The organism is Stutzerimonas kunmingensis (assembly GCF_032106285.1).
GTDB lineage: Bacteria > Pseudomonadota > Gammaproteobacteria > Pseudomonadales > Pseudomonadaceae > Stutzerimonas > Stutzerimonas kunmingensis_B.
Genome location: NZ_DAMCPO010000012.1, coordinates 57,672 through 140,338, shown reverse-complemented (window position 1 = coordinate 140,338; position 82,667 = coordinate 57,672). Strand labels below are relative to the sequence as shown.

Here is an 82,667-nt window from a genome sequence, read left to right as displayed (position 1 = left end):
TCGACTTCAAATGCCCCATCGAGGTGATGGGAGAGGTCATGCAAAATGCCATGGCGATGCGGCATGATGCTCCGGCTTCAATTCAATAACCGTGTTGCGCTCAGCTCCTGCAACCGCCGAGATATGATTTTTATCAATGCTTTCCACCCTGCTGCAGTTGTAGATGCATGCCACATCTACAATCAGGTGCTGAGCAGTTACCACAACTACAAAATTAATTATGCCTGCGAAGAAATAGCGCCTACCGAGCCCGCCCGTGCATGACATTCCCAGCGCCCTTTTGCCAACATGCGGCAGCCCAACAACCAACGCTTCGCTTGAAAAGCTCAACCCACTAGCTCACACAACCCACCCGGCACCCTCATCACCCACTCCCTTACCGCCCGAACCGTCGGATCATCCCGTCTCCCCTCCGGATACACGAGATGAAACGGCTTGCCCTCCATCTCCGGCCCGAACGGCTGCACCAGCCGTCCTTCCCTCAGTTCGTCCTCGATCAACTGCCGACTCATCAGGGCCACGCCCTGCGCACCGATGGCGGCGGAAATGGCGTGGGTTTCGTCGGAGAAGACCAGCCCGGCGCTCACATCCAGCCCCGGCACGTTGGCGAGCTTTTGCCACGACGCCCAATGAATCGGAGCGGACAAGGCAGCTTGCGCACGGAAGTGGATCAACGGGTGTTTGGGCAGCTCGGTTACATCCCGCAAGCCGAGGTGCGGGCTGCAAACAGGGACGAAGGTGTTGTCGAACAGCTTCTCCGCCACCAGCCCGGGCCAGCGGCCGTCGCCGTAGCGGATGGCGATATCCGCCGTGACGCCATCGAGCGCGACTGGCTCATGGGAGGTATGGAAGCGCAGATCGATATCCGGATGTGAATCGCGTAGCAGACAGACCCAGGGCACCAGCCAGCGCACCGCGATGGCCGGTGTGGTGCTGAGGGTGATCGCCTGGCGGCAGGGCTTCGCGCTCAGGCGTTCGACCGTAGCGCTGATGCTGTCGAAGGCCGTTTCCAACGTCTGTTGCAGCTCCCGTCCCGGATCGGTCAGTTCCAGCTTCCGCGGTTTGCGCAGGAACAGCGCCACGCCGAGGGATTCCTCCAGCGAACGAATCTGGTGGCTGATCGCCGTGGCCGTGACGGACAGCTCCTCGGCGGCCTGCTTGGCGCTCTCGTGGCGGGCCGCGGCTTCGAAGGCCCGCAGCGCAGAAAGCGAAGGTAACCGGCGATGCGCCATGGCTGAGTTTCTCTCATCTGTAGTTGGAAGAAATGGTCGTTTGTCGCTCGTACAGCCTAGCCCTAGGCTGGATTTACCGCGAACGACAGATGAGTTCAATCACAGAGGAGAATCGCCATGACGCACCTTCTGCACCTTGATGCCAGCGCCCGCCCAGGGCTTGCCGGCAAGGACGAGCACGGTTCCCACAGCCGTAACCTCACCCACCGCTTCGTCAGCCAGTGGGCGGCCCGCCGCGCGCAGGACGGCATCGTCTACCGCGATATAGGCCAGAACCCGCCTTCGTTTATCAGCCATGACTGGATCGCCTCCAGCTTTACGCCGGAAGAGCGCCGCGAGCCGTGGATGCGGGATACGCTGGCGGAAAGCGACCAGCTGGTCGATGAGCTGATCGCCGCCGATGTATTGGTCATCGGTACGCCGCTCTACAACTTCGGCATGCCCGCGGCACTGAAGGCCTGGATCGACCAGATCGTGCGCCCGGGCCGGACGGTCGAGGTCGACGAAAGCAAACTACCTGACCCGTACGTGCCGTTGCTGGCGGACCGGCCACGGCATGCGGTCATCCTCAGCGCCCGCGGCGGCATCGGCTTTGGTCCCGGCGGGGAGATGGCGCACATGAATCACCTGGAGCCGAACCTGGTGACGGCACTCAATTTCATCGGGATTACCCGCATCCATCAGATCGCGATTGAAGGTCAGGAAACCGGTGGCGAGGTATTGGCCGCCTCGGTGGCCGAGGCGCTGCGCGAGGTGGATGCCTTGGTCATGGAGCTGCAGTCGGCACTCGATGCGCCCCCACTCCATGCGCGGGAAAGGCAGGTGGAGCTCAATCAGGTGTAAGGCGGGCAACGCGTGGAAACGGCCTCGCTTTCCACGCTACGCTCCATGGGCATGGCACCCAGTCGAGACAGCGGAGCAGGCATGGCGAGCGACAAAGATTTCGTGCTGTACGTGGCGGAGCAGATCGGCCTGGGGAGCAGGCTGACGTACAGGAAGATGTTCGGCGAGTACGCCCTTTATCTGGACGATAAGGTCGTCGCGTTCGTCTGCGACAACAGCCTGTTCATCAAGCCTTCGGCGGCCGCCGAGACGCTCGCCCCGGACTTGCCGCAAGCGCCGCCCTACCCCGGCGCGAAGAACTATCCGGTGGCGGACGAGCTGCTGGACGATGCCGACGAACTCCGCCGCCTGGTGATCGAAACGGCTCGCCTTATGCCAGCACCTGCGCCACGCAAACCGAGGAAGAGAAGGCCAGACGCAGCCGCGACATAGCGGCAGGCAGGATCCCGTATCCCTGATCGCCATGCCGCTTCACCTGGCCAGTCGCACGCCGCCCGGTACAATGCCGCCATTTTCCGTACCGCCCCGGAGCGCTGCCATGTTCACCCTCACCCACCTCGACACCCCGCCGCCGGAATCGCTGAAAAGCCAGGTGCTGCAGATGGTGGTGGATTATCTCGGCGACATCAGCCCGGTTTCGCTGCAGCCCAGCAACCTGCTGTATCAGCTGTATCAGTACGTGGTGGGCTTCGAGGTGCATCGCTATCTGGACAGCATGGACGGCGCGCAGGCGGGCAAGCCGGAGCTGATCATGGCGCTGGATGCTGATGATCCGACGGTCCTGCTCGGCTTCGCGCTGTATTTGCCCTTTGTGGACGATCCCGAAGCCTGCGCGCTGGTCTATCTGGCGGTCGACGCCGGCCATCGTCGCCTGGGCATTGGCCGGGCGATGGTCGAAGCGATGGTGACGCGCTATCCCCATGCCGAGGTCACGTGCGTTGCAGGCAAGGTGCCGTATTTCAGCGCGCTGGGCTTTCAGCCGCTGGTAGCGCGTGGCCCGCAGGTGGTGATGAATACCCGTAACGGGGCTTCGAACGGTGCGGTGGCGGTGCAGGATCTGGAGCCGATCTTCCAGTCCAAGGAAGTTCGGCAGATCTACAGCTACCTGGTGCAGCAGAACGGCCGCAAGGCGATGAGCGAGGCGGAGAAACAGCGCGACCGCCTGCTCGATCAGCTGGCACAGCAGGCCAGTCATCTGATCGATGCCCACACCTCGGCCAAGCGCCTGCATTGAGCCCTTGGCAAGCTCGCCGCGGGCGCGATCTGCTGATCAGCGCTTCACGCAGACGAATATCGCGTTCCCGGATGCCTGGTTCCAGGGCACGATCTTCTCGTAGTCGTGCTCGAGCACATGCACCTCGAAGTACTGCTCCAGCAGCTCGCTCAGCTCGGCAAAACTCACGGCCACCATCGCGTGTTCGTCGTGCCAGACCTGGCTTTGATCCGCGACGGTTTTTTCGATGCGCAGCCTCAGCAGTTGCTGCTCCCCTTCACCCGGGTAGTGCCAACCGGAGCTGAAGGTGAACAGGCCGTCCGCATGCCTGGCCGTGTGCGAGACGGATGAGGCGTTGTCGATCCAACGCTTGTCCACGGCGTTGAAGCAGAACAGCCCGCCCGGGGCCAACGCGGCATGCACGCTGGCGATACAGGCCTGCAATCGCTGAAGCTCGGCGCTGTAATGAATGGAGTAAAGAAAGCAGGTGATCAGATCGGCCGGCTGCTCGACCGCAAAGCCACACATGTCCTGCAGGGAAAACTGAGCTCCCGGGCAGCGCGCGGCTGCTCTGTCCAGCATCGGCTGGTTGATGTCGAGCCCGCCGCTGGTATAGCCGGCATCGATGAAATGTCGGACGTGCGGGCCAGTGCCGCAGGCGAGGTCCAGATGCCTCGTCCCGCCGTTGCCGAACAGCTGCTGCAACCTGTGGACACAGTGGCTTTGCGCCCTGTAGTCGATGTCCGCACACATAAGATCGTAATAACCCGACAAGTCGGTATAGAGAGCATCGCCGGGCATGATGACCTGATGTGTGAAGGGGGCTTCAGCGGGCGGCGCATCATATCTCAACCACACCTCTGTGTAGTGGCCAGGCGCAATGCTGGAGATTCACCGGACGGTGGCGGACCGCTTGGCCCCTCAGGGTGCCCAGACGCTCCACCACCATAGGGCCGGATGGCGCTCGGTCACTCGTCCGGAATCTCCACTTCGACCAGCTTCGCCAGAAGCGTCAGCGACTCCTGCCAGCCGAGGTAGCAGGCTTCGGCCGGGATCGCGTCCGGTATACCTGCCTGGGTGATGTTCAGTTCAGTGCCGCAGGAAACCTGGGTGAGCGTCACCGTCACCTCTATCGTGCCCGGCAAGCCCGGATCATCGAATGTGTCTTCGTAACGGATTCGCTGATTTTCCAGCAGCTCCAGGAATTGTCCGGCGAAGCTGTGGCTGGTACCCGTGGAGAAATTCGTGAAGGACATTCTGTAGCGGCCGCCTACCCGCGCGTCGATCTCGTGCACCTTGCCGGTGAAGCCGTTCGGCGGCAGCCATTTGGCCTTGGCGTCTGGGTCCAGAAAGGCGCGATAGATGCGCTCGGGTGTCGCTCGCAGGACGCGGTGAAGGCGGATGGTGCTGGGCATGGCTGTTCTCCTCTGGTGGCGAATCTACCTTGATGGCCTTGTTAGTCGAACGAAGAACAACGAATTCGACGCAACGCTTGAGTTTTCCGCCTACCCAGCATCGCAAGCGTCCGCCCTGAACAAGCGCGGTCAAGCCTGCTCGTTCGAGTCCTTGAGCGTATGCAGGCAGAGGTACTCCATGCTGGCGGCCCAGGCCTGCATGCGTTCCGCTTCAAGCTGCACCAGCATGGCGTAGCGGCGACCGCCCCATACCGAAAGATGCAGCGCTTCCAAGGTTGCTGGCGAGGGACGCACCGGAAGGTCAGTCGCCGCATCGACGACTCGATGCCAGGCGCTCAACAGATCCTCGTAGGCCCGACGCTGATGCTTGGGCTCGGCTACCAGCGTTTCCAGTTCGAGCATGTCCGGATGGAACCAGGGCAGCTGAGGTTCGACTCCGGCAAGGGCGCGTACCAGTCGGCGGATGCGCTCGGGCCAGGCAAGCGCGGTTGGCGCTACCGCTTGCGCGTCAATCGCCTCCAGCAGCTGCTCGACGCAATAGCGCACGTAGCCCGAGTGCAGGGCGTGCTTGTTGGGGAAGTAGTCGTACAGGGTGCCGATGGCCACGCCGGCTTCCAGGGCAACCGCGCGGGTCGTCAATCGAGCCCAGCCGTCGCGCTGCCATATCCGAACATAGGTGTCGAAAATCGCCTGAACGGTGGCCTTGGCGCGCTGCTGAGTCGGCCGTTTGAGCGGCTTGGCGCTCGGCAATCGTGTGCTCATGAAATCCGAACCCGGCGGTGAAACGAAAGGGATAGAGTCGAAGCCGTCCATTTACGAACCCAAGGTGCCATCGATGAGCGTCATCCGCCAGTTGCAGAACAACAAGAAAGACATGCAGCAGACCCGCATTCAGACCCGACCGATGCCGGAGCTGAAAGCCGGCGAAGCCCTGCTGCGTATCAGCCGGCTGGCACTGACCACGAACAATGTCACCTACGCCGCGTTCGGCGAGACACCTCACCTGCGCTATTGGGACTTCTACCCCACCGGCGATAGCGAATGGTTCCACATGCCGGCGTGGGGCTTCGCCGAAGTCGTGGAGAGCACCGTCGATGACCTGGCGAAGGGCGAACGCTTCTATGGCTTCTGGCCGATCGCCAGCCATGTCGTCATGCAGCCGGTACGGGTTTCCGAGCGCGGCTTCTACGACGGCGCCGAACACCGACTCGAACTCACATCGGCCTACAACCAGTACCAGCGCATCAGCAGCGACGCCGCCTATCGCGCAGAGAGCGAAAACTACCAGATGCTGTTGCGCCCGCTGTTCATCACCTCGTTCATGCTGGCCGATTTCCTCGACGACAACGCCTTCTTCGGCGCGCGCCAGATCCTGATGTCGAGCGCCTCGAGCAAGACCGCGTACGGCACGGCGTTCTGCCTGCAGGACAACCCGGCCGTGCAAACGATCGGGCTGACCTCCCCAGGCAATACGGACTTCGTACAAGGCCTGGGTTGCTACCACCAGGCGTTGGGCTACGACCAGCTAGCCTCGCTGGACCCGAGCGTACCCACGCTCTACGTCGACTTCTCCGGCAGCGCGGATCTACGCCGGCAGATCCACAGCCATTTCAAGGATGCCCTGGTGTACAACTGCTTCGCCGGGTCAGCCCAGAACCACGAATACAGAAAGACGGACGCAACGCTGGCCGGTCCGCAGCCACAGCCCTACTTCGCGCCTTATCAGATCAAGAAACGCAACGCCGACTGGGGCCCCGCCGAGGTGACCCGCCGCTTCAACGAGGCGCAGCTGGCCTTTATCGCTCGGGTGAGCGATGCGCAGCAGCCCTGGATGCAGGTGAACGAGCACGCAGGCATGGAGGCCGCACAGGCGCTGGCCGAATCCCTGATCAAAGGCGACATCAATCCGCTGGCGGGCCACGCCGTGCTGCTCGACTGACCAGGTAATCGGTGCCGAGCAGATAACCTCAGCCAGTGCGACCGGTCGATGCGGCTGGCGTATATCGAGCCAGTCGCTCAAGCGCCCGCACTCTTCGCCGATATCGGAAGCACAACTAGATCGATTGGATGCCCTGCATGTTTAACAACCGCTTGAAAAAGGATTTGGAAGCCAAGGATGCCGAGCTGGCAATCCTGCGCCAGCTCATGGGCAAGATGAACGGTGACATGCTCTCGCTCACGCTGGATACCGACTTCAAGATCTGCGCGTTCAATGATCGATTCGCCCGTACCTTGGGTTACTCACACGGGCATCTCCAGGGCCGCCCCCTGGCCGAGATCGTTCCGCCCTATGTGAAGAACCTGCCCTGCTTTCACAACTTTCGCGCCGCGGTGGCCAAGCTCGAGCCGGTCAGCGACGACTATCGGTACCTGCGCGCCGACGGCAGCCTCGCCTGGTTGAAGATCCATTGGTATCCGATCGCAAAGGCCGACGGGAAGCTTTCGCATATTCAGGGTTTCGGCAGCGACATAAGCGAGGCCGTGTACCGGGCGAAGGAGAACGAGGCATTTATCACCGCCCTGCTGCGCTCGACCGCGGTGATCCAGTTCAATCTGGACGGAACGGTGGTCACGGCCAATGAGCAGTTTCTCCAGACCATGGGCTATTCGCTCGCGGAGCTCAAAGGCAAACATCACAGTCTGTTCTGCGCGCCGGAAGATGCCGCTTCGGCGGATTACAAGGCGTTCTGGCAGAAACTGAACCGCGGCGAGTACGTCGCCGACCGCTTCAAGCGTGTCGACCGCCACGGCCACGAGGTCTGGCTGGAGGCGACCTACAACCCGGTGCACGATACCGAAGGCAACCTCTACAAGGTGGTCAAGTTCGCCAACGTGGTGACCGATCAGGTCATGCGTGAGGCAGAAGTGCGGCAAGCCGCGGGCGTCGCCTACGACATCTCGCTGCAGACCGACGTCAGTGCCGAGCGCGGCGCCAGCGTGGTGAAGGACACCCTGGTGACGATGCAGAAGATCACCGACCAGGTGCAGTCCGCGACCGATGGCATCGAGGCGCTCGGCAAGCAGTCGCTGCTGATCAGCTCCATCGTCCAGACCATTGGTGGCATCGCCGCACAGACCAACCTGCTGGCGTTGAACGCGGCCATCGAGGCCGCCAGGGCTGGCGACCAGGGTCGCGGTTTCGCGGTGGTGGCCGACGAGGTTCGGCAACTGGCCGCGCGCACGAGCACCGCTACCGACGAGATCGTCAATGTGGTGCAACAGAACCAGGCGCTGGCCGACGAGGCGGTACGCAACATGTTCGCCAGCCGCGAACAGGCGGTGCAGGGCCTGGGGCTGGCCAACCAGGCCGGTGCGGTGATCGTCGAGATTCAGGACGCCGCCAAGCAGGTGGTCAGTGCGGTCGAACGGTTCGCCAAGGAACTCTGACGACGTAACGACAGAACACGCCCCTGCCCCTGGAGCTGTTACGGCTGTTCGACATGCGCGGCAAAGCCGACCTGCGCTGGCGCCACGTCGGCCCTGAGCGTTAGCGCCGGAATGTCGTAGTCGCCGCCGTTCTGTTTGCGATAGGCGATGGGTTCAGTGCGCCAGAGGTGGTCCAGGCGCTTGCCCAGTTCGTCGCGGAGTGTGTCGAATCGGGCCCGGTCGATGCGGCTGGTGCGGTGCACCAGAAACGGTGGCAGCACATCGAAGCCCGGGTAATGCAGGATGCCGTGATGGATGGGGAACAGCAGGTCCTCGATGGGCCCGTTGATTCCCCGCGGGCTGTAGTGTGATTCCCAGCCACCGGTAGTCACGATCAGCATCGCCCGTTTGCCCGCCATCGAACCCTCGCCGTAGCGATCGCCCCAGCGCGCATCCGAGTGCTCTCCGACGCCATAAGCGAAACCGTAGGCATATACCCGGTCGACCCAGCCCTTGAGGATCGCCGGCATCGAAAACCACCAGAGCGGGAACTGCAGGATCAGCGCATCCGCCCAGCGCAGCTTGTCCTGCTCCGCCGCGATGTCAGAACTCTGCCGGCCACTGGCGAACGCGCGTCGGGAATGCTCGGAAGCATCGAAACGCGCTTCGGGGTCACGATCCAGGCTGTCGCCAGCGTCGATCGCGGCCTTCCAACCCATGGCATACAAGTCGGAAACCTGGACCTGATGGCCAGCCGCCTGCAGGCGTTGTACGGCGAACTCCTTCAATGCGCCATTCAACGAGCGCGGTTCGGGATGGGCATAAACAAGCAGAACATTCATGGGAAACCTCCGTAGCGGGAAGGCTGCAGAATGTGGCTTGCCCAGGTATGTTTGAAATGAATAAGCCATATTCCAGGTATTGCCATGAATAATCTCAGACGCCTCGATCTGAATCTGCTGGTGACCCTGGACGTGTTGCTGGCCGAGCACAATGTCACCCGCGCCGCAGAGCGCCTGAATTTTTCCCAGCCCTCGGTGAGCGTGCACCTGGCCAAGCTGCGCGACATTTTCGACGATCCTCTGCTGATACCTGGGCCGCGAGGCATGCGCCCGACTGCACGCGCAGAAGAATTGCGCGAGCCCTTGCGCCTGGCGCTGGAGGCGCTGGAGCAAGCCGTCGCGCCAGCCAGCCCGTTCGACCCTGGCGCCGCGCAGAACGTCTGGCGCATCGCAGCCAGCGACTATGGCGAGTCCGCGATTGTGCTACCCGCTCTGGCCGGTCTGCGCAGCGCCGCACCGAGCACCCGCATCGCCGTGGTCGAGATGCAGCCTTCGCGCATCGCCCGCCAGGCAGAACAGGGTGATATCGACCTCGCCTTGCACACCGTCGATGGTTCGCCGTCCAACCTGCGCCGCCGCGTTCTGTTCACAGAGCGCTACGTACTGGCCGGCCGTGCCGGGCATCCGCGCCTGCGGCGACGGCCGACGCTAGAGCAGTTCTGCGCGCTGGATCAGGTGATCGTCTCGCCGGATGGCGGCGGCTTTCACGGTGCCACCGACGATGCCCTGGCCACGCACGGCCTGCAACGGCGCGTGGTGCTGTCGGTGCCGCATTTCCTGTTCCTGCGCTCGGTACTGGAAAGCACCGACCTGGTGGCCATGCTGCCCGAACGGCTGGTTCAGGGTGTTGCACTGCAGGTCGTCGAAGCGCCGCTGGAGATTCCAGGCTACGAAATGGCCATGCTCTGGCATGAACGCGCCCATCGCGACCCGGCCCATCAATGGCTGCGCGAGCAGATCGTCAACGCGATCTAGCCCCGCCTGCGCGACGTGCTTCTGGGCTGCAGCTGATCCAGCGCGGCGGAGTTCTGCCTTGCCCAGTCGTAGATCAGTTCGATGGGTTCAACCATCAGCTGGCCCAGCGGCGAGAGCGCATAGCTCACCGCCGGCGGCACCGAATCGAGCGTGTGGCGCTCGATCAGGCCGCTTTGCTCCAGTTCGCGAAGCGTCTGGATCAGCATTTTCTTGGAGATGCCAGGCAGGCTGCGATGCAATGCGCCACTGCGTGCGGTGCCTCCATGCCGGGCATGCAGCGTGTGCAGAATCATGCTGGTCCACTTGGTGGAGAAGAGCTCAAGCACGCGTCTGGGTGCGCAGTCTTCGCGCCATTGTTCTTCGTCAGAGCCCGGTTGCATGGGGGATGGTCACCATTTGGTGCCGACTTGGATCGGCATTTTCGAGTGGGTAAGGTGCAGGCCTGTTTCGCTTTGTGGGGGTCTGCACATGACAAATCAAGCACTGGTGGTCGGCGCGAGCGGCATTGTCGGCAGCGCGCTGTCGCGCCTGCTGGCCGATGAAGGCTGGAGCGTGGCGGGACTGGCTCGCCGGCCGAATACCGAAGCGGGTGTCACGCCGATCAGCGCCGATCTGCTGGCCCCCAAGGCGCTCGCCTCGGCGCTGGCCGGCGTATCACCCACTCACGTCTTCCTCACCACCTGGGCGCGCCAGGCCAGCGAGGCGGAGAATATCCGCGTCAACGCGCAGATGGTACGCAACCTGCTCGAAGCCGTCCGGCCGGCTGGCACGCTGCGCCATGTCGCCCTGGTCACCGGTCTCAAGCACTACCTCGGCCCGTTCGAAGCCTACGGCAAAGGCGCGCTGCCGCAGACGCCGTTCCGCGAGGAACAGGGGCGGCTGGATGTCGAGAACTTCTATTACGCCCAGGAAGATGAGGTGTTCGCCGCGGCGGAGCGCGACGGCTTCAGCTGGAGCGTGCATCGCCCGCACACCATCACCGGCGTGGCGGTCGGCAACGCCATGAACATGGCCACCACGCTGGCCGTGTACGCCTCCATCTGCCGCCATACGGGGCGGCCTTTCCGCTTTCCGGGCTCGGACGTGCAGTGGAACAGCCTGACCGACATGACCGACGCCGCTCAGCTCGCCCGGCACCTGCGCTGGGCCGCCAGCACGCCGGCAGCCGCCAACCAGGCCTTCAACGTCGTCAATGGCGATGTGTTTCGCTGGAAATGGATGTGGTCGCGCATTGCCGAGTGGTTCGGCATCGACGCCGTGCCGTTCGATGGCCCGGCCCCGCTGGAGCAGCAGATGGCGGGCGACGCGGCAATCTGGAGCGACATGGCGAAGCAGTTCGGTCTCGCCGAGGCGGACATCGGCAAGCTCATCTCGCCGTGGCACACCGATGCCGATCTGGGCCGCCCGATCGAGGTGGTGACGGATATGTCGAAGAGTCGCAAGCTCGGCTTTCTGGATTACCAGGCCAGCGACGAGGCGTTCTTCGATGTCTTCGCTAGGCTGCAGGCGAGCAAGCTCATTCCCTGACCCGGTCGCGCAGCTAAAAACCCTTTGCCGACCAAACCGTCCCGTATACTCGCGCGTTTTCCGCGCGAGTCCCCCTTCCGTGAGCAACAAACGCTATGCCTGCATCGGCCTGAGCAACCCGAAATCGCCGTCCAACGTGGGGGCGATCATGCGTGCCGCAGGCTGCTATGGCGCCGCTTCGGTGTTCTACACCGGCACCCGCTACGACCGCGCCAAGGACTTCGTCACCGACACCAAGAAGGTCCATCAGGACATTCCGCTGATCAACATCGACGACCTGCGCAAGATTCTCCCGCTCGGCTGCGTGCCGGTTGCGGTGGAGCTGGTCGAAGGCGCCCGCTCGCTCCCCGAGTACACGCACCCGGACCGCGCGCTGTACATCTTCGGTGCCGAGGACGGCTCGCTGAGCAAGGAAATCCGCGACTGGTGCGAGGACGTGGTGTACATCCCCACCAACGGCTGCATGAACCTCGCCGCGACGGTGAACGTGGTGCTCTACGACCGCCTGGCCAAGGGCAACAACACCCGCTCCGGGCCGCAGTTCTGATCGAACGATGGATGCGCTACACGCCGCACGTGGACAACGCTTCGCTTGTTCGCTGAAGATGGCGGCGATCGACTCCAAGCGTCGCCGGCCACGTGTGAATCCGGCGATTTCCGCATCTCGACTTCAAGAGCACTGCATGAAAGCACTTCCGATTCTGGGCGCTGCCCTCGCACTCTTGGTCCCCTCGGCCTATGCCGAGGAACTGCAGGTCACCCTCGACGGCCTGCAACACGACAAGGGCCAGGTGGCCGTAGCGGTATATTCCAGCGCGAAAACCTTCCGCAAGGACGACCAGGCGTTCGCCGCGCAGAAGGCCAAGGCCGAGCAGGGAGCCGTGACCCTGGTGTTCAAGGACCTGCCGCCCGGACGCTACGCGGTGCTGGCCTACCATGACGAGAACGGCAACGGCGAGCTGGACCGCCGCTTCGGCATGATCCCAACGGAAGGCTACGGGCTGTCGAACAATCCCAAGGTGATGGGCCCACCGTCCTTCGAGGACAGCGCATTCGAGGTGCCCGCCGGCGAACCGACCCGGGTCACGCTGGAGATGCGTTACTAACCAAACAACCCGGGAAACCGCGTGGAAAAGGCTTCGCCGTTTGCCGCCCTAGCGACGCCGCATCCATGTCCGCGGCTGAACTCAGCGGCAGTTGCCGGCACAGCCGCCGCGGGCACATGCCGGCGCTTCCGGATTCTTCAATACGCGGCTGTTGACCACCCCGGCAGCCGTCATCAGTTTGGTCACCGGCGCGTCGTCCGGAATGTTCGAATCTTCGGCCAGCGCGCCGGCCGCGCGCAGTTCGCCCCAGGTTTTCGGCCGTAGCGCCATGGCATGGCGAACTTCATAAACCTGACCATTGGCTTCGCAGCGGTAGTCGTAGGTCGGCATGGTATTCCTCTCGTGATGATTCGGTGCCGGCAGCCCGCGCGGACAGCCGCGGGCTGTCTGCTGCACACGGGGCGTTATTGTAAGAGCACTGTGCTTTTCAGCAGCGTCGTGAGCCGCTACGGAAACCGCCGGCACGTACTGGCTATGCCGATTTCATCATCACCAGCGCGAAACCCACCACGATGCCAGCCAGGGCAATCAGCCAGCCGATGCGATGGGCGCGGTTCTTCTGGGCTTGGCGGACGGGGTCTACGGGCTTTTTCTTTCTCACGATTCACCTGGCTCTGGAAAACACGCTGCTGCCGCTTGGCGCTCACGCCTCTCGGCGCAGCGCGCCTTTTTAGGCCGGGCGGGGCGAATTGTCCAGTGGATGAACATTCACGCGAGGTCACGCCTGGCCGGCCTCTAGCCGAGCGGGCTCTGATCGGCTTCCGGTTGGTCGTTCGAATCGGCGCCTGAATCGTTTTCGCCCGAGTCCGGCACATCGCCGTACTCGTCGTAGTCCGACGGGGTCAAGCCATCCTTGAGCGGGTCGTCTGGATCGATCATGGCAGCTGTCCTCTGGCAACAATGGGCTTTGGTGACATTGCCTTGGAACCCGAGGGCAGACCGTGCGTTTCGTCAGCGCTGGACATCTCGATGTGCGGTGCGTGCGCACCGCGTCGCGCAATCGCGGACCTACGGCCGACGCACTCCCGTCAGGGTTTCGATGATGCGGCACTCGCGGACCGACGATTCGCTGCAGCCCGCCAAGCGCTGCAGCTCCGCTTCGAGCCGCTGCAGATCGGCAATGCGCTGGCGCACTTCGACCAGATGCGTCTGCACCAGGCGATCGACATCGGTGCAGGCATGCTCGGGCTGGTCGGCCAGCTCGACCATGGTGCGGATCTCATCGAGGGAAAACCCCAGCTCCCGCCCACGCTTGATGAAACGCAGCCGCGCGGCGTCCTGCTCGCTGAAAGTGCGATAGCCGGATTCGGTGCGCGACGGTGCCGCCAGCAGCCCGATGCGCTCGTAATAGCGGATGGTCTCCACGTTCACTGCCGTGGCCTTGCTGAGTTTGCCGATGGTGAGTGGCATCGCTTGACCCTGTAGTGGCTACAGGGTTTAGCGTAGCGCCATCGACAACGGGAGGCGATGTCATGGCGGGAAATTGTTGCAGCGGCGGCTGCGCCACCACGGCAGCACGCGGACGCTATCGGCGCATTCTCGGGATTGCGCTGCTAATCAACCTGGCGATGTTCGGTGTCGAGATCGGCGCAGGCGTGCGCTCGGGGTCGGTATCGCTGCTGGCGGACTCGCTGGATTTCTTCGGCGATGCGGCCAACTACGGCGTCAGCCTGTTCGTGCTGGGCCTGGGCGTGGTGATGCGGGCGCGGGCGTCGCTGGCCAAGGCGCTGACGATGGGCCTGTTCGGCGTGTTCATCCTGGTGGTCGCGGTCGGCAATTTCGTCGATGGCAGCGTGCCGCATGCCTCGACCATGGGCGTCGTCGGCGTGATCGCGCTGCTGGCCAATATCGCGGTGGCCGCCATGCTCTACGCCTACCGCGAAGGCGACAGCAACATGCGTAGCGTCTGGCTATGCAGCCGCAACGATGCGCTCGGCAACCTGGCGGTGATGTTGGCCGCGCTGGGGGTGTTCGGCACCCGCGCCGGATGGCCCGATCTGATCGTGGCGACGATCATGGCGTTGCTCTCCATCAGCGCGGCGGTGCAGATCACCCGCCATGCCCTGGAGGAGTTGCGATCCGAACGGATGGCGGTCAGCGATGGGGAGCGACGCACCTGATCCCGAGGGGCACGCGCGGCTAAGCCTCGCCACGAGGGCGAGCGCGCTCGGCAAGGAACGCCACCGGTGCCGTGCCATCGGCATTCAACTGGTAGATCTCACGCGGCCTGCCCTGCTCGTCGAGCACCAGCAGGCCGATACCCGAGCCGTTCCATAGCCGTTCGCCGGCGTTGCTGCGGTCAGGCACGCGCGGCACGACTTCCAGCCGGCGGCGCTTGGTCAGCCAGTTCAGTGGCGACCAGGGCGCGTAGAGCCAGCGGTTGAGGCGATCGAACCAGTCCAGCAGGCGCCGCGGAAACTCGTTCTTCACGCCGCTGCTGGTGATCTGCCATAGCTGGGGCGCCGTATCGCGACCGCGAATGTGCACTTCGTAGACGAAGGAGTAATGCACGTCGCCGGACAGCACCACATAGTTTCCCGGCGTTCGCGTGTGGCGGAAGATGTTCATCATCACGTGGGCGGCGCCGCGATGGGCCATCCAGTTCTCCGCATCGACCAGCAACGGCTGGCCGGCCCAGCTGAACACGCGCTGTACCGCCTCGATCAGCTTGACGCCGAACATCGGTGCTGGCGAGACGATCAGTACCGATGGTTTGTCGAGAATGTTCTGCTGGAATTCGCTCAGCGCCTCCCAGTCCATCAGGCCGGACGGTCGGCTGAGGTTGCGCTCGCTGCGCCAGCGCCGGGTGCGTGTGTCCAGCACCACCAGCGGCGGATCGGTGGGCAACTCGTAGCCCCAGCCGTCGAGCCTGAACAGCGTGTCGATCAGCTGATCCTGCGTCGCGCAATCCAGCCAGCCATCGCTAGCCGTCGCCAGCAGCTCACGCACCGGCAGCAGCAACTCGGCGAACCGCGTCGGATCGTTGCCCCAGGCCTGACACAGCAGATAGGCGAGCAGCGCGTTGCCAATGATGCGCCGCGACAGCGGATGGCCGTAGGCAGTCTCTTCCCAGCGCGCGGAGAGATTCCAGTCGTCGGTGATGTCGTGGTCATCGAAGATCATCAGCGACGGCACATGAGCCAGGGCACGGGCCACTTTCGGCAATCCCGCGATAAAGCCTTGCAGACACGCCTCTTCACTCCGGTAACGCTCGGCCTCGGCTGGCTCCAGCGCGGGCATCTGCGGGGCGATCAGCGACCAGGGCGTCGGCGACCAGGGCGTCGGCGACCAGACGAGCAGGTACATCGCCATGACCTCGCCCAGGCTGATCAGATGGTTCTGCCCGTTGGCGGTGGTGAACACCGGCTTTTCCACGCCACCGAAGAAGCGCTCGCGCAACGCGTCGTTGGACTTGAATGCGGGCAACAGCTGCTCGCGACGGTAATAGCTGGCCGGATGGGTCATCAGCTCATCGCTATTGTTCACCACCGCGCCTTCGAGCTGTTCGCCATAAAGCCCCAGCCGGCACACCAATGCGTGGATCGCCACCAGCATCGGCCCGGCGACATCGTCGGCATAGACCTGATCGCCCGTCATCAGCAGCACGGCCGGACGCTCGGCCGGACTGTCCAGCGCGTCACTCAGCAGTTCGTCGACACACAGCAGACCATCTGTCGCGGCGTGGTGCGGCTTGCGGCAGGAACCATGCAGCACGCGATCGAGCCGCGACTTGATGACGAAGCTCGGCCGCGTCGCGCCGTCGTAGAGCAGATGCGGCGCCCAGCCGGCGATGCCCTGCTCCCCTGCACCATCGTGGATGCGCAGGTCGTATTCGATCAGGCAATCGGTTGGCAGCGGTGCGTCCGGCACGAACTCGATTAGATGCAATACCGCGTGCTTGCCGATCGGCAGGCGCTGGCAGCTCAGCTCATCGAGCGACACAAATTTTTGCAGTCCGCCCGCCGGGCTTTCGAGAATCAGCGACAGCTCGAGCGGCCGTGAGCCGACCAGCCAGAACGTCACAAGGCCTGGCTCGAGACGCCGCAATAGCGGGCCCGCCAGCACGGTGGGCAGTTGCTCGGGGGTAGGGATAGCGGTCAAGGGCAACCCTGCTGATGGGAACAGGTCTGTCTGACAGCACGCTCGGCCGGATCGCTCAACAATCCAGCCAACGCCGGCTTTGCGGGGGTGGTCGCTAAACGACTGTTCAAGGCGCGCCAAACATCGCCGTCCAGTAGATGGCCGCGTCGCTCTGCGGATCGACCGCGTAGGCCGCGCCAAGCTCGCTGAACTGCGGATTCATCAGATTGGCGCAATGGCCGGGGCTGGCCAGCCAGCCGTCCAGCACCTTGCGGGTAGTCGGCAGCGCCGCGGCGATGTTTTCGCCAACCTGCCTGCCGGCGTAACCCGCCAGCTCGGCGCGGTCGCCTGGGGTGCGGCCGTCCTCGCTCAGATGACTGAAGAAGTTGCCATTGGCCATGGCCCGGCTGTGGGCTTCGGCGGTGCTGCCCAGCGTCTCGTTCCAGCTGAGCGGCCCGGCTGCGGCAAAGTCCTGCTTACCGCAACGGCGGGCGGAGGCGCGGGCCGTGTTGATCTGCTCCAGCAGCTTCTGCCCTTCGGCCTGCCAGTCACCCAGACGACCATCGAGCAACGGCCGCGCCACCACGATGCGCCAGTCACGGCCGTTGCGGCTCACACCGATATCGGCGAACTGCGGATCGAGGATCACCCGACAGAAGCTCTCGCGCAGCGCCTGCATCGCGGCCTGGGCATCCCGCGGGCCGGACAGCGTGATCGCCTGCACGGTTACCATCGGATAGCCCGCGCGGGACAACGCCTGCTGCAAATCACCCGCACTATCGACCGGCAGATTCAGGCGCGAGTCGGCGGTAAGCGGCGGCAGCTCTTCGCTCGCCTTGTCTCCACAGCGCTGCACTTCACCACGGTAGGCATTGATCGCCTCGACCAGGCGGGCCTCCTCGGCCACAGCAGCGCCAGCAACGCACAAGGTTGCGATCAGCAGGACGGATGACAGAACACGCATGACAGTTCTCCAGCAAAATCCCTGACGGAACGAGGCGCACCCGGCGCAGAAATGAAGCGCCATGGTGCGCGACGCTGCCACGCTTGTCATCTCCGCGCAGGCACAACGCCACTGGCTGTGCGCATTGCGCCGGCTTGGCTATGATCGAGAGCCATGAATAGCCTGCCGCCGCTTCGCCCATCCTGCCCGCCCGGCACCTGCACCTGCCGGCGTGACGAGCTGCTGGAAACAGCCGGCGCCGACGTGCGCATTCTCATGCTGACCCGTCACGAGGAACGCCGCCTGCTCGAGCGCTTGGAAAACGTGCAGAGCCTGGACGATCTCGAGCGCGTGCAGCAACGCATGCTCGACCAGCTCGGCATCCGCATGACCGTCGCCCCCGGCCACAACGAGGTGCGCAGCATGCGCGGCATCGCCATCGAGTTTGCCGAACAGCCCGGCCTCTGCCGCAAGACCCGCCCCGCCATCGCCGCCGCCGTACGCCGCGGGCTGGAGAAACAGCCGGAAATCGCCTGGCGTCTGCTCGATGCGCACGACCTGCTGGGTGGCCTCTGACAGGGGCAACACAAGCCTCGCCCAAACCGGTCTCGCCCCCTTGATTCGCCAGAGCCGGCATGCCGATCGCGCCTGAGGGCCAGGCGGCGAAGCACCGACAATAAAAGTGCCTATGCTGTATCGTGGAGCAATTGCTGCGACAGCATTCTTCCTGCAAACGGAGTGGCCGAAGGGCCCTCCGCTTTCATGGCTCGTCGATTCTTGAAGCCTCTGCCATACCGCCACGCGGTCTGGTGCATGCACGAGGCCGTACGGCGATTTGGCAGAAACCGGCAATCGGTTTCCCGTTGTTCCGAAAGCTTGCCGCCGTGGTTCCTCCCGACAGGAGCCGGCGCACTAACGCCTGTTCCCCTATCTCCGCTAGTCGGACAGGCGCTCATGACCTCAGTTTTCCGTCACATCCTCGGGCGCCATCAGCGTTCGCCCGTCTGGAGCGATCTCGCTCCCGTTCGCGACGAGTTTTTCGGCCCGGAGCGGCTCGAGCATCACGCCCGGAGCCTGGCCGCCGCCCAGCCGGTCACCCCTCGCCCTCGGGCTGTGCTGCCGCTGCACGCGCGCTTGAACGACAACGCGACGGTGCTGCTGGCGGCTTACCGCGCCAGCGCCGCCGAGCTGGAAAGTGGTCGCAGCGTGGTACCCGCCGCAGAGTGGCTGCTGGACAACTACCACCTGGTCGAGGCGCAGATCCGCGAGATTCGCGACGACCTGCCGCCAGGCTTCTACCGCCAACTGCCCAAGCTGGCTGACGGGCCTTTTGTGGGCTATCCCCGCATCTTCGGCCTGGCCTGGGCGTTCGTGGCCCATACCGACAGTCATTTCGATCCCGAGACCCTGCGCCGTTTCATCAATGCCTACCAGCAGATCCAGCCGCTGACGATCGGCGAGCTGTGGGCTGTGGCCATTACCCTGCGCATCGTCCTGATCGAGAACCTGCGTCGTCTGAGCGATCAGATCACCGATGGCCGGGCAACCCGAATGGCCGCCGACGAGCTGGCCAACCGGCTACTCTCGGCCAGCTCGCCGGAAAAGGCGCTGGACGATGAAATTGCCGCGCGTGGCACGGCGCCGTTGTCCGAGGTCTTCGCCGCGGAACTGGCCAAGCGCTTGCGCGACCAGGACCCGCGCACCACGCCGTCACTGGGCTGGCTGGAAGAACAGCTGGGCCGCCAGGACACCTCCATCGAACAGGTGGTACAGCACTCGCAGCAGCGTCAGGGCGCCTCCAACGTCAGCGTGCGTAACGTCATCACCAGCATGCGGTTGATCTCCGATATCGACTGGACCGAGCTGTTCGAAGACGTCAGCCTGGTGGATGAGCGGCTGCGCGGCGGCAGTGCCTTTGCCGCCATGGACTTCCCGACACGCAACCTCTATCGCAGTGCCATCGAGCAACTGGCACGCGGTTCCAGCGCCAGCGAACTGGAAATAGCCGGCGCCGCGCTGGACGCCGCCAACGCCGCCAACGCCGCACCTAGCCGTGACATCGCCGACGACGAGCGCGTGGCCGACCCCGGCTACCACTTGATTGGCGAAGGCCGTCTCGGTCTCGAACGCAACCTTGGCTTCCGCCCACCACTGGGGCTACGCCTGAGCCGTTTTCACGTGCAGCTGGGCATCGTCGGCTATGTTGGCGCCATCCTCTTGGTTACCACCCTGCTGCTGTCCCTCGGGCTGCAGGCCATGGGCGGCGCTGGCGTGGGCGCGGGCTGGCTCGCGCTGCTGGCTCTGGTCGCCTTTCTGCCGATCACGGACTTGGCCTCGGCGCTGGTCAACCGCGTGGTCACCTGGCGTTTCGGCGCCAGCACGCTGCCGGGCCTGGACCTCACCGCCGGTGTGCCGCAGTCGATGCGCACCCTGGTCGCGGTGCCGACGCTGCTGACCAATGAAGCGGACCTGCTGGAACAGATCGAGCGAATCGAAGTGCATCACCTGGCCGGCGCCGGGGACGACCTCACCTTCGCCTTGCTCACCGATGGCCTGGACGCCGACCAGGAAACCCTCGACAGCGACGCCCGGCTGCTGGAGGTCGCGGTCGATGCCATCGCGCGACTCAACCAGCGCTACGGCCCGGCGCCCGGCGGCAGCCGTTTCCTGATTCTGCATCGGCGCCGGCAGTACAACCCCAGCGAAGGCTGCTGGATGGGCTGGGAGCGCAAGCGCGGCAAACTGCATGAGCTGAACCAGCTGTTGCGTGGCGCGACCGATACCAGTTACATGCCCCTGGCCGGCTGTACGCAGCGGATTCCCGCGGATGTGCGTTACGTGATCACCCTGGACGCAGACACGCGCCTGCCGCGTGATGCCGCCATGCGCCTGATCGGCAAGATGGCGCACCCGCTGAATCGGCCGCGATTTAGCGTACCCGAACAGCGGGTGATCAATGGCTACGCGATTCTTCAGCCGCGTGTCACGCCGTCGCTGCCCGTGGGCCGCGAAGGCTCCTTCTATCAACGGGTGTTCTCCAGCCCCGGCGGCATGGACCCCTATGCCGCCGCCGTATCCGACGTCTATCAGGATCTGTTTGGCGAAGGCTCCTACACCGGCAAAGGCATCTACGACATTGACGCCTTCGAGGCAGCGCTGGCCGGACGAGTGCCGGAAAACAGCATGCTCAGCCACGATCTGTTCGAGGGTGTGTTTGCCCGCGCGGGACTGGCGACCGACGTTGAGGTGGTGGAAGAGTTTCCCTCGCGCTACGACGTATCGGGCAAGCGCCAGCACCGCTGGACCCGCGGCGACTGGCAGCTGCTGCCGTGGATCTTCGGCGCGCGCCGCGGCCCCCAGGCATTGCCCATCATCGGGCGCTTCAAGATGCTCGACAACCTGCGCCGCTCGCTGCTGGCACCGCTGAGTCTGCTGGCACTGGCCCTGTGCTGGATGCTGTCGCTGCCGGCGGCCCTGATCGGCACCTTGCTGGTGCTCGGAGCGCTGGCGATTCCCGGTTTCCTACCACTGTGCTTCACGCTGCTGCCGTCTCGCAGTGGCGTCAGTGCGCAAAGCCATCTGCACCGGCTGCTCGGCGACCTGCGCATGGCCGCCTCGCAAACCCTGTTGAACCTGGCGTTTCTGCCGGACCAGGCCTGGCGCATGAGCGATGCCATCATCCGCACCCTCTCACGGCTCTATGCGACTCGCAGCCACCTGCTGGAATGGACCACCGCCGCGCAATCGGCCATTAGCCCGCGGCTGAAACTGAGCGGCTTCTACCGTGGCATGGCCGGCGGAACAGTGCTGGGTGTCGGCGTCGCACTGCTGGCGCTGCTGGTCGCGCCGGGGTCATGGCCGCTGGTGCTGCCGTTCGCCCTGCTCTGGCTGGGTGCTCCGGCGCTGGCCCTGTGGGCCAGTCGCTCACCTCGCGTCGCTCCCAGTCAGAAACTGGCTGAAGCGGATGCCCAGGAGCTGCGCCTGATTGCACGGCGCACCTGGCGCTTCTTCGAAACATTCGTCACCCCCGCCGACAACATGCTGCCGCCGGACAATTTCCAGGAAGACCCAAAGCCTGTAGTCGCGCGCCGAACCTCGCCCACCAACATGGGGCTGTATCTGCTCTCAACCGTTGCCGCACGTGATTTCGGCTGGGCCGGCACGCTGCAGACGCTCGAGCGAATGGAGACGACGCTGGACAGCATGAGCCGGCTGCAGCGACACCGCGGGCACTTCTTCAACTGGTACGCCACCGAGGACATGCGCGCGCTGGAACCCGCCTATGTCTCGGCCGTGGACAGCGGCAATCTCGCCGGCCACCTGATCGCCCTCGCCAATGCCTGCGAAGAATGGCTCGACCAGCCCCAGGTGCCGCATGCCCGCCAGGGCCTGCACGACAACCTGATACTGGCGCGTCAGGCCATCGCCGCGCTGCCGGCAGCCAATGGCGAGCGCGGCCAGCCGTTGCTCGGCGTGCTCGATGAGATCGCCACGCAAATAGGCGACGCGCAAGCGCTCGACACCCGTTCGGCAACGCTCCGGCAATTGGCCGAGAAGGCCGTTCGCGTCACGCAGGAAATCAGCCCATCCGCCACGGATGACGAAGATGCGCAGGCGCTTCACTTCTGGATCAACGCCCTGTGCCAGACGCTGGCCGAACACGCGCGGGATCGCCAGCTATCCGCCGAGTCGCTGGCAGCGATGCAGGCGCGCCTGCGCGGCGTGGCTGCCAGCGCACGGGAGATGGCGCTGGATATGGACTTCGCCTTTCTGCTCGACCCCGAGCGCAAGCTGCTGTCGATCGGTTACGGCCTGGCCGACAACAGCCTGGACCCCAGCTGCTACGACCTGCTGGCCTCCGAAGCCCGCCTGGCCAGCCTGTTCGCCATTGCCAAGGGCGATGTCACCACGCGGCACTGGTTCCGCCTGGGCCGCACGGCAACACCGCTGGGTAATGCATCCGCGCTGATTTCCTGGTCGGGCTCGATGTTCGAATACCTGATGCCGTCACTGGTCATGCGCGCCCCGGCGGGCAGCCTGCTGGAGCAGACCAATCGTCTGGTCGTGCAGCGCCAGCAGGAATATGGCAATGACCACCACGCGCCCTGGGGCGTTTCGGAATCGGCCTATAACGCCCGCGACATGGAGTTCACCTACCAGTACTCCAACTTCGGCGTGCCGGGCCTGGGCCTCAAGCGAGGGCTGGCGGAAAACCTGGTGATCGCGCCCTATGCCACCGGGCTCGCGACCATGGTCGACGCGACTGGCGCCCAGGCGAACTTCCGGCGCATGACGGAGATGGGTGCGCTCGGGCGCTACGGCTTCTTCGAAGCGCTGGACTTCACTCCGACACGCCTGCCGGATGGCCAGGCGTTCGTCATCGTGCGCAACTACATGGCGCACCATCAGGGCATGACCATCGTCGCCATCGCCAATACCTTGCAAGACGGCCAGATGCGCGCACGCTTCCATCGCGAGCCGATGATCCAGGCCTGTGAACTGCTGCTGCAGGAACGCATGCCGCGTGATGTCGCCATCGCCCACCCGCGTGCCGAAGAAGTGAAGATCCGCGCCGTCGAGGGCGGCGGTGATCCGCAATCACTGCGCCGCCTGAAAGGCTCAGCCGCTGGCAGCGCGCCGGTTACCCATCTGCTCAGCAACGGCCGCTACGCCGTGATGCTCACCGCAGCCGGTGCCGGCTACAGCCGCTGGCGTGACCTCGCGATCACGCGCTGGCGCGAGGACGTCTGCCGTGACGACTACGGCTCCTTCGTCTTCCTGCGCGATACCGAAGACGGCAGGGTCTGGCCCGCAGGCGGACAGCCGCTGGGCAGCGATGCGCTCAGTCACGAGGTGATATTCGGTGAGGATCATGCCGAGTTCATTCGTCACGATCTGAACCTGACCACCACGATGGACGTGCTGGTATCCGGAGAGGACGACAGTGAAGTGCGCCGCGTCTCGCTCGCCAACAGCGGTCGCGAGGCGCGGGACATCGAACTGACGTCCTACAGCGAAGTGGTGCTGACCACGCCGGCCACCGACAATGCGCATCAGGCATTCGCCAAACTGTTCGTGGTGACCGACTACCTGCCCGAATTCGGCGCGTTGACTGCCACTCGCCGCCTGCGCAGCGAGGGCGAGCAGCCGATCTGGGCCGCGCACTTCGCCGTGGTGGAAGGCGAAATCCTATCCGACCCGCAGTATGAGACCGATCGCGCCCGCTTCATCGGCCAGCGACCGAGCGTGGCCGCTGCCGCGGTGGTCGCCGAAGGCCAGCCCCTGTCGAACAGCGTCGGCACGGTGCTCGATCCGATCTTCTCGCTCAAGTACCGGATCAGGGTGGCGCCGGGCAAGGTCGCCCGCGTAGCGTTCTGGACCCTGGTCGCCGACTCGCGTGACGAGCTGCTGAGCCTGATCGAGAAGCACCACGACCGCAGCGCCTACGACCGCGTCAAGACCCTGGCCTGGACTCAGGCGCAGGTGCAGCTGCGCCATCTCGACATCAAACCGGCCGAAGCCGCCGACTTCCAGCGCCTGGCCGCGCCCATTCTCTATGCCGATCCGAAATTCCGCGCGCCGTCGGCTGCGATCATCCAGGGTGCCGGCGCCCAATCCGGCCTGTGGCCGCACGCGATTTCGGGCGATCTGCCGATCGTGCTGCTGCGCATCGACGATATCCAGGACATCGCCCAGGTCCGCCAGTTACTCCGTGCCCATGAGTACTGGCGGATGAAGCGCCTGGCGGTGGACCTGGTGATTCTCAACGAGCACGCCAGTTCCTATCTGCAGGATCTGCAGATCGCCATCGAAACCGCGGTGCGCAGCAGCCAGTCGCGTCCGCGCTTCGGCGCCGAGCTTGCCCAGGGATCGGTGTACATGCTGCGCGCCGACCTGTTGAGCGGCGAGGCACGCGCCCTGCTGCGCAGCGTCGCTCGCGTAGCACTGATAGCCCGCCGCGGGCCGATCGACAAGCAGCTGGCCAACACATTGCTCCTGGGCGACGCCGTGGCAGCGCATTTCGCTGCCCCGCCCTCGCAGCCGGTCGTTGCGGCACCGCGCCCTACCGGCAGCGAACTGGCACAAGGGCTGGAGTTCTTCAACGGCCTCGGCGGTTTCGACAAGGACGGCCGCGAATACGTGACACTGCTGGAGTCGGGCAGCACGACACCAGCGCCGTGGATCAACGTGATCGCCAACCCGCGCTTTGGCTTTCAGGTCTCGGCGCAGGGCAGCGGCTATACCTGGGCGGAAAACAGCCGGGAAAATCAGCTCACGCCCTGGTCCAACGACCCGGTCACCGATCCCTGCGGCGAAGCCTTCTATGTACGCGACGAACGCAGCGGCGCGCTGTTCAGCCCAACCGCCCAACCGATCCGCGATGACGGCCTCTATGTGGCGCGGCACGGCCACGGCTACAGCCGCTTCGAGCACCAGGCCGAAGGCATTGCGCTGGATCTGCTGCAATACGTCGCCCTTGGCGACCCGATCAAGATTTCCCGACTGACGCTGCGCAACCTGTCATCCGAGCCTCGCCGACTGTCGGTCACCAGTTATAGCGAATGGGTGCTCGGCACCGCCCGCGGCGCCTCCGGGCCTTTCATCATCACCCAGAGCGACGCCAGCAGCGGACTGTTGCTGGCGCACAACCCCTGGAGCAGCGCCTTTCCCGGGCGTATTTCATTCGCCGATCTGGGTGGACGACAAACGGCCTGGACGGCTGATCGCAGTGAATTCCTTGGCCGCAACAGCGGCCCCGCCACGCCGGCGGCGCTGCTTACTGGCAAACCGTTATCCGCCAGCGTCGGCGCAGGCATGGACCCTTGCGCGGCATTGCAGTGCGGGGTCCAGCTCGCCCCTGGGGAGAGCGTCGAGATCGTCGCCTTCCTTGGCCAGTGCGCGTCGGCTGATGAGGCGCGTGCGCTGGTCGAGCGTTATCGCCAAGCCGATCTCGACGCAGTGCTGCGTGAAGTCACGGACCACTGGCACCGCGCCCTTGGCTCGGTACAGGTGAAAACGCCGGACCGGGCGATGGACATCATGCTCAACGGCTGGCTGCTGTATCAGACCCTCGCCTGCCGCATCTGGGCGCGCTCGGCTTTCTATCAGGCCAGCGGCGCCTATGGCTTTCGCGATCAGTTGCAGGACGGCATGGCACTGACGTTTTCGCAGCCAGAGGCCACCCGCAGCCACATCCTGCGCGCGGCCAGTCGCCAGTTTCCCGAAGGCGACGTACAGCACTGGTGGCTGCCGCACTCCGGTCAGGGTGTGCGCACGCGCATTTCCGACGACCGTGTCTGGCTCGCATTCGCCACGGCAACCTATGTTCAGGTTTCCGGCGACGCAGCGATTCTCGAAGAGCCGGTGAGCTTTCTCGAAGGGCCGTTGCTAAAGCCCGGCGAGCACGATGCCTTCTTCCAGCCGATGATCGCGGACGAGGCTGCCTCACTGTTCGAACACTGCGCTCGCGGACTCGATCAGTGCCTGGAGCTGACCGGCGAACTCGGCCTGCCGCTGATCGGCGGTGGTGACTGGAACGACGGCATGAACCGCGTCGGAGAAAATGGCAAGGGCGAGAGCGTGTGGCTCGGCTGGCTGCTGCTGCGCACCATCGAACTCTTCGCGCCGCTGGCTGAGCAGCGAGGCAGCGTGGCTGGCGCCCAGCGCGCCGAACGCTGGCGCGAACACGCCCTGGCACTTGCTGATTCGCTGGAAGAAAAGGCCTGGGATGGCGAGTGGTACCGCCGCGCAACCTTCGACGACGGCACCTGGCTGGGCTCCAAAGACAGCGACGAGTGCCGCATCGACTCCATTGCTCAGTCCTGGGCGGTGTTGTCCGGCGCAGCGGACCCCGCCCGCGCGAAACAGGCCATGGCTTCCGTGCAGCACCACCTGATCCGCGAGCATGACGGTCTGGCCCTGCTGTTCACCCCGCCATTCGACAAGACGCCGAAGGAGCCCGGCTACATCAAGGGATATCCGGCGGGCCTACGCGAGAACGGCGGTCAATACAGCCACGCTGCGATGTGGGCCATGCTCGCCTTTGCCAAGCTCGGTGATGGCGATGCAGCGTGTGGGATGTTCAAGCTGCTGAACCCGATCAATCACGCGCTGACACCGAAAGAAAGCCAGCGCTACAAGGTCGAACCCTACGTGGTCGCGGCGGACGTCTATGGCGTCGCACCGCACAACGGCCGCGGCGGCTGGACCTGGTACACCGGCGCTGCCGGCTGGATGTATCGCGCCGGCGTCGAAGGCATCCTCGGCATCCGCCGCGAAGGTGAATGGCTGATCGTCGATCCGTGCATCAGCAGCCACTGGCCGGCGTTCGAAGCCACCATCACCCTGGGCGAAACGCGCTACGCCATCCGCGTGGAAAACCCAGGCCAGGCCAACCGCGGCATCCAGCACGCGCGGCTGGATGAAGGCCCGCTCGATTGCATGAACGGATACGTACGACTTGCGCTGGATGGAGGGCAACATCAGGTCGTATTGACGCTGTAGAACCAGCCCGGTAGCCGTCCGGGGCTCGTTGCGCTGCTGCCGGGCGGTCAAAGACTGCCATGGCACCAGCGCAAGCCTGCGCAACACCAAGCTGGCGCGCGGATCCGAGCCGTCGGGGTGGGGTAAACCTCACCTCGACACCCTTCCGGCTAACCGGCCATCACGCCCCAACTCGCCCGGCGGCCAGTCCCAAACCGGCCGCAAGCCATTACAATGCGCGACTTTCGATTCAAATCCGGTCCGCGCCATGTCCCTGCCCAAGCACCATCTCGAACTGCTCGCCCCCGCCCGGGATGCAAGCATTGCCCGTGAAGCCATCCTGCATGGCGCCGATGCGGTGTATATCGGCGGCCCGAGCTTCGGTGCGCGGCACAACGCCGAGAACAGCGTGGCGGAGATTGCCGAGCTGGTGAAATTCGCTCACCTGTTTCATGCGCGGGTGTTCGTCACCATCAACACCATCCTGCACGACGACGAGCTGGAAACCGCGCGTACGCTGATCCACCAGCTGTACGAGATCGGCGTCGATGCGTTGATCGTGCAGGACATGGGCGTCATGGAGCTGGATATTCCGCCCATCGAGATCCACGCCAGTACCCAGACCGATATCCGCACGCTGGAACGGGCCAAGTTCCTCGACAAGGCCGGTTTCTCGCAGCTGGTCCTCGCCCGCGAGCTGAACCTGCAGGAAATCCGCGCGATTTACGATGAAGTGGATTCGACCCTGGAGTTCTTCATTCACGGCGCCCTCTGCGTCGCCTTTTCCGGGCAGTGCAATATCAGCCACGCGCAGACCGGGCGCAGCGCCAATCGCGGCGACTGCTCCCAGGCCTGCCGCCTGCCCTACACGCTGAAGGACGATCAGGGCCGCGTGGTGGCCTTCGAGAAGCATCTGCTGTCGATGAAGGACAACAACCAGAGCGCCAACCTGAGCGCCCTGGTCGACGCCGGCGTGCGTTCGTTCAAGATCGAGGGGCGCTACAAGGATGTGAGCTACGTGAAGAACATCACCGCTTACTACCGCCAGCGCCTCGACGGCATCCTCGACGAACGCCCTGACCTGGCCCGCGCCTCCAGCGGCCGCACCGATCACTTCTTCGTACCGGACCCGGACAAGACCTTCCACCGCGGCAGCACCGACTACTTTGTCACCGACCGCAAGATCGACATCGGCGCCTTCGATTCGCCTACCTTCACCGGCCTTGCGGTCGGTGAAGTGCTCAAGGTCGGCAAGCATGACCTGACCGTGCAGACCCGCGAGCCGCTGTCCAACGGTGACGGCCTCAACGTGCTGATCAAGCGCGAGGTGGTGGGTTTCCGCGCCAGCGTGGTCGAGCCGCTGAAGCAGTTCGAGGAAGATGGTCAGTCGTTCTGGCAGTACCGCGTCGAACCCAACGAAATGCCCGCCGCCATGCGTCAGGTGCGCCCGAACCATCCGCTCAATCGCAACCTGGACCACAACTGGCAGAACGCGCTGCTCAAGACCTCCGCCGAGCGCCGCATCGGCGTACGTTGGCTGGCAAAATTGCGCGCCGATGAGCTGGAGCTGCACGTCACCAGCGAGGAAGGCGCCTATGCCAGCATGTCGCTGGCCGGCCCGTTCGGCGAAGCGAAGAAGCCCGAGCAGGTGCCCGGCCAGATCGCCGATCTGCTGAGCCAGCTGGGCACCACCATCTACCACGCCGAAGAAGTCGAAGTGGATGCACCGCAGGCCTTCTTCATCCCCAACTCGCAACTCAAGGCGCTGCGCCGCGAAGCCATCGAGGCGCTGGGCGAAGCGCGCGAAGCCATCCGTCCGCGCGGCGGGCGCAAGCCGGTCAGCGTGCCGCCGCCGGTCTACCCGGAGTCGCACCTGTCGTTCCTCGCCAACGTCTACAACGAGAAGGCCCGCGCCTTCTATCACCGTTACGGCGTGCAGCTGATCGACGCGGCCTACGAGGCGCACGAGGAAACCGGCGAGGTGCCGGTGATGATCACCAAGCACTGCCTGCGCTTCTCCTTCAACCTCTGCCCGAAGCAGGCCAAGGGCGTCACCGGGGTGCGCACCAAGGTCGCGCCGATGCAGCTGGTGCACGGCGATGAAGTGCTGACCCTGACCTTCGACTGCAAGCCCTGCGAGATGCACGTGGTGGGCAAGATGAAGGGCCATATCCTCGACCTGCCGTTGCCGGGCAGCGGCAGCAGCGTGGTCGGGCACATCACGCCGGACGATCTGATGAAGACAATCCGCAACAAGCCGCACGCCTGACGTCCATACATCCGGGGAGGCGCTGCCGTGACTGTACTTGCGACATGGGCAGAGATCCGCTCGCTCTATCGACAATGCCAACCCGGCGTGTTCACGGCGAGCTTCACGCATGGCGGGCTGCGCATGGTCTGGCCTTCCTGGGCGCTGACGATCGCTGTCGGCATATTGCTGGTTGGGACCTTGCTCAATAGCCAGTCACCTGTGCAGGGGTTGGCTGCCATGGCCGGCGCACTGCTTGCTCTGTTTGGCATGCTGCTGGCCCGGGAGCGCTATTGCGCGTGGTACTACCGGGATATCTATGCTCGTGAAACGCTGAACCGCTACGGTTTTCTACGCCGCGAAGAACTGCTGCGCTACGCACTGTTCCGAAATGCCCTTGTAGAGCGCGGGCTCAACGCAGCGGACATTCAGGAGTTGGCGCGCATCGCCGAGATCGCCGGCCCACCACCTCAGGAACGCTGGGTCTCCCAGAACCTCGTCATCGTCATGCTGGTTTCGGCGATCGTCAGTCTGTCGACGGACGTCATCAAGCTGACCGATACCTGGATCGCCGGAAAAGGCATCGTATTCGTGCTGGCGTTAGCCACGGTTACATATGTGGTTCTAGCCCTGTTGGATGGCATCCGCAGCAACCAGCATCGTGACCGGGTAATCGGCCGCTGCCTGGAGCGTGCGGCATTGGATATCGCACGCACCCAGGCCGCCCACAGCACACCGCAGGCATCTTTCGAAAGCACCGCTACGCATGAATAGCCACAGCTTTCCAAGCTAGCTCTGCGGAAGCCTGCTGATCCCACCGCAACAACCAAACTCGGCAGCGGATCACACGTAGCCCAGCTACAACGCCGTGCCGCTGGCAGGCCTGGCTAAGCGATAGGTCGCAAGGCTGCAAAGCAACAGGCCGGCGACCGCGAGCAAGCCGGCAGCCACGCCGATCTCACGCAACCCCAGATGGCTGACAACGAGGCTGCCGAGCAAGGCGCCGCCGCCGATTCCGACGTTGTAGATGCCGGAGAACATGGCCATGGCAACGTCGGTCGCGTCCGAAGCCAGGTTCAGTACCTTCGATTGCACGGCTAGGCCGAAGCACATCCCCGCGATACCCCAGATCACCACCACCGCACCGAGCAGCGAACTCTCGCGCGAAGCCGGCAGCAAGAGCAGCAGACAGATCGCCATGACCGCGATCGCCGCGATCAGAAAGCCCCTCGGATAGCGCGCGCTGTATCGGCTGAACAGCAACGAACCGAGCAGACCGGCACCGCCGAAGAGCAACAGCAGGACGGTGGTCATGTCGCCGCTCAGGTGCGCGACGGTTTGCGCAAAGGGCTCGATGTAGGTGTAGGCGGTGAATTGCGCGGTGATGACCAACGCGGTCAGCGCATAGGCGGTCAACAGCGCAGGGCGTTTGAACAGCACCGGCAGGCTGCGCAACGAACCGGAATTCTGGCTCGGCAGCGATGGCAGCGTCCGCGCCAGGACGACCAGCACCAGCGCGGCGATCACGCCGATGGCCAGGAAGGTGGTGCGCCAGTCCAGCGCCGCGCCCACCACGCGCCCCAGCGGGATGCCCAGCACCATCGCCAGCGCACTGCCGGTCGCCAGCAGGCCCAGGGCTTGCGCCTGCTTGCCTGCGGGCGCGACACGCACCGCCAGCGATGCGGTGATCGACCAGAACACCGCGTGCGCCAGGGCGATGCCAATCCGGCTGAGCATCAGCATGCCGTAGCTCGATGCCACGCTCGAAACCAGATGGCTGCCGATGAACACCACGAAGACCAAGACGAGCAGTGTGCGCCGCTCGAAATTGCGCGTCAGCAGCATCATCGGCAGCGACATCAGCGCAACCACCCAGGCGTAGATGGTCAGCATCAGCCCGACCTGGGATGGCGGCATGTCGAACGAGCGGCCGATGTCACTTAGCAGCGCCACAGGGACGAACTCGGTGGTGTTGAAGATGAAGGCGGCCAGCGCCAGTGCGATCACGCTGAGCCAGCTCCCGGCCGGGGAGCTTTGCAATTCGTTCATGGAGAAGTGGGTCTGGTATCGATTCAGTCGAAGCAAAGCGCGACGAATGAGGGTGTAAGGGCGACGGTTCCTGCCCGAATGCCATGACACACGCGGCCCGCACGCGCGAAGCGAGCAGGAAGGCAGCGGGAGCGGATGGAGTGAGGGACGGGACAGTCGAAGCGGCGCGGATTCTACGCCCGCCCTCCGCTGATGTCAGGTCGCAAACGTGCGTCACGACGAGCGGCGGCCACGGTATCGCTGCTGCCGGTGGTTGATCACAGCGCTCTGCCGCTGCCTGACTTCCGTTCGGCATCCCGGCGAAACTTTCCAGGCGAGCGCCAGCCGTACCTACAGAACCCATTTCAGGTCTGGAGTACGTATGGCTTACCCGAAGATTCCCGCTCAGCAGCAGGACCGCCTGCCCGGTCGCGAAGCCGAAATGCACCCGCAGGCCGAGTTCATCCGCGACAGCTACAAGGGCAGTGGCAAGCTGGCCGGCAAGGTCGCGCTGATCAGCGGCGGCGACAGTGGCATCGGTCGCGCGGCAGCGGTGCACTTCGCCCGTGAAGGCGCGGACGTCGCGATCATGTATCTCGACGAACACGAGGACGCCGAAAACGCCCGGCGCATGGTGGAAGCCGAAGGCCAGCGCTGCCTGTTGATCGCAGGCGATATCCGCGACAGCCGCCACTGCAACGATGCCGTCGAACAAACTGTGAAGGCCTTCGGCGGGCTGGACGTGCTGGTCAACAATGCCGGCCGCCAGGAGGTGCAGACCCGCCTTGAGGACATCACCGACGAGCAGTGGGAAAAGACCTTCGCCACCAACATCCACGGCTACTTCTATCTCACCCGTGCCGCCCTGCCCCATCTGCAGGCCGGCGCGTCGATCATCAACACCACCTCGATCAACTCCTTTATCGGTCACCCGCTGCTGGTGGACTACACCTCGACCAAGGGCGCCATCGATGGCTTTACCCGAGCGTTGTCACAGCAACTGATCGAGCGCGAGATCCGCGTCAACCAGATCGCGCCAGGCCCGATCTGGACGCCGCTGCAGCCGCCGTCGCTCGGCAAGCACGACCCGCAGATGCTCGAAGACTTCGGCAGCCAGATGCCCATGGGCCGCTGCGGCCAGCCGTCCGAACTGGGTCCGGCTTATGTCTATCTGGCCTGCGAGGACTCGTCCTATATCAGTGGCCAGACCATTCATATCAATGGCGGCAAGGTGGTCAACGGCTAGCCGGCGGTGGAAAGCCCGGGCCGGCGCGGCTCCAGGCGAAGCATCGGGTAATGAGTCCGCACGGAACCATCGTGCGGCTCGCCGCGCCCAACGATCAGTACCCATGCGTTGACCGCTATCGGTCCAGACGCCCGCCACCGCAGCCTCGCTGCATATGAAAGGTAAAGTCATGACCCAGATTCTAATTGCCGCTTTCGACCGCTATGCCGAAGCAGAGAAAGTGAAAGCCGAACTCGTGAGCGAGGGAGTGTCCAGCGACGACATCCAGATATCGGCATCCTTCAACAGCGACACCGTCGACAGCAGCCGTGTGGAAGTGGTCGGCGAAGAGCCGGGTGAAGACGCAACAGTGGCCGACAAGATCGGCAGTTTCTTTCACAAGGTCTTCGGCGACGGATCGAGCCAGCATGCCGGTCGTTACCCCGAAGCGGCCCGCCGCGGATCGACCATCGTCACCGTAACGCTGGAGGACGACAGCCGGGTTTCCGCAGTCGAGCGTGTCATGGAGCGCAACGGCGCCATCGATATCGACGAGCGCAGCGCCAAGTGGGGCGACGACGATGCCACCCCGGTGACCGCCAGCACCGAGACGCTGACCACCGGCTACCCGGACGCCACCTCGATCAGCGTCGACGAGCGCGAACTGGACGGCAGCTCGACACCGGATCGCGGTGCGGATCTCGGCTCGATTCCCGGCCGCGCGGAAAACGAAAAGGCTGCCCGGCGCGACAACACCGCGGGTCGCGTACGCATCATCCCGCGCTAGGGCGACCAGGCGGTTTCGTCTGCCAGCAGCGCCTGCAGCGCCAGCGCATTGCTAACCGCAGCGCCGCTGGCGGTATTGTCGAAGATGCACCAGCACGGCACGCCGGACCGAGCACAAGTCCGCAACTCACCAGCCAGCCGCTCCAGCCATTCGGCCGAGTACGCAGAATGGTAGATGCGTGGCGCCCCGTGCAGTCGGTAGTAGCGCATGCCCGACCAGCCGCCCGTCTGCTCTGCTCCTGCAATTGGCGAAGGATCTGCCGCCACCCGTGCGATACGCCAACGCTCGAGCAGCTCACCGGCGTCCAGCCAGCTCGCATGCCGCGGTTCGAGTACCAGTGCACCGTCGTAGCGCGCGCGCATGGCAGCGAAGAAGTCCTCCGCCGTTGAAGGCTCGAAGGTCAGCGATGGCGGCAATTGCAGCAACAGGCAGCCGAGCTTTTCAGCCAGCTCGGTCGATTCGCCGAGAAAGCGCTCGAGCGCCTCGTCACACTCGCGCAAGCGCAGCTCATGGCTGATCTGCCTGGGCATCTTCACGCAAAAGCGGAAGTCCTCCGGCACGCTCGCCGCCCACTTGCGATAGGTGGTCGGACGATGCGTTCGGTAGAACGAGCTGTTGATCTCGACCACCGATAGCTCTCCGCTGTAGCGCTGCAGGTGCGTACCTTGCTCAGCGAATGCCGGCCACGCCTCGCGCGGCAAGCTCCAGCCGGCACAGCCGATACCAATCATCTTGCGCACTTCCATCCCCAACATTCCTGCCCATCGTTCCGGCCCGATTACCGCGGTGTGCTTTAAACTCGCGCCCACCTGCCCCACGAACCCGGTTGACTCATGAAGCAGCGCGCCATCACACCCTTTCAGATCTTCATCCTGCTGCTATCGGTCTACGTGATCGGTGCGCTGGTGGCCGATCTGGTGTTCGACCTGCCCGACGACGTATCGACGTTGCTTGGGTATCTGGACAACATCGTGTGCGTCTTTTTCTTCATCGATTTCTGGATGCGCCTGCAGGAAGCCGACGACAAGCTGCGCTTCATGCGCTGGGGCTGGATCGACCTGCTGGCCAGCGTGCCTGCCGGCGGGTTGCAGGCGGCCAAGCTGTTTCGGGCCTTCCAGATTCTGCGGGTGCTGCGGGCGATCAAGTCGTTGCGGCTGATCTGGCGCATCCTGTTCCGCAACCGCGCCGAAGGCATCGTCGCCTCCGCCGCCACGGCAACCATGCTGCTGGTAGCGTTTGGCGCGCTGACCATGCTGCTGGTGGAAGCGCCGAACCCAGAGAGCTCGATCAACACGCCGGAAGAGGCGCTGTGGTGGGCGTTCGTCACCGTGACCACGGTCGGCTACGGCGACTTCTATCCGGTCACCACCCTGGGCCGCATCGTCGCTGTGCTGCTGATGGTGTCCGGAGTCGGTCTGTTCGGCAGCTTCGCGGCCTACATCGGTTCGCTGTTCGTCGCCGACCGCAACGAGGAAGACAACCGTGACCAGCTGGCCGACCGCGAAACCCTGCAGCGACTACTGGTACAGGTGGAATGCCTGACTGAAGAAGTGCGCAGCCTGAAGCTGCAGCTGGGGGACGATCGCCGTGACGATGGCGATGCCGTAAAGCGAGGGGTTTGATTTGTACGTATCGTCGACCAAGGCGCACAGTCTGGCGAGCAAACGAGCGCAACGCGAGTCGTACAAAGAAGACTGATCAGCAAAGGTGTCGATCATGGCCAAGACCGGGGGCAAGCAGTTCAAATCCATCAGGCTCGAACGTCTGGCGCGCTTCCTCGACTGGGCAACGGCGCGATATCCGGAATTCACCGCGAAGAAGCATCACCAGGAAAAGTGGTTCACCCCGTACGTCGGCTATCCCATCGTCGGATTGGCTCGCGCGGCCAAAGCGTTCTGGTTGGGGCTGCATGGGCAGGCGGTGGATGAACTGCTGGCGGCACCTGCTGCAGACGAGTTGCTCGATCGGGTCGTCAGCCGTGACCTCGGCGAGATCCACTGCAGCGTGGATGTGTTCGGCAGCGAGAAGACCTTCAGCCTGGGCTCGCCGGTCCATCTGCTGGAGCCGGACTGGGCGCTGCGTCTGGACGATAGCCCGCGGCGCGACGATTTCGCCGACAACCTGAAACAGGCCGTGCAGCGCTATGTGCGCAATCGGCTGCAGGTGCTCGAACGGCCCTTCGCCGAAATGGACGAGGACGAGCGGCAGCGGTGTCTGGCGCGCATCCGCCCAGAACTGCCACGGGTCGATGAATTTCTGCCGCACGCCGTCGCCACGCTCAACGAGATCCGCCACGAGCTGCGCTACCTGGTGCCGTTGCAACACGGCAGTCTCGTGGTCGAACTGCAGCGCCGTATCCCGGCCGGTCAGGATCACCTGCTCAGCGTGGCGGAAGTCGAGGCGTGGAAGCGCCAGGATCGCGACGAGCTGCAGGCCACTTTCGAACGCATGCTCGAGCTGGCCGGCGATTTCGACCTGCAGCTGCTCGGTCACAAGCGACTTACCGAACTCCTCACCCTCGAACCCGGCCGCATGCGCAAGGCGATTCGCGCCGCCCGCCGCGAGCATGAGGAGAAGATGGCGTTCGCCGTGCTGCTGGAGAACAACCCGCGCTTCGTCCACTACCACAAGCTCTACCCGGCCCGGCGCCTGACGCGGCGCTGGATCGCCCTGCTCGGCCCGACCAACAGCGGCAAGACGCATCGATCCATCGAGGCGATGGCCGCCGCCGAGCATGGCATCTACCTGTCGCCGCTGCGCCTGATGGCGCTGGAAAATCAGGAGCGTATCGAATCCATGGGCGTGCCCTGCTCGCTGGTCACCGGCGAGGAAGAAATCATCCGCGAAGGCGCCACACACTTCTGCTGCACCGTGGAGGAGTTTGCCCGCTTCCGCCACCAGCACTGGGATGTGGTGGTGGTCGACGAAGTACAGATGATGGCCGACCCGCAACGTGGCTGGGCCTGGGTCGATGCGCTGGTCAGCGCCCATACGCCGAAGCTGATGATGACCGGCCCGGCGCTGATCGAGCCATCGCTGCGCACGCTCTGCGAACTCTGCGAGGACCAGCTGCAGGTGCAGCGCACCAAGCGCCTGTCGCCAGTGGAGGTGGCCAGGCACGCCACCACGCTGGAGCGCCTGGAGCCCGGCTCGCTGCTGGTGGCGTTCAGCCGCAAGCTGGTGCTGGAGCTCAAGGGCATGCTCGAGAGTGCCAGCAAAAGCGTCTCGGTGGTCTACGGTGCGCTCTCACCCGAGGTGCGTCGCGAGCAGGCGCGGCGCTTCCGCGAAGGCGAGGCGGACATCATGGTCGCCACCGACGCGGTGGGCATGGGCCTCAACCTGCCAGCGCACACGCTGTGTTTCTATACCGATGAGAAATTCGACGGCATCCAGAATCGCCAGCTCAAGGTGCAGGAGGTCAAGCAGATCGGCGGCCGCGCCGGGCGCTTCGGTCACCACGACAGCGGCGAGATCACCGCACTCGACCCGCAGACGCTCAAGTCCATCCGCCGCCTGTTCAACAGCCCGGATGCGCCGGTGGACCTGAATCAGTTCCAGGTGCGCCCGTCCATCGATCACCTGTCCGCCATTTCCGAACTGATGGGCGAGCCGAGCCTGCTGCGGTCCTGGCTGACCTTCAACCGCAACATCAACTACGGCGAGGCGTTCATATCGGTACTGCCGGACGAACTGGCCGAGTGGATCGAGCTGATCGACGATCCGAAGATTCCGCTGTGGCTGCGCTGGACCTTCGCCTGCACGCCGATTCGCGGCGGCTTCGACAGCCCGGCCAGCCAGCATGCACAGCGCTGGATCAAACGGGTCGCCGAAGGCCACGCCATCCCGATGCCCAAGCTGCTGCTCGGCAGCGACCTGGCCAGCCTGGAAAGCACCCTGCATGTGGTGGAAACCTACCTGCATCTGGCCCGCAGCCTGCCCGAGCACTTCCCCGAACACGAGGATGGTGAAGACGCCCGCCAGCTGCTCAACGACGCCATCACCCGCGAACTGTCGCGCCAGCGCAAGCCGCGGGCTGCAAGACGTGGTGGCGGGCGCAAAGCGGGACGGCGACGCTGAGCATGGTCGCCGGCGACCATCCCACCCGATCGGGCGCTTTATAATCGCCGCTTTGCTGCCGAGCGCGAGCCTGCCATGCCGATCAACTATGCCCGCCGCCTGACCGACCGTCGTCGGTCCGCCCATGGCAATCGTCAGCTCGGCCTGTGCCTCGCCTTCGTCGCCGGAGCCGCCAATGCCGGCGGGTTCATCGCCGTCCAGCAGTACACCTCGCACATGACCGGTATCGTGTCGGCCATGGCCGACAACCTCGCCCTCGGGGCCATCGATCTGGCGCTGGCTGGCTTCGGCGCCCTGCTCTCGTTCGTCCTTGGCGCCATCTGCTCGACGCTGATGATCAACTTCTCGCGGCGCCGCCGCCTGCACAGCCAGTACGCCCTGCCGCTGGCGCTGGAAGCCTCGCTGTTGCTGCTGTTCGGCATCCTCGGCGCACGGCTGATGACGGTTCCGGGTTTCTTCGTGCCGCTGACCGTGGTGCTGCTGTGCTTCATCATGGGCCTGCAGAACGCGATCATCACCAAGCTTTCCAACGCCGAGGTGCGCACCACCCATATCACCGGCATGGTGACCGACATCGGCATCGAGCTCGGGCGGCTGATTTACTTCAACCGCAAGCATGACGACGACCTGCCCCCAGTTCGGGCCAATCGACAGCGCCTGCGCACCAACCTGCTGATGGTGATGAGCTTCTTCGTTGGCGGCTTGAGCGGCGCCGTCGGCTTCAAGCATTTCGGCTTTCTTGCCACGGTGCCGCTGGCCGCCTTGCTGTTGGCACTGGCGCTGGTGCCAATGGCCGACGATCTGCTGCTCGGCTGGCGTCTCTGGCGGCGTCGGCGCTAAGACACCGACGGTTTCCAACGCCATCCAGGTCGGCAAGGCTTCATCGGTCACGGCGAAGACTCGGGACCGCGGCGACAGCAAGCACCCTCATTTGTTCCCGCAGCTCGCCCGTAAAATGTTCGAATTTTTACTTTGACAGCTGCATTCTTTGCCTCTAAGTTTTCGTTTCCGAACAATTCCGAACCAACGCAGTGCTCGGAATAAAACAAAAACAAACGAACGAGGCTCCGCGCATGAGTACGCCCATCGTCCCGACGCTCAAGGGACAATGCATCGCCGAATTTCTCGGCACTGCCCTGCTTATCTTCTTCGGTACTGGCTGCGTCGCAGCGCTCAAGCTCGGCGGTGCCGACCTGGGGCTGTGGGAAATCAGCATCATCTGGGGCATCGGCGTTTCGATGGCGGTGTACCTGGCCGCCGGCGTCTCCGGTGCCCATCTGAACCCGGCCGTCACTATCGCCCTGTGGCTGTTCGGTACCTTCGAGCGGCACCGCGTTCCGGCCTACATCCTGGCGCAGGTGGCCGGCGCCTTCTGTTCCGCAGCATTGGTCTACGGGCTGTACAGCAGCCTGTTTTTCGATTTCGAACAGGCCCAGCAGATGGTTCGCGGCAGTGTCGAGAGCCTCGAACTCGCGTCGATCTTCTCCACCTACCCGCACGCCTCGCTGTCCTTCGGCCAGGCGTTTCTGGTGGAGGTGGTCATCACTGCCATCCTGCTGGGGATGATCATGGCCATCACCGACGACGGCAACGGCTTGCCAAGCGGCCCGCTGGCTCCCCTGCTGATCGGCCTGCTGATCGCCGTGATCGGCGGCGCAATGGGACCGCTGACCGGCTTTGCGATGAATCCCGCTCGGGATTTTGGGCCTAAACTGATGACCTTCTTTGCCGGCTGGGGTGACGTGGCCTTCACCGGTGGGCGAGACATCCCGTATTTCCTCGTCCCGATCTTCGCCCCGATTCTCGGCGCCTGCCTCGGCGCCGCAGGCTACAAGGCACTTATCTGCCGGCACCTGCCAGGGGTTGGCTCGGCCGCCTGCGATGTACCAGAACCCAAGGAAAAGGCCTCTGCCGAAATGCGCGCAGCCCAGCCCGACATCAGCAAAGTTCGCTAAGGAAACGTCGCCATGAGCAATCAGAACAAGCAATTCGTCGTCGCCCTCGACCAGGGCACCACCAGTTCCCGCGCCATCGTGCTGGACCGCAACGCCAACGTGGTGACCATCGCCCAGCGCGAATTCGCGCAGATCTACCCGCAACCGAGCTGGGTCGAGCACGATCCCATGGAGATCTGGGCGACCCAGAGCGGCGTGTTCGTCGAAGCCCTGGCCCAGGCCGGCATCACCAACGAGCAGGTGGCGGCGATCGGCATCACCAACCAGCGCGAGACCGCCATCGTCTGGGACAAGATCACTGGCCGGCCGATCTATAACGCCATCGTTTGGCAGAGCCGCCAGAGCACGCCGATCTGCGACCAGCTCAAGCGCGACGGGATGAACGATCACATCCGCCAGACCACCGGACTGGTGATCGACCCCTACTTCTCCGGCACAAAGATCAAGTGGATTCTCGATCACGTCGAGGGCAGCCGCGAGCGCGCCCGCCGTGGCGAGCTCCTGTTCGGCACCGTCGACTGCTGGCTGATCTGGAAGATGACCCAGGGCAAGGCCCACGTCACCGACTACACCAACGCCTCGCGCACCATGCTCTTCGACATCCACAAGCTGGACTGGGACCCAGTGATGCTCGAAGCGCTGGATATCCCCCGCGAAATGCTGCCAGAGGTGCGCTCGTCGTCGGAGATCTACGGCCACGCCTACATCGGCTCCGGGCAGAGCACCGGCATTCCCATCGCCGGTATCGCCGGCGACCAGCAGGCCGCGCTGTTCGGCCAGATGTGCGTCGAGCCGGGCCAGGCCAAGAACACCTACGGCACCGGCTGCTTCCTGCTGATGAACACCGGCACCAAGGCAGTGCAGTCCGAGCACGGCCTGCTGACTACCATCGCCTGCGGGCCGCGTGGCGAAGTGAACTACGCGCTGGAAGGCGCCATCTTCAACGGTGGCTCCACCGTGCAGTGGCTGCGTGACGAGCTGAAGGTGCTCAACGAATCGCTGGATTCCGAATACTTCGCCACCAAGGTGCCGGACAGCAATGGCATCTACCTGGTGCCGGCGTTCACCGGTCTCGGCGCGCCCTATTGGGATCCGCGCGCCCGTGGCGCGCTGTTCGGCCTGACCCGCGGGGTCAAGGTCGACCACCTGATCCGTGCAGCATTGGAATCCATCGCCTACCAGACCCGCGACGTGCTCGATGCCATGCAGCAGGACGCCGGCGAGCGTCTGCGCGCTCTGCGCGTGGACGGTGGCGCGGTGGCCAACAACTTCCTCATGCAGTTCCAGGCCGACCTGCTCGGCACCCAGGTGGAGCGCCCGCAGATGAAGGAAACCACGGCCCTCGGCGCGGCCTACCTGGCCGGGCTGGCGACCGGTTTCTGGAGTGACCTCGACGAGTTGCGCAGCAAGAGCAGCATCGAACGCGTGTTCGAACCGGCGTGCGGAAGCGAACAGCGCGAAGCGCTCTATCGCGGCTGGCAGAAGGCGGTCGAGCGTACCCGCAACTGGGCAGAAGACTGAGCGATAGCGCCCTGCGCCGGCCTGCGAGTGATTCGCAGGCCGGCGCAGCATTGTGCGAATTCGAACAAAACGCGCTTTAACCGAACGCCAGACTCCGGCATGCTTCCCGCACAACAGCGAACAAGGAAGCCTCATGAGCCTGGCGCCCCGGCAGCAGAACATCCTCGAACTCGTGCGCGAGCGCGGCTATGTGAGCATCGACGAGCTGGCTCGGCACTTCGCCGTTACCCCGCAGACCATTCGCCGCGACATCAACCAACTGGGCGATGCCGGCCTGCTGCGGCGCTACCACGGCGGCGCGGCCTATGACTCCAGCGTGCAGAACACCGCTTACAGCCAGCGCGCGCATCAGATGCGTGACGAAAAGCAGCGCATCGCCGCGGCCATGGCCGCACGCATTCCCGACCAGGCTTCGCTGTTCATCAACATCGGCACCACCACCGAGGCCATCGCCCGCGCCCTGCTCAACCACCGCGACCTGAAGATCATCACCAATGACCTGCATGTGGCGAGCATTCTCAGCACCAAGGAAGACTTCGACGTGCTGATCGCCGGCGGCAACGTGCGCAGCGACGGCGGCGTGGTCGGCCAGGCTACCGCGGATTTCATCAGCCAGTTCAAGGTCGACTTCGCCCTGATCGGCATCAGCGGCATCGACGAGGACGGCACCCTGCTCGACTTCGACTACCAGGAAGTCCGCGTCTCCCAGGCGATCATCCATAACGCACGCAAGGTGTTTCTGGCAGCGGACTCCAGCAAGTTCGGCCGTAGCGCCATGACGCGCCTGGGCTCGCTGGAACAGATCGACTGCCTGTTCACCGACTCGGCTCCTTCCGAGGTCTTCACCGAACTTCTGGCCCGCCACAAGGTGCAGCTGGAAATCGCCGAGTAGATTCAGCGCAACTGCCAGCACGCCTGCCCCGCTCAGGCTTGGCCACTCCGCGGTACGCCGGCCTTCACCCCAGCCCTCTCCCGGAGGGAGAGGGAGCAAAAGCGAAGCGCTGCCAGACGAAAATTCCCAGACACCGCTAGCCCCCCTCTTCCCTCCGTGCGAGCAGGCAGAACGCGCTGCCAGACGACGATGCCAAGTGACCGCTCGATCACTCCCCTCTTTGCAGGGGAAAGGCAAAGCGAAGCGGTACAAGTCGAAGATGCCAAGCAGCGCCACGAACACTCCACGCTCCCTTTTGAAAGCGACCAACGACTAAGCGCTGCCAGACGAAGCTGCGGAGCGTCCGCGCGATCACACCCTCTCCCTCCCGGAGAGGGGCCGGGGGTGAGGGAACAGGGTCACCTATCGCAATACCTCGCCTCCCTGATGACATTCCTTTTATCGATTTCGAACATTATCCGCTTTCAATAATGTTCATTCACGAATAGCATGTTCAAAAACGAACATCGCATTCGTATTCGAGGAGGAACCCGTGTCCCATATTGCCCAGCCCGTCTCCGAGCTTTATGACATCGCCGTGATCGGCGGCGGTATCAATGGCGTCGGTATCGCGGCCGATGCCGCCGGCCGTGGGCTATCGGTGTTCCTTTGCGAACGCGACGACCTGGCCAGTCATACGTCATCGGCCAGCAGCAAGCTCATTCATGGCGGGCTGCGCTATCTGGAACACTACGAATTCCGCCTCGTTCGCGAGGCGCTGGCCGAGCGAGAGGTGCTGCTCGCAAAGGCGCCGCATATCGTCAAGCCGATGCGCTTCGTGCTGCCCCACCGTCCTCACCTGCGCCCGGCGTGGATGATCCGCGCCGGCCTGTTCCTCTACGACAACCTGGGCATGCGCAAGAAGCTGCCGGCTTCGCGGGGCCTGCGTTTCGGCAGTGAGAGCCCCCTGAAGCCAGCCATCACCCGCGGCTTCGAATACTCCGACTGCTGGGTTGACGACGCGCGACTGGTGGTGCTCAACGCCATGGCGGCGCGGGAGAAAGGCGCGCATATCCATACCCGCACCCAATGCCTGAGCGCCAAGCGTGCTGGCGGCATCTGGCATGTCGAGCTACAGCGCGAGGACGGCAGCCGCTTCTCACTAAAGGCCAAGGCACTGGTCAATGCGGCCGGTCCCTGGGTCGCACAGTTCATCGGCGAAAACCTGCAGCAGCGCTCGCCGTACGGCATCCGCCTGATTCAGGGCAGTCACATCATCGTGCCCAAGCTGTATGAAGGTGAGCAGGCCTACATCATGCAGAACGAGGATCGGCGCATCGTCTTCGCCATCCCCTACCTGGATCGTTACACCATGATCGGCACCACCGATCGCGAGTACCGTGGCGACCCGGCCAAGGTGAGCATCAGCGAGGAAGAGATCGCCTACGTATTGGGCGTGGCCAACACGCACTTTCGCAAGCAACTCGAGCCCAGGGACATCGTGCATACCTTCGCCGGCGTCCGGCCGCTATGCGACGACGAATCGGATAACCCGTCCGCGGTTACCCGCGACTACACCCTGTCGTTGGCGGCGGAAGAAAAGCAGGCACCGCTGCTTTCGGTGTTCGGCGGTAAGCTGACCACCTACCGCAAGCTCGCCGAGTCGGCGATGGCGCAGCTCAAGCCGTTCTTCCCGGCTATGGGTGAAAGCTGGACGGCGCAGGCGGCACTGCCTGGCGGTGAAGGCATGAGCACGGCCGATGCACTCACCGAAGAGCTGGTGGCCAAGGTACAGGGGCTGAAACTGCCGCTGGCCAAGCGCTGGGCAACCCTCTACGGCAATCGGGTATGGCGCATGCTGGGCAAAGCGCGCTCGCTCGATGCACTGGGCGAAGACCTCGGCCAGCAGCTGTATGCGCAGGAAGTCGACTACCTGCGGCGCGAAGAGTGGGCAACCCAGGTGGATGACATCCTCTGGCGCCGCACCAAACTCGGGCTGGCCTTCAGCGAGCCGGAAAAGGCTCGCCTGCAGCGTTACCTGACAGAGCGCCCGGTCAGCGAAACCACGCGCAGCAGCGACGCAGCCTGAGGCAGCCGCTCAGCCCTGCGCCGCGAGCTGCTGATTGATACGGGCGACGCTGGCGGCGATGCGTTGCTCGACATCCTGCATTTGCTCGTTCTGTTGCAGCAGCGGCACGCAGAGATTCAGTGCGGTGAGCACCAGCAGCTTGTCGCCCGTGGCGTTGGGAAACTGTCGCTGGCTGTCGGCCAGATGCTGCTGCAGCAAGGCCGCCGCCTCCTGCAGGAGAGCATCCTGGCTGGGCGGTGCGCGGAACGAGTATTCGCGGCCGAATACCCTGAGCACCTGAACGCCATCCGCCGTCATGCGGCGCTACTGCCAGCTGCACGCTCCACCAGCGCCTGCAGCCGCGCCAGGGTAGCGCCCTGCCTGTCTTCCTGCTCCAGCGCAGCCAGTTGCAGGTTGTCGTTTTCCTCACGCGCCTGCTGCAGCTGCTGCTCGAGCAAAACACAGTGCTCGCTCAGGTTCTGGTTGCGTTGCAGCAGATCGTTGATGACGTTTTCAAGTTGCGCAAGGGTGGTATCAAGCATGGAGCGTTTTCCGGGTCCGATGAAAAAGCGCGCGAGAGTACCCGAAAGGAAGGCCGCCGGGGGCCTTCATTAAGCCTTCAATGCCATGCGGTCCGGTCGCCAATGCCACCGGTTTGCGGTAGCCTCGGCAGCCTATTCGAAGAGGAGAGTCCCCATGGCACGCGCTACCGCCCGCCACATCCTGGTTTCCACCGAAGCCAAGTGCAACGAACTGAAAGCCGCTATCGAAGGCGGTGCCGACTTCGCCGAGGTCGCCAAGGAAAACTCCAGCTGCCCTTCCAGCCGTCAGGGCGGTGACCTGGGTTCATTCGGCCCGGGTCAGATGGTCAAGGAATTCGACACCGTCGTATTCAGCGCCCCGCTCAATCAGGTGCAAGGCCCGGTGAAGACCCAGTTCGGCTATCACCTGCTGGAAGTGACCAGCCGTCAGGACTGATTACCCCAGTCCCCGCCCTCATGGGCGGGGATGCCCTAGCGCCGGACAGGCGCCCTCCGCCAGCATTCCCCTCCCCCGATTCACGCCGACCTGATCACGCCTCGAGACGGAAACGCCCGGTTAGTGCCTTGAGACCTTTCATGCTCTGCATGATGGTATTGCCCGACGCAGCCGTGTCGTGGGTAACCCCGGCAGCCTGATCGGCGACCTGAGCGATGCGCGTCAGCGACTGGTTCATGTCCTCGGCCACCTGCGACTGCTCCTCGGCCGCCGTGGCGATCTGATTGGTCATGCCGCGGATGGTCTGCACCGCGCCGACGATCTGCCCCAGCGCATGCTGCGCCGCCTCGATCTGGGTGAGCGTCACCGAGCTGCTCTGACGCGACGCATCCATGGCCGTACCCGCGCGGGTGGCCTGGCTCTGCAAGCGCTCGACCAGCACGCTTACCTCCTTGGCCGAGCTCTGCGTGCGGCTGGCCAGGCTGCGGACTTCGTCGGCAACCACCGCGAAACCCCGGCCCTGCTCACCAGCACGCGCCGCCTCGATGGCCGCATTCAGCGCCAGCAGGTTGGTCTGCTCGGCGATCCCGCTGATCACGTTCAGCACCTTGCCGATCTCGTGACTGTCCTGCACCAGCTGCTGCATCACATCGGACAGGCTGTCGACATGACCGCTCAAGGTGCGGATGGCGCCGACCGACTCATTCATCACCGCGCTGCCAGAGTTGGTCTCCTGCTCAGCGACATCTGCGGCATTGGCGGCCTCGACCGTGCTGCGCGCGACTCCCTGGGAGGTGGCGAGCATTTCGTTCATGGCGGTGGCGACCTGATCGATCTCGGCTTGCTGCCCTTCGACGTTGCGCGCGCTGTCCCCGGCCAGATTCGCCATGCGCACGCATTGGCCATCGGCTTCGTCAGCGGCCAGACGCACACCGCGGATCATCTCTCCGACCTGCCCCAGCAGGCGGTTGTACGCCAGGGTGATCATGCCCATCTCGTCATCGGCGTGCCGCACCTGCAGCGGCGCGGAAAAGTCGCCCTGGCTGACCCTCTCCAGACGCCCCCGCAGCTCGTCGATCTGCAGCATCAGCCAGTTCATGCCGGCGACCCGTCCCAGCACGACCATCAGCAGGATGCACAGGGTCGAACCCAGGGCGACCCAGAGCTGCTGCGACGCACTGCGGTTGGCTTCAGCGGAAATCAGCAGCACCACTTCGTTGGAAGCGGCAAGGATGTCGTTTGAGTCGGTGGCAATGGCGTTCACGTCAGCGCTCTGACCTGCGGCCAGTGCCTGTACGGCGGGCCGATAACGCTGCCAGATCTGATCGACGCGCTGAAGGTGCGGTTGTGCACTGGTCAGCTCCACCGGTGCGATGCCCTGGGTGCGGTCGCCGTTGAGCAGCAGCCGATGCGACTGTTCGAAGCGTTGGATGGTCTTGTCGACGGCGGTCTTGTCACCGATGCCCTGCGCCGCCAGCAGCGCTTCCTTCATCATCTTCTGGCTGAGCATGCGCTGGGCTCCGGCCATGTCGATCTGGCTGGCGTCTTTGGCGGACATGAACAGCACAGCGGCGGTCAGGGCCGCACACAGGAAGATCAGGCTGTAGGAGAAGAAGAACTGATGGTTGATGGTGCGCAGACCCAGTCCGCGCAAAAGGGACTGAATGACGTTCGCCAAGGTGCTGGTCATGGGGGTATCCACTACAGGGAGAGAAAGCGATGCCAGCGTCGAATGGCGTCGCAACTAACACTGTTCTCGGCGGCGCCAGGGGCAACTTGATACCGTTTATCAACTATCTGCAAGCCGCGCCATTGCTGGCTTTGCGCGTCTTTTTGGCGCTCACGCAACGCAGCCCCACGTACTGACGCAGATCAACGAAAACGGCACTTGTGCACCTTTTTTTTTTGGCCCGGTCGCGACGCAACGTCTATGGTCAGGTGTGCGGGGTAACTCGCATAAAACACAGATCAATCGAGGGTCTGCGCATGTTTCACGTATCGCGCCGAGGCGAAAACCGCATCGATATCGACTTCTCCGGCAAATTGGACAGTCAGGCCATGCGCGCTGCGCTGGATGACCTGCTGTTCAAATCCGAAGGCATCAGCCATGGCCGCATGCTCTATCGCATCGGCGACTTCGACCTGCCTACGCTCGGCGCTGTCGGCGTGGAGCTGTCACGGCTGCCGCACCTGTTCCGTTTCATACGCCGTTTCGACCGCTGCGCGGTGGTCGCCGGCAAGGAATGGCTGCGCAAGGCCAGCGAGGTGGAAGGCGCGCTGATCCCCGGGCTGACCATCAAGGCCTTCGACCTGCACCAGGAAGCCGAAGCCAGCGCATGGCTGGAGCACGGCTGAGGGGCCACGCCAGGCCGACAATTAACCGACCTGCGGGAGCGAATGGTCTGTCCTGGGTTGCTGTCGAATATGGACATCAACAGTCAGGAGAACGGACATGGGACTTTTCGATACGATCAAGGCCAAGCTCGGCCTGGGTGATGCCTCCAACGAGGCGCAACACAAGGCTGATGCACCACCAGCCGACGCTACCCGCTCGAGCGCCGAGGGCATCACGCTGGGAGAAAGGCCCACCGCCACCGACAACGCGACTATCGCGCCGCACCAGGACTTGAATCAGTCATCAGCCACGACGAGTGGCGTGGATGTGGTGGCACAACTGGAAGCCAAGGCGGCGGCGCACCCGGAAGCGCTGAACTGGCGCACCTCGATCGTCGATCTGCTGAAGTTGCTCGGGCTGGACAGCAGCCTGGAAGCACGCCGGGAGCTTGCTACGGAACTAGGCTGCCCGCCGGCAGAGATGGCGGACTCGGCGCAGATGAACATGTGGCTGCACCGGGCGGTGATGAAGAAGCTTGCCGAAAATGGCGGCAGGATTCCGCCGGAATTGCTGCACTAGATGTGTGAAGGGCCTTCCGAGGAAGGCCCTTGCTTACGGCTTATGAATTGCGGACCTGCTCGTCCGCGAGGAAATCTTCCTCCAAGAGCGCGTCACGCTCGGCCACCGCGCCATCGATCATCTGCGGCTGGGCTCCGGAGCGCTTGCTACGCAACTTGCCGAACTGGTGAGCGAGCGCATTGTTCAGCTTGTCCACCGCGCCGTCGATCGCCAACTCCAGCGATTCGGCCTTGTGGGTGACGGAGATCGGCTGCAGCCCCTTCGGCCGCGCTTCGATCTGGCAGCGCTTGTCATGGGCGCCGGCCTTGTCACCGTTTTCGTCGTTGAGGTGCACGACGACGCGCGTCAGCTCGTCGTCGAACCGGTCCAGCCTGCTTGCGACACTGGCACTGACCCAATCAGCCAGACGGGCACTGCCTTCGATGTGGTTATCGCTGTGAACCTGGATTTGCATAAGTCGTCCTTACTTCCGCTTATGAGCACCACCGTTTCCGGTGGCTTGGTGATAGCTATGCCACCGTTTCACTTATTAAGCAACGGGCAAAATGCCGCCGACGCAGTCCTGCCCGTCAGCACTTTTCGCTTTGCTATCCGAAACTTAGCCGGTTCGCCGGCGTTCCTGCCGCAAACGGTACAGATTCGTGCGCTGGCAATTGCGAAGCGAATTGTGTGTGCAGGAACGAAGAACCCGCACGCTCACTCGGCGCGCTCAAGGCATGCGTCGGACGATGGACATCCGACGCATGAAAAGACGCTTCGAGCAGTGCTAGGCGGCCTTCTGGAACAGCTCGCGGCCGTGATCGAGATGCTGATCGACCAGCCACTTGCCATGGGCGATGGACAGTCGCTGGGCCTTTTCCAGCTCGTCCATGAACGCATGCTCGAGCGGTAGCGGCATACGGCGAGTCACGTGCCCGGCGGGATCGGTAATCCGGCAACCGCCAGCCCAGGGTGTCGGGGTGCCGGGATATTCCATCACCTCGGCGGTGATGAGGTGGTCGCGGTGGGTGCATTGCATCATGGTCATGATCGTTACCTCGCTTTGTGCGGGCAGCCATCAGATCACGCAGGTTGGCTCAGGCTGATGGGCCGCCGATTGTCCCCCCCCCCTGATGAACAGGGCCGTTTCGCCGGCCCCAGCGCGTCAGAACGGTATAGCACAGGCTGCCCGACTCGGGCCTGGCAGTGCACGCTCGACTGACGAACGCGCAACGCCTCAGCCATCCAGCGAAGGGCCGATCAGCTCGGCCAGCTGTCGATACACGCCGGGCGCCGCCACCAGATAGGGGTTACCCCTGAGCAGCCCATCGTTGCGGAAGAAATCGTTCCGCAGCCCGCCCGCCTCGGCCACCAGCACCAGCCCGGCCAGGCAATCCCAGCTCTTGAGTTCGGTCTCGTAGTAACCGATCAGTCGCCCTGCGGCGACGTAAGCCGTCATCAGCGCGCCGGAGCCATTGCGGATGAACATGCCGCCTTCGGCCAGCAGCTTTTCCAGAAACGGAATGAAATGCTCCTTGCCGCGCGGGTGAAAGGTGCCCGCGCCGGTCAGGCCATCACGCAGATGGCTGGCGGCGCTGGCCGTGATGGGTGTCTCGTTGACATAGGCGCCGCGGCCGAGACAGCCATGGAAGAGTTCGTCATGGTTGGGGTCGGCGATCGCGCCGATGTGGGGTTTCCCGTCAATCAGCAGCCCGATGGAAACGCACCAGTTGTGCAGACCGTTGACGAAACAGGCGGTGCCGTCGATGGGATCGATCACCCACACACAGCGGGCCATGAGGTCGGCCGAGCCGCTTTCCTCGCCGAGAAAGCCGTCTTGCGGGAAGCGCTCGGCCAGGCGTGCGCGAATGAAGTCTTCGATGCTTTTGTCGGCAATGCTGACCACATCCTGCCGGTCGTTGCCCTTGTGCTCGACATCCAGCGTCTCGCGTTGCCGATAGAAATCCATGCCCAGCTGCGCGGCTTCCAGTGCGAGACTCCTGGCGCAGGCGTAGCGGGCATCGATATCGAGGTCTTGCTGGGTCGACTCGCTCATGATCGGTTCCTGAAACAAAAGCGGCATTCTAGTGGACTGTTTGGTGAGTTGGTTGAGGCAAGTTCTGATGATCAGGGCTCCGAGACAAGGCGCTGCGACGAGTCATAGCGGGGCTATGGCAAGGAGCAGCAACGCGGTATCGGGGCCATGGGCGCCGAAATTGACCAACTGAACCTGCCAAACAGGCCACTCGACATGCGCCTGTTACAGCACGAGCGATGCAGGGAATCGACTGGGCAAGACGATGAATGACTTCGGTCCACCCAGGGCGCCCAAAAGCCCAATTTCCCCACGCCACTCGCCGGAACGCCCCGTTCAATACGGACGCGACGAATCGATACACGTGCGGTCCTAATCTGCGAGCCACAGCTCATCATTCACGCAGACAGGAGATCCCCATGGGCTTGTTCAACTCGATACTGGAAAAGATCGGCCTCGGCCAGGCACATGCCGCACCCGACAGCACAGCGCCCACCACACCACCTGAGGCCTCCACAGGCGGTGCCGGCGCCCCCACGGGCCCTGCAGTGGACCAGGTGGACGTCGCGGCCAAGCTCGACAGCATGGCGCAGAATCACCCGGAGAAACTCAACTGGCGCACGTCCATCGTCGACCTGCTGAAGTTGCTCGGCCTGGACAGCAGTCTCACCGCGCGCAAGGAACTGGCTACCGAGCTGGGTTGCCCGGCTGACAAGATGGGGGATTCAGCGCAGATGAACATGTGGCTGCACAAGGCGGTGCTGAACAAACTGGCCGAGAATGGCGGCAACGTACCAGCCGATCTGCTGGACTGATCTGCCTCGAGGGCGACAGGCGAGCTGCAGCGATTGCGGCAGCTCGCCTGGTGATCAATGCTCGTGCATGCGCACATTCAGCTCGTCGACAATCGGCGCCCACTCCGCATCCTCGACCCACTCATCGCGCAGCAGCGCGCGCTGCGACTCGTTCCAGACCGGCGCATCGGCCAGCCGAACGTCTTCCGGCAGGTGCCCATGCTTGCCGATGAATGCATCGATACTCGCCGGGTCTGACGCCAGACCCAGCTGCTCGAACAGAGTACCGAGGTCTTTGTTGGGTAGTTCCATGATGTTCTCCTTAGGCTCGTCAACAGGCTGAAAGGCGCGTCGCGCGTTCCGCTACTTGCCTATTCAGAGACTCTGCGGCTGACTACAGTTCCGCCTGGACCGATGAGGAATGACTGCATGGACATCCTGCTCTGCGGCAGCTTCGACGATAACGAGCGCGACGCCTGGCTCGCAGAGCTGCAGCGCGCCTTGCCGCAAGCCCGCTGGCACCTGTCCGCGACGGCGGAGAACGCGGGACTGATCACCGCGGCGGTGGTCGCGAACCCACCCGCGGGATTGCTGCAAGGCTTGCCAAACCTGCGGCTGATCCAGTCGCTCTGGGCCGGCGTGGACCGCCTGCTCAGCGACCCGAGCCTGCCGGACGTGCCGGTGGCACGCATGGTCGACCCGGCCATGAGCGCGGCCATGGCCGAAACTGCGTTGTGGGCAACACTCTCGCTGCATCGGGGTTTCTACGATTACGCCCGGCAGCAGCACGCCTGCGATTGGCGTCAACTGCCGCAGCGGCGGGCTGACGAAATCCAGGTGACGCTGCTGGGCATGGGCCAGATGGGCCGGACATGTGCCCAGCGCTTGGTCACCCAGGGCTACCGCGTGACCGGCTGGAAGCTTCGCAGCGGCGCCGCCGAGGGCGTCGCGCTGGAGCACGGCATGGATGCCCTCTGGCCGCTGCTGGCATGCAGCGACATTGTCATCAACCTGCTGCCACTGACGCCACAGACTGGCGATCTGCTGGACCGGCGTTTCTTCGAAGCTCTGCGCCCCGGCGCCGGGCTGGTCAACCTCGCACGGGGCGGGCACCTGGTCGAGGCTGATCTGCTGCAGGCGCTCGAATGTGGCCAGGTCGGCCATGCGGTGCTCGACGTGTTTCGCAGCGAGCCGCTGCCGGCAGAGCATCCGTTCTGGAAGCATCCACAGGTGACCGTGCTGCCCCACATCGCAGCCGCAACGGACATGCGCAGCGCGGCCCGGATCGTCGCCGCTAACCTGCAAGCGCTGCGTGACGGCGAACCGCTGCATGATCTAGTGGAGCGCAGCCGCGGCTACTGAGCGCGACTGCGACAACCGGACATAAGCAAGCGGCTCAATCCTGGCTGAGCGCGCCGATCCGGTGGATGGAAAGATCGGCGCCGTTGAACTCTTCCTCCTGGCTCAGGCGAATACCTGTGGTCAGCTTGAGCAGGCCGTAGACGCCGAAGCCGCCGAGTAGCGCCACCAGCATGCCCATGCCGCTGCCGATCACCTGACTGATCAGGCTCACGCCGCCCAGACCGCCCAGCGCGGACTGGCCGAAGATGCCGCAGGCCACCCCGCCCCAGATCCCGCACAGGCCGTGCAGTGGCCAGACACCCAGCACATCGTCGATCTTCCAGCGATTCTGCGTAGCGGTGAACGTCCAGACGAACAATGCTCCGGCGATCGCACCAGTAGCCAGTGCGCCGACCGGATGCATCAGATCGGAGCCGGCACAGACCGCCACCAGGCCAGCCAGCGGGCCGTTGTGCAGGAAGCCCGGGTCGTTACGCCCGGCGAGCCATGCCGCTGCAGTGCCCCCAACCATCGCCATCAACGAATTCACCGCAACCAGCCCGCTGATACCCTCGATGGTCTGCGCGCTCATGACGTTAAAGCCGAACCAGCCGACGATGAGAATCCACGAGCCCAGCGCCAGGAACGGAATGTTCGACGGCGCGAAGGCCACCAGCCTGCCATCCCGGTAGCGACCGTTGCGCCGCCCCAGCAGCACTAACGCGCCGAACGCCAGCCAGCCGCCCATGGCGTGCACCACCACGGAGCCGGCGAAGTCATGGAAGGATGCACCGAACTGGTGCTCGAGCCAGCCCTGGAAGCCGAAATTGCCGTTCCAGATAAGGCCCTCGAAGAACGGATAGACGAACGCGACGATCAGCAGTGTGGCGCACAGCTGCGGGCCGAACCGCGCGCGCTCGGCGATACCGCCGGAGATGATCGCCGGAATGGCCGCGGCGAAGGTCAGCAGGAAGAAGAACTTCACCAGCGCGTAGCCGTGGTCCACCACCAGCTGGCCGGCCGGCTGCATGAAGGTCACGCCATAGGCGACCCAGTAGCCGATGAAGAAATACGCCAGGGTCGACACTGCGAAGTCGGTGATGATCTTCGATAACGCGTTGACCTGATTCTTCAGACGTACCGTACCGACTTCGAGAAAGGCGAAGCCGGCGTGCATGGCCAGCACCATCACCGCGCCCATCAGGATGAACAGGGTATTCGAACCGTGGACCAGGGTTTCCACGGCGCTGTTGAGGTTTTCCATGGGTCACTACAGCCTCAGCGGATAAATCGCACCAAAACGGTTACCTCCGCCAGACGCATGCACCGAGATGCATCAACGCGTCATGTCGGGCCACCGTCACCTGCAGCCGGAGCTTGCTTGCAGCGAGACGCTGAAGCGCCATGAAACCTTTGATATCAACAGGTTAAGGAAACTACCGGAAATCCGTCATGCGCCATTGCGGGGCTCGCACGACGACTGCTGCACCAAGTAAAAGCAAGGCGCGTACCAAGCGCAGCGGCAGTTCTGGTGCAGCGCACCCTCAGAGGGCGGAAAGGGCCCGATACTCGTCCTGAGCCAGTTGGTCGGTCATGCCGCTGATGTAGTCCTGCAGCATCCGGTTGCGGTAGTAGAACTCCCACAGAGGCCAATCCGCCGATTGCTCAGCATGCTCCTTGAGCGCTTCGTGGTAGGCCTTGATCAGCTGGTTGGGCAGGCGTCGAGCCAGCATCTGCAGGTGAGGTTCGCTGCGGCAGGTGCCGAGGCTGAGTGCATCGAACACGGTGGCCGGCACGCGCAGCAGCGGCGCATAGAAGTCGAGCAGGCCCTGGAGAATGCGATAGCCCTGCAGTTGCAACGTTTCCACCTCGCGGTGGCAGAACACGTGCTCCATCGCGACATCCTTGAAGGTCTGCACGATGGCGTTGGGCAGGCTGTCGTCCTCCAGCAACGCGCGATCCAGGGTGCCGTGATAAACCGCGTCGATGTTGTCGATGAACTGCCGCGCAGCGTGCTGCACCAGCGGGTGGATCATGTTCACCCGCAGCCAGATGAAGAACTCGCCGGCCTTGTTGATCGGCTCCTTCTGTGCGCGTTCCAGCGCATAGTTGACCATGCCCCGGAAACTGCGCTCCGGACCCGGCACCGGGGCATCGACCGAACCATGCAGCGCGAACTTGGCGAGCAGCAGCTGCGCCAGCTGTTCGATGCTGAAGATGCCCTTCTCCACCGAATCCTCGATGTCGGCAAGGCAATAGGCGATGTCGTCGGCGGCCTCCATCACGTAGGCCAGCGGGTGACGCGTGCACGGCTGCAGATCGAGCGCCGCCTGCAGCGCACGCACGAAGGGTTCCTCGGACAGATAGAAGCCGGGCTTCTTCAGCAGGTAGGCGCCTGGGGTGCCCTTCGCGGGCTTGGCCTGATAGGCCGGACGGACGTACTTGAGCAGTCCGGCGGTCTGCGTATAGGTCAGGTTGAGGCGTTGCAGCGAGACCACCAGGCGAACCGCCTGGGCATTGCCTTCGAAGTGCTTGAGATCGACCAGCATCCGTTTGCGCAGCTCGGCATCGCCCTGCCCCGGCGTCACGGCGGCCGTGAACAGCGCGTCGAGATTGCGCTCGAACCACTCGCCGATGGCGTACTCGCCGAAATGGCCGAACGGCGGATTGCCGATATCGTGCATCAGGCAGGTCATCTCGACCAGGCTCTGCAACGCCGGCTCGAGTCCGTCCAGGCCGAACTCCGCGGCGCGGTGGCCGAGCTGCTTGTACAGGGTGCGAACGATGAAGCGGCCGGTCTGCTGCACTTCCAGCGAATGGGTGAGGCGGCTGCGCACCGCGGCATTGCGCTCCAGCGGAAACACCTGCGTCTTCTGCTGCAGGCGGCGCACCGCGGCCGAGTTGATGATGCGCCCGCGATCGCTCTCCAGCTGGTCCAGCACGGCGTCGAGGCTGCCATCGCTGGCCCGCAGGCCCGCTTCGGCCTTGCCATAGGGGCGCTGGCGGGAGATTTTGTGCTTGAAGTTCATGGACACCGGCATGCATCGTTCTCGCGGCGCAAAAAGAATAGCCATCGAGCCTAACGCGAGCGTTCCGGGTTTACCATCGCTGCCCCTTTCATCGCCGAGTACGGCGACGGAGACGATTCGTGAGTCGAGCAGATTTTCATCAGAACAATGCCGAGCGCGCCCGCGCCGAAGCCCAACGCCTGCTGGACCAGCAAGCGGCCCTGGGCTCGCGCTGGCTGGCCTGGGTTGCCACCCAGCTGTATCAGCTCAGCCCACCGGAATACACCGCCATGGTCCGCCGCGAACTGGAGCAGCTCAACCGAGCACAGCAGCCGTGACCCAGCAGGCGCCACGCACTTCGCTCGGAGCCTGGACGGTCGACGGCCCATTGCTGTGCCGTCAGTTTTCGCCGCTGCCGGATAGTCGCAGAGCCACCGCCATGGACAAGCAAGCCAGCGACGGCCCGTTGTGGCTGGGCCTGGATGGCCTGCAGGGTGATCGGATCGCCGATCGGCGTTTTCATGGCGGGCCGGATCGCAGCCTCTGCCACTACCCGACCCAGCATTATCAGTATTGGTCGCAGCGCTTCCCGCCGCTGCGCGCGCGGCTTGGCCTCGGCGCCTTCGGTGAACCTAGGTAGCCAGGCGCTGGACGAAGAGCAGGTATGCATCGGCGATCTTCTTCGCTGGGGCACCGCGCTGATCGAGATCAGTCAGCCGCGCTCGCCCTGCATCAGGCTGGACAACCGTCACGGTGTGCGTGGCCTGGCACGGGAGCTGTCGGCGAGCGGCCGCACCGGCTGGCTCTACCGGACCATCGAGCCAGGCACCGTGCGTCCTGGCGACACGTTGCAGTTGCTCGAGCGCCCGCACCCAAAGATCAACGTCGCGCACCTGTGGCGCTGCTTTCTCGATCAGAACCTGACTGAGGACAACCTGCAGCAACTGGCGAAGCTGCCGCGTCTGGCCATGCATTATCGGGCGATCTTCCGCCAGCGTTACGACGCCCTTCGCGCCCAGCGCGACCAGCACAGCCTGTTCGACTGATACCTAGGGGCTGTTCCCGTTTCGTGCGCGGCAAATGGCGCCATCCGGCGTTGCGGGACTTGGCAAGGGAACCACCATTACCTGCGTCCCGCGCCTGCGGAACGCCGCCCGGCCATGGCGCTATTTGGCGCAGCAACGCGGCTTGCGACGAAACGGGAACAGACCCTAAGCAAAGCAGTGCGTGCAATGCAGCCCAGCAGTGCCATACTGCAGCGGTCATGGAAGACACAGGCCGGAAACAGGCTTTGCTCCAGCAGCGACAGTCAGGTCTTCGCACATCAGGACATGTCCAGCCAGCAATCAGAGGTGAACACCATGAGCAAGGGAATGGACGCAAAGAAGAACGGCAAGAAAAAGCCGATGAAAACGGCGCAAGAAAAACGGATGGCCAAGCGCGACAAGAAGAGTGGCTCGGGCACTACGCTGCTCGGCGCCCACGCCGCCACCCATTGAGCCTTATCGCTGCGACGCCCGGTCTGATGCCGGGCGTTTCAGACCCTGGCCAGACGCAACCGACCGAACAACCAGCTACCGCAAACATTCACCCCCAGGCCGAGCATCACCAGCAACGCCCCACCCAATTGCAGCGTCCCCAGCCGCTCGCCCAGTAACACGCTGGCTGACGTCAGCCCGACCACCGGCACCAGTAGCGAGAACGGGGCCACCTGGCTCGCCGGGTAACGCGACAGCAAGCGACTCCACAGGCCATAGCCGAGAATCGTCGCGCCGAATGCCAGATAGGCCAGCACTAGAATCGTCTGCCAACCAATGCCGCGCAGCGCCGCCTCGATCACCGCCGGCCCCTCGAGCCATAGCGACAGCGCCAGGAATGGCAGCGGCGGCACCAGACTGCCCCATACCACCAGCCCGACCAGGTTCACCTTGCCGACCTTGCGCGTGACGATGTTGCCCAGCGCCCACATCGACGCCGCGCAGATGGTCAGCACGAAACCGCTCAGGGTCATGCCCAGGCCGGTCTGCGCGCCGATCATCGCCAGACCGCAGGCCGCGATGACCAGTCCCAGCAAGTTGGCTGCGCGCAATCGCTCGCCGAGAAACAGCGCCGCGAAGAACAGCGTGAAGAACGCCTGCGACTGCAGCACCAGCGAGGCCAGTCCGGCCGGCATGCCATGTTTCATCGCGGTGAACAGAAAGGCGAACTGCCCGAGCGAGATGGTCAGCCCATAGGCCAGCATCCAGCGCAACGGCACCTGCGGACGCTTGATGAAGAACACCGCCGGCACGGCCGCCAGCATGAAACGCAACGCACCCAGCAGCATCGGCGGCACGTCGTGCAGGCCGACCATGATCACCACGAAGTTCATGCCCCAGACGACGATGACTACCAGCGCGAGCAGCAGATCCCGAGGCGACATGGCGACGCACCCTGTTGCGTAAAAGATGCATTAAAGACGCCGCTTCGGGTGAGCGCTCCATACAGTGATCGCCAAAATGAGCGGCACAGTGCGGAGCAACCGCCCATCGCCCTGGCACGGGCAGCACCGCCACCGGCGACGCAAGGCCGGAATACGCTATAGAATCCGCGCCTGACTTCATCACTTCAGACGGGGACGAGCATGGGCGCACAGTGGAAAGCGAAGCATAAGGAAGCGGCGGCGAACGCCAAGGGCAGGATCTTCGGAAAGCTGTCGAAGGAAATCATGATCGCAGCCCGCAGCGGTGCCGACCCCGACATGAATCCGCGCTTGCGCCTGGTCGTCGAACAGGCGAAGAAGGCCTCGATGCCCAAGGACACCCTGGAGCGCGCCATCAAGAAAGGCGCAGGCCTCAGCGGTGAGGTGGTCCACTACGAACGCACACTCTACGAAGGCTTCGCGCCGCATCAGGTGCCACTGATCGTCGAGTGCCTGACCGACAACGTCAACCGCACCGTTGCCGAAATCCGCGTGCTGTTCCGCAAAGGCCAGTTGGGCTCCTCCGGCTCGGTGAGCTGGGACTTCGACCACGTCGGCATGATCGAAGCCGCGCCTGAAGGCGACGCCGATGCGGAAATGGCCGCGATCGAGGCCGGTGCGCAGGATTTCGAAGCAGCCGACGAAGGCAGCACTCTGTTCATCACCGAACCCACCGATCTCGACGCCGTGTGCAAGGCGCTGCCGGAATTCGGCTTTACCGTGCAGTCCGCGCAACTGGGCTATCGTCCGAAGAATCCGGTCAGCCTGTCCGGTGCCGAATTGGAAGAAGTCGAAGCCTTTCTCGAGGCCATCGACGCCCACGATGACGTGCAGAACGTCTACGTTGGCTTGGCGGGCTGACAGCCATCGACTTTACTTGGGGCTGTTCCCGCGCGTGGCGATGCCGACGCGGGGGTGGGCCCTGACGAACAACGAACCCGGCGAGCATTCACCATGAGCAGCAGCAAACCGACCACGCCCTACAGTCAGCGCGAACAAGGCTATCGGGAAAAAGCACTGAAGATGTATCCCTGGGTCTGCGGTCGTTGCGCGCGGGAATTTTCCGGCAAGCGCCTGAGCGAGTTGACGGTCCACCACAAGGACCACAACCACGACAACAACCCCGAGGATGGCTCGAACTGGGAGCTGCTCTGCCTGTACTGCCACGACAACGAGCATTCCCGCTACACCGACAACCAATACCAGGCCGAAGCCAGGCCGGGCAGCGACCTGGGCCCGAAGGAAACCTTCAAGGCCTTCGCCAACCTGGCCGATCTGCTCAAGGGCAAGCAGGACTGATCGGCCAGACCGGCATTCAGCTCACTTGACCAAGAGCACCGGGACCGATACCTCATGGATCACCCGGTTCGCCACCGAGCCCATCAGCATCCCGGTGAAGCTGCCCAGACCCCGGGTGCCCATCACCACCGTGTCGCAGCCCAGCCGCTTGACCGCGTCGTTGACCTGCTCGGCAACATTGCCCAGCAGCGCATGGGTTTCGCAGCTCAGGCCGCCGGCCTGCAACACGGCTGCCGCTTCGTCGAGCACGGAGCGCGCCTTGGCCATCAGGCCGTTGTTGAGTTCATCGATCATCGCCGACGTCACGTATTCGCCGTAGATGATCGGTTCGTGCTGAACGTTGACCACATGCACCTGTAGCGCGATCCCGGTATCCCGCACCAGATCGACGACATGCTGCAGGGCGCGCTTGGCGTTGTCCGAACCATCGTATGCAACCAGAAGCCTGCGCATTTCCTGTCTCCGCTGTTGTGTGGACCTTCAGCTTAGACCAGCTGCCTGCGCGTTGCGGGCGCTGCTCGCACTTGTTTTGATCTGGCACAAGCGCGCATCATCTCGCGCCCTTTCAACGAGCCAGAGACGAGTCTGATGAACCCCGATCAAGGTCCCGCATTCGGCGTCGGCGACGCCTCGTTCCAGGCAGCCGGCGGCGAACCGGGCCTGCAACGGCTGGTCGCGGACTTCTACCAGGTGATGGACCTGGCGCCAGAAGCCGCGGGCGTCCGTGCAATGTATCCGGCGGACGTGAGCGACGCCCGGGACCGGCTGGCGAGTTTTCTGAGCGGCTGGCTGGGCGGCCCGAAGCGATACGCAGAGAAGTATGGCGGCATCAGCATTCCGCAGTTCCATACCCGCTGGCAAGTCGGCGAAGCCGAACGCGATGCCTGGCTGTTCTGCATGGAACAGGCCATCGCCCGTCAGCCATTCACGCCGGAGTTCGCCGAGTACCTGCTACGGCAGCTGCGCGTCCCCGCCGAGCGCATCCGCCAGGTGCAGGCAGCCTGCCCGATGCGTCCGGGCCAGAACTGAAGCGCCCTCCCCGCCAGAGGCTGCAATGTCATTCGTTTAAGACGTGGCGCTGCAACGTCCATAGGCGCGCCTGATCGATTAATCCGCTGGGCAGGAGAACCGAGCCACTCACCTTGCGTCATACAGACAAGGGCGGCCGTCGTGGCGGCAGCGTTCATCCGTCGAAACCGAGCTGGCTCGTTCCATGAAAATCCGCTTCGCGTCCATCAACCCGCAGAAGATCCTCGAGGTTTGCGAGATTCTCCAGCCCAGCGGAATCGAGGTGAAGCCCTTTCCCATCCGTATCGAGGAGCTGCGTACCGAGGACCTGCACCAGCTGGTCAGCGACAAGCTGCTGGTCGCCTTCAAGATGATCGGTAAACCGGTCTTCGTCGAACACACCGGGCTTTTCATCAACAGCCTCAACGGCTTTCCCGGCGGGCTGACGCAGATCTTCTGGGACCGACTGCAGGCCGAGCGATTCTCGGAGCTGATCGGGCGGCTGGACGATCCGGCCGCCGAGGCGCGGACCCTGATCGGCTATTGCGACGGTCGCAAACGGCATTTCTTCGAAGGCGTGGTCGCAGGGCGCATCGCACCGTCGCCAGCCGGGCATGGCGGCTTCGAATGGGACGACGTGTTCATTCCCGAAGGCCAGACCCAGACGTTCGCGCAGCTGGGCACGCAAAAGAACGGCCTTTCCATGCGCCGACGCGCACTCGACGCCTTCGTCGCATATCTGCGGGAGTCCTGAGCAACCATGGACCAGCTCCGCGAAGCGTACCGGAACAATCGCCTGATCCTTTTTGTCGGTTCCGGCGTATCCGCCAACATTGGCTTGCCGCCGTGGAAGGAGCTGATCGACGAGATCGCCGTGCAGCTCGACTACGACCCGGAGGTGTTCAACACCTACGGCAATTTTCTCGCCCTGGCCGAGTACTACCGGATCAAGAAAGGCAGCATCGGCCCGCTGCGCAGCTGGATGGACCGCGAGTGGCATCGCAACATCGAAATACGTGACTCGGAAATTCATCGGCTGATCGTGCGTGGCCGTTTTCCGGCGATCTATACCACCAACTATGACCGTTGGCTGGAGTACGCCCATGACGCCCATGCGGTGGACTACATCAAGATCGCCAACGCCAGTGACCTGACCAAGGCCCGTGATGGCGTCAGGCAGATCGTCAAGTTCCACGGTGACTTCGATGATGACGCCTCGATCGTGCTTGACGAGACCAGCTACTACCAGCGCCTGCAGTTCGAAACGCCGCTGGATATCAAGTTACGCGCCGACACATTGAGCAAGGCCGTTCTGTTTATCGGATACAGTCTTTCCGATACCAATATACGTCTGCTATTTCACAAGCTGTCGAAGATATGGAACGAACACGAGACGCTCGGTGTCCGGCCCATTTCATATGTGTTCTCACACAAGCCGAACCCGGTTCAGGAAGAAGTGTTGAGACAATGGGGCATTCGCATGATTGCATCGGAAGACGATGAACCCGGCGTTGCGCTGAAGAACTTCCTGCAGCAACTGGTTGAAACCTGAGAGTCTTTTTCCAAAAACAAGCGAAGCGGCATTAAAACAAGCGAAACGGCACTTTTACGAAGACACAGGCAATTTAGCATGCGCGATGTCGGGCGACATCGCGCATGTCCTGATCAGTAGTTGAAGCCAACACCGATGCTGTAGAGGAACACTCCGTCATCATATCGATCCTGTGCATCGCTGCCGCTCTTGAACAGGAACTGATATTCCGCCATCGCGGTAATGAACGTCTTGTCCTGAACCCAGTACTTGAAGCCGACTTCCGGCCCCGCCATGAACGTCTCGTCTACCCGGTCACCGTAGACACCACCAATGCTCGCACCGATGAAAGGCCGTGCCTTGCCGGTGCCGAAGTGATAATCATAGAAGACGCGAGTCGAGCCATCGAACTTGACACTTTCTCCCTCGGTATCACGCGCATTGACAGTCTGCCGGACACCCCAGAGAGAAGATTCGCTTAAATACTGGCCCCAACTTCCCTGTACGGAAAAAACAGTATCGTCAAAGTCCTTGTCGCTGCTTCCTGCACCACCCAATGTGATTTCCTTGTCACCGGTCATGGGAGCCGCACCGGCAACAGCCGGAAGCATGGCGGCAACCATTAAGGAAGTTTTGAAAAGTCGATTCATGACGGCACCTCTGCTTTTGTGCTTGTTATGAAATACGCAATAGCAATGCGTATTCCTGAGACAAGCATGTAAACCCTGAGACTGCTCAAAGGAATCGACGAATGACCGGCTTTTCATGCAAAACAATAGAAAAAAGCGTCAATTGGATGTTTTTTATAAATTTAGCCTAGAACGCGATACTGTTATGCCAGCACAACAGCCTTCAAATAGATATTAGAAAGGCAATTATAGAATCGCTGCGTGATATACATATAAACCTGTCCATTCAATCAGCCAGCCACATCCGCACTCTTCTCGTGAAGTTCAAGCGCATCATCTTCCCGTTCATCATCGAAATAACGGCTGAACGCGAGATACATCCACACGGGTGTCAAGGCCAACCCAACGGCGATACATATCCACGCCAGCACAGAACTTCCTTCCGGCTGTGGGAACAGCAACCGCCCCACGCCGATCAATAACGTGTAGACCGATAGCGCCGTAACGCCTACCGCAAACAGGCGTACACCGAGGGCCTTGAGCGACTCCCGGCGCGAGACGCCACAACGCACGGCGGTCTGTCCCCAGAAGCCGAACGGCCGCACCCTGCGATAGAAGCGATCCAGCGTCTCCTGGTCCGTGGGCGGGGTGATGTAGCTGACCAGAATCGCGGCGCTGCAGGTAACCAGGGACATGATGCCCAGACGTATCCACTCACGCTCCGGATCGGTGCCCAGGTAGTAGAGCAGCAAGGGGGCGGTGATCAGCGATGCGATCATTGCCGTCAGCTCGGAGTACAGATTGATCCTCTCCCAGAGCCAGCGCAGTACCAGCACCGAACCCATTCCGGCACCGAACAGCAAGGAGATGAACCAGGCCGTCTGGATCGAACCGAGGTTGGCCATGATGACCATCGCGATCAGCAGGATCAGCACGTTGGAAAGACGCGCAACCAGAACCAGCTCTTTGTCCTTGGGCTTGCGCTTGAGCAGCTTCGGCGCGACGACCCCACCATAGACATCATTGCTCCAGTACGAAGCGCCCCAATTGAGGTGCGTATCCACGGTCGACGCCAGGGCCGCCAGTAGGCCCACCAGCATCAACCCGCGGAAACCCGGCGGTAGCAATTCTTCGATACCGGTGACGAACAGCGCCTCGCGCGCGGCGGTGAAACCTTCACCACTCATCTCTTCTGGACTGAACGGATACAGCACCAGCAGACCGATCGCGATCGCCAGCCAGAACAGGCTGCGCAGGAATATCTGCAGCCAGGTGAATACCAAACCGGCAATACGCGCCTCACGATCTGTCGGGCAAGCCATGCTGCGCTGCGCCAGGTATCCAGTACCGTCGGAATTCATCTGGAACAGCCACTGCAAACCGACGATCACCAGAAATGGCGTCAGCGCCTCGCCGGCATTGCTCGGCGGCGAGAACGAAAGCATCTTGGCCGCCTGCTCGCTGCCATACAGCTCGACGATCCGATCGGTCAGGCCGCCCAGTCCACCGGCTGCGTCCACCACGAACCAGGCATATACCAACGTACCCAGCATCGCCACGCTGAACTGCATGACATCGGTCTGCACCACCGCACGCAGGCCTCCGGTGATCGAGTACATCGCCGTGAAGGTCAGGATCAACAGGATCGAAATGAGATTGTTGGTGCTGGTCGTCAGCTGATCGAGCCCACTGATGCTCTCTCCAAGCCGTATGCCGCTGGCTTCCACTGCGCCCATGATCACCGCGTAGACGCCGCCCGGCAGCCACTCGTGCCATGGCAGAAACACCTCGGCAATGCGAATGGCCGCGACCAGTACCATCGCCAGCACCACACAGTTGATAACGGTGCCGTAATAGATCGCCTTGAACAGGCGCAACGGCACCACTGCGGGACCGCTGTAGCGCACACGAGTGAGTTCGGCGTCGGTGAGCACCCCGGCACGGCGCCAACCGGAGGCGAATACCCATGCCAGCAGCAGGAATGCCAACCCATATATCCACAGCCGCCACAACGCAAAAACCCCGGCAGTCGCGACCAGACCGCTGACCAGCAACGGCGTATCGGCCGCGAACTGCGTGGCGGACATCGACACACCTGCACGCCAGCCCTTGATGGTTCGTCCGGCAAGAAAGTATTCGTGAAGGCTCTGCGAGGCTTTGGAGCGGGCGCGCATCCCTGCCGAAAGGCCGTAGAAAACGAATGCGAGCACAATCAGTAGATCCAACATGTTGTTATTCCTGTCGTTGGAAACGCTAAGGGTGAGAGCGCCAAGACGAGGGAAAAGATGCAGCGAACGGATGAACGGCAGCGGTCGGATACAGGGCGTATGGCGATCGCAGCTCAGGCGCTAGACTAGCGCCCTCGAAGAATCCACGGTCGGTCATGCCCACTCTCGACTATTCGCCGCTCCCCAAGGCTCTGCAGCCGCTGCTGGTCAGGTTCTATCGAGCCCACAACAGCCGTAACCGCATACGTCCCGAGGCCACATGCTGGGTGGCCCGGCGCGGCGCTATCCTCGGTGGGCTCTGCCTGACGCCAGTAGCGGATGGGCATTTTCTGACCGGCTTGTTGGTGACCCCTTCGCAGCGAAGCCGCGGCATCGGCGCGCAGCTTGTACGCGAAGCGCTGATGTCGAACAGCGGACCGGTCTGGCTGTTCTGTAAACCGGAACTTCTGGATTTCTATACGCGACTTGGCTTCGTCATGACGGACCAGCTGCCTGACACCCTGGCCGACCGACTGGCCCGCTACCGGCGGACCAAGGCACTGATTGCCCTGCTCAATGACCGAAGGATGATGCCCATGCCAGCTGCAACCCTGAACATCGCCATCGCCTGCCTGATCGACGAACGCGGACGCCTCCTGGTCGTGCGCAAACGCAGCACCCGCTTCTTCATGCTCCCCGGGGGCAAGGCAGAACCGGGCGAAACACCTCTGCAAACCCTCAAGCGTGAGCTTCATGAAGAACTCGACCTGAGGCTCGAGGATGATGACCTCGAGTCGTTCGGGCATTTCCGCGCACCGGCTGCCAACGAGCCGGACCATCAGGTGGAGGCGGATGTGTTCATCGGACGCCTGCCCCACGCAGTGAAGGTGCAGGCCGAACTGGAAGAACTGGGTTGGCTGGAGATCGCGCCATGCGCGAGGGAGGATGTGGCGCCGCTGTTGCGCAGGCATATCATGCCTGCGCTCTTGATGCGTACGGAGGGGAAGGAACAAGCCGTCTGAGCGCGCCCTCCGGTTGATCAGGGCGAGATCGGATCGCTGGCTGGAAAGGTTTCTTCGATAGCCTCATCGAGCTGATCTTCGTCAGCCTCATCCGGCCGACGGGTCACGTCGTCCTGCTCTTTGGTGGGCTGGTCGTTGTGCTGGTCGCCGTTCATGTGGTTCTCCGCTGATGGACTGTTCCCATTAGGCCGTGCCCCGGCCACTGGGTTCAGCGGGAGTTTCTCGCAGGCAAAAAAAAGGGGCGGGTTTGACCCCGCCCGCCTCCTTCCTTGTTCCCTGTATCCCTTCTCATCTTCCTGGATGACACCGCTTCCTGCGGCGGTCCTTGACCTTCATCCTGAAGGCCGCGCTAATCCCTGAGCACGGGTGCGATATTAATGATCGGCGTGACGACAACAAGCTGTGGCATCCAGCCGCAGCACTGCCTGGCCCATCCAGAGCATCTAATAATTTCTATAACAATCAGTAAGTTGCGTAGTGATCCGGGCATAAATCGCCGGTCGCCGTAGCTGTTTCGTGGGCTTTGCTTACAACGCTTGTAAGCAAATGCGTACACAGGGAGAGGACAACCAGGAAAACCGACCGCGGCGGATTAAGCCAAGGGATCGACCCAAGGCCGCGTGTGCAAGGGGTCAGGAAAAGTGCAGCAGCGGCGGGATTGTCGTCGGGCCCGGCAACCAGACCCGACGACATTGATGTCACTGGAACAGCGCGTCGCTCGACAGGCCGTTACGCTCGAGAATCTCGCGCAGACGGCGCAGCGCCTCCACCTGAATCTGGCGAACACGCTCGCGGGTCAGGCCGATCTCCTGCCCCACCTCCTCCAGCGTCGAGGCTTCATGGCCGCGCAGGCCAAAACGACGGATAACCACCTCCCGCTGCTTTTCGGACAGATCAGACAGCCATTGGTCGATGCTGTTGGACAGATCGTCATCCAGCAGGAGCTCGCAAGGATCGGTCGGGCGATCGTCGGTCAGTGTATCGAGCAGCGTCTTGTCCGTGTCCGGGCCAAGCGACACATCCACTGAAGTGACACGTTCGTTGAGCCCGAGCATGCGCTTAACCTCACCGACCGGCTTCTCCAGCAGGTTGGCGATCTCTTCAGGGCTGGGTTCGTGGTCGAGCTTCTGGGTCAGCTCGCGAGCGGCCCGGAGGTAGACGTTCAATTCCTTGACCACATGAATCGGCAGGCGAATCGTGCGGGTCTGATTCATGATCGCCCGTTCGATGGTCTGTCGAATCCACCAGGTGGCATAGGTGGAAAAGCGGAAGCCGCGCTCGGGGTCGAATTTCTCCACCGCGCGAATCAGACCGAGATTGCCCTCCTCGACCAGATCGAGCAGGGAAAGACCCCGATTGACGTAGCGTCGGGCGATCTTCACCACCAGGCGAAGGTTGCTTTCGATCATGCGCTTGCGCCCCGCCGGATCGCCTTTCTGCGCCAAACGCGCGAAATGCACTTCTTCTTCGGGGGTCAGGAGGGGGGAGAAACCGATTTCGTTGAGATACAACTGGGTTGCATCTAGCGCCCGGTTGTAGTCGATGAACTTGTGCTGTTTGCTGGATGTGGCCTTGGGTCTGCCTGCACTGGCAGCCTTGGTCACTTTGTCTTTCTGGTCGAAGTGGATCGGCGTTTCCATGAGCAGAACCGCATCGTCGACGTCAAACTCCAGCGCGTGGTCTTTAAGTGCCATTTTATTCTTGTCCTGTTCCGGGTTCGACAACAGGCCCAAGCGGCGCGGGTCCCTGGCTACGCTCAAGCCCAACCTAGTGCTGGAACAGGCAGGCGACAGGTCAACGTCTTGGCAGGTATTGCAGCGGGTCTACGGGTTTGCCCTGGCGACGAATCTCGAAATGCAGCTTCACCCGGTCGGTTCCCGTCGATCCCATCTCGGCGATACTTTGCCCAGCCTTGACTTGTTGACCCTCCCGCACCAGCAGCCTGCGGTTGTGTCCGTAGGCGCTTACATAGGTATCGCTGTGCTTGATGATCACAAGTTCGCCGTAACCCCGTAATCCACTGCCGGCGTACACAACAGTCCCATCAGAAGCAGCCAGGACAGGCTGTCCCAAATCCCCAGCGATATCAATTCCTTTATTCAAACTACCGTTTGAGGAAAAACGACCGATGATCGTGCCGTTCGCTGGCCATGCCCAACCGCTTGCAGAGCGGGTCACAGGCGTAACCGGAGTGCGCGCCGGCTGGCTAACCGCGGGCTTAGGTTGTGTGGTGATCGCCGGCTGGCGCGGCACCGGATTGGCGACCACGACCGGGGTGGATGAGGCGGGACTGGAAGAAGGCTTGGGCACCGGCTGCGGGGTAGCAGCGGCCGTTCGGGTGGCGCCGCCGCTAAAGCGAATCCGCTGACCGGGATAGATGACATGCGGCGGCTGAATGCCGTTTACGCGGGCCAGATCGCGCCAATCCCAGCCAAAGCGGAAAGCGATGGACCACAGCGTGTCGCCGCGGCGCACGATGTACTGCCCGCTGGTGACACGATCACGCTGGTTGCGATCGACGACCTGCACACCACCGCCCGGAGGCGAGGATGCGCAACCGACCAGCGTGCCGGCGATCACCAGCACGCCGACCATCGAGCGGACCAAAGGGTCGCGAATCCACCGCCGTACTGCTGTGAGCCTCAATGCCCGCTCCCTTTCATAGACACGTGCGTCAAACGCCTTCCGTCATCGGCTGGCGTCGCCCGGCGAACCACTCGAGACCCAGCACCAGGACGATGCCGCCCACGGCCAGCAGTATGGCCAGCAGCAACTGCGGGTCCTGGCCAGTCAAATCGCCATAGGCGCCGGGCAGCAGATTCTGCTGCAGGACCGGAACGTTCTCGCCGCTGGAGTTGGTACGCCAGGTCAGCGTTTCCTTCCACGGCCAGACCTTGTTCAGCGAGCCGAGCATCAATCCGGTCAGAAACGCCAGGGTCAGGTCGCGCCAGCGCTTGAGCAGCCAGCTGAGGAACTTGGCAAAGCTGAGCAGACCCACCAGGCAACCGGCAGCGAAGATCGCCATCACGCCGATATCGAAGTTCTTTACCGCACCCAGCACCACCGGATACAGCCCCAGCAAGACGAGGATGAAGCTGCCGGAGATCCCCGGAAGGATCATGGCGCAGATGGCGATGGCACCGGCGAAGAACAGGCTCAGGCCGTCACTGCCCCATTGCACCGGGGCCGCCACCGTTATCCAGTAGGCGAAACCGATACCCAGGCAGAAACTCACCAGCCGCGACAGGTTGCGCCGCTGGATCTCCTTGCCCACCAGATGCACGGAAACCAGGATCAGGCCGAAGAAGAAGGACCAGACGGGAATCGGATGCTCTTCCAGCAGGAAGGTAATCAGCCTGGCCAGGCTGAGGATGCTGGTCAGGATGCCGGCAAACAGCACCACCAGAAAACTGCCGTTGGCGGTCTTCCACGCCTCGGCGACGCGCCCCCGCAGCAACGGGCGGATGGCATAGGGCACCGCACTGATCGAACGCAGCAGCTCGTCGTAGATGCCGGTGATGAAAGCCACCGTACCGCCCGAGACACCGGGCACCACATCCGCTGCGCCCATGGCCATGCCCTTGGCGTACAACAATAAAGCGTCTTTCATGCTTTCTTCCGCTGAATGATCAAATCACGGGGCCATTGAGCAGCGGCACGAAACGTACGGTATCCAGAAGATGACGCGAAAAGCCGTTCTCCTCTCGAATGATCAGCATGAGTTGCTGGACCTCGCCGGCCCCTACCGGGATCACCAGACGCCCACCGGGCGCCAACTGATCGAGCAGGGCCTGCGGCACATCGGCTGCCGCTGCGGTGACGATGATCCCGTTGTAAGGCGCCAATGCTGGCCAGCCTTCCCAACCATCGCCCCAGCGAAAGACCACATTGCGCAGCTTGAGTTCGGCGAGGCGCTCCTTGGCTCGGTCCTGCAGCGCCTGAATGCGCTCGACCGAGAAGACCCGCTCGACCAGCTGCGCCAGCACGGCGGTCTGGTAGCCGGAGCCGGTCCCGATTTCGAGAACCTTGTCCAGCGGCCCGTCGGCCAGCAGCAGCTCGCTCATGCGTGCAACCATGAACGGCTGGGAAATGGTCTGGTTGTGTCCGATCGGCAGCGCCGTATCTTCATAGGCACGGTGCGCCAGGGCTTCGTCTACGAACAGATGACGTGGCGTGCGGCGGATGACTTCGAGCACCTGGGCGCTGGAAAGACCTTCCTCGTACAGGCGCTGGATGAGGCGATCGCGGGTGCGTTGGGAGGTCATTCCCGACCCATGCAGCAGGCTGTCTTGTTCGCGATGTCTCACAGCACGTTCTCCAGCCAGCTCTCGAGACCGTTGAAGGCCTCATGAAAAGTTCGATCCAGCTGCAGCGGGGTAATCGATACGTAACCCTGCATCACCGCATGAAAATCGGTACCCGGTCCACCATCCTCGACGTCCCCGGCCACGGATATCCAGTAGCCCTCCTTGCCGCGAGGGTTGGCCTGTTTGACCGGCGGCTTGGCACGGCTGCGATGCCCCAGACGGGTAAGCTGGATACCACGAATGTGATCAAGCGGCAGGTTCGGGACGTTGACGCTGAGCACCGTGCGCGGCGGCACTTCGAGCTGGTCGTGCTTCTCCACCAGCAGGCGCGCAATATGCGCGGCGGTCGGCAGGTTTTCCGTCGAGCGAGAGACCAGCGAGAAGGCAAAGGCCGGGCGGCCGGTGAAGCGGCCTTCGATGGCCGCAGCAACCGTGCCGGAATAGAGCACATCGTCACCCAGATTGGCGCCGAGGTTGATGCCCGAAACCACCATGTCCGGTGTTTCTTCGAGCAGCCCGTTCAGGCCCAGATGCACGCAATCGGTGGGCGAGCCGTTCAGCCCGATGAAGCCGTTCGGCATACTGACAGGATGAAGCGGGCGGTCTAGGGTAAGGGCGCTGCTGGCGCCGCTCATGTCCTGGATCGGGGCTACCACCTTGCACTCGGCATAGTCGGCCAGCGCGTCATAAAGCGCGGCGAGCCCGGGTGCATACACCCCGTCGTCGTTGGCGATCAGAATACGCATCAGATGTCCGTCTGCCCTGCCAGGCTGACCAGCTCACGCACCACGGCGGTGGCGAAGCATCCGGTCGGCAGGACGAATTCCAGTTGCAGAATGTCAGGCTCGGGATAATGCCACGACAAACCGCCGATGGGGAGGCGAAGAATGCGCCGTTCGTGCTTCATTCCTGCCTGCGCCAGCCAATTGACGACTATGGCTTCGTTTTCGGCGACGGCGTTTTCCAGTGCCTGAATTTCGTCACCTGCTGGAGAGCCTTCCATGCCCCATAAAGGGCCGGTCGGATGCAGATCCAGAATCGTCAGGCGCGGGTCGTCGCACTCGTCCGGCCCGGCCGGGAAAAAGCTGCGACTGTCGGTGAATGCTAGGAGATCGCCTACTCGTGCCTGATCCCAGCTGCCATCCCCAACCCGTTCGGCGAGCACACGGTTGAACAGGTAACTGCGACCAGCCGAAAGCAGCCGCGAACGCATGTTGCGCTGCTCCGGAAGCTCACCTTTCGCCGCGAAGTGCCGTGCACCGTGCAGGTTGCTGCCCTCATAGCCGAAACGCTGCAGGCCGAAGTAATTCGGCACGCCGGAGGCCTTGATCCGCTCCAGCCGCTCATCCAGCGCGGCATGTTCACCGCGCAGCTCCGTCAAGCGTAGGCGGAAGCCATTGGCCGAGTGCGCGCCGCGCTGCAGCTTACGCTGATGCCGAGTGCGCTTGAGGATCGCCAGGCCGTCGCTCTCGGCAGCGGCAAGATCCGGATCGCTCATGCCCGGCAGATGCAGGCTGAACCACTGGCGAGTCAATGCCTGGCGGTCCTTGAGCCCGGCGTAGCTGATCATCTTCAGCGGCACGCCAGCGGCGCGGGCGATGCGTTTGGCGGCTTCCTCGGTGTTCAGATTGCGCTTTTCCACCCACAACCAGAGGTGCTCGCCTTCGCCGGACAGCGGGATATCGAGCACTTCATCGACCTGAAAATCCTCAGCAACCGCTTTCAGCACCGCACTGCCACAGGGCTCGCCATGGGCGCGCGGCCCGAGCAGCTGATCTTCGGTCATGCGCGGACCAGCAAGGCAACCGCGTGAACGGCGATCCCCTCCTCACGCCCGGTGAAACCCAGCTTCTCGGTCGTGGTGGCCTTGACGTTGACCTGGTCCAGCTCGACCTGCAGGTCGGCCGCGATCAACGCGCGCATGCTGTCGATGTGCGGTGCCATCTTCGGCGCCTGGGCGATGATGGTGGCGTCGACATTGCCGACGACGTATCCCTTGACTTGGACCTGGACGAGCACATGGCGCAGCAGAGCGCGGCTGTCGGCGCCCTTGAATTGCGGGTCGGTGTCCGGGAAGTGCTTGCCGATATCGCCCAGCGCAGCGGCACCGAGCAACGCGTCACTCAAGGCATGTAGCAGCACGTCACCGTCGGAATGAGCCAACAGCCCGAACCTGTGTGGAATCCGCACGCCGCCAAGCGTGATGTGATCGCCCTCGCCGAAGCGGTGCACGTCGTAACCGTGGCCGATACGCATAGATGCAAAACCCTGAAAATCTCGAGGCGGCGATTCTACAGGAGCCGGGTGCTGCTTGAGTGTCCGCGGCACCTCCCGATCATCGACACAGCCAATAACCACCATCAGTCGAATCGATCTCATATCGGAAAACAACGATATATAGTTCGCCTCATTCCGATATACAGCCCAGAGCCATCCCATGCCGGACGACTTCGACGACATCATCAAGGCCCTCGCCCACCCGCTGCGTCGCGACATCCTGCGCTGGCTGAAGGAGCCGCAGCGGTATTTCTCCGAGCAGCACCATTCGCTGGAAAACGGCGTCTGTGCCGGGCAGATCGACCAGCGTGCCGGCCTGTCGCAGTCAACCGTATCGGCCCATCTGGCGACCCTGCAGAAAGCCGGGCTGATCACCAGCCAAAAGGTCGGCCAGTGGCACTTCTTCAAGCGCAACGACGCGATCATCGAATCGTTTGTCGAGCGCATCGGTCAGGAACTCTGAGTCCCTTTTCGCACCACCAGTAAAGGAGCGGTATTGCTATGCCCACACTTTTCGACCCGATCAAGATCGGCGATCTGGAACTGAACAACCGCGTCATCATGGCTCCCCTGACCCGCTGCCGCGCCGAGCCCGGCCGCGTTCCCGGCGGCCTGATTGCCGAGTACTACGCCCAGCGCGCCGACGCCGGCCTGATCATCAGCGAAGCCACCTCGGTGACCCCGATGGGCGTCGGCTACCCGGACACCCCCGGCATCTGGTCCGCCGAGCAGATTCAGGGCTGGAAAAAGGTCACCGATGCAGTGCACGCCAAAGGCGGCAAGATCGTCCTGCAGCTCTGGCACGTCGGCCGTATCTCCGACCCGATCTACCTCGACGGCCAGCTACCGGTCGCACCCAGCGCCATCAAACCAGCCGGCCATGTCAGCCTGGTGCGACCAATGAAGGATTACGAGACGCCTCGTGCGCTGGAAGCCGCGGAGATTCCGGGCATCGTTGAGGCCTACCGCAAGGGTGCGGAGAACGCTAAGGAAGCTGGTTTCGATGGGGTCGAGATTCATGGCGCGAACGGCTATCTGCTCGACCAGTTCCTGCAGGACAGCACCAACCAGCGCAGTGACGCCTACGGTGGCTCGCTGAAAAACCGCGCCCGGCTGATGCTGGAAGTGACCGATGCGGCCATCTCCGTGTGGGGCGCAGGGCGTGTTGGCGTACACCTGGCGCCGCGTGCCGACTCCCATGACATGGGCGATTCCAACCGCGCCGAGACCTTTGGCTACGTTGCCGGTGAACTGGGCAAGCGCGGTATCGCCTTCATCTGCACTCGCGAAAAAGCCGGTGAAGACAGCCTCGGCCCACAGCTGAAGAAGATATTCGGTGGCATCTATATCGCCAACGAACGCTTCACCAAGGAACAGGCCAACGCCTGGCTGACTGAGGGCAAGGCCGATGCCGTGGCCTTCGGCATCCCGTACATCGCCAACCCGGATCTGGTCGAGCGCCTGCGTCAGGACGCACCGCTGAACGAGCCGAAACCCGAGCTGTTCTACGCCCAGGGCCCGGCTGGCTATACCGATTATCCGTCGCTCTAAGCTCCTGGCGATGGAAAGGCCCGACCGGCATGTCCGGACGGGCCTTTTTTATTTTTGCCGCGCTGCCACCTGACGTGTCGACCAGCGCGGCGAGCCGAGCCGGACGTGAGGATGAGGCTTCACGATCATCCACCCTGCGCCTTCAGCGCCTCGGCATGATGGCGCAGGTGATCACCGATGAAGCTGGCGATGAAGTAGTAGCTGTGGTCATAGCCCGGCTGGATGCGCAGCGTCAGCGGGTGCCCGACAGCGTCCGCAGCGGCACGCAGCGCCTGCGGTTTGAGCTGACCCTCCATGAAGTCATCGCGATCGCCCTGATCGACCAGCATCGGCAGCTTCTCGCCGGCATCGGCAATCAGCGCGCAGGCATCCCACTCGCGCCAGCGCGAACGGTCGGCGCCCAAGTAGCGGCTGAACGCCTTCTCGCCCCACGGGCAGTTGAGCGGGTTGCTGATGGGTGCGAAAGCCGAAAGCGACTGGTAGCGACCGGGATTCTTCAGCGCACAGATCAGCGCGCCGTGGCCACCCATCGAATGCCCGCTGATGCCCCGGCGGTCGGAGACAGGGAAGTTCGCCTCGACCAGTGCCGGCAGCTCGTCGACGACGTAATCGTACATCCGGTAATGCTGAGCCCAGGGTTCCTGGGTGGCGTTGAGGTAGAAGCCAGCGCCAAGGCCGAAGTCCCAGGCCCCATCGGGATCGTCTGGCACGCCGGCGCCGCGTGGGCTGGTATCCGGCGCGACAATGATCAGGCCGAGCTCGGCAGCCAGCCGCAACGCCCCGGCCTTCTGCATGAAGTTCTCATCGGTGCAGGTCAGCCCGGACAGCCAGTAAAGCACCGGCAGCTGTTCGCCCTGCTCCGCCTGCGGCGGCAGGTACACGGCGAACACCATGTCGCAGTTCAGGCTGCTGGAACGGTGGCGATAGCGCTTGTGCCAGCCGCCGAAGCTCTTGTTGCTGGAAACGATTTCAAGGGTCATGTACAGGCCTCGCGAAGGTGGAAACCGCGCGGGCTTCCACCGGTCGAGGTGGACAACCCGTCTGGCGACGGCGTTATCCACCCTGGGGATCAGAAGTGAATGACGGTCCGGATGCTCTTGCCTTCGTGCATCAGGTCGAACGCTTCGTTGATCTGGTCCAGGGGCATGTTGTGGGTGATGAAGGTGTCCAGCGGAATCTCGCCGCTCTGCGCCTTCTCCACATAGCTCGGCAGCTCGGTACGACCCTTCACGCCGCCGAAAGCCGAACCGCGCCAGACGCGTCCCGTGACCAGCTGGAACGGACGGGTACTGATCTCCTGCCCCGCACCGGCGACGCCGATGATGGTCGACTCGCCCCAGCCCTTGTGGCAGCACTCGAGCGCCGCGCGCATCAGTTGAACGTTGCCAACGCACTCGAAGGAATAGTCGACGCCGCCGTCGGTCATCTCGACGATCACGTCCTGGATCGGCTTGTCGTGGTCCTTCGGATTGACGAAATCGGTGGCGCCCAGTTCTTCGGCAATGGCGAACTTGCCCGGATTGATGTCGATGGCAATGATCCGGCTGGCCTTGGCCATCTTCGCACCGATGATCGCTGCCAGGCCGATGCCGCCCAGGCCGAATATCGCCACGGTCGCACCCTCTTCCACCTTCGCGGTGTTGAGCACGGCACCGATACCGGTGGTGACGCCGCAACCGAGCAGGCAGACCTTTTCCAGCGGGGCCTCTTTCGGGATCTTAGCCACCGAGACTTCCGGCAGCACGGTGTACTCGGAGAAGGTCGAGCAGCCCATGTAGTGGTAGATCGGCTCGCCCTGATAGCTGAAGCGGGTGGTGCCGTCGGGCATCAGACCCTTGCCCTGAGTGGCGCGAACCGAGCTGCAGAGGTTGGTCTTGCCCGACTTGCAGAACTTGCACTGCCGGCATTCGGCGGTATAGAGCGGAATCACGTGATCGCCGACGGCAACCGAGGTGACGCCCTCGCCCACCGCCTCGACGATGCCGCCGCCCTCGTGACCGAGGATGCACGGAAACACGCCCTCCGAATCCTCGCCCGAGAGCGTGTAAGCATCGGTGTGGCACACACCGGTGGCGACGATGCGGATCAGGACTTCGCCAGCCTTGGGTGGGGCTACGTCCACTTCCACGATCTGCAGAGGCTGGTTGGGGCCGAAGGCAACGGCGGCGCGCGACTTGATGGTCATGGACATCACTCTCGATGTGACTGGAAAGCAGAGAGTGTAATTCATGGCCAAACGGGGATTAATGATGGCCACGGGAAAACATTATTGCTGTTGAGGGACAATCGGCGCTCATCACGCTAGGATCTTTGAACCCGCTTGCTGGGAATCTGACACCGGAGAACCCATGAGCCGCTGGGAAGGCCTCGACGAATTCGTGGCTGTCGCCGAATGCGGCAGCTTCATGCGCGCCGCTGAGCGGCTGCGGGTTTCATCCTCGCATGTCAGCCGACAGGTCGCGCGCCTTGAAGAACGCCTGCAGGCGCGTTTGCTCTATCGCACCACCCGCCGCGTCTCGCTGACCGAGGCCGGGCATACCTTCTTCACCCGCTGCCAGCGCTTGATCGAGGAACGTGACGAAGCCTTTCTGGCCATCAGCGATCTGCACAGCGCACCGACCGGGCTGTTACGCATGACCGCTGCAGTGGCCTATGGCGAGCGCTTCATCGTGCCGCTGGTGAACGAATTCATGGCCCAGCACCCGCAACTGCGCGTCGATATCGAGCTGTCCAACCGCACCCTCGATCTGGTTCAGGAGGGCTACGACCTGGCCATCCGCCTCGGCAAACTCGGCGAGTCGCGCCTGGTCGCCACCCGCATCGCGCCGCGAGCAATGTACCTGTGCGCTGCACCGAACTACCTGGAACGCTACGGACGGCCTCACACCCTGTCGGAGCTGGCTCGACACAACTGCCTGATCGGCACGAGCGACATCTGGTCGTTTCAGATCGAGGGCCGCGAGCAGCACTTCAAGCCCAGCGGCAACTGGCGCTGCAACAGTGGCGAGGCGGTGCTGGATGCAGCCCTGCGTGGCTTTGGCCTGTGCCAGCTGCCGGACTACTACGTGCAAGGGCCGCTGCGTCGCGGCGAGCTGGTTTCGCTACTGGAAAGCAATCAGCCGCCAGATACCGCCGTGTGGGCGGTTTACCCGCAACGGCGCTACCCGCTACCGAAAGTTCGCCTCTTGATCGAGGCGCTCAAGACCGGTCTTGCCAGACGTTCGGAGTACGCCGGGAGTCGCGACTGGAACGGGCACTGAACCGCGCGTCAGACGCCTCTAATGACGCGGAACCCGCCTTAATCCCCCACGTCGTACCCTGTGTAGCTGCTGCTCTTCGAGCCGCCCGCGCTGGACGAGCGCAGCGCTGCAATCAGGAGGAAACCATGCAGGTTCTGGTGAACAGTAACCACAGCATCAGCGTAACCGCCGATCTGGAAGAGCGAGTGAAGGCCACGGTCGAGACCGAACTGGAGCGCTTCGATGATCATCTGACCCGAGTCGAGGTCCATCTCAACGACGAAAACAGCAGCAAGAGCGGTCCCCATGACAAGCGCTGTCAGATGGAGGCGAGGGTCAAGGGTCACGACCCCATCTCGGCCACCCACAAGGCCGAAACGCTGGACTTGGCAATCAACGGCGCCGCGGAGAAGCTGAACCACGCGCTGAGCCACGTTCTGGACAAGCTCAACCGCCACTGACTGGCCCTCGATGGCCAATGAGCGCGCCATCGACACTTCTGCGAGGGACCGAACCACCGCTACTGGAGGCCACGCATGAACCGACTGCTCGACCGTGAAACCCTGACCAAACTGCTGTCAAAACGAGACGGGCCCTGCCTGTCCGTGTACCAGCCCACTCATCGCAGCTTTCCCGAGCGTCAGCAGGACCCGATCCGCTTCAAGCACCTGGTCAAGCAGCTGGAAGAATCACTCAAGCAGCAAGGCCATGGCGACAAGGCACACACCCTGCTCGAGCCATTCTACGCCCTGATCGATAACAGCGACTTCTGGAATCACAGCCTCGACGGCCTGGCCGCTTTTGCCGCCAAGGACTACTTCCAGGTCTATCGACTGCAACGCAGCGTGCCGGAAATGGCCGTGGCCAACGCGCGCATGCACCTCAAACCGCTGGTACGCATTGCACAGTCAGCCGACCACTTTCAGATCCTCTGCCTCTCGCGCGACTCGGTACGCTTGTTCGAGGGCAACCGTGATGCCCTCGACGAGGTGAAGCTGCACGACGGTGTGCCCAGAACACTCGCCGACGCCTTGGGCAGCGACCTCACCGAGAAGGGTCAAAGTGGGTTTCCCCAGGGTTATGGCCGCTCCAGCGAACGCGGCGACCCGATGCAGGTGGAGGCCGGCGGCAGCGGCAAGCAGGCGGAGATCGACCGGGACCGTGATCGCTACTTTCGCGAAGTCGATCGCGCCATCACCGAACATCACTCGCGCCCATCCGGCCTGCCGCTGATCCTCGCCGCTCTGCCCGAGCAGCAGTCGCACTTCCGACGCCTCAGCCACAATGACTGCCTGCTGCCGGAGGGCATCGAGACCGGCCAGAACGCATTGAGCGTCAATGAGCTACGTGAGAAAAGCTGGATGGTGATGCAGCCGCGCTATCTCAAGCGCCTGGAAGGCTTGCTCAACCAGTTCGGCGTATCCCATGGCCAGGGGCTGGCATCCGACCACCTCGAGGATATCGGCCAAGCCACCCGCCAGGGCCGGGTCGCCACCTTGCTGGTGGAGGCCGAGCGGCAGATTCCCGGCCATGTCGACAAAACTGACGGAACGGCAACGCCGACCAGCGAAGATGACGTCAACACACCCGACCTGCTGGACGAGCTGACCATCTGGACACTCGAGCAAGGTGGAGACGTGGTTGTGGTACCGACCGAACGGATGCCGACCGGCACCGGCGCTGCGGCGATCTATCGTTTCTGATGTAAATGGCGGGCAGGCAACCCCTGCCCGTTCTCAAGACTCGCGGTCTGTCTTCCAGCGCTGCGCCAGCCACTCCAGATCTTCGGGCCGGGTGACCTTCAGGTTGTCCGCCCGCCCTTCTACCACCCTAGGCGAGTGACCTGCCCACTCCAGTGCCGACGCCTCGTCGGTAACCTGCATACGGGAGGCGAGTGCAGCTTCGAGCGCGTCGCACAACATGCCCAGGCGGAACATCTGCGGAGTGAAAGCCTGCCAGATGACGCTGCGGTCCACCGTCTCCACCACACGCCCATCCGGACCTACGCGCTTGAGGGTGTCCCGCGCCGGAACAGCCAGCAGACCACCGACCGGATCATCGGCCAACTCGGCCAGCAACCTGTCCAGATCCTCACGCGCCAGATTGGGACGGGCCGCGTCGTGTACCAGCACCCAGTCATGCTCATTCGCGCCCAGCTCATCGAGGCGCTGCAGCCCACTGAGTACCGAATCACAACGCTCACGACCGCCCGGTGCAAGCTGCACGCGAGTATCGCGAGCGCAGGGCAGCGCTGGCCAGTAGGGATCGTCAGGCGCAATGCAAACCACCAAACCAGCAAGTGCCGGGTGGTCCAGAAAACAATCGAGGGTGTGTTCGATGATGCTGCGCTCACCCAGCAACAGATACTGCTTGGGACGGTCAGCGCGCATACGACTGCCGACACCGGCAGCCGGGATGACGACCCAGAAGGCAGGCTGATCGCGCGGGCTCATTCGATCAGCTGATAGAGGGTTTCGCCCTCTTTGACCATGCCGAGCTCCTGGCGGGCCCGCTCTTCGACGGTCTCCATGCCCTGCTTGAGCTCCAGAACCTCCGCCTCGAGGATTCGATTGCGCTCCAGGAGCCGCTCGTTCTCACCCTGCTGTTCGGCGATCTGCTTGTTCAGGCCATTGACCTGAGCCAGGCTGCCCTCGCCCACCCAGAGACGGTACTGCAGACCACCCAGCAGCAGTATCAGTACGACGAACAACCAGTAGGGGCGACGCATAGAAGGCATGAAACGACTTCAGCTGAAATTCGGGTATTGGCAAACAGCGACGGCTCTGGAGGCACGAAGAGTTTGCACGCGGGCACGGAGCGATTGAAACAAAAAAGGGCGACTTGCGCCGCCCTTTTTTAAGCACCGCGGATCAGCCGCGGAATTCGGCGCGACCCTTGTACGGTGCCTTGCCGGCCAGCTGCTCTTCGATACGCAGCAGCTGGTTGTACTTCGACACGCGATCCGAGCGGCACAGCGAACCGGTCTTGATCTGACCAGCGGCAGTACCCACAGCCAGGTCGGCAATGGTGCTGTCCTCGGTTTCACCGGAACGGTGCGAAATCACCGCGGTATAACCAGCAGCCTTGGCCATCTGGATGGCTTCCAGGGTCTCGGTCAGCGAGCCGATCTGGTTGAACTTGATCAGGATCGAGTTACCGATCTCCTCGTCGATGCCGCGCTTGAGGATCTTGGTGTTGGTCACGAACAGGTCGTCACCGACCAGTTGCACCTTGTCGCCGATCTTGTCGGTCAGCACCTTCCAACCGGCCCAGTCGGATTCGTCCATGCCATCTTCGATGGAGATGATCGGATAGCGCTGGCTGAGGCCGGCCAGGTAGTCGGCGAATCCGGCGGCGTCGAACACCTTGCCTTCGCCGGCCAGGTCGTACTTGCCGTCCTTGAAGAACTCGGAGGAAGCGCAGTCCAGAGCCAGTGTGACGTCGTCACCCAGCGTGTAGCCGGCGTTGGCGACGGCTTCGGCGATTGCGGCCAGGGCGTCTTCGTTGGACGCCAGGTTCGGCGCGAACCCCCCCTCGTCACCCACGGAGGTGCTCAGGCCCCGGGCCTTCAGCACAGCCTTCAGGTGGTGGAAGATCTCGGCGCCCATGCGCAGCGCGTCGGCGAAGGTCTTGGCGCCGACCGGCTGGACCATGAATTCCTGGATGTCGACGTTGTTGTCGGCATGCTCGCCGCCGTTGATGATGTTCATCATCGGTACCGGCATGGAGTAGACGCCCGGGGTACCGTTCAGATCGGCAATGTGCGCGTACAGCGGCACGCCCTTGGCCTGAGCAGCAGCCTTGGCGGCAGCCAGCGACACGGCAAGGATGGCGTTGGCCCCCAGCTTGCCTTTGTTCTCGGTACCGTCGAGCTCGATCATCGCCTGGTCCAGCGCTTTCTGATCGAGCGGGTCCTTGCCCAACAGCAGGTCACGGATCGGGCCATTTACGTTGGCTACGGCGGTCAGTACGCCCTTGCCCAGGTAACGGCTCTTGTCGCCATCACGCAGTTCCAAAGCCTCGCGGGAACCGGTGGATGCACCAGACGGCGCGCAGGCGCTGCCGATGATGCCGTTGTCCAGGATCACGTCGGCTTCCACTGTGGGGTTGCCACGGGAATCGAGAACTTCACGCCCCTTGATGTCGACGATCTTTGCCATTGTTGTTAACACTCCGTAGATAGCTGCAAGGCTTCAAGCAGTTTCGATTGGCGGGAAATTCTTGACGAGATCATCCAGCTGCTTGAGCTGGGTAAGGAAAGGCTCGAGCTTGTTCAGGCGCAGCGCGCACGGGCCGTCGCATTTGGCATTGTCCGGATCGGGGTGCGCTTCGAGGAACAGCCCGGCCAGGCCCTGGGACAGGCCGGCCTTGGCCAGATCGGTGACCTGGGCACGACGACCACCCGCCGAATCGGCGCGACCGCCCGGCATCTGCAGGGCGTGGGTGACATCGAAGAACACCGGGTATTCGAACTGCTTCATGATGCCGAAGCCGAGCATGTCGACGACCAGATTGTTGTAGCCGAAGGAGGAGCCGCGTTCGCAGAGGATCAGCTGATCGTTGCCGGCTTCCTCGCATTTGCGCAGGATGTGCTTCATCTCCTGCGGCGCGAGGAACTGCGCCTTCTTGATGTTGATCACCGCGCCGGTCTTGGCCATCGCCACGACCAGATCGGTCTGCCGGGAGAGGAAGGCCGGCAGCTGGATGATGTCGCAGACTTCGGCAACCGGCTGCGCCTGCCAGGGCTCGTGCACATCGGTGATGACCGGCACTCCGAAGGTCTTCTTAACTTCCTCGAAGATCTTCATCCCTTCTTCCAGGCCCGGGCCGCGGAACGAGGTGATCGAGGAGCGATTGGCCTTGTCGAAGCTGGCCTTGAACACGTAGGGGATGCCGAGCTTCTCGGTCACCCGCACGTACTCTTCGCAGGCCTGCATGGCCAGGTCGCGGGATTCCAGCACGTTGATGCCGCCGAACAGCACGAACGGCTTGTCGTTGGCGATCTCGATGTTGCCTACGCGGATGGTCTTCTGGCTCATGCCTTCTTCGCCTTGTGTTCCAGCGCTGCCTTGACGAAACCGCTGAACAGCGGATGGCCGTCACGCGGCGTGGAGGTGAATTCAGGGTGGAACTGGCAGGCAACGAACCAGGGATGATCCGGAGCCTCGACCACTTCCACCAGCGCGCCGTCGCCGGAACGCCCGGTAATCTTCAGGCCCGCTGCCTGCAATTGCGGCAACAGGTTGTTGTTCACTTCGTAACGATGGCGATGGCGCTCGACGATGCGCTCCTGGCCGTAGCACTCGAATACGTTGGAGCCGGCTTCGAGGCCGCATTCCTGCGCGCCAAGACGCATGGTGCCGCCCAGATCCGAGTTATCACTGCGGGTTTCCACGGCACCGCTGGCGTCTTCCCACTCGGTGATCAGACCGACTACCGGGTGACCACTGTCCTTGTCGAACTCGGTGGAGTTGGCGTCGGACCAGCCCAGCACGTCACGGGCGAACTCGATGACCGCGACCTGCATACCCAGGCAGATGCCCAGATACGGGATCTTGTTCTCACGGGCATAACGTACCGTCGCGATCTTGCCCTCGACGCCGCGCAGACCGAAACCGCCCGGCACGAGAATGGCGTCGACACCTTCCAGCAGGCTGGTGCCCTGATTCTCGATGTCTTCGGAGTCGATATAACGCAGGTTCACTTTGGTACGGCTCTGGATGCCAGCGTGGCTCATCGCCTCGATCAGAGATTTGTAGGCGTCCAGAAGTTCCATGTACTTACCGACCATGGCGATGGTGACTTCCTTCTCCGGGTGCAGCTTGGCATCGACGACACGATCCCATTCGGAGAGATCGGCACCACGACACTCCAGGCCAAAGCGCTCGACCACGTAGTCATCGAGGCCCTGGGCATGCAGGATGCCTGGAATCTTGTAGATCGTATCGGCGTCCGGAAGGCTGATCACCGCGCGCTCTTCGACGTTGGTGAACAGCGCAATCTTACGCCGCGAGGAAACGTCGATGGCACGATCAGAGCGGCAGACCAGTACGTCAGGCTGCAGGCCGATGGAGCGCAGCTCCTTCACCGAATGCTGCGTAGGCTTGGTCTTGGTTTCGCCGGCAGTGGCGATGTAGGGCACCAGCGTCAGGTGCATCAGCATGGCGCGCTTGGCGCCCACTTCGACGCGCAACTGGCGAATCGCCTCAAGGAACGGCTGCGACTCGATGTCCCCGACGGTGCCGCCGACTTCAACCAGGGCAACGTCGGCATCGCCGGCGC

At 63.3% G+C, this 82,667-nt stretch carries 84 protein-coding genes and 1 pseudogene (1 of these 85 only partly in view); 42 read left to right on the top strand and 43 right to left on the bottom strand.

All coding sequences use genetic code 11. The features are described from left to right. Positions 1 to 36 precede the first annotated feature (36 nt). Entirely contained in the window at positions 37 to 330 is a 294-nt protein-coding gene (locus RT582_RS11930) for a hypothetical protein (protein WP_313477529.1), read from the bottom strand. Beyond that, on the bottom strand, positions 327 to 1,232 hold the full coding sequence (gene gcvA, locus RT582_RS11925; protein ID WP_101274159.1) for a transcriptional regulator GcvA: 906 nt from the start codon (positions 1,230 to 1,232) through the stop codon (positions 327 to 329). The genes RT582_RS11930 and gcvA overlap by 4 nt, the downstream gene beginning before the upstream one ends. A gap of 117 nt (positions 1,233 to 1,349) precedes the next feature. Between gcvA and RT582_RS11920 the strand changes: the two genes are divergently transcribed. The 3 genes from RT582_RS11920 to RT582_RS11910 all read left to right on the top strand — a co-directional run bounded on the left by RT582_RS11920 (position 1,350) and on the right by RT582_RS11910 (position 3,309). Beyond that, positions 1,350 to 2,075, top strand: coding sequence for an FMN-dependent NADH-azoreductase (locus RT582_RS11920; protein WP_044315056.1), 726 nt, complete (start codon positions 1,350 to 1,352; stop codon positions 2,073 to 2,075). Positions 2,076 to 2,156: 81 nt separating this feature from the next. Continuing rightward, complete coding sequence (locus tag RT582_RS11915; protein WP_101274160.1) at positions 2,157 to 2,507, top strand: TfoX/Sxy family protein; 351 nt, start codon at positions 2,157 to 2,159, stop codon at positions 2,505 to 2,507. A 106-nt stretch (positions 2,508 to 2,613) separates the two neighbouring features. Further along, the gene (locus RT582_RS11910; RefSeq protein WP_313477525.1) at positions 2,614 to 3,309 is read left to right on the top strand and encodes a GNAT family N-acetyltransferase; all 696 of its coding nucleotides are present in this window, start codon (positions 2,614 to 2,616) and stop codon (positions 3,307 to 3,309) included. A gap of 36 nt (positions 3,310 to 3,345) precedes the next feature. On the opposite strand, the gene RT582_RS11905 is transcribed toward RT582_RS11910, so the two are convergent. From RT582_RS11905 to RT582_RS11895, 3 genes are all read right to left on the bottom strand, one after another. Next, on the bottom strand, positions 3,346 to 4,089 hold the full coding sequence (locus RT582_RS11905; RefSeq protein WP_313477523.1) for a class I SAM-dependent DNA methyltransferase: 744 nt from the start codon (positions 4,087 to 4,089) through the stop codon (positions 3,346 to 3,348). 167 nt (positions 4,090 to 4,256) lie between these two features. Further along, entirely contained in the window at positions 4,257 to 4,703 is a 447-nt protein-coding gene (locus tag RT582_RS11900) for an SRPBCC family protein (protein WP_125897229.1), read from the bottom strand. A 129-nt stretch (positions 4,704 to 4,832) separates the two neighbouring features. Next, on the bottom strand, positions 4,833 to 5,465 hold the full coding sequence (locus RT582_RS11895; RefSeq protein WP_313477521.1) for a TetR/AcrR family transcriptional regulator: 633 nt from the start codon (positions 5,463 to 5,465) through the stop codon (positions 4,833 to 4,835). A 73-nt stretch (positions 5,466 to 5,538) separates the two neighbouring features. Here RT582_RS11895 and RT582_RS11890 point away from each other — a divergent pair, with 73 nt between their 5' ends. Next, complete coding sequence (locus RT582_RS11890; protein ID WP_313477519.1) at positions 5,539 to 6,642, top strand: DUF2855 family protein; 1,104 nt, start codon at positions 5,539 to 5,541, stop codon at positions 6,640 to 6,642. A gap of 137 nt (positions 6,643 to 6,779) precedes the next feature. After that, on the top strand, positions 6,780 to 8,090 hold the full coding sequence (locus RT582_RS11885) for a methyl-accepting chemotaxis protein (protein WP_313477518.1): 1,311 nt from the start codon (positions 6,780 to 6,782) through the stop codon (positions 8,088 to 8,090). 38 nt (positions 8,091 to 8,128) lie between these two features. Here the strand turns inward: RT582_RS11885 and RT582_RS11880 are convergent, their stop codons facing one another. Next, a complete protein-coding gene (locus RT582_RS11880; RefSeq protein ID WP_313477516.1) occupies positions 8,129 to 8,911 on the bottom strand; it encodes an NAD(P)H-dependent oxidoreductase in 783 nt (260 codons plus the stop codon). Between the two features lie 84 nt (positions 8,912 to 8,995). On the opposite strand from RT582_RS11880, the gene RT582_RS11875 reads away from it, so the two are divergent. Next, positions 8,996 to 9,886, top strand: coding sequence for a LysR family transcriptional regulator (locus RT582_RS11875; protein WP_313286259.1), 891 nt, complete (start codon positions 8,996 to 8,998; stop codon positions 9,884 to 9,886). On the opposite strand, the gene RT582_RS11870 is transcribed toward RT582_RS11875, so the two are convergent. Then, complete coding sequence (locus RT582_RS11870) at positions 9,883 to 10,266, bottom strand: winged helix-turn-helix transcriptional regulator (protein ID WP_278445349.1); 384 nt, start codon at positions 10,264 to 10,266, stop codon at positions 9,883 to 9,885. The genes RT582_RS11875 and RT582_RS11870 overlap by 4 nt on opposite strands. 88 nt (positions 10,267 to 10,354) lie before the next feature. Here RT582_RS11870 and RT582_RS11865 point away from each other — a divergent pair, with 88 nt between their 5' ends. The 3 genes from RT582_RS11865 (at position 10,355) to RT582_RS11855 (ending at position 12,519) form a co-directional block, all read left to right on the top strand. Then, entirely contained in the window at positions 10,355 to 11,413 is a 1,059-nt protein-coding gene (locus tag RT582_RS11865; RefSeq protein ID WP_313477513.1) for an SDR family oxidoreductase, read from the top strand. Positions 11,414 to 11,492: 79 nt separating this feature from the next. Then, positions 11,493 to 11,960 (top strand): RNA methyltransferase, encoded by a 468-nt coding sequence (locus RT582_RS11860; RefSeq protein WP_003281467.1) that lies wholly within the window; start codon positions 11,493 to 11,495, stop codon positions 11,958 to 11,960. A 136-nt stretch (positions 11,961 to 12,096) separates the two neighbouring features. Further along, the gene (locus tag RT582_RS11855; RefSeq protein WP_042928039.1) at positions 12,097 to 12,519 is read left to right on the top strand and encodes a DUF2141 domain-containing protein; all 423 of its coding nucleotides are present in this window, start codon (positions 12,097 to 12,099) and stop codon (positions 12,517 to 12,519) included. A gap of 81 nt (positions 12,520 to 12,600) precedes the next feature. Here RT582_RS11855 and RT582_RS11850 read toward each other — a convergent pair whose 3' ends face one another. The 4 genes from RT582_RS11850 to RT582_RS11835 form a co-directional block, all read right to left on the bottom strand. Continuing rightward, a complete protein-coding gene (locus RT582_RS11850) occupies positions 12,601 to 12,849 on the bottom strand; it encodes a zinc ribbon domain-containing protein (RefSeq protein ID WP_023445531.1) in 249 nt (82 codons plus the stop codon). A gap of 142 nt (positions 12,850 to 12,991) precedes the next feature. After that, positions 12,992 to 13,120, bottom strand: coding sequence for a hypothetical protein (locus RT582_RS11845; protein ID WP_023445530.1), 129 nt, complete (start codon positions 13,118 to 13,120; stop codon positions 12,992 to 12,994). A gap of 134 nt (positions 13,121 to 13,254) precedes the next feature. Next, positions 13,255 to 13,398, bottom strand: coding sequence for a hypothetical protein (locus RT582_RS11840; RefSeq protein ID WP_313477511.1), 144 nt, complete (start codon positions 13,396 to 13,398; stop codon positions 13,255 to 13,257). Positions 13,399 to 13,527: 129 nt separating this feature from the next. Further along, positions 13,528 to 13,929 carry a MerR family transcriptional regulator gene (locus RT582_RS11835; protein ID WP_014819972.1) on the bottom strand — a complete coding sequence of 134 codons (402 nt, stop codon included), beginning with the start codon at positions 13,927 to 13,929 and terminating at the stop codon, positions 13,528 to 13,530. A gap of 62 nt (positions 13,930 to 13,991) precedes the next feature. Here RT582_RS11835 and RT582_RS11830 point away from each other — a divergent pair, with 62 nt between their 5' ends. Next, a complete protein-coding gene (locus tag RT582_RS11830; protein WP_313477509.1) occupies positions 13,992 to 14,639 on the top strand; it encodes a cation transporter in 648 nt (215 codons plus the stop codon). A gap of 19 nt (positions 14,640 to 14,658) precedes the next feature. On the opposite strand, the gene RT582_RS11825 is transcribed toward RT582_RS11830, so the two are convergent. Both RT582_RS11825 and RT582_RS11820 read right to left on the bottom strand, forming a co-directional pair. After that, positions 14,659 to 16,584, bottom strand: a complete 1,926-nt coding sequence (locus tag RT582_RS11825; RefSeq protein WP_313477537.1) for an alkaline phosphatase D family protein — start codon at positions 16,582 to 16,584, stop codon at positions 14,659 to 14,661. A 142-nt stretch (positions 16,585 to 16,726) separates the two neighbouring features. Beyond that, positions 16,727 to 17,563 carry a CAP domain-containing protein gene (locus tag RT582_RS11820; protein ID WP_313239915.1) on the bottom strand — a complete coding sequence of 279 codons (837 nt, stop codon included), beginning with the start codon at positions 17,561 to 17,563 and terminating at the stop codon, positions 16,727 to 16,729. A gap of 153 nt (positions 17,564 to 17,716) precedes the next feature. Here RT582_RS11820 and RT582_RS11815 point away from each other — a divergent pair, with 153 nt between their 5' ends. The 4 genes from RT582_RS11815 to RT582_RS11800 all read left to right on the top strand — a co-directional run bounded on the left by RT582_RS11815 (position 17,717) and on the right by RT582_RS11800 (position 30,047). Further along, positions 17,717 to 18,118: a hypothetical protein gene (locus RT582_RS11815; RefSeq protein WP_090518957.1), complete on the top strand. Its 402-nt coding sequence runs from the start codon at positions 17,717 to 17,719 to the stop codon at positions 18,116 to 18,118. Between the two features lie 378 nt (positions 18,119 to 18,496). Next, positions 18,497 to 27,046, top strand: a complete 8,550-nt coding sequence (locus tag RT582_RS11810; protein ID WP_313477507.1) for a GH36-type glycosyl hydrolase domain-containing protein — start codon at positions 18,497 to 18,499, stop codon at positions 27,044 to 27,046. A gap of 247 nt (positions 27,047 to 27,293) precedes the next feature. Further along, positions 27,294 to 29,294 (top strand): peptidase U32 family protein, encoded by a 2,001-nt coding sequence (locus tag RT582_RS11805; protein WP_313477505.1) that lies wholly within the window; start codon positions 27,294 to 27,296, stop codon positions 29,292 to 29,294. Positions 29,295 to 29,381: 87 nt separating this feature from the next. Then, complete coding sequence (locus RT582_RS11800) at positions 29,382 to 30,047, top strand: hypothetical protein (RefSeq protein ID WP_313477503.1); 666 nt, start codon at positions 29,382 to 29,384, stop codon at positions 30,045 to 30,047. A gap of 84 nt (positions 30,048 to 30,131) precedes the next feature. Here RT582_RS11800 and RT582_RS11795 read toward each other — a convergent pair whose 3' ends face one another. After that, complete coding sequence (locus tag RT582_RS11795) at positions 30,132 to 31,322, bottom strand: sugar transporter (RefSeq protein WP_313477500.1); 1,191 nt, start codon at positions 31,320 to 31,322, stop codon at positions 30,132 to 30,134. A gap of 361 nt (positions 31,323 to 31,683) precedes the next feature. Here RT582_RS11795 and RT582_RS11790 point away from each other — a divergent pair, with 361 nt between their 5' ends. Both RT582_RS11790 and RT582_RS11785 read left to right on the top strand, forming a co-directional pair. After that, on the top strand, positions 31,684 to 32,547 hold the full coding sequence (locus tag RT582_RS11790) for an SDR family oxidoreductase (RefSeq protein WP_313477498.1): 864 nt from the start codon (positions 31,684 to 31,686) through the stop codon (positions 32,545 to 32,547). 169 nt (positions 32,548 to 32,716) lie between these two features. Then, positions 32,717 to 33,313, top strand: coding sequence for a hypothetical protein (locus tag RT582_RS11785; protein ID WP_313477496.1), 597 nt, complete (start codon positions 32,717 to 32,719; stop codon positions 33,311 to 33,313). On the opposite strand, the gene RT582_RS11780 is transcribed toward RT582_RS11785, so the two are convergent. Further along, complete coding sequence (locus RT582_RS11780) at positions 33,310 to 34,059, bottom strand: DUF72 domain-containing protein (RefSeq protein ID WP_313477494.1); 750 nt, start codon at positions 34,057 to 34,059, stop codon at positions 33,310 to 33,312. The genes RT582_RS11785 and RT582_RS11780 overlap by 4 nt on opposite strands. A gap of 87 nt (positions 34,060 to 34,146) precedes the next feature. Between RT582_RS11780 and RT582_RS11775 the strand changes: the two genes are divergently transcribed. From RT582_RS11775 to glpD, 7 genes are all read left to right on the top strand, one after another. After that, positions 34,147 to 34,935 (top strand): ion transporter, encoded by a 789-nt coding sequence (locus RT582_RS11775; RefSeq protein ID WP_313477492.1) that lies wholly within the window; start codon positions 34,147 to 34,149, stop codon positions 34,933 to 34,935. Positions 34,936 to 35,029: 94 nt separating this feature from the next. After that, positions 35,030 to 37,390, top strand: coding sequence for an SUV3 family DEAD/DEAH box RNA helicase (locus tag RT582_RS11770; protein ID WP_104097785.1), 2,361 nt, complete (start codon positions 35,030 to 35,032; stop codon positions 37,388 to 37,390). Positions 37,391 to 37,465: 75 nt separating this feature from the next. Then, the gene (locus RT582_RS11765; RefSeq protein ID WP_104097784.1) at positions 37,466 to 38,230 is read left to right on the top strand and encodes a YoaK family protein; all 765 of its coding nucleotides are present in this window, start codon (positions 37,466 to 37,468) and stop codon (positions 38,228 to 38,230) included. A 233-nt stretch (positions 38,231 to 38,463) separates the two neighbouring features. Next, entirely contained in the window at positions 38,464 to 39,345 is an 882-nt protein-coding gene (locus RT582_RS11760) for an MIP/aquaporin family protein (protein ID WP_104097783.1), read from the top strand. A 12-nt stretch (positions 39,346 to 39,357) separates the two neighbouring features. After that, on the top strand, positions 39,358 to 40,866 hold the full coding sequence (gene glpK, locus RT582_RS11755) for a glycerol kinase GlpK (RefSeq protein WP_179484481.1): 1,509 nt from the start codon (positions 39,358 to 39,360) through the stop codon (positions 40,864 to 40,866). Positions 40,867 to 40,999: 133 nt separating this feature from the next. Next, positions 41,000 to 41,758 (top strand): DeoR family transcriptional regulator, encoded by a 759-nt coding sequence (locus RT582_RS11750; RefSeq protein ID WP_179484482.1) that lies wholly within the window; start codon positions 41,000 to 41,002, stop codon positions 41,756 to 41,758. Positions 41,759 to 42,290: 532 nt separating this feature from the next. Next, a complete protein-coding gene (gene glpD / locus RT582_RS11745; RefSeq protein WP_313477488.1) occupies positions 42,291 to 43,826 on the top strand; it encodes a glycerol-3-phosphate dehydrogenase in 1,536 nt (511 codons plus the stop codon). A 9-nt stretch (positions 43,827 to 43,835) separates the two neighbouring features. Here glpD and RT582_RS11740 read toward each other — a convergent pair whose 3' ends face one another. After that, on the bottom strand, positions 43,836 to 44,123 hold the full coding sequence (locus tag RT582_RS11740) for a cell division protein ZapA (RefSeq protein WP_023443783.1): 288 nt from the start codon (positions 44,121 to 44,123) through the stop codon (positions 43,836 to 43,838). After that, on the bottom strand, positions 44,120 to 44,347 hold the full coding sequence (locus tag RT582_RS11735; protein ID WP_044314139.1) for a hypothetical protein: 228 nt from the start codon (positions 44,345 to 44,347) through the stop codon (positions 44,120 to 44,122). Before RT582_RS11735 ends, RT582_RS11740 begins: the two co-directional genes overlap by 4 nt. Before the next feature lie 85 nt (positions 44,348 to 44,432). Between RT582_RS11735 and RT582_RS11730 the strand changes: the two genes are divergently transcribed. Then, complete coding sequence (locus RT582_RS11730) at positions 44,433 to 44,783, top strand: peptidylprolyl isomerase (RefSeq protein ID WP_278362789.1); 351 nt, start codon at positions 44,433 to 44,435, stop codon at positions 44,781 to 44,783. A gap of 94 nt (positions 44,784 to 44,877) precedes the next feature. Here the strand turns inward: RT582_RS11730 and RT582_RS11725 are convergent, their stop codons facing one another. Further along, a complete protein-coding gene (locus tag RT582_RS11725) occupies positions 44,878 to 46,473 on the bottom strand; it encodes a methyl-accepting chemotaxis protein (protein WP_313477485.1) in 1,596 nt (531 codons plus the stop codon). Between the two features lie 296 nt (positions 46,474 to 46,769). Here RT582_RS11725 and RT582_RS11720 point away from each other — a divergent pair, with 296 nt between their 5' ends. After that, positions 46,770 to 47,138 carry an STAS/SEC14 domain-containing protein gene (locus tag RT582_RS11720; RefSeq protein WP_003299292.1) on the top strand — a complete coding sequence of 123 codons (369 nt, stop codon included), beginning with the start codon at positions 46,770 to 46,772 and terminating at the stop codon, positions 47,136 to 47,138. Positions 47,139 to 47,235: 97 nt separating this feature from the next. Next, on the top strand, positions 47,236 to 47,697 hold the full coding sequence (locus RT582_RS11715) for a DUF3597 domain-containing protein (protein WP_278445322.1): 462 nt from the start codon (positions 47,236 to 47,238) through the stop codon (positions 47,695 to 47,697). A 40-nt stretch (positions 47,698 to 47,737) separates the two neighbouring features. Here the strand turns inward: RT582_RS11715 and RT582_RS11710 are convergent, their stop codons facing one another. From RT582_RS11710 to RT582_RS11700, 3 genes are all read right to left on the bottom strand, one after another. After that, entirely contained in the window at positions 47,738 to 48,151 is a 414-nt protein-coding gene (locus RT582_RS11710; RefSeq protein ID WP_014819948.1) for an HPF/RaiA family ribosome-associated protein, read from the bottom strand. Positions 48,152 to 48,463: 312 nt separating this feature from the next. Continuing rightward, complete coding sequence (locus RT582_RS11705; protein ID WP_014819947.1) at positions 48,464 to 48,724, bottom strand: hypothetical protein; 261 nt, start codon at positions 48,722 to 48,724, stop codon at positions 48,464 to 48,466. Positions 48,725 to 48,913: 189 nt separating this feature from the next. Further along, complete coding sequence (locus tag RT582_RS11700) at positions 48,914 to 49,732, bottom strand: inositol monophosphatase family protein (protein ID WP_313477483.1); 819 nt, start codon at positions 49,730 to 49,732, stop codon at positions 48,914 to 48,916. Positions 49,733 to 50,130: 398 nt separating this feature from the next. Between RT582_RS11700 and RT582_RS11695 the strand changes: the two genes are divergently transcribed. Beyond that, positions 50,131 to 50,526, top strand: a complete 396-nt coding sequence (locus RT582_RS11695) for a DUF3597 domain-containing protein (RefSeq protein ID WP_191122078.1) — start codon at positions 50,131 to 50,133, stop codon at positions 50,524 to 50,526. 54 nt (positions 50,527 to 50,580) lie between these two features. Here RT582_RS11695 and RT582_RS11690 read toward each other — a convergent pair whose 3' ends face one another. Then, positions 50,581 to 50,817: a DUF2789 domain-containing protein gene (locus tag RT582_RS11690; RefSeq protein WP_014819944.1), complete on the bottom strand. Its 237-nt coding sequence runs from the start codon at positions 50,815 to 50,817 to the stop codon at positions 50,581 to 50,583. Positions 50,818 to 50,934: 117 nt separating this feature from the next. On the opposite strand from RT582_RS11690, the gene RT582_RS11685 reads away from it, so the two are divergent. After that, positions 50,935 to 51,867: a 2-hydroxyacid dehydrogenase gene (locus tag RT582_RS11685; protein WP_104097775.1), complete on the top strand. Its 933-nt coding sequence runs from the start codon at positions 50,935 to 50,937 to the stop codon at positions 51,865 to 51,867. A gap of 34 nt (positions 51,868 to 51,901) precedes the next feature. On the opposite strand, the gene RT582_RS11680 is transcribed toward RT582_RS11685, so the two are convergent. After that, positions 51,902 to 53,110 (bottom strand): ammonium transporter, encoded by a 1,209-nt coding sequence (locus RT582_RS11680; protein WP_313477480.1) that lies wholly within the window; start codon positions 53,108 to 53,110, stop codon positions 51,902 to 51,904. A 280-nt stretch (positions 53,111 to 53,390) separates the two neighbouring features. After that, positions 53,391 to 54,887, bottom strand: coding sequence for a dGTPase (dgt, locus tag RT582_RS11675; protein ID WP_234174991.1), 1,497 nt, complete (start codon positions 54,885 to 54,887; stop codon positions 53,391 to 53,393). Positions 54,888 to 54,994: 107 nt separating this feature from the next. On the opposite strand from dgt, the gene RT582_RS11670 reads away from it, so the two are divergent. The 3 genes and pseudogenes from RT582_RS11670 to RT582_RS11660 all read left to right on the top strand — a co-directional run bounded on the left by RT582_RS11670 (position 54,995) and on the right by RT582_RS11660 (position 56,353). Next, on the top strand, positions 54,995 to 55,192 hold the full coding sequence (locus RT582_RS11670) for a hypothetical protein (protein WP_278390933.1): 198 nt from the start codon (positions 54,995 to 54,997) through the stop codon (positions 55,190 to 55,192). After that, positions 55,189 to 55,900 (top strand): annotated as a pseudogene (locus RT582_RS11665) (MOSC domain-containing protein). Before RT582_RS11670 ends, RT582_RS11665 begins: the two are co-directional and overlap by 4 nt. Positions 55,901 to 56,215: 315 nt before the next feature. After that, complete coding sequence (locus RT582_RS11660) at positions 56,216 to 56,353, top strand: hypothetical protein (RefSeq protein ID WP_156924007.1); 138 nt, start codon at positions 56,216 to 56,218, stop codon at positions 56,351 to 56,353. 38 nt (positions 56,354 to 56,391) lie between these two features. Here RT582_RS11660 and RT582_RS11655 read toward each other — a convergent pair whose 3' ends face one another. Then, on the bottom strand, positions 56,392 to 57,276 hold the full coding sequence (locus tag RT582_RS11655) for an O-acetylserine/cysteine exporter (RefSeq protein ID WP_014819937.1): 885 nt from the start codon (positions 57,274 to 57,276) through the stop codon (positions 56,392 to 56,394). A 201-nt stretch (positions 57,277 to 57,477) separates the two neighbouring features. Here RT582_RS11655 and RT582_RS11650 point away from each other — a divergent pair, with 201 nt between their 5' ends. Both RT582_RS11650 and RT582_RS11645 read left to right on the top strand, forming a co-directional pair. Continuing rightward, positions 57,478 to 58,176 (top strand): YebC/PmpR family DNA-binding transcriptional regulator, encoded by a 699-nt coding sequence (locus tag RT582_RS11650; RefSeq protein WP_014819936.1) that lies wholly within the window; start codon positions 57,478 to 57,480, stop codon positions 58,174 to 58,176. A gap of 93 nt (positions 58,177 to 58,269) precedes the next feature. After that, positions 58,270 to 58,614 carry a YajD family HNH nuclease gene (locus RT582_RS11645; RefSeq protein WP_003299313.1) on the top strand — a complete coding sequence of 115 codons (345 nt, stop codon included), beginning with the start codon at positions 58,270 to 58,272 and terminating at the stop codon, positions 58,612 to 58,614. A 21-nt stretch (positions 58,615 to 58,635) separates the two neighbouring features. Here RT582_RS11645 and RT582_RS11640 read toward each other — a convergent pair whose 3' ends face one another. Further along, entirely contained in the window at positions 58,636 to 59,067 is a 432-nt protein-coding gene (locus RT582_RS11640) for a universal stress protein (protein ID WP_313477478.1), read from the bottom strand. A gap of 135 nt (positions 59,068 to 59,202) precedes the next feature. On the opposite strand from RT582_RS11640, the gene RT582_RS11635 reads away from it, so the two are divergent. The 3 genes from RT582_RS11635 (at position 59,203) to RT582_RS11625 (ending at position 61,174) form a co-directional block, all read left to right on the top strand. Continuing rightward, positions 59,203 to 59,643, top strand: a complete 441-nt coding sequence (locus RT582_RS11635; protein WP_313477476.1) for a group II truncated hemoglobin — start codon at positions 59,203 to 59,205, stop codon at positions 59,641 to 59,643. 184 nt (positions 59,644 to 59,827) lie between these two features. Continuing rightward, positions 59,828 to 60,376 (top strand): non-canonical purine NTP pyrophosphatase, encoded by a 549-nt coding sequence (locus RT582_RS11630; protein ID WP_042925699.1) that lies wholly within the window; start codon positions 59,828 to 59,830, stop codon positions 60,374 to 60,376. 6 nt (positions 60,377 to 60,382) lie between these two features. Further along, positions 60,383 to 61,174, top strand: a complete 792-nt coding sequence (locus RT582_RS11625; protein WP_041013568.1) for an SIR2 family protein — start codon at positions 60,383 to 60,385, stop codon at positions 61,172 to 61,174. A gap of 113 nt (positions 61,175 to 61,287) precedes the next feature. Here the strand turns inward: RT582_RS11625 and RT582_RS11620 are convergent, their stop codons facing one another. Together RT582_RS11620 and RT582_RS11615 are read right to left on the bottom strand one after the other, a co-directional pair. Continuing rightward, a complete protein-coding gene (locus tag RT582_RS11620) occupies positions 61,288 to 61,803 on the bottom strand; it encodes a hypothetical protein (protein ID WP_014819933.1) in 516 nt (171 codons plus the stop codon). Between the two features lie 269 nt (positions 61,804 to 62,072). Further along, positions 62,073 to 64,010, bottom strand: coding sequence for a sodium:solute symporter family protein (locus RT582_RS11615; RefSeq protein WP_221103098.1), 1,938 nt, complete (start codon positions 64,008 to 64,010; stop codon positions 62,073 to 62,075). Positions 64,011 to 64,165: 155 nt separating this feature from the next. On the opposite strand from RT582_RS11615, the gene RT582_RS11610 reads away from it, so the two are divergent. Further along, positions 64,166 to 65,011, top strand: coding sequence for a GNAT family N-acetyltransferase (locus RT582_RS11610; protein ID WP_278362067.1), 846 nt, complete (start codon positions 64,166 to 64,168; stop codon positions 65,009 to 65,011). A 17-nt stretch (positions 65,012 to 65,028) separates the two neighbouring features. On the opposite strand, the gene RT582_RS11605 is transcribed toward RT582_RS11610, so the two are convergent. From RT582_RS11605 to ispF, 8 genes are all read right to left on the bottom strand, one after another. Then, positions 65,029 to 65,166 carry a hypothetical protein gene (locus RT582_RS11605; protein ID WP_003299325.1) on the bottom strand — a complete coding sequence of 46 codons (138 nt, stop codon included), beginning with the start codon at positions 65,164 to 65,166 and terminating at the stop codon, positions 65,029 to 65,031. Positions 65,167 to 65,709: 543 nt separating this feature from the next. Next, complete coding sequence (gene rpoS / locus RT582_RS11600; RefSeq protein WP_003299327.1) at positions 65,710 to 66,705, bottom strand: RNA polymerase sigma factor RpoS; 996 nt, start codon at positions 66,703 to 66,705, stop codon at positions 65,710 to 65,712. A 100-nt stretch (positions 66,706 to 66,805) separates the two neighbouring features. Beyond that, the gene (locus RT582_RS11595; protein WP_313477470.1) at positions 66,806 to 67,606 is read right to left on the bottom strand and encodes a peptidoglycan DD-metalloendopeptidase family protein; all 801 of its coding nucleotides are present in this window, start codon (positions 67,604 to 67,606) and stop codon (positions 66,806 to 66,808) included. A 79-nt stretch (positions 67,607 to 67,685) separates the two neighbouring features. Next, positions 67,686 to 68,621, bottom strand: a complete 936-nt coding sequence (locus RT582_RS11590; RefSeq protein ID WP_023443764.1) for a DUF368 domain-containing protein — start codon at positions 68,619 to 68,621, stop codon at positions 67,686 to 67,688. A 19-nt stretch (positions 68,622 to 68,640) separates the two neighbouring features. Next, positions 68,641 to 69,276: a protein-L-isoaspartate(D-aspartate) O-methyltransferase gene (locus RT582_RS11585; protein ID WP_003299331.1), complete on the bottom strand. Its 636-nt coding sequence runs from the start codon at positions 69,274 to 69,276 to the stop codon at positions 68,641 to 68,643. A 38-nt stretch (positions 69,277 to 69,314) separates the two neighbouring features. Continuing rightward, positions 69,315 to 70,064 carry a 5'/3'-nucleotidase SurE gene (gene surE / locus RT582_RS11580; RefSeq protein ID WP_003299332.1) on the bottom strand — a complete coding sequence of 250 codons (750 nt, stop codon included), beginning with the start codon at positions 70,062 to 70,064 and terminating at the stop codon, positions 69,315 to 69,317. Then, positions 70,064 to 71,104, bottom strand: a complete 1,041-nt coding sequence (gene truD / locus RT582_RS11575) for a tRNA pseudouridine(13) synthase TruD (protein WP_313477467.1) — start codon at positions 71,102 to 71,104, stop codon at positions 70,064 to 70,066. The genes surE and truD overlap by 1 nt, the downstream gene beginning before the upstream one ends. Further along, positions 71,101 to 71,574 carry a 2-C-methyl-D-erythritol 2,4-cyclodiphosphate synthase gene (gene ispF / locus RT582_RS11570; RefSeq protein WP_125878138.1) on the bottom strand — a complete coding sequence of 158 codons (474 nt, stop codon included), beginning with the start codon at positions 71,572 to 71,574 and terminating at the stop codon, positions 71,101 to 71,103. The genes truD and ispF overlap by 4 nt, the downstream gene beginning before the upstream one ends. A gap of 181 nt (positions 71,575 to 71,755) precedes the next feature. Between ispF and RT582_RS11565 the strand changes: the two genes are divergently transcribed. Both RT582_RS11565 and RT582_RS11560 read left to right on the top strand, forming a co-directional pair. After that, a complete protein-coding gene (locus tag RT582_RS11565) occupies positions 71,756 to 72,058 on the top strand; it encodes an ArsR/SmtB family transcription factor (RefSeq protein ID WP_003285796.1) in 303 nt (100 codons plus the stop codon). Between the two features lie 38 nt (positions 72,059 to 72,096). Further along, positions 72,097 to 73,146, top strand: a complete 1,050-nt coding sequence (locus RT582_RS11560) for an alkene reductase (protein ID WP_313477464.1) — start codon at positions 72,097 to 72,099, stop codon at positions 73,144 to 73,146. A gap of 125 nt (positions 73,147 to 73,271) precedes the next feature. On the opposite strand, the gene fghA is transcribed toward RT582_RS11560, so the two are convergent. Together fghA and RT582_RS11550 are read right to left on the bottom strand one after the other, a co-directional pair. Beyond that, positions 73,272 to 74,126: an S-formylglutathione hydrolase gene (fghA, locus tag RT582_RS11555; protein WP_313477462.1), complete on the bottom strand. Its 855-nt coding sequence runs from the start codon at positions 74,124 to 74,126 to the stop codon at positions 73,272 to 73,274. 89 nt (positions 74,127 to 74,215) lie between these two features. After that, complete coding sequence (locus RT582_RS11550) at positions 74,216 to 75,331, bottom strand: S-(hydroxymethyl)glutathione dehydrogenase/class III alcohol dehydrogenase (protein ID WP_041013633.1); 1,116 nt, start codon at positions 75,329 to 75,331, stop codon at positions 74,216 to 74,218. Between the two features lie 163 nt (positions 75,332 to 75,494). On the opposite strand from RT582_RS11550, the gene RT582_RS11545 reads away from it, so the two are divergent. From RT582_RS11545 to RT582_RS11535, 3 genes are all read left to right on the top strand, one after another. Beyond that, positions 75,495 to 76,406 carry a LysR family transcriptional regulator gene (locus tag RT582_RS11545; RefSeq protein WP_313474211.1) on the top strand — a complete coding sequence of 304 codons (912 nt, stop codon included), beginning with the start codon at positions 75,495 to 75,497 and terminating at the stop codon, positions 76,404 to 76,406. A 125-nt stretch (positions 76,407 to 76,531) separates the two neighbouring features. After that, positions 76,532 to 76,846: an HPF/RaiA family ribosome-associated protein gene (locus RT582_RS11540; protein ID WP_014819923.1), complete on the top strand. Its 315-nt coding sequence runs from the start codon at positions 76,532 to 76,534 to the stop codon at positions 76,844 to 76,846. A 75-nt stretch (positions 76,847 to 76,921) separates the two neighbouring features. Continuing rightward, positions 76,922 to 78,088, top strand: a complete 1,167-nt coding sequence (locus tag RT582_RS11535) for a baeRF3 domain-containing protein (RefSeq protein ID WP_313477461.1) — start codon at positions 76,922 to 76,924, stop codon at positions 78,086 to 78,088. A 33-nt stretch (positions 78,089 to 78,121) separates the two neighbouring features. Here RT582_RS11535 and ispD read toward each other — a convergent pair whose 3' ends face one another. The 5 genes from ispD to RT582_RS11510 all read right to left on the bottom strand — a co-directional run. Next, a complete protein-coding gene (gene ispD, locus RT582_RS11530; protein WP_090518987.1) occupies positions 78,122 to 78,838 on the bottom strand; it encodes a 2-C-methyl-D-erythritol 4-phosphate cytidylyltransferase in 717 nt (238 codons plus the stop codon). Beyond that, entirely contained in the window at positions 78,835 to 79,113 is a 279-nt protein-coding gene (gene ftsB / locus RT582_RS11525) for a cell division protein FtsB (RefSeq protein ID WP_014819920.1), read from the bottom strand. Before ftsB ends, ispD begins: the two co-directional genes overlap by 4 nt. Before the next feature lie 142 nt (positions 79,114 to 79,255). Continuing rightward, entirely contained in the window at positions 79,256 to 80,545 is a 1,290-nt protein-coding gene (gene eno, locus RT582_RS11520) for a phosphopyruvate hydratase (protein WP_313477459.1), read from the bottom strand. A gap of 33 nt (positions 80,546 to 80,578) precedes the next feature. Further along, on the bottom strand, positions 80,579 to 81,424 hold the full coding sequence (kdsA, locus tag RT582_RS11515; RefSeq protein ID WP_041013559.1) for a 3-deoxy-8-phosphooctulonate synthase: 846 nt from the start codon (positions 81,422 to 81,424) through the stop codon (positions 80,579 to 80,581). After that, positions 81,421 to 82,667, bottom strand: the 3' portion of a protein-coding gene (locus tag RT582_RS11510; protein WP_014819917.1) for a CTP synthase. 385 nt of this gene lie beyond the right edge of the window; the window shows 1,247 of its 1,632 coding nt (coding positions 386–1,632); its start codon lies beyond the right edge, outside the window — the gene reads right to left on this strand; the stop codon is at positions 81,421 to 81,423. Before RT582_RS11510 ends, kdsA begins: the two co-directional genes overlap by 4 nt.

Bases quoted from the DNA above. Each gene is read 5' to 3' on its own strand.
- gcvA (WP_101274159.1), bottom strand. From the start codon at position 1,232: ATGGCGCATCGCCGGTTACCTTCGCTTTCTGCGCTGCGGGCCTTCGAA.
- RT582_RS11920 (WP_044315056.1), top strand. From the start codon at position 1,350: ATGACGCACCTTCTGCACCTTGATGCCAGCGCCCGCCCAGGGCTTGCC.
- RT582_RS11915 (WP_101274160.1), top strand. From the start codon at position 2,157: ATGGCGAGCGACAAAGATTTCGTGCTGTACGTGGCGGAGCAGATCGGC.
- RT582_RS11910 (WP_313477525.1), top strand. From the start codon at position 2,614: ATGTTCACCCTCACCCACCTCGACACCCCGCCGCCGGAATCGCTGAAA.
- RT582_RS11905 (WP_313477523.1), bottom strand. From the start codon at position 4,089: ATGCCCGGCGATGCTCTCTATACCGACTTGTCGGGTTATTACGATCTT.
- RT582_RS11900 (WP_125897229.1), bottom strand. From the start codon at position 4,703: ATGCCCAGCACCATCCGCCTTCACCGCGTCCTGCGAGCGACACCCGAG.
- RT582_RS11895 (WP_313477521.1), bottom strand. From the start codon at position 5,465: ATGAGCACACGATTGCCGAGCGCCAAGCCGCTCAAACGGCCGACTCAG.
- RT582_RS11890 (WP_313477519.1), top strand. From the start codon at position 5,539: ATGAGCGTCATCCGCCAGTTGCAGAACAACAAGAAAGACATGCAGCAG.
- RT582_RS11885 (WP_313477518.1), top strand. From the start codon at position 6,780: ATGTTTAACAACCGCTTGAAAAAGGATTTGGAAGCCAAGGATGCCGAG.
- RT582_RS11880 (WP_313477516.1), bottom strand. From the start codon at position 8,911: ATGAATGTTCTGCTTGTTTATGCCCATCCCGAACCGCGCTCGTTGAAT.
- RT582_RS11875 (WP_313286259.1), top strand. From the start codon at position 8,996: ATGAATAATCTCAGACGCCTCGATCTGAATCTGCTGGTGACCCTGGAC.
- RT582_RS11870 (WP_278445349.1), bottom strand. From the start codon at position 10,266: ATGCAACCGGGCTCTGACGAAGAACAATGGCGCGAAGACTGCGCACCC.
- RT582_RS11865 (WP_313477513.1), top strand. From the start codon at position 10,355: ATGACAAATCAAGCACTGGTGGTCGGCGCGAGCGGCATTGTCGGCAGC.
- RT582_RS11855 (WP_042928039.1), top strand. From the start codon at position 12,097: ATGAAAGCACTTCCGATTCTGGGCGCTGCCCTCGCACTCTTGGTCCCC.
- RT582_RS11850 (WP_023445531.1), bottom strand. From the start codon at position 12,849: ATGCCGACCTACGACTACCGCTGCGAAGCCAATGGTCAGGTTTATGAA.
- RT582_RS11840 (WP_313477511.1), bottom strand. From the start codon at position 13,398: ATGATCGATCCAGACGACCCGCTCAAGGATGGCTTGACCCCGTCGGAC.
- RT582_RS11835 (WP_014819972.1), bottom strand. From the start codon at position 13,929: ATGCCACTCACCATCGGCAAACTCAGCAAGGCCACGGCAGTGAACGTG.
- RT582_RS11830 (WP_313477509.1), top strand. From the start codon at position 13,992: ATGGCGGGAAATTGTTGCAGCGGCGGCTGCGCCACCACGGCAGCACGC.
- RT582_RS11820 (WP_313239915.1), bottom strand. From the start codon at position 17,563: ATGCGTGTTCTGTCATCCGTCCTGCTGATCGCAACCTTGTGCGTTGCT.
- RT582_RS11815 (WP_090518957.1), top strand. From the start codon at position 17,717: ATGAATAGCCTGCCGCCGCTTCGCCCATCCTGCCCGCCCGGCACCTGC.
- RT582_RS11810 (WP_313477507.1), top strand. From the start codon at position 18,497: ATGACCTCAGTTTTCCGTCACATCCTCGGGCGCCATCAGCGTTCGCCC.
- RT582_RS11805 (WP_313477505.1), top strand. From the start codon at position 27,294: ATGTCCCTGCCCAAGCACCATCTCGAACTGCTCGCCCCCGCCCGGGAT.
- RT582_RS11795 (WP_313477500.1), bottom strand. From the start codon at position 31,322: ATGAACGAATTGCAAAGCTCCCCGGCCGGGAGCTGGCTCAGCGTGATC.
- RT582_RS11790 (WP_313477498.1), top strand. From the start codon at position 31,684: ATGGCTTACCCGAAGATTCCCGCTCAGCAGCAGGACCGCCTGCCCGGT.
- RT582_RS11785 (WP_313477496.1), top strand. From the start codon at position 32,717: ATGACCCAGATTCTAATTGCCGCTTTCGACCGCTATGCCGAAGCAGAG.
- RT582_RS11780 (WP_313477494.1), bottom strand. From the start codon at position 34,059: ATGGAAGTGCGCAAGATGATTGGTATCGGCTGTGCCGGCTGGAGCTTG.
- RT582_RS11775 (WP_313477492.1), top strand. From the start codon at position 34,147: ATGAAGCAGCGCGCCATCACACCCTTTCAGATCTTCATCCTGCTGCTA.
- RT582_RS11770 (WP_104097785.1), top strand. From the start codon at position 35,030: ATGGCCAAGACCGGGGGCAAGCAGTTCAAATCCATCAGGCTCGAACGT.
- RT582_RS11765 (WP_104097784.1), top strand. From the start codon at position 37,466: ATGCCGATCAACTATGCCCGCCGCCTGACCGACCGTCGTCGGTCCGCC.
- RT582_RS11760 (WP_104097783.1), top strand. From the start codon at position 38,464: ATGAGTACGCCCATCGTCCCGACGCTCAAGGGACAATGCATCGCCGAA.
- glpK (WP_179484481.1), top strand. From the start codon at position 39,358: ATGAGCAATCAGAACAAGCAATTCGTCGTCGCCCTCGACCAGGGCACC.
- RT582_RS11750 (WP_179484482.1), top strand. From the start codon at position 41,000: ATGAGCCTGGCGCCCCGGCAGCAGAACATCCTCGAACTCGTGCGCGAG.
- RT582_RS11740 (WP_023443783.1), bottom strand. From the start codon at position 44,123: ATGACGGCGGATGGCGTTCAGGTGCTCAGGGTATTCGGCCGCGAATAC.
- RT582_RS11735 (WP_044314139.1), bottom strand. From the start codon at position 44,347: ATGCTTGATACCACCCTTGCGCAACTTGAAAACGTCATCAACGATCTG.
- RT582_RS11730 (WP_278362789.1), top strand. From the start codon at position 44,433: ATGCGGTCCGGTCGCCAATGCCACCGGTTTGCGGTAGCCTCGGCAGCC.
- RT582_RS11725 (WP_313477485.1), bottom strand. From the start codon at position 46,473: ATGACCAGCACCTTGGCGAACGTCATTCAGTCCCTTTTGCGCGGACTG.
- RT582_RS11720 (WP_003299292.1), top strand. From the start codon at position 46,770: ATGTTTCACGTATCGCGCCGAGGCGAAAACCGCATCGATATCGACTTC.
- RT582_RS11715 (WP_278445322.1), top strand. From the start codon at position 47,236: ATGGGACTTTTCGATACGATCAAGGCCAAGCTCGGCCTGGGTGATGCC.
- RT582_RS11710 (WP_014819948.1), bottom strand. From the start codon at position 48,151: ATGCAAATCCAGGTTCACAGCGATAACCACATCGAAGGCAGTGCCCGT.
- RT582_RS11705 (WP_014819947.1), bottom strand. From the start codon at position 48,724: ATGACCATGATGCAATGCACCCACCGCGACCACCTCATCACCGCCGAG.
- RT582_RS11700 (WP_313477483.1), bottom strand. From the start codon at position 49,732: ATGAGCGAGTCGACCCAGCAAGACCTCGATATCGATGCCCGCTACGCC.
- RT582_RS11695 (WP_191122078.1), top strand. From the start codon at position 50,131: ATGGGCTTGTTCAACTCGATACTGGAAAAGATCGGCCTCGGCCAGGCA.
- RT582_RS11690 (WP_014819944.1), bottom strand. From the start codon at position 50,817: ATGGAACTACCCAACAAAGACCTCGGTACTCTGTTCGAGCAGCTGGGT.
- RT582_RS11685 (WP_104097775.1), top strand. From the start codon at position 50,935: ATGGACATCCTGCTCTGCGGCAGCTTCGACGATAACGAGCGCGACGCC.
- RT582_RS11680 (WP_313477480.1), bottom strand. From the start codon at position 53,110: ATGGAAAACCTCAACAGCGCCGTGGAAACCCTGGTCCACGGTTCGAAT.
- dgt (WP_234174991.1), bottom strand. From the start codon at position 54,887: ATGCCGGTGTCCATGAACTTCAAGCACAAAATCTCCCGCCAGCGCCCC.
- RT582_RS11660 (WP_156924007.1), top strand. From the start codon at position 56,216: ATGAGCAAGGGAATGGACGCAAAGAAGAACGGCAAGAAAAAGCCGATG.
- RT582_RS11655 (WP_014819937.1), bottom strand. From the start codon at position 57,276: ATGTCGCCTCGGGATCTGCTGCTCGCGCTGGTAGTCATCGTCGTCTGG.
- RT582_RS11650 (WP_014819936.1), top strand. From the start codon at position 57,478: ATGGGCGCACAGTGGAAAGCGAAGCATAAGGAAGCGGCGGCGAACGCC.
- RT582_RS11645 (WP_003299313.1), top strand. From the start codon at position 58,270: ATGAGCAGCAGCAAACCGACCACGCCCTACAGTCAGCGCGAACAAGGC.
- RT582_RS11640 (WP_313477478.1), bottom strand. From the start codon at position 59,067: ATGCGCAGGCTTCTGGTTGCATACGATGGTTCGGACAACGCCAAGCGC.
- RT582_RS11635 (WP_313477476.1), top strand. From the start codon at position 59,203: ATGAACCCCGATCAAGGTCCCGCATTCGGCGTCGGCGACGCCTCGTTC.
- RT582_RS11630 (WP_042925699.1), top strand. From the start codon at position 59,828: ATGAAAATCCGCTTCGCGTCCATCAACCCGCAGAAGATCCTCGAGGTT.
- RT582_RS11625 (WP_041013568.1), top strand. From the start codon at position 60,383: ATGGACCAGCTCCGCGAAGCGTACCGGAACAATCGCCTGATCCTTTTT.
- RT582_RS11620 (WP_014819933.1), bottom strand. From the start codon at position 61,803: ATGAATCGACTTTTCAAAACTTCCTTAATGGTTGCCGCCATGCTTCCG.
- RT582_RS11615 (WP_221103098.1), bottom strand. From the start codon at position 64,010: ATGTTGGATCTACTGATTGTGCTCGCATTCGTTTTCTACGGCCTTTCG.
- RT582_RS11610 (WP_278362067.1), top strand. From the start codon at position 64,166: ATGCCCACTCTCGACTATTCGCCGCTCCCCAAGGCTCTGCAGCCGCTG.
- RT582_RS11605 (WP_003299325.1), bottom strand. From the start codon at position 65,166: ATGAACGGCGACCAGCACAACGACCAGCCCACCAAAGAGCAGGACGAC.
- rpoS (WP_003299327.1), bottom strand. From the start codon at position 66,705: ATGGCACTTAAAGACCACGCGCTGGAGTTTGACGTCGACGATGCGGTT.
- RT582_RS11595 (WP_313477470.1), bottom strand. From the start codon at position 67,606: ATGGTCGGCGTGCTGGTGATCGCCGGCACGCTGGTCGGTTGCGCATCC.
- RT582_RS11590 (WP_023443764.1), bottom strand. From the start codon at position 68,621: ATGAAAGACGCTTTATTGTTGTACGCCAAGGGCATGGCCATGGGCGCA.
- RT582_RS11585 (WP_003299331.1), bottom strand. From the start codon at position 69,276: ATGACCTCCCAACGCACCCGCGATCGCCTCATCCAGCGCCTGTACGAG.
- surE (WP_003299332.1), bottom strand. From the start codon at position 70,064: ATGCGTATTCTGATCGCCAACGACGACGGGGTGTATGCACCCGGGCTC.
- truD (WP_313477467.1), bottom strand. From the start codon at position 71,104: ATGACCGAAGATCAGCTGCTCGGGCCGCGCGCCCATGGCGAGCCCTGT.
- ispF (WP_125878138.1), bottom strand. From the start codon at position 71,574: ATGCGTATCGGCCACGGTTACGACGTGCACCGCTTCGGCGAGGGCGAT.
- RT582_RS11565 (WP_003285796.1), top strand. From the start codon at position 71,756: ATGCCGGACGACTTCGACGACATCATCAAGGCCCTCGCCCACCCGCTG.
- RT582_RS11560 (WP_313477464.1), top strand. From the start codon at position 72,097: ATGCCCACACTTTTCGACCCGATCAAGATCGGCGATCTGGAACTGAAC.
- fghA (WP_313477462.1), bottom strand. From the start codon at position 74,126: ATGACCCTTGAAATCGTTTCCAGCAACAAGAGCTTCGGCGGCTGGCAC.
- RT582_RS11550 (WP_041013633.1), bottom strand. From the start codon at position 75,331: ATGACCATCAAGTCGCGCGCCGCCGTTGCCTTCGGCCCCAACCAGCCT.
- RT582_RS11545 (WP_313474211.1), top strand. From the start codon at position 75,495: ATGAGCCGCTGGGAAGGCCTCGACGAATTCGTGGCTGTCGCCGAATGC.
- RT582_RS11540 (WP_014819923.1), top strand. From the start codon at position 76,532: ATGCAGGTTCTGGTGAACAGTAACCACAGCATCAGCGTAACCGCCGAT.
- RT582_RS11535 (WP_313477461.1), top strand. From the start codon at position 76,922: ATGAACCGACTGCTCGACCGTGAAACCCTGACCAAACTGCTGTCAAAA.
- ispD (WP_090518987.1), bottom strand. From the start codon at position 78,838: ATGAGCCCGCGCGATCAGCCTGCCTTCTGGGTCGTCATCCCGGCTGCC.
- ftsB (WP_014819920.1), bottom strand. From the start codon at position 79,113: ATGCGTCGCCCCTACTGGTTGTTCGTCGTACTGATACTGCTGCTGGGT.
- eno (WP_313477459.1), bottom strand. From the start codon at position 80,545: ATGGCAAAGATCGTCGACATCAAGGGGCGTGAAGTTCTCGATTCCCGT.
- kdsA (WP_041013559.1), bottom strand. From the start codon at position 81,424: ATGAGCCAGAAGACCATCCGCGTAGGCAACATCGAGATCGCCAACGAC.